Source organism: Paracoccus sp. S1E-3 (assembly GCF_013868135.1).
GTDB lineage: Bacteria > Pseudomonadota > Alphaproteobacteria > Rhodobacterales > Rhodobacteraceae > Paracoccus.
Genome location: NZ_JACEMU010000004.1, coordinates 1,896,912 through 2,010,045, shown reverse-complemented (window position 1 = coordinate 2,010,045; position 113,134 = coordinate 1,896,912). Strand labels below are relative to the sequence as shown.

Annotated in this window: 107 protein-coding genes and 1 tRNA gene (2 of these 108 only partly in view); 45 read left to right on the top strand and 63 right to left on the bottom strand. The window is 64.9% G+C overall.

The genetic code is table 11. The annotated features are described in order from the left end of the window. On the bottom strand, window positions 1-433 hold the 5' portion of the coding sequence (locus H1S04_RS09955; RefSeq protein ID WP_181745323.1) for a TRAP transporter substrate-binding protein. Its footprint begins 593 nt before the window's first position; the window shows 433 of its 1,026 coding nt (coding positions 1-433); it begins with the start codon at window positions 431-433; its stop codon lies beyond the left edge, outside the window. Window positions 434-457: 24 nt separating this feature from the next. Beyond that, the gene (locus H1S04_RS09950; RefSeq protein WP_181745322.1) at window positions 458-2,746 is read right to left on the bottom strand and encodes a cytochrome P450/oxidoreductase; all 2,289 of its coding nucleotides are present in this window, start codon (window positions 2,744-2,746) and stop codon (window positions 458-460) included. A 90-nt stretch (window positions 2,747-2,836) separates the two neighbouring features. On the opposite strand from H1S04_RS09950, the gene H1S04_RS09945 reads away from it, so the two are divergent. Beyond that, on the top strand, window positions 2,837-3,496 hold the full coding sequence (locus H1S04_RS09945) for an IclR family transcriptional regulator (RefSeq protein ID WP_181745321.1): 660 nt from the start codon (window positions 2,837-2,839) through the stop codon (window positions 3,494-3,496). Window position 3,497: 1 nt separating this feature from the next. On the opposite strand, the gene H1S04_RS09940 is transcribed toward H1S04_RS09945, so the two are convergent. From H1S04_RS09940 to H1S04_RS09920, 5 genes are all read right to left on the bottom strand, one after another. Continuing rightward, the gene (locus H1S04_RS09940; protein ID WP_181745320.1) at window positions 3,498-3,944 is read right to left on the bottom strand and encodes a MarR family winged helix-turn-helix transcriptional regulator; all 447 of its coding nucleotides are present in this window, start codon (window positions 3,942-3,944) and stop codon (window positions 3,498-3,500) included. A 20-nt stretch (window positions 3,945-3,964) separates the two neighbouring features. After that, a complete protein-coding gene (locus H1S04_RS09935) occupies window positions 3,965-5,251 on the bottom strand; it encodes a TRAP transporter large permease (RefSeq protein WP_181745319.1) in 1,287 nt (428 codons plus the stop codon). A gap of 9 nt (window positions 5,252-5,260) precedes the next feature. Next, window positions 5,261-5,740, bottom strand: a complete 480-nt coding sequence (locus H1S04_RS09930; RefSeq protein WP_220185119.1) for a TRAP transporter small permease — start codon at window positions 5,738-5,740, stop codon at window positions 5,261-5,263. After that, window positions 5,737-6,756, bottom strand: coding sequence for a TRAP transporter substrate-binding protein (locus H1S04_RS09925; protein ID WP_181745318.1), 1,020 nt, complete (start codon window positions 6,754-6,756; stop codon window positions 5,737-5,739). The genes H1S04_RS09930 and H1S04_RS09925 overlap by 4 nt, the downstream gene beginning before the upstream one ends. A gap of 113 nt (window positions 6,757-6,869) precedes the next feature. Continuing rightward, complete coding sequence (locus H1S04_RS09920; protein ID WP_181745317.1) at window positions 6,870-7,490, bottom strand: nucleoside/nucleotide kinase family protein; 621 nt, start codon at window positions 7,488-7,490, stop codon at window positions 6,870-6,872. Between the two features lie 172 nt (window positions 7,491-7,662). Here H1S04_RS09920 and H1S04_RS09915 point away from each other — a divergent pair, with 172 nt between their 5' ends. From H1S04_RS09915 to H1S04_RS09895, 5 genes are all read left to right on the top strand, one after another. Next, window positions 7,663-8,610, top strand: coding sequence for a PDR/VanB family oxidoreductase (locus H1S04_RS09915; protein WP_255435499.1), 948 nt, complete (start codon window positions 7,663-7,665; stop codon window positions 8,608-8,610). A gap of 11 nt (window positions 8,611-8,621) precedes the next feature. Then, window positions 8,622-9,938: an aromatic ring-hydroxylating dioxygenase subunit alpha gene (locus H1S04_RS09910; protein WP_181745315.1), complete on the top strand. Its 1,317-nt coding sequence runs from the start codon at window positions 8,622-8,624 to the stop codon at window positions 9,936-9,938. After that, window positions 9,935-10,402, top strand: coding sequence for an aromatic-ring-hydroxylating dioxygenase subunit beta (locus tag H1S04_RS09905; protein ID WP_181745314.1), 468 nt, complete (start codon window positions 9,935-9,937; stop codon window positions 10,400-10,402). The genes H1S04_RS09910 and H1S04_RS09905 overlap by 4 nt, the downstream gene beginning before the upstream one ends. Continuing rightward, window positions 10,399-11,118 (top strand): SDR family oxidoreductase, encoded by a 720-nt coding sequence (locus tag H1S04_RS09900; protein WP_181745313.1) that lies wholly within the window; start codon window positions 10,399-10,401, stop codon window positions 11,116-11,118. Before H1S04_RS09905 ends, H1S04_RS09900 begins: the two co-directional genes overlap by 4 nt. 95 nt (window positions 11,119-11,213) lie before the next feature. Further along, the gene (locus H1S04_RS09895; RefSeq protein WP_255435498.1) at window positions 11,214-11,720 is read left to right on the top strand and encodes a MarR family winged helix-turn-helix transcriptional regulator; all 507 of its coding nucleotides are present in this window, start codon (window positions 11,214-11,216) and stop codon (window positions 11,718-11,720) included. Here H1S04_RS09895 and H1S04_RS09890 read toward each other — a convergent pair. The 11 genes from H1S04_RS09890 to H1S04_RS09840 form a co-directional block, all read right to left on the bottom strand. After that, complete coding sequence (locus H1S04_RS09890) at window positions 11,704-13,305, bottom strand: ATP-dependent acyl-CoA ligase (protein WP_181745312.1); 1,602 nt, start codon at window positions 13,303-13,305, stop codon at window positions 11,704-11,706. The genes H1S04_RS09895 and H1S04_RS09890 overlap by 17 nt on opposite strands. Beyond that, window positions 13,302-14,099, bottom strand: coding sequence for an aspartate/glutamate racemase family protein (locus H1S04_RS09885; protein WP_181745311.1), 798 nt, complete (start codon window positions 14,097-14,099; stop codon window positions 13,302-13,304). Before H1S04_RS09885 ends, H1S04_RS09890 begins: the two co-directional genes overlap by 4 nt. A 15-nt stretch (window positions 14,100-14,114) precedes the next feature. Further along, a complete protein-coding gene (locus tag H1S04_RS09880; protein ID WP_181745310.1) occupies window positions 14,115-14,540 on the bottom strand; it encodes an organic hydroperoxide resistance protein in 426 nt (141 codons plus the stop codon). Next, the gene (locus H1S04_RS09875; protein WP_181745309.1) at window positions 14,530-15,153 is read right to left on the bottom strand and encodes an EthD family reductase; all 624 of its coding nucleotides are present in this window, start codon (window positions 15,151-15,153) and stop codon (window positions 14,530-14,532) included. The genes H1S04_RS09880 and H1S04_RS09875 overlap by 11 nt, the downstream gene beginning before the upstream one ends. 4 nt (window positions 15,154-15,157) lie before the next feature. Continuing rightward, window positions 15,158-16,468 carry a TRAP transporter large permease subunit gene (locus H1S04_RS09870; RefSeq protein WP_181745308.1) on the bottom strand — a complete coding sequence of 437 codons (1,311 nt, stop codon included), beginning with the start codon at window positions 16,466-16,468 and terminating at the stop codon, window positions 15,158-15,160. 1 nt (window position 16,469) lies between these two features. Next, window positions 16,470-16,982 (bottom strand): TRAP transporter small permease, encoded by a 513-nt coding sequence (locus H1S04_RS09865; RefSeq protein ID WP_181745307.1) that lies wholly within the window; start codon window positions 16,980-16,982, stop codon window positions 16,470-16,472. Between the two features lie 81 nt (window positions 16,983-17,063). Then, the gene (gene dctP / locus H1S04_RS09860) at window positions 17,064-18,041 is read right to left on the bottom strand and encodes a TRAP transporter substrate-binding protein DctP (RefSeq protein ID WP_181745306.1); all 978 of its coding nucleotides are present in this window, start codon (window positions 18,039-18,041) and stop codon (window positions 17,064-17,066) included. A gap of 201 nt (window positions 18,042-18,242) precedes the next feature. After that, window positions 18,243-19,016, bottom strand: coding sequence for a cyclase family protein (locus H1S04_RS09855; protein ID WP_181745305.1), 774 nt, complete (start codon window positions 19,014-19,016; stop codon window positions 18,243-18,245). After that, entirely contained in the window at window positions 19,013-20,263 is a 1,251-nt protein-coding gene (locus tag H1S04_RS09850; RefSeq protein WP_181745304.1) for an SDR family NAD(P)-dependent oxidoreductase, read from the bottom strand. Before H1S04_RS09850 ends, H1S04_RS09855 begins: the two co-directional genes overlap by 4 nt. After that, the gene (locus H1S04_RS09845; protein WP_220185118.1) at window positions 20,260-21,486 is read right to left on the bottom strand and encodes a thiolase family protein; all 1,227 of its coding nucleotides are present in this window, start codon (window positions 21,484-21,486) and stop codon (window positions 20,260-20,262) included. The genes H1S04_RS09850 and H1S04_RS09845 overlap by 4 nt, the downstream gene beginning before the upstream one ends. 115 nt (window positions 21,487-21,601) lie before the next feature. Then, window positions 21,602-22,069 carry a MarR family winged helix-turn-helix transcriptional regulator gene (locus H1S04_RS09840; RefSeq protein ID WP_181745303.1) on the bottom strand — a complete coding sequence of 156 codons (468 nt, stop codon included), beginning with the start codon at window positions 22,067-22,069 and terminating at the stop codon, window positions 21,602-21,604. 263 nt (window positions 22,070-22,332) lie between these two features. Here H1S04_RS09840 and H1S04_RS09835 point away from each other — a divergent pair, with 263 nt between their 5' ends. Continuing rightward, window positions 22,333-24,480, top strand: a complete 2,148-nt coding sequence (locus H1S04_RS09835; protein ID WP_181745302.1) for an indolepyruvate ferredoxin oxidoreductase subunit alpha — start codon at window positions 22,333-22,335, stop codon at window positions 24,478-24,480. After that, on the top strand, window positions 24,477-26,000 hold the full coding sequence (locus tag H1S04_RS09830) for an indolepyruvate oxidoreductase subunit beta family protein (RefSeq protein ID WP_181745301.1): 1,524 nt from the start codon (window positions 24,477-24,479) through the stop codon (window positions 25,998-26,000). Before H1S04_RS09835 ends, H1S04_RS09830 begins: the two co-directional genes overlap by 4 nt. Before the next feature lie 261 nt (window positions 26,001-26,261). Here H1S04_RS09830 and H1S04_RS09825 read toward each other — a convergent pair whose 3' ends face one another. The 6 genes from H1S04_RS09825 to H1S04_RS09800 are packed head-to-tail and all read right to left on the bottom strand — an operon-like array spanning window position 26,262 to window position 32,064. Then, entirely contained in the window at window positions 26,262-26,663 is a 402-nt protein-coding gene (locus H1S04_RS09825; protein ID WP_181745300.1) for a RidA family protein, read from the bottom strand. Continuing rightward, entirely contained in the window at window positions 26,660-27,067 is a 408-nt protein-coding gene (locus H1S04_RS09820) for a thioesterase family protein (protein WP_181745299.1), read from the bottom strand. The genes H1S04_RS09825 and H1S04_RS09820 overlap by 4 nt, the downstream gene beginning before the upstream one ends. 2 nt (window positions 27,068-27,069) lie before the next feature. Then, complete coding sequence (locus tag H1S04_RS09815) at window positions 27,070-28,230, bottom strand: acyl-CoA dehydrogenase family protein (RefSeq protein WP_181745298.1); 1,161 nt, start codon at window positions 28,228-28,230, stop codon at window positions 27,070-27,072. Next, the gene (locus H1S04_RS09810) at window positions 28,230-29,030 is read right to left on the bottom strand and encodes an enoyl-CoA hydratase family protein (protein WP_181745297.1); all 801 of its coding nucleotides are present in this window, start codon (window positions 29,028-29,030) and stop codon (window positions 28,230-28,232) included. The genes H1S04_RS09815 and H1S04_RS09810 overlap by 1 nt, the downstream gene beginning before the upstream one ends. After that, entirely contained in the window at window positions 29,030-29,773 is a 744-nt protein-coding gene (locus H1S04_RS09805) for an SDR family NAD(P)-dependent oxidoreductase (protein WP_181745296.1), read from the bottom strand. Before H1S04_RS09805 ends, H1S04_RS09810 begins: the two co-directional genes overlap by 1 nt. After that, a complete protein-coding gene (locus tag H1S04_RS09800) occupies window positions 29,770-32,064 on the bottom strand; it encodes a bifunctional salicylyl-CoA 5-hydroxylase/oxidoreductase (RefSeq protein WP_181745295.1) in 2,295 nt (764 codons plus the stop codon). The genes H1S04_RS09805 and H1S04_RS09800 overlap by 4 nt, the downstream gene beginning before the upstream one ends. A gap of 144 nt (window positions 32,065-32,208) precedes the next feature. On the opposite strand from H1S04_RS09800, the gene H1S04_RS09795 reads away from it, so the two are divergent. From H1S04_RS09795 to H1S04_RS09765, 7 genes are read left to right on the top strand one after another with little or no spacing between them, the layout of a single operon-like run. After that, window positions 32,209-33,444 (top strand): acyl-CoA dehydrogenase, encoded by a 1,236-nt coding sequence (locus H1S04_RS09795; RefSeq protein WP_181745294.1) that lies wholly within the window; start codon window positions 32,209-32,211, stop codon window positions 33,442-33,444. A 52-nt stretch (window positions 33,445-33,496) separates the two neighbouring features. Next, window positions 33,497-34,252 carry a hypothetical protein gene (locus H1S04_RS09790; protein WP_181745293.1) on the top strand — a complete coding sequence of 252 codons (756 nt, stop codon included), beginning with the start codon at window positions 33,497-33,499 and terminating at the stop codon, window positions 34,250-34,252. 50 nt (window positions 34,253-34,302) lie between these two features. After that, window positions 34,303-35,790: an FAD-binding oxidoreductase gene (locus tag H1S04_RS09785; RefSeq protein WP_181745292.1), complete on the top strand. Its 1,488-nt coding sequence runs from the start codon at window positions 34,303-34,305 to the stop codon at window positions 35,788-35,790. After that, entirely contained in the window at window positions 35,787-36,191 is a 405-nt protein-coding gene (locus H1S04_RS09780) for a DUF4383 domain-containing protein (protein ID WP_181745291.1), read from the top strand. The genes H1S04_RS09785 and H1S04_RS09780 overlap by 4 nt, the downstream gene beginning before the upstream one ends. Beyond that, the gene (locus H1S04_RS09775; RefSeq protein WP_181745290.1) at window positions 36,188-37,231 is read left to right on the top strand and encodes a hypothetical protein; all 1,044 of its coding nucleotides are present in this window, start codon (window positions 36,188-36,190) and stop codon (window positions 37,229-37,231) included. The genes H1S04_RS09780 and H1S04_RS09775 overlap by 4 nt, the downstream gene beginning before the upstream one ends. Further along, entirely contained in the window at window positions 37,221-37,511 is a 291-nt protein-coding gene (locus tag H1S04_RS09770; protein ID WP_181745289.1) for a hypothetical protein, read from the top strand. The genes H1S04_RS09775 and H1S04_RS09770 overlap by 11 nt, the downstream gene beginning before the upstream one ends. 59 nt (window positions 37,512-37,570) lie before the next feature. Next, window positions 37,571-38,227, top strand: coding sequence for an HAD family phosphatase (locus H1S04_RS09765; RefSeq protein WP_181745288.1), 657 nt, complete (start codon window positions 37,571-37,573; stop codon window positions 38,225-38,227). Window positions 38,228-38,272: 45 nt separating this feature from the next. Here H1S04_RS09765 and H1S04_RS09760 read toward each other — a convergent pair whose 3' ends face one another. The 5 genes from H1S04_RS09760 to H1S04_RS09740 all read right to left on the bottom strand — a co-directional run bounded on the left by H1S04_RS09760 (window position 38,273) and on the right by H1S04_RS09740 (window position 42,850). Next, window positions 38,273-39,595, bottom strand: a complete 1,323-nt coding sequence (locus tag H1S04_RS09760) for a TRAP transporter large permease (RefSeq protein ID WP_181745287.1) — start codon at window positions 39,593-39,595, stop codon at window positions 38,273-38,275. Then, the gene (locus H1S04_RS09755) at window positions 39,592-40,209 is read right to left on the bottom strand and encodes a TRAP transporter small permease (RefSeq protein WP_181745286.1); all 618 of its coding nucleotides are present in this window, start codon (window positions 40,207-40,209) and stop codon (window positions 39,592-39,594) included. The genes H1S04_RS09760 and H1S04_RS09755 overlap by 4 nt, the downstream gene beginning before the upstream one ends. Before the next feature lie 73 nt (window positions 40,210-40,282). Continuing rightward, entirely contained in the window at window positions 40,283-41,281 is a 999-nt protein-coding gene (locus tag H1S04_RS09750) for a TRAP transporter substrate-binding protein (protein ID WP_181745285.1), read from the bottom strand. A 226-nt stretch (window positions 41,282-41,507) separates the two neighbouring features. After that, window positions 41,508-41,975: an NUDIX hydrolase gene (locus H1S04_RS09745; protein WP_366521913.1), complete on the bottom strand. Its 468-nt coding sequence runs from the start codon at window positions 41,973-41,975 to the stop codon at window positions 41,508-41,510. Next, entirely contained in the window at window positions 41,972-42,850 is an 879-nt protein-coding gene (locus tag H1S04_RS09740; protein ID WP_181745284.1) for an N-formylglutamate amidohydrolase, read from the bottom strand. Before H1S04_RS09740 ends, H1S04_RS09745 begins: the two co-directional genes overlap by 4 nt. Before the next feature lie 161 nt (window positions 42,851-43,011). Between H1S04_RS09740 and H1S04_RS09735 the strand changes: the two genes are divergently transcribed. From H1S04_RS09735 to H1S04_RS09725, 3 genes are all read left to right on the top strand, one after another. Then, window positions 43,012-43,086: transfer RNA gene (locus H1S04_RS09735), tRNA-Val, on the top strand. Between the two features lie 87 nt (window positions 43,087-43,173). Beyond that, window positions 43,174-43,299, top strand: a complete 126-nt coding sequence (gene ykgO, locus H1S04_RS09730; RefSeq protein ID WP_042245282.1) for a type B 50S ribosomal protein L36 — start codon at window positions 43,174-43,176, stop codon at window positions 43,297-43,299. 551 nt (window positions 43,300-43,850) lie between these two features. Beyond that, complete coding sequence (locus tag H1S04_RS09725; protein WP_181745283.1) at window positions 43,851-44,477, top strand: TetR/AcrR family transcriptional regulator; 627 nt, start codon at window positions 43,851-43,853, stop codon at window positions 44,475-44,477. Window positions 44,478-44,824: 347 nt separating this feature from the next. Here the strand turns inward: H1S04_RS09725 and H1S04_RS09720 are convergent, their stop codons facing one another. Then, a complete protein-coding gene (locus H1S04_RS09720; RefSeq protein WP_181745282.1) occupies window positions 44,825-45,811 on the bottom strand; it encodes an asparaginase in 987 nt (328 codons plus the stop codon). A gap of 147 nt (window positions 45,812-45,958) precedes the next feature. On the opposite strand from H1S04_RS09720, the gene H1S04_RS09715 reads away from it, so the two are divergent. The 3 genes from H1S04_RS09715 to H1S04_RS09705 all read left to right on the top strand — a co-directional run bounded on the left by H1S04_RS09715 (window position 45,959) and on the right by H1S04_RS09705 (window position 48,448). Further along, window positions 45,959-46,483: an invasion associated locus B family protein gene (locus H1S04_RS09715; RefSeq protein ID WP_181745281.1), complete on the top strand. Its 525-nt coding sequence runs from the start codon at window positions 45,959-45,961 to the stop codon at window positions 46,481-46,483. Window positions 46,484-46,606: 123 nt separating this feature from the next. Next, window positions 46,607-47,779 carry a 23S rRNA (adenine(2503)-C(2))-methyltransferase RlmN gene (rlmN, locus tag H1S04_RS09710; RefSeq protein WP_181745280.1) on the top strand — a complete coding sequence of 391 codons (1,173 nt, stop codon included), beginning with the start codon at window positions 46,607-46,609 and terminating at the stop codon, window positions 47,777-47,779. A 78-nt stretch (window positions 47,780-47,857) separates the two neighbouring features. Further along, the gene (locus H1S04_RS09705; protein ID WP_220185117.1) at window positions 47,858-48,448 is read left to right on the top strand and encodes a transglycosylase domain-containing protein; all 591 of its coding nucleotides are present in this window, start codon (window positions 47,858-47,860) and stop codon (window positions 48,446-48,448) included. On the opposite strand, the gene rbsK is transcribed toward H1S04_RS09705, so the two are convergent. From rbsK to H1S04_RS09665, 8 genes are all read right to left on the bottom strand, one after another. Next, window positions 48,445-49,371 (bottom strand): ribokinase, encoded by a 927-nt coding sequence (gene rbsK, locus H1S04_RS09700; RefSeq protein WP_181745278.1) that lies wholly within the window; start codon window positions 49,369-49,371, stop codon window positions 48,445-48,447. The genes H1S04_RS09705 and rbsK overlap by 4 nt on opposite strands. Then, the gene (locus tag H1S04_RS09695) at window positions 49,368-50,453 is read right to left on the bottom strand and encodes a DUF4432 family protein (protein ID WP_181745277.1); all 1,086 of its coding nucleotides are present in this window, start codon (window positions 50,451-50,453) and stop codon (window positions 49,368-49,370) included. Before H1S04_RS09695 ends, rbsK begins: the two co-directional genes overlap by 4 nt. Beyond that, window positions 50,450-51,439, bottom strand: coding sequence for an ABC transporter permease (locus H1S04_RS09690; protein ID WP_181745276.1), 990 nt, complete (start codon window positions 51,437-51,439; stop codon window positions 50,450-50,452). The genes H1S04_RS09695 and H1S04_RS09690 overlap by 4 nt, the downstream gene beginning before the upstream one ends. Before the next feature lie 11 nt (window positions 51,440-51,450). Next, window positions 51,451-52,443: an ABC transporter permease gene (locus H1S04_RS09685; RefSeq protein ID WP_181745275.1), complete on the bottom strand. Its 993-nt coding sequence runs from the start codon at window positions 52,441-52,443 to the stop codon at window positions 51,451-51,453. Beyond that, window positions 52,440-53,951 (bottom strand): sugar ABC transporter ATP-binding protein, encoded by a 1,512-nt coding sequence (locus H1S04_RS09680; protein WP_181745274.1) that lies wholly within the window; start codon window positions 53,949-53,951, stop codon window positions 52,440-52,442. Before H1S04_RS09680 ends, H1S04_RS09685 begins: the two co-directional genes overlap by 4 nt. 53 nt (window positions 53,952-54,004) lie before the next feature. Continuing rightward, window positions 54,005-55,048, bottom strand: a complete 1,044-nt coding sequence (locus H1S04_RS09675; RefSeq protein WP_181745273.1) for an autoinducer 2 ABC transporter substrate-binding protein — start codon at window positions 55,046-55,048, stop codon at window positions 54,005-54,007. A 275-nt stretch (window positions 55,049-55,323) separates the two neighbouring features. Further along, window positions 55,324-56,058 (bottom strand): monofunctional biosynthetic peptidoglycan transglycosylase, encoded by a 735-nt coding sequence (gene mtgA / locus H1S04_RS09670; RefSeq protein ID WP_255435496.1) that lies wholly within the window; start codon window positions 56,056-56,058, stop codon window positions 55,324-55,326. Window positions 56,059-56,102: 44 nt separating this feature from the next. Further along, window positions 56,103-56,657 (bottom strand): DUF1269 domain-containing protein, encoded by a 555-nt coding sequence (locus H1S04_RS09665; protein ID WP_181745272.1) that lies wholly within the window; start codon window positions 56,655-56,657, stop codon window positions 56,103-56,105. Between the two features lie 163 nt (window positions 56,658-56,820). On the opposite strand from H1S04_RS09665, the gene H1S04_RS09660 reads away from it, so the two are divergent. Continuing rightward, a complete protein-coding gene (locus H1S04_RS09660) occupies window positions 56,821-57,600 on the top strand; it encodes an SDR family oxidoreductase (RefSeq protein WP_181745271.1) in 780 nt (259 codons plus the stop codon). 345 nt (window positions 57,601-57,945) lie between these two features. On the opposite strand, the gene H1S04_RS09655 is transcribed toward H1S04_RS09660, so the two are convergent. The 6 genes from H1S04_RS09655 to H1S04_RS09630 form a co-directional block, all read right to left on the bottom strand. Further along, on the bottom strand, window positions 57,946-59,010 hold the full coding sequence (locus H1S04_RS09655; RefSeq protein WP_220185186.1) for a flagellar basal body P-ring protein FlgI: 1,065 nt from the start codon (window positions 59,008-59,010) through the stop codon (window positions 57,946-57,948). 35 nt (window positions 59,011-59,045) lie between these two features. Continuing rightward, a complete protein-coding gene (locus tag H1S04_RS09650) occupies window positions 59,046-60,059 on the bottom strand; it encodes a flagellin (RefSeq protein ID WP_181745269.1) in 1,014 nt (337 codons plus the stop codon). Window positions 60,060-60,061: 2 nt separating this feature from the next. Beyond that, complete coding sequence (gene flgK, locus H1S04_RS09645; RefSeq protein WP_181745268.1) at window positions 60,062-61,519, bottom strand: flagellar hook-associated protein FlgK; 1,458 nt, start codon at window positions 61,517-61,519, stop codon at window positions 60,062-60,064. A gap of 12 nt (window positions 61,520-61,531) precedes the next feature. Continuing rightward, entirely contained in the window at window positions 61,532-62,893 is a 1,362-nt protein-coding gene (locus tag H1S04_RS09640; RefSeq protein WP_181745267.1) for a flagellar hook protein FlgE, read from the bottom strand. A gap of 83 nt (window positions 62,894-62,976) precedes the next feature. Further along, window positions 62,977-63,738 (bottom strand): flagellar motor protein MotB, encoded by a 762-nt coding sequence (locus H1S04_RS09635; RefSeq protein ID WP_181745266.1) that lies wholly within the window; start codon window positions 63,736-63,738, stop codon window positions 62,977-62,979. A 70-nt stretch (window positions 63,739-63,808) separates the two neighbouring features. Then, window positions 63,809-65,401: a GMC family oxidoreductase gene (locus H1S04_RS09630; RefSeq protein WP_181745265.1), complete on the bottom strand. Its 1,593-nt coding sequence runs from the start codon at window positions 65,399-65,401 to the stop codon at window positions 63,809-63,811. A gap of 182 nt (window positions 65,402-65,583) precedes the next feature. Between H1S04_RS09630 and H1S04_RS09625 the strand changes: the two genes are divergently transcribed. The 4 genes from H1S04_RS09625 to H1S04_RS09610 are packed head-to-tail and all read left to right on the top strand — an operon-like array spanning window position 65,584 to window position 69,662. Further along, window positions 65,584-66,267 carry a paraquat-inducible protein A gene (locus H1S04_RS09625; protein WP_181745264.1) on the top strand — a complete coding sequence of 228 codons (684 nt, stop codon included), beginning with the start codon at window positions 65,584-65,586 and terminating at the stop codon, window positions 66,265-66,267. After that, window positions 66,264-66,968 (top strand): paraquat-inducible protein A, encoded by a 705-nt coding sequence (locus H1S04_RS09620; protein ID WP_181745263.1) that lies wholly within the window; start codon window positions 66,264-66,266, stop codon window positions 66,966-66,968. Before H1S04_RS09625 ends, H1S04_RS09620 begins: the two co-directional genes overlap by 4 nt. Window positions 66,969-66,970: 2 nt before the next feature. Next, a complete protein-coding gene (locus tag H1S04_RS09615; RefSeq protein WP_181745262.1) occupies window positions 66,971-69,016 on the top strand; it encodes an intermembrane transport protein PqiB in 2,046 nt (681 codons plus the stop codon). Between the two features lie 4 nt (window positions 69,017-69,020). Beyond that, window positions 69,021-69,662: a membrane integrity-associated transporter subunit PqiC gene (locus H1S04_RS09610; RefSeq protein ID WP_181745261.1), complete on the top strand. Its 642-nt coding sequence runs from the start codon at window positions 69,021-69,023 to the stop codon at window positions 69,660-69,662. 20 nt (window positions 69,663-69,682) lie between these two features. Here H1S04_RS09610 and H1S04_RS09605 read toward each other — a convergent pair whose 3' ends face one another. The 7 genes from H1S04_RS09605 to H1S04_RS09575 form a co-directional block, all read right to left on the bottom strand. Continuing rightward, the gene (locus tag H1S04_RS09605) at window positions 69,683-70,471 is read right to left on the bottom strand and encodes a 3'(2'),5'-bisphosphate nucleotidase CysQ (protein ID WP_181745260.1); all 789 of its coding nucleotides are present in this window, start codon (window positions 70,469-70,471) and stop codon (window positions 69,683-69,685) included. Next, window positions 70,458-71,795, bottom strand: coding sequence for a TldD/PmbA family protein (locus H1S04_RS09600; RefSeq protein ID WP_181745259.1), 1,338 nt, complete (start codon window positions 71,793-71,795; stop codon window positions 70,458-70,460). The genes H1S04_RS09605 and H1S04_RS09600 overlap by 14 nt, the downstream gene beginning before the upstream one ends. Window positions 71,796-71,895: 100 nt before the next feature. Continuing rightward, a complete protein-coding gene (locus H1S04_RS09595) occupies window positions 71,896-73,689 on the bottom strand; it encodes a DUF2125 domain-containing protein (protein WP_181745258.1) in 1,794 nt (597 codons plus the stop codon). A 222-nt stretch (window positions 73,690-73,911) separates the two neighbouring features. Further along, window positions 73,912-74,253, bottom strand: coding sequence for a DUF2853 family protein (locus H1S04_RS09590; protein ID WP_181745257.1), 342 nt, complete (start codon window positions 74,251-74,253; stop codon window positions 73,912-73,914). 100 nt (window positions 74,254-74,353) lie between these two features. Further along, window positions 74,354-80,374, bottom strand: a complete 6,021-nt coding sequence (locus H1S04_RS09585; protein ID WP_181745256.1) for a translocation/assembly module TamB domain-containing protein — start codon at window positions 80,372-80,374, stop codon at window positions 74,354-74,356. Further along, window positions 80,374-82,290, bottom strand: a complete 1,917-nt coding sequence (locus H1S04_RS09580; RefSeq protein ID WP_181745255.1) for an autotransporter assembly complex family protein — start codon at window positions 82,288-82,290, stop codon at window positions 80,374-80,376. The genes H1S04_RS09585 and H1S04_RS09580 overlap by 1 nt, the downstream gene beginning before the upstream one ends. A gap of 81 nt (window positions 82,291-82,371) precedes the next feature. Then, entirely contained in the window at window positions 82,372-83,298 is a 927-nt protein-coding gene (locus tag H1S04_RS09575) for a glucokinase (protein ID WP_181745254.1), read from the bottom strand. 122 nt (window positions 83,299-83,420) lie between these two features. On the opposite strand from H1S04_RS09575, the gene ahcY reads away from it, so the two are divergent. Together ahcY and metK are read left to right on the top strand one after the other, a co-directional pair. Then, window positions 83,421-84,812, top strand: coding sequence for an adenosylhomocysteinase (gene ahcY / locus H1S04_RS09570; protein WP_181745253.1), 1,392 nt, complete (start codon window positions 83,421-83,423; stop codon window positions 84,810-84,812). 4 nt (window positions 84,813-84,816) lie between these two features. After that, window positions 84,817-86,004 carry a methionine adenosyltransferase gene (gene metK, locus H1S04_RS09565; protein WP_181745252.1) on the top strand — a complete coding sequence of 396 codons (1,188 nt, stop codon included), beginning with the start codon at window positions 84,817-84,819 and terminating at the stop codon, window positions 86,002-86,004. Window positions 86,005-86,075: 71 nt separating this feature from the next. Here the strand turns inward: metK and H1S04_RS09560 are convergent, their stop codons facing one another. The 3 genes from H1S04_RS09560 to hrcA all read right to left on the bottom strand — a co-directional run bounded on the left by H1S04_RS09560 (window position 86,076) and on the right by hrcA (window position 88,347). Next, window positions 86,076-86,702 (bottom strand): ATP-dependent Clp protease proteolytic subunit, encoded by a 627-nt coding sequence (locus tag H1S04_RS09560; protein ID WP_181745251.1) that lies wholly within the window; start codon window positions 86,700-86,702, stop codon window positions 86,076-86,078. A 32-nt stretch (window positions 86,703-86,734) separates the two neighbouring features. Then, entirely contained in the window at window positions 86,735-87,226 is a 492-nt protein-coding gene (locus tag H1S04_RS09555) for a nucleotide exchange factor GrpE (RefSeq protein ID WP_255435554.1), read from the bottom strand. Between the two features lie 65 nt (window positions 87,227-87,291). Then, window positions 87,292-88,347: a heat-inducible transcriptional repressor HrcA gene (hrcA, locus tag H1S04_RS09550; protein ID WP_181745249.1), complete on the bottom strand. Its 1,056-nt coding sequence runs from the start codon at window positions 88,345-88,347 to the stop codon at window positions 87,292-87,294. A 62-nt stretch (window positions 88,348-88,409) separates the two neighbouring features. On the opposite strand from hrcA, the gene rph reads away from it, so the two are divergent. The 5 genes from rph to H1S04_RS09525 are packed head-to-tail and all read left to right on the top strand — an operon-like array spanning window position 88,410 to window position 91,599. Continuing rightward, window positions 88,410-89,120 (top strand): ribonuclease PH, encoded by a 711-nt coding sequence (gene rph, locus H1S04_RS09545; RefSeq protein ID WP_181745248.1) that lies wholly within the window; start codon window positions 88,410-88,412, stop codon window positions 89,118-89,120. After that, window positions 89,117-89,728, top strand: coding sequence for an RdgB/HAM1 family non-canonical purine NTP pyrophosphatase (rdgB, locus tag H1S04_RS09540; protein ID WP_181745467.1), 612 nt, complete (start codon window positions 89,117-89,119; stop codon window positions 89,726-89,728). Before rph ends, rdgB begins: the two co-directional genes overlap by 4 nt. Further along, on the top strand, window positions 89,721-90,095 hold the full coding sequence (locus H1S04_RS09535) for a RidA family protein (RefSeq protein WP_181745247.1): 375 nt from the start codon (window positions 89,721-89,723) through the stop codon (window positions 90,093-90,095). Before rdgB ends, H1S04_RS09535 begins: the two co-directional genes overlap by 8 nt. Then, entirely contained in the window at window positions 90,095-91,246 is a 1,152-nt protein-coding gene (gene hemW, locus H1S04_RS09530) for a radical SAM family heme chaperone HemW (protein ID WP_181745466.1), read from the top strand. Before H1S04_RS09535 ends, hemW begins: the two co-directional genes overlap by 1 nt. Further along, window positions 91,246-91,599, top strand: coding sequence for a YbaN family protein (locus H1S04_RS09525; RefSeq protein WP_181745246.1), 354 nt, complete (start codon window positions 91,246-91,248; stop codon window positions 91,597-91,599). Before hemW ends, H1S04_RS09525 begins: the two co-directional genes overlap by 1 nt. On the opposite strand, the gene H1S04_RS09520 is transcribed toward H1S04_RS09525, so the two are convergent. From H1S04_RS09520 to H1S04_RS09490, 7 genes are all read right to left on the bottom strand, one after another. Continuing rightward, a complete protein-coding gene (locus tag H1S04_RS09520) occupies window positions 91,596-92,480 on the bottom strand; it encodes a ParB/RepB/Spo0J family partition protein (protein WP_181745245.1) in 885 nt (294 codons plus the stop codon). The genes H1S04_RS09525 and H1S04_RS09520 overlap by 4 nt on opposite strands. Further along, window positions 92,477-93,256: a ParA family protein gene (locus H1S04_RS09515; protein ID WP_181745244.1), complete on the bottom strand. Its 780-nt coding sequence runs from the start codon at window positions 93,254-93,256 to the stop codon at window positions 92,477-92,479. Before H1S04_RS09515 ends, H1S04_RS09520 begins: the two co-directional genes overlap by 4 nt. Next, complete coding sequence (rsmG, locus tag H1S04_RS09510) at window positions 93,249-93,842, bottom strand: 16S rRNA (guanine(527)-N(7))-methyltransferase RsmG (protein WP_181745243.1); 594 nt, start codon at window positions 93,840-93,842, stop codon at window positions 93,249-93,251. The genes H1S04_RS09515 and rsmG overlap by 8 nt, the downstream gene beginning before the upstream one ends. Further along, window positions 93,842-95,680 (bottom strand): tRNA uridine-5-carboxymethylaminomethyl(34) synthesis enzyme MnmG, encoded by a 1,839-nt coding sequence (gene mnmG, locus H1S04_RS09505; RefSeq protein ID WP_181745242.1) that lies wholly within the window; start codon window positions 95,678-95,680, stop codon window positions 93,842-93,844. Before mnmG ends, rsmG begins: the two co-directional genes overlap by 1 nt. A 12-nt stretch (window positions 95,681-95,692) precedes the next feature. Then, the gene (mnmE, locus tag H1S04_RS09500; protein ID WP_181745241.1) at window positions 95,693-96,952 is read right to left on the bottom strand and encodes a tRNA uridine-5-carboxymethylaminomethyl(34) synthesis GTPase MnmE; all 1,260 of its coding nucleotides are present in this window, start codon (window positions 96,950-96,952) and stop codon (window positions 95,693-95,695) included. Between the two features lie 6 nt (window positions 96,953-96,958). After that, window positions 96,959-98,230, bottom strand: a complete 1,272-nt coding sequence (gene rho / locus H1S04_RS09495; RefSeq protein WP_181745240.1) for a transcription termination factor Rho — start codon at window positions 98,228-98,230, stop codon at window positions 96,959-96,961. 138 nt (window positions 98,231-98,368) lie between these two features. After that, window positions 98,369-98,815 carry a CopD family protein gene (locus H1S04_RS09490; RefSeq protein ID WP_181745239.1) on the bottom strand — a complete coding sequence of 149 codons (447 nt, stop codon included), beginning with the start codon at window positions 98,813-98,815 and terminating at the stop codon, window positions 98,369-98,371. Window positions 98,816-99,183: 368 nt separating this feature from the next. On the opposite strand from H1S04_RS09490, the gene H1S04_RS09485 reads away from it, so the two are divergent. Genes H1S04_RS09485 through H1S04_RS09470 form a run of 4 tightly spaced genes read left to right on the top strand, consistent with a single transcriptional unit; the run spans window position 99,184 to window position 102,271 of the window. Continuing rightward, window positions 99,184-100,044: a shikimate dehydrogenase gene (locus tag H1S04_RS09485; protein WP_181745238.1), complete on the top strand. Its 861-nt coding sequence runs from the start codon at window positions 99,184-99,186 to the stop codon at window positions 100,042-100,044. Continuing rightward, window positions 100,041-100,640: a dephospho-CoA kinase gene (coaE, locus tag H1S04_RS09480; RefSeq protein WP_181745237.1), complete on the top strand. Its 600-nt coding sequence runs from the start codon at window positions 100,041-100,043 to the stop codon at window positions 100,638-100,640. Before H1S04_RS09485 ends, coaE begins: the two co-directional genes overlap by 4 nt. Further along, window positions 100,633-101,346 (top strand): DNA polymerase III subunit epsilon, encoded by a 714-nt coding sequence (dnaQ, locus tag H1S04_RS09475; protein ID WP_181745236.1) that lies wholly within the window; start codon window positions 100,633-100,635, stop codon window positions 101,344-101,346. The genes coaE and dnaQ overlap by 8 nt, the downstream gene beginning before the upstream one ends. A 49-nt stretch (window positions 101,347-101,395) precedes the next feature. Further along, window positions 101,396-102,271, top strand: coding sequence for a YihY/virulence factor BrkB family protein (locus tag H1S04_RS09470; protein ID WP_181745235.1), 876 nt, complete (start codon window positions 101,396-101,398; stop codon window positions 102,269-102,271). A 5-nt stretch (window positions 102,272-102,276) separates the two neighbouring features. Here the strand turns inward: H1S04_RS09470 and H1S04_RS09465 are convergent, their stop codons facing one another. Both H1S04_RS09465 and H1S04_RS09460 read right to left on the bottom strand, forming a co-directional pair. Next, window positions 102,277-103,380, bottom strand: coding sequence for a class I SAM-dependent RNA methyltransferase (locus H1S04_RS09465; RefSeq protein ID WP_181745465.1), 1,104 nt, complete (start codon window positions 103,378-103,380; stop codon window positions 102,277-102,279). Then, window positions 103,377-104,180 carry a response regulator gene (locus H1S04_RS09460; protein WP_181745234.1) on the bottom strand — a complete coding sequence of 268 codons (804 nt, stop codon included), beginning with the start codon at window positions 104,178-104,180 and terminating at the stop codon, window positions 103,377-103,379. The genes H1S04_RS09465 and H1S04_RS09460 overlap by 4 nt, the downstream gene beginning before the upstream one ends. 92 nt (window positions 104,181-104,272) lie before the next feature. On the opposite strand from H1S04_RS09460, the gene H1S04_RS09455 reads away from it, so the two are divergent. The 8 genes in view from H1S04_RS09455 to addA are tightly spaced (at most 59 nt apart) and all read left to right on the top strand, a layout consistent with a single transcriptional unit that may run on beyond the window. Then, entirely contained in the window at window positions 104,273-104,419 is a 147-nt protein-coding gene (locus tag H1S04_RS09455) for a NepR family anti-sigma factor (RefSeq protein WP_181745233.1), read from the top strand. A gap of 3 nt (window positions 104,420-104,422) precedes the next feature. Then, window positions 104,423-105,034 carry an RNA polymerase sigma factor gene (locus tag H1S04_RS09450; protein ID WP_181745232.1) on the top strand — a complete coding sequence of 204 codons (612 nt, stop codon included), beginning with the start codon at window positions 104,423-104,425 and terminating at the stop codon, window positions 105,032-105,034. Beyond that, window positions 105,019-106,803 carry a histidine kinase dimerization/phosphoacceptor domain -containing protein gene (locus H1S04_RS09445; RefSeq protein ID WP_181745231.1) on the top strand — a complete coding sequence of 595 codons (1,785 nt, stop codon included), beginning with the start codon at window positions 105,019-105,021 and terminating at the stop codon, window positions 106,801-106,803. The genes H1S04_RS09450 and H1S04_RS09445 overlap by 16 nt, the downstream gene beginning before the upstream one ends. Window positions 106,804-106,862: 59 nt before the next feature. Further along, entirely contained in the window at window positions 106,863-107,921 is a 1,059-nt protein-coding gene (locus H1S04_RS09440; RefSeq protein ID WP_181745230.1) for an aldo/keto reductase, read from the top strand. Then, window positions 107,918-109,333, top strand: coding sequence for a tRNA (adenosine(37)-N6)-threonylcarbamoyltransferase complex ATPase subunit type 1 TsaE (gene tsaE / locus H1S04_RS09435; protein ID WP_255435494.1), 1,416 nt, complete (start codon window positions 107,918-107,920; stop codon window positions 109,331-109,333). Before H1S04_RS09440 ends, tsaE begins: the two co-directional genes overlap by 4 nt. Beyond that, window positions 109,321-110,001 carry a nucleotidyltransferase family protein gene (locus tag H1S04_RS09430; RefSeq protein WP_181745228.1) on the top strand — a complete coding sequence of 227 codons (681 nt, stop codon included), beginning with the start codon at window positions 109,321-109,323 and terminating at the stop codon, window positions 109,999-110,001. Before tsaE ends, H1S04_RS09430 begins: the two co-directional genes overlap by 13 nt. Then, a complete protein-coding gene (gene addB / locus H1S04_RS09425) occupies window positions 109,991-112,939 on the top strand; it encodes a double-strand break repair protein AddB (protein ID WP_181745227.1) in 2,949 nt (982 codons plus the stop codon). The genes H1S04_RS09430 and addB overlap by 11 nt, the downstream gene beginning before the upstream one ends. Then, a protein-coding gene (gene addA, locus H1S04_RS09420) for a double-strand break repair helicase AddA (RefSeq protein ID WP_181745226.1) crosses the window boundary here: on the top strand, window positions 112,932-113,134 show its beginning. Its footprint extends 3,175 nt past the window's final position; only the first 203 of its 3,378 coding nucleotides appear in the window; its start codon is at window positions 112,932-112,934; the stop codon falls past the right edge of the window. Before addB ends, addA begins: the two co-directional genes overlap by 8 nt.

Sequence of the window (113,134 nt, the reverse complement as noted above, 5' to 3'; positions counted from 1 at the left end):
CGCCATTATGGGCGTGCAGCGCCAGCACCTTCAGGCCCTTGTATTCATCGCCCAGCTCGCCCTCGTTATAGAGCGACCACAGAGCATAGGTGGCCGCGCCGGCGTCGCGGGTCAGAAACGGCATCTCCACCAGCGAGGTGCGGTTGAAGCGACCGCGCGGAATGCCCGACAGGCCATGGGCGATATCCACCACCCCCGCCAGCACCTGTTCCTGCTGCTTGGCGACATTGCCCTTCTGGGTGCCACCGGGGAAGATCTCGAACGTGACCTCGCCGCCGGTGCATTCGCTGACCTGCCTGGTCCACGGCTCGATGAAATCGGTGTGGATGCCGTGAACCGCCGGCAGATAGTGGCTGAGCGTCAGCTTCGTTTCGGCCAGACCCGGCGTGGCAAGGCCAAGCGCCAGCAGGCTGGCGGTGATGGTGGTCTTCATAGGTCGTCCTCCCTGTGAACGTTCTTATATCTTCAGCACCAGCCGGGTTTTTCCGCGCGAACAGCAGCTGATGATCCGGTCCCCCCCGGTCCGCTCGGCCGCCGTCAGCACCCGGTCGCGATGGTCGATCTCGCCTTCCGCCACGGCCAGTTCGCAACTGCCGCACAATCCTTCCTCGCAATCCGAGGGCACATCCAGACCCGCCCCCCGCAGCACCTGCAACAGGCTGCGATCGGCAGGAACCTCCAGCAGCAGATCGCTGTCGGCGCAGAGCACCTGAAACGGCGCGCCTGAGGCCAGATCGGCGGCGCTTTCCTCGCTGGCGAAATGTTCGAATCGCAGGGTCACGCCGGGCCGCGCCGCGACCAGGGTGTCAAGCGCATCCAGCAGCCGCGCCGGACCGCAGGCGGCGATGAAGCTGCCGGGCGCCGCAGCCGCCACCAACGCGGCCAGATCGGCCCGGCCGCCGTCTTCGGCGATATGAAGCCGCGCGCCATGCGCCACCGCCCGGTCCAGAAGCGCCATGCTGTCGCGGCGGCGGCCCGCGTAATGCAGCGCGTAATCGCGGCCAAGCGCGCGCAGCCGGTCGGCCATGGCCAGGATCGGGGTGATGCCGATCCCGCCTGCGATCAGGATGTGATGGGGGGCGTCTTCGTCCAGCCGGAAATGGTTATGCGGGCCGCGCACCCGCAGCAGCGCGCCCGCGCGCGCATGGTCATGCATCCAGCGCGAACCGCCCCGGCCCGTCTCCTCGCGCAGCACGGCGATGCGCCAATCGCCGCTGTCGGCAGGGCCGCACAGCGAATAGTTTCGGCTGCCGCCATCCGGCAGCACGATGTCGATATGGGCACCGGGCGTCCAGGTAGGCAGCCGGGCGCCTGCGGGGTCCGCCAGCGTGATCCCCAGCACGCCCTTGGCCAGCTCCCGCGCCTCGGTCACCACCAACTGGCGCAGGATCGCCTTGCGGTCCGGTGCACCGATCGGAAACTCCCGTGCAGCCCGGCGCAGCGCCGGATCGCTGCGCTCGGGGTTCTGGGTCACATCCCAGTGGACTTTCAGCGATTCGGGGCCCCGCAGCGAGATATTCGGCAGATAGGTGAAAACCTGCGCTTCCAGTTGCATATGCGGGATGCGGCGGGTGATCTCCTCCAGAATGATCGCCATTTCCATGCGGCCGATATTCTTGCCCATGCATTGATGGGCGCCATACCCGAAGGTCAGGTGGTCGGCCGCATTGTCGCGCCAGATGTCCAGCTGGTCGGGATTTTCGAAATGGCGCGGATCATGGTTGGCCGAAGCCATGACCATCAGGATCTTGCCGCCCGTGGGGATCGTCACCCCGCCAATTTCGGCGTCCCGCGTGGCCATGCGCCGCCAGGCGACCATGGACCCCGAATGGCGCAGGCATTCCTCCACCGCCGCGGGGATGAGGCCGGGATCGTCGCAGATCGCCTGCCACTGCGCCGGATGGCTGAGCAACTGGCGCAGCGCATTGGCCGAGGCGAGCGCCGTGGTTTCATGCGCGGCGACAATGATCGCCATCATCATCGAATGCAGATAGCTGTCGGTGACGATATCCGGGTAATCGCGGTTCTGGCGGATCATGTCATACATCCAGCCGTGCACGGCTTCGCCCGCATCGACGCGCGCCGACATCCGCGCCAGCACCTCGCCCGAATAGTTCCAGAACTTTGCAACTCCTTCGGCGACGGCGACCTGCTGCTCGGGCGTGGGCTTGCCCCAGGTATTGACCGTATGTGCAACCGAGAAGCCGCGCAGCGTTACCATGTCGTCATCGGGCACGCCCAGAAACTGCAGGGCCACTGTCAGCGGCACGTCCCACAGCAGATCCTCGACCAGATCGGACTGGCCGCGGTCGATGATCGCATCCAGCTTCTCCTGCACCAGTTTGCGCACCATCGGGATATGGGCGGCCAGGGCCTCGGGGGTGAAGGCGTCCAGCAGCAGGCGGCGGCGGGCCATATGTGCGGGCTCGTCCTCATTCACCAGCGTGCGGTTCATGGCGTAGCCTTCGCGCGCCAGCACCGCCAGCGCCTCGGGCGAGGCGGGGGTGATCTTTTCCAGCGCATTGGCGGGTGAGAAGGTCAGATTGTCGCGAAAAACCGCTTTGATGTCGGCGTAGCGGCTGACCACCCAGTAACCCAGAGCTTCGCTGAAAAACACCGGCTCGCCGTCGCGCGAAAAGCGCAGCGCTTCGGCCGGGTCCGCCTGATAGGCGGGGCCGAACGGATCAAAGCTGCGCGCCCGCGCCGAGAACGGGCAGCCCCCGGCTGCGGGTTGTGCTTTCAACATGGCCTCCCGTCCAATTGTCGAATATCGCACTTTGTGTTACATATATCGTAATCCGCGATTTATGTTTCTGTCAACGAACAGGATGGGACAATGGCGACGACGACCTTGCAGACGCTGGATCGGGGCCTGGCCGCACTATCGGTGCTGGCCGAAGCCCCCGCCGGCCTGAAACCCGCCGAGTTGGCGGAGCGGCTGGGCCTGCACAAAGCCATCGCCTATCGCCTGCTCGCGACGCTGGAAGGCCACAGCCTGATTCGCCGCCTGGCCGACGGACGCGCGGTGCTGGGGACCGGGCTGATCCCGCTGGCTGCCAAGGTGGAAAAGCAGCGGCTGGCCGCGGCGGCGCCCCTGCTGGCGCAGCTGTCCGAGGTGACGCGGACGACCTCCTGTGTGGTGCTGGCTGATGGGGCGAACGCCATCGTGGCGCTGGTGCATGAAGGCGGCGACGGCTATCTGCGCGTCACCTACCGGCTGGGGGTGCGCCATCCGCTGACGCGCGGCGCGCCCGGCCTGGCGATCCTGTCGGCGCGCGCACCCATGGACGAGGAATTGCCCGGCGTGACGCTGGCCCGCCGGCAGGGCTATGCCGTGACCCGCGGCGAATTGCAGCCCGGCGCCGTCGGCATCGCCGCCCCCATTCCGACGCCCATGGTCGAGGCCGCCGTCTCGATCGTCGCCTTGCACGAATTGCCGGCGGATGCCGCCGGACAGGTCGTCGCCTGCGCGCAGGAGATCGCGGCCCTGTGGTAACCTAGGCCGGCTCGGCCATCAGCTTGCGCAGCAGGCTGTGGAAAACCCGCGTATCCTCGCCCCCCAGCCGGTCAAGGATCGCTGTCTTCTCATGCGCTTTCGCCTGGCGGACCAGATCGGCGGCCAGGACGGCGCCCTCGGGCGTCAGCGTCACCTCGACGCTGCGGCGGTTTTTGGTGCTGCGCCGACGGTCGACCAGCCCGCGCGCCTGCATCCGCCCGATCAGATGGGTCAGCCGCGACTGCTCCATCAGCGACAGCCGCGCCAGATCGGTGACACTGGCCGATCGGCGGTCGTAAAGGCAGGCCAGCACGCGCCATTCCGGCACCGACAGCCCCTGATCGGCCGCGATGCGGTGGAACCCGGCGCTGACATTCGCGCTTGCCATTGCCATCAGGAACAGCGTGTAGGAATTCAGGAACCCGCCCGGTGTGGTGTCGTCGCTCATCCCGCCTCACATCGCCCATCTTACATGGAACGCGGGATCGCCAGCGCCAGGATCGGGAACAGGATCAGCAAGACCAAGCGCACGAGATCCAGAATGACGAACGGCACCACGCCCCGGAAAATCTGCCCGATGGGCACGTCGCGCGCCACAACGCGCAGCACGAAGACATTCATCCCCATCGGCGGCGTGATGTAGCTGAGTTCGGTCGCCACGACAAGAAACACCCCGAACCAGATCGGATCGAATCCCAGCGCGGTGACGATGGGAAACAGGATCGGCGTGACCAGCATCACCATGGACAGGCTTTCCAGCAGGCTGCCCAGCACCAGAAGCATCAGCATGATCATGAAGATCACGCCCAAGGGCGGCATGTCCAGCCCCAGCACCCAGTTACGGATATCCGTCGACAGGCCCGAGAGGTTCACGTAGTTCAGGAAATACAGCGCCCCGAACAGCACGAAGAACATCACGGCGGTGGTCTTTCCAGTCTCGAACAGGGTGAACAGGGTGGCGCGCCAGGTCAGCCTGCCGCGCAGGGCGGTCAGCAGGATGGCGGCGCCGGCGCCCATGCCGGCAGCCTCGGTCGCGGTGAAGATCCCCAGGTAGATGCCGCCCAGAACAAAGGCGAACAGCGCCAGCGCCGGTACCACACCTCGGGTCGCCGCCAGCCGCTCGGCCAGCGACAGGCGCGGCAGATCGGCGATCCTTTCGGGCCGGAGGAACAGCGACAGCCGCACCGCCAGCATATAGCCGATGATGCCCAGCAGCCCCGGCACGATGCCGGCCAGAAACAGCTTGCCGATGTCCTGTTGCGTCAGGATCCCGTAGATCACCAGAATGACCGAGGGCGGGATGATGATTCCCAGCGTCCCGCCGGCGGCAATCGACCCCGTCGCCAGCGCGTCCGAATAGCCATGCCGCCGCATCGCCGGCAGCGCGATCCGCCCCATCGTGGCCGCCGTCGCCAGCGAGGAGCCGCAGACCGATCCGAAGCCGCCGCAGGCCACGATGGTCGCCATGGCGAGGCCGCCCTTGCGGTGGCGCAGCCAGGCATTCGCGGCGTCATAGATCTCATCTGCGATGCCGGATTGCACGATCATGTTGCCCATCAGCAGGAACAACGGCACCACCGACAGGGTATAGCTGCGCCCGGCATCCGAATAGACCTGCCCGATCATCGCCAGCGCCGGGTCGATGCCGATGATGCTGGCCACGCCCGCGAACCCCACGAGGGTCAGACAATATCCGATGGGAATGCCGGAAAACAGCAACGCAAACAGGATCGCGGTTCCGATGGGCCAATCCATGCGCGCGCCCTAACTGCCCTGTGGCGCGCGGGCGATCGCCAGCGCCGCCACGATCACCGCCGAGGCCGCGCAGATCACCGCCGCGGACTGAATCACCGGACCGATCGGAATATGCAGGTAAACCGTGGTCTCGCCATATCCCGCAAGCCGCGCGCCCTGCACCCACATCTGCCGCGCGATCAGCACCAGCGCCACCACCGCGCAGGCCCGTGCCGCGAACAGCTGCAGTGCCCGGCCGCGCGGGCCAAGCTGCTGCGACAGCAGATCGGCTGTGACGTGACCATCGTCCAGACTGATTGCGGGCAGGCCGGTGAAGATGACCGCCATGACCAGCAACTCGGTCAGCTCCGCCCCGCCGGGCAAAGGTGCGTTCAGCAGATAGCGCCCGGTCACATCCAGCACGGTGATGCAGGTCAGCGCCAGCAGCATCACGCCGAGGATCACCGCCGTGACCGTGCCGACCCGCCGTCGCAGATCGGCGATGCTCACGGCTGGACCTTGGCGAGTTCGTCCTTGAACAGCGCCAGCGCCGCGTCGAAATCGACGCCCTTGGCGGCATAGTTCTGGCGCACCCGCTCATAGATCGCATCGGCATCGGCCTTGATGGTGGCGAGTTCGGCCTCGGTCGCGTCGTGGAAGGCGACCTTGCCTTCCAGCGCGGCCAGCCCCGCCGCATCCGCCGCGTCCCAGGCCTTGCCCGCCAGACGCGCCAGTGCCTCGCCCGAGACCTTGTCGATCGCCGCCCGGTCCGCCTCGCTCAGGCTGTCGAAGCGCGCCTGATTCATCACGAAGAAAAACGAGACGTTATACATCCCGCCCGGCACCCGCAGCCCGTTCTTGACCAGCCCGTCCAGCTTGAAGAAGGGCACCGATTCATACGGAAAGACGATCCCGTCGGCGACGCCATTCGACAGCAGTTCATAGCTTTCCGAGGACGGCGCCTGCACGGATACCATGTCCAGCCCGCGCACCAGCTGATCGGTCACCGCACCCGCAACGCGGATCTTGGCGCCTTTCAACTGATCCAGCGGCGAGACGGCGCGTCCGGTCGTGAACAGATGCCCCGGCCCATGTCCGAACAGGCCAAGCACCTTGACGCCCGCGTGCTCGCCCTTGTCGGCCAGCATCTGCGACCAGACCTTCCACAGCGCGACCGAGTTCGCCTCCGCACTGGGCGTCAGGAATGGCAGTTCGGCGATTTCGGTCAGGGCGAAACGGCCGGGCGTATAGCTGTGCGCCGAAAAGCCCAGATCGGCGGCCCCGCTCGCGACCAGATCGAAATGCGCGGGCGGCGGCCCCAGCGGCGCGTCGAGGATCTGCACCGCGACGCGGCCGTCGGTCGCTTCCTGCACCTGCTCGGCCCAGGGGACCAGGATGTCCTTGACCACCGGATGTGAGGGCGGTAGCCAGTTCGACAGCCGCAAAGTGACCTCTTGCGCATTGGCCCCGGCCGCGAAGGCCAGTGCCAGCAGGGCCGGCAGAACGAATTTCCCCGTCAGTCGCATGTCATTCCTCCCATAGCGCATTTGCTGCGATTCTTGGGTGAAGCGTGCCACCGGGTCATATTTCAGGCAAGAAAAATATGAATATTCACTATTTCATGTTTGAAGCAGATCGGTCACGGATGCAGGAGATAGTCGGGGACGGCGCCTTCGCGGACGACCAGCCGGCCGTTGGGCAGGTCGTTTTCATCCAGCTTGAAGGCGATTTCTGCCTCGGTCAGGCCATAGCCGAGCCAGCGCCGGGTCAGGCGGCGGCGCAACTCGTCCTCGGGGACTTCGATGCGCACGGTCAGGTCGAATTGCGGGCGCAGGCTGGGCCAGGGCGCGGCGTTCAGCAGCAGATAATTGCCCTCGACCAGCAGCAGGCGCGCTTCGGGCGGGATGATGCGGGCGCTGCCGCGCGAGATTTCCAGATCGCGGTCAAAGACGGGCACCGCCACCGCCCCCTCGGCGGGATCGCGCAGCCGCGCCAGCGTGCTGCGCAAGCCGCCCACATCGAAGGTGTCCGGCGCGCCTTTCCACGGCCTGCGACCCAACTGGTGCAGCACCGCGTCATCATAATGAAAGCCGTCCATCGGCAGGATCGCCGAGTCGGGCAGCATCTCGGCCAGCCGCTCGACCAGCGTCGACTTGCCTGCCCCCGGCGCGCCGACGATCGCGATCACCTGCCGCCCCGGCCGCGTCAGCAGACCCCGCGCCAGCGCCACAAGCCCCTCAAGTTCAATATCTTTCGACATTCATGCCCCCCTTCTGTTTGTGGCGAGACTAGGCCAGTTCGCGACCACCGCCAAACCGAAACGGCTGCGGTCTAACACATGAATTTTCACTATTTCGAACTTAAAGCTTGACGGAACGCCGACCTCTCCCGGATAATTTTTCCATCACCCACGCCCAGCAGGGATGAAGGCATTGACCGATTTGACGCTGATCGTCCGGCGCAGCACCGAGGTCGGAGAGCTGATCCGGGAAATCGAACTGACCCGCATCGACAACGCCCCGCTGCCCGCATTCGAAGCCGGCGCGCATATCCTGCTGACCCTGCCGAACGGCGCCGAGAACGCCTATTCCCTGATCGACCTGACCGGCGATCCGGCCGCACCCGGCAGCTATGTCCTGGGCGTGCGCCGCGATGACGGCGGCGCAGGCGGGTCGCGCTTCATGCATGATCTGAAGCCGGGCGATCAGGTCACGGCAAGCCTGCCGAAGAACCATTTCCCGCTGGTCGACGACGGCCCGGTGCTGCTGCTGGCGGGCGGGATCGGGGTGACGCCGCTGATCTCGATGGCTGCGGCGCTGGCGCGGCAGGGGCGCGTCTACCGCATGGTCTATGCCAGCCGATCTGCCGCCGCGGCCGCCTTCGCCGACCGGCTGGCCTGCCATGGCGACCGGCTGCGCCTGCATCACGATGACCGCGACGGGGGGCCGCTGGATGTGGCGGCGCTGATCGCCGGCACCGATCCCGATGTTCATGTCTATGTCTGCGGCCCCAAGCCGATGATCGACGCCACCCGCGCCGCGATGGAGTCCGCCGGCCGCGCAGATCAGTTCCATGCCGAGCTGTTTGAAAACGCCTCGCATAAGTCAGGCGACACGGCCTTCGAGGTCGAGATCGCCTCGACCGGCCAGATCTTCACCATCCCCCCCGACAAGACCATCATCGAGGTACTGGAGGCAGGCGGTATCGATCTGGTTTTCGACTGCCAGCGCGGCGATTGCGGGATCTGCCAGACCGAAGTGCTGGAAGGCATCCCCGACCACCGCGACGTGGTCCTGTCCAAGGCCGAACGCGACAGCGGCAAGGTCATGCAGATCTGCGTCAGCCGCGCGCTTTCCGCCCGTCTCAAGCTGGATCTTTGAAGGATAAAGCCATGACCGACGCCCTCGACGACCGCATCGACGCGCTGATCCGCCCCCAGCAGGTCCACCGCGATGTCTATACCAGCCCCGAGGTTTACCGGCTGGAGATGAAGCACCTGTTTCCCAATGTCTGGGTCTATGTCGGCCATGACAGCCAGACGCCGAACAAGGGCGATTACATCACCGCCCAGATCGGGGACCAGCCGCTGCTGATGGTGCGCCACAGCGATGACCAGATCCACGTCCTCTATAACCGCTGCCCGCACAAGGGCACCAAGATCGTCATCGACCGGGCGGGCAATACCGGCAAGTTCTTCCGCTGCCCCTATCACGCCTGGTCCTTCAAGACCGATGGCTGCCTGTTGGCGATCCCGCTGAAGAAGGGATACGAGGGCACCGGGCTGGAAGATACCGAAGCCGCGAAGGGCATGGCCGCCGTCGGCGCGATGCACAACTATCGCGGCTTCGTCTTCGCCCGCCTCGCCCCCGAAGGCATCGGCTTCGAGGAGTTCTTCGGCGAGGCGCTGTCCTCGCTGGATAATATGGTCGACCGGTCGCCGCAGGGACGGCTCAGCGTGGTGGGCACGCCCTTGCGCTATCTGCACAAGTGCAACTGGAAGATGCTGGTCGAGAACCAGACCGACACCTGCCACCCGATGGTCGCCCACGAATCCAGCGCCGGCACCGCCGTGAGGATCTGGGAGGAGATGGACAAACCTGAAGGCACGCCCAAACCCCCCGCGATGGAAATCATCGCCCCCTTCATGTCGCCCTATGAATTCTTCGAGAATATGGGCATCCGCACCTGGCCCAACGGGCACGGGCACACCGGCGTCCACCACTCGATCCATTCCGATTATTCGGCTATCCCCGGCTATTTCGAGGCGATGGTGGAAACCTACGGCGAGGATCGCGCCCGCGAAATTCTGGGCGAGAACCGGCACAACACCGTCTATTTCCCGAACATCATGATCAAGGGGCCGATCCAGCAGCTGCGGAATTTCATTCCGCTGGCAGCCGACAGGACGCTGGTGGAAAGCTGGATCTTCCGGCTGGAAGGCGCGCCGGACGAACTGACCGCGCGCACGGCGATGTATAACCGGATGATCAATGCGCCCACCTCGATGGTCGGCCATGACGATCTGGAGATGTATGAGCGCGCGCAGGAAGGGCTGATGGCCGACGGGCTGGAATGGGTGAACATCCAGCGCCTTTACGAAGACGGCGAGGATTTCGGCGAAGAAGCCGTGCTGAACGGCACCACCGAACGCCAGATGCGCAACCAGTTCGACGCCTGGAAACGCTTCATGCTGGGGGGTGCGGCATGAACCACGAGGAAGTTGTCGATTTCATCCATGACGAGGCCTGGATGCTGGACGAGGGCCAGTATCACGAATGGCTCGACCTCTGGCTGCCCGATGCCGTCTATTGGATGCCGCTGAACTGGAACCAGCAGGACCCGGTCAATGAAACCTCGCTGATGCATGAGGATAATTTCATGCTGCGCCTGCGGATCGAACGCCTGCACGGCGCGCGCACCTTCAGCCAGAAGCCGAAAAGCCGCTGCCATCACGTGCTGAACCGGCCTCGGGTGCTGGAACTGACTGAGGACAGCGCAAAGGTGGTGACGAAAATGCACTATGTCGAAACGCGGCTGGACGACCAGTTCCTGCTGGCGCTGACCGTGACCCACGACCTGAAGGCCACGCCGGAAGGCATCCGCATCGCCGGGAAACGCGTCGACATCCTGAATTGCGACGCCGCCTTCGGCAATATCCAGCTGCTGCCATGACCGGCTATACCGCAGTCATCACCGGCGGCAACAAGGGCATCGGCGCCGATCTGGCGGCCGCGATGGTCGCGAAGGGCTGGCGGGTGGTGTCGCTGGCGCGACACGCCGGCGATGCGCCGGATGTGGAGCATGTCATCTGCGATCTGTCCGACCCGCAGGCCGTGGCCGAAGCCGCGGGCGGCATTGCCGCGCGCCATCAGGTCAGCCATTTCGTCCAGAACGCCGGTATCATCCTGCCCAACCTGATCGAGGATGCGCAGCCGGCCGAGATGCTGGCGCTGACCCAGCTGCATCTGGCCTCGGCGCTGACGCTCGCGCAGGCGTTTCTGCCGGCGATGAAGGCGCGCGGCTTCGGGCGCATCCTGTTCAACGCCTCGCGCGCGGCGCTCGGGGCGAAAACGCGCACCGCCTATTCGGCATCAAAGGCCGGGATGATCGGCATGGCCCGGACCTGGGCGCTGGAACTGGCCGAACATGGCATCACCGTCAATGTCGTCGCGCCCGGCCCGATCCTGACCGACAATTTCTGGGGCATCGTGCCCAAGGGCAGCGCGCAGGAAGACGACCTCGCCCGCCGCATTCCGGTCGGAAGGCTGGGCACGGTGGGCGACGTGACCCGCGCCTTCATGTTCCTGGCCGACCCCGATGCGGGCTTCATCACCGGCCAGACGCTGTTCGTCTGCGGGGGCGCCAGCATCGGTGCGGTGCCGATCTGACGCAGGCGCCAACTTATTAAAAATTTTGCTCTTAAAATATTTACGGCTGGTGCATTATTACGCGACGTGAGCACGACGCAAAAAAGAGTAAAGATTTGAGCACCGATCTGCATTCCCAAGCCCCTCTCGACAGCGACGCGCTGGCCACGCGCCGGTTGAAGCTGTGGATTCGTATGCTGGGCGTGACCCGGCAGATGGAAAATCAGTTGCGCGAATTTCTGCGTGTGGATCACGACACCACCCTGCCCCGCTTCGACGTGATGGCGGCGCTGCATCGCTGGCGCGACGGGCTGACGATGACGGAACTGTCGCGCACGCTGCTGATTTCCAACGGCAACGCGACCACCGTGGTCAACCGGCTGGTCAAGGATGGTCTGGTCAGGCGAATCCATTCGGATGCCGACCGCCGCCGCATCACCGTCAAGCTGACCCCCAAAGGCCTGAGCACGTTCGAAGCCGTGGCCGCCGAACACCGCCAGATGGTCGACGGCCTGTTCGGCGATCTGGATCAGGCGGATCTGGACGCCATGCGCGGGGTGCTGCGCCGCTTGCGCGACAGCCTGTCATCCCAGCCGGCACCGCCGCCTAGCGACGAAGCGTAACGCCCGCCGCCTCGCGGTCCCAGGTCGCGCCGGTCACGCCGCGCGCACGCAGCTGGAATTTCTGCACCTTGCCATTGGCGGTCTTGGGCAGATCGGCGACGAATTCGACGTAACGCGGAACCGCGAAATAGGACATCTTGCCCTCGCAATGGCGGATGATGGCCTCGGGCGTGGCGCGGGCGCCGTCATGCAGGATGATTGCCGCCATCACCTCGTCCTCGGCAAGATCGGAAGCGACGGGAAAGACCGCCACCTCGGCCACGTCCGGGTGCGCGGCCAGCACCTGCTCGACCTCGTAGGAGGAGATATTCTCGCCCCGCCGACGGATCGAATCCTTCATCCGGTCGAGAAACCGGAAATAGCCATCCGGCGCGCGCAGCATTCGGTCGCCGGTATGCAGCCACAGGTTCTGCCAGGCCTCGGCGGTCTTTTCGGGCATCCCGAAATAACCCAACGACATGGCGAAGGGCTCATCTGCGCGGATCACCAGCTCTCCGGCCTCGCCATCGGGGACGGGATTGTCGGAATCGTCCACGATGCGGGCGTCGAAGCCGGGCAGCAGCAGGCCTGTCCAGCCGGGTTTCAGCGTCGCTTCGGTGGTACCGATCACCACATTGCTTTCGGTGGCCCCGTAAGCGTCCAGCAGCACCACGCCGGTGCGGCGGGTCAATTCCGCAGCAGCGGGCGCGGGGACGCCGGGCGCCAGCGCCACCCGGACCTGATGTGCCTTTTCCTCGGGCGCCTCGGGGCGCGACAGCAGCATCGGCACCATCGCCCCCAGCACATAGGTCACCGTCGCCCCCGATGCCCCCATCGCCTCCCAGAAGCCCGAGACCGAGAATTTCGGCTCCACCACCTGCTGGCAGCCGTGCAGCAGCGCCTGAAAGAAGCAGTTCAGCGCGTTGGTGTGAAACAGCGGCAGCGGCGTGTGCAGCACGTCCCCCTGCCGCAGGCCCAGCATGTCGCCCGTATAAACGCCCCACCAGAAGAACTGCGCATGCGGGCAGACCACGCCCTTCGACAGGCCGGTCGTCCCCGAGGTATAGAGGATCGTCAGCGGATCGCCCGGCGCGATATCGGCGGGGAGCGCCTCGGTTTCGGTCTGCGGCAGGACTTCGACGGTCAGGCCGGGCAGATCGGGCAGCGCGCCGTCGCCGATGACCCAGATGCGCTGAACCTCCAGCGCGGACAGATCGAGGCCGTCCAGCACCTCCAGCAAGCTGTCTTCGATCACCAGCAGCTTCGCACCCGAGTTCGACAGGATATGCTGCAGCTGAAACCCGCGCGAAGCGGTATTGATGGGGACCGAGACCGCCCCCATCCAGCCGCAGCCCAGAAAGACCGGCATGAACTCGGCCCGGTTGCCGCAGATGATCGCCACCCGGTCCCCCTGCGCGATGCCCGCGGCCAGCAACGCCTGCGCGGCCCGCGCCGCACCCGCCCGCGTCTGGTCATAGCCGAGCCGCGTCGCCCCGCAGGCGAACAGCGGCGCGTCGCCATATTGTGCCGCCCGCCTCGCCAGCAGATGCGGCAGGACGCGGGCAACCGGGGGAAATTCGGCCTTGAAATCGGCAATGGCGGTCATGGGATATCCCTCTCGGTCTGATGGTGCGCCAGAAGGCCGCGAAAATCGGCGATGGCCTGCGCCCCGGCGCGGGCGCAGAAGGGGCCGCGACTGGCCTGCAGGCCGTTCAGCTGGTGCAGTCGCACCATCATTTCCGCCTGCAACAGACCGGCGGCCACGCAATTCACGATGGGCGCGTGACCGGCGCACAAGTCCCGTTCCTCGCCGATCAGCAGTCCCGGCAGCACGCCGGCGGGCACAATCACGTCGCAACCGGCGGCGACCATCGGGGCGGCCAGCTCGCGCAGGCGGGCGATCATGCGGTCGCGGGCTGCGCCGTCACCGCGGAAGGCATCGGCAAAATGACCCGGCGCCACATCCAGTCCGGCGACATGGGTGACCCGCGCGCCCAACCCATAGCGGTCGGCCTGTTCGTGATGCAGATGCCGAAAGGTCTGGTCCAGCGTGATCAGCCCGATCTGACGCCCCAGTTGAGCGGCCAGATGCAGGCTGGCCTCGCCAACCCCGACGACGGGGATGTGCAGGGCCGATTTCATCTCCATCAGGCCGGGGTCCTGAAAATGGCCCAGCACCACGGCGTCAAAGCCATCGGCCTCGGCATCCAATGCAAGATCGATGGCCTGAATGGCGCAGCGGAATTCCGACAAGCGGCTGAAATCGCGATCGGGCGGCGAGATGCCGCGCAAGCTGACCTGAGTCCCCGGCGCGGCGATCCGGTTCAGATAAGCCGACAGCAAGGCCATGTAGTCGGAGTTCGATTCAGCGTCGATGAAGCTTTGCCAATAGATCCGCATGGGCCGCCCCTCCTGTCAGGCCAGCGTCAGGGTCACGTCGATATTGCCGCGCGTGGCATTGGAATAGGGGCAGGTCTGATGGGCCTTTTCCACCAGCGCCTGGGCGACCCCGCGGTCCAGCCCCGGCAGATGCACCACCAGTTCCACCGCAAGCCCGTAGCCGGTGTCGATCTTGCCAAGACTGACCTTGGCGGCCACCTGCACTTCATCCGGCACCGCCACCTTTTCATGCCGCCCGGCCACCTTCAGCGCGCCGATGAAACAGGCGGAATAGCCGGCGGCGAACAGTTCTTCCGGGTTGGTGCCTTCGCCGCCCGGCCCGCCAAGCGCGGCGGGCACGGTCAGTTTCAACGGAAAGCTGCCATCGGGCCGGTCAGCGGTGCCGTCGCGCCCGCCGGTCGAGATCATTTCGGCGGTATAGAGCGCTTTTTCAAAGGGCATGGCTCGGTTCCTTTTTGCTGGGGAAAATCGCCTCGGTCAGCATGGTGAAATGGGACACGCCGCCCTGATAAGGCGGATAGGCATCGACATCGGCGCGCATCTGCGCCCGAACGGGCGAGGCAAGCGCAGCCGCCAGATCCGCCGGGCTGTCAAAGCCCACGCGGTTGCGCTGCATGTGGGTGTCGCGCGGAAAGGGCAGTGCCGAAAGATAGTCAATTCGGGTCAGCATCTCGACCGCGCGCACGCCCGGCAGGCGCATCATCAGCGGGATATGGTGGGTGGCGTAATGGCTGAGCCAGGCATTCAGGTCCTGCGCCGGGCCGGGATAATGGACCAGATAGGAACAGGCCGCATCCCCGCCGGTATAACGCCGCAGCAGAAAGGCCTGCTGGCGCGGGGCGCCGGGCAAGTCCTGCAACGGGCTGTCCGCGGCACAGGCCGCCTCCAGCGCCGCGATGTCATCAAATTCCAGCTGCAGGACGCGTGCGGGGGCGGCGGCCTCGGCTCCCTCGGGCCGATGGATCAGGGCACGCTCAAGGCCCGGCAGCCCGGCCAGACAGGGCGGCGCGGCCCCTTCATCCGTCGCCCAGACCAGCATCAGCACGCAGGTCATGGCGTCAGATCAGGCTTGGCAGCAGCAAGGCCAGCTGCGGGAAGATCACCACAAGCACGATCAGCACCAGCGTCAGCGCGACATAGGGCGCAGCGGCAAGGGCCACCGTTTTCAGGCTCATCTCGCCCTGCGCCGACCCCATCACCACATATAGAAGCAGCCCGAAGGGGGGCGTGGACAGCCCGACCTCGAAGGCCAGCAGCAGGATCAGCCCCAGCCAGACGGTATCGAACCCGTATTGCGCCGCGAAGGGCATGAACAGCGGCAGGGTGATCAGCATCATCGAGACCTGATCCATGAACATCCCCAGCACGAGGATGATCAGCACCATCATCAGGATGATGCTGTAATAGCCCAGCTCCATCCCGGTCACGGTGCTGATGAAGCCGCTGGAGGCGCCCGAAAAGGCGAATATCTGCGAAAACGTCATCGAGGCCGAGATGATCAGGAAGGTCATCCCCGTCACCTTCATCGCATCGTCCAGCGACTGCCAGACCACCGCCCAGCTGAATTTGCGATAGACGACCAGCAGCAGCGCCACCCCCGCGCAGCCCAGTCCCGCCGATTCCGTGGGTGTCGCGATCCCAAGGATAATGGTGCCCACGACGGTGAAGACCAGAAATGACATCGGCAGGATATTGACGAGGATGCCGCGCCATTTTTCGCGGCCCGAGACCGGCGGGACGGGATATTGGGGCGCGGCCTCGGGGTCGATATGGGTCTGAAACCAGATCAGTCCGCAGAACATCGCCGTCAGCAGCAGCCCCGGCAGGATGCCCGCGATCAGCAGCGCGCCGACATCAATCTGCGCCAGCGAACCCAGCAGCACCGCCAGCGTCGAGGGCGGGATGATCACCGCGAGATTGCCCGCGCCCAGCACCGGCCCGTAGGCCATATGCGGCTTGTAATCGCGCTTCAGCATCTCGGGCGCCATCAACGAGGACATCATCCCGGCATTGGCAAGGCTGGACCCGGACAGCGCCGCAAAGATCGCGCCCGCCATCAGCACCACATAGGACAGCCGCCCGCGCAGATTGCCGACGGCGATATCCAGCGCGTGAATGACCCGCTCACCCAGGCCAGAGCGGAAATACAGGCTGCCCATGACCAGAAACATCGGCAAGGGCGCCAGCGCATAGGTGCCCACTGCCTCCGAGAAATTGGACACCATCTGGGTGATCCCGCGCTGACCGCCGAAGAACAGCACCAGCCCGAGAATATTGGTGGCGAAGAAGGCGAAGGCGACCGGCAGGCCCAGGCCCATCAGCGTGATGATGGTGCCGATCAGGATGGCGAACGGGTAAAGCCAATCCATGTCAGACCCCCTCGGCGTCCAGCGGGTTCGCGTCATAGATCGAGGCGGGGGTCATGAGGAACCGCAGCCATTCCAGCGCCGCCAGCCCGAAGCCCAGGCAGATCGGCAGGAAGATCGCCCACTTCGGCATGTCGAAGGTGCGGCTTTCAAAGCTGCCCTTCTGCCATGCGCCCAGCATCGAGGACCATGCCACCCAGCCCAGATACAGGCACAGGGCGAGGCAGGTCAGATAGACCAGTTTCTCCAGCAGCCGCTGGATCGCAGGCGGAAACAGCGCGCGCAGGAAGACCACGAAGACATGCCCCTTGATGCGCACCAGCCAGGGCATGGCCAGAAAGGTGATGTATAAAAGGCTGTATTCCGATGCCGAGATCGCCCAGGTCATCGCCTTCAGGCCCAGATTGCGCGCGACCACATCAGCCACCACCAGCAGAATGAGTGCACCGATCAGCAACTTGGCCAGCGACGCGCACAGCCAGGACAAGGTGCCGACGACATCAAAGAACCGGTCCATGGAGAGCCTTTTGTCACGAGAGGAAGGGGAGGGCCCCGGCCTGTGAAGCCGCCCGGCCGCGTGGATCGGCCGGGCGACAGGTCAGTTGAACAGCGCGCGCAGTTCCTCGACATGGGTGGGATCGCGATCGGTCATGCGATCCCAACTCGATTTGGCGGCCGCCGCCAGAAATGCTTCGCGACCTTCGCCGGTCATCTCGACCACCTTCATGCCTTCGGATTCCATCAGCGCGCGTGTGTCGGCGTCTTCCTTGCGCATCGCCTCAGAGCTTTCACGCTCGAACTCTTTCGCGACCTCCTCCAGAACGGCCTTGGATTCGTCGGACAGGCCGTTCCAGGCGTCGAGATTCATCGAAATCAGCACATCCATGCCGAAGAAGCCGGGATCGACGCGGTAGCGGGTGAACTTGTCCCAGCCGAAAGCCTTGTAGCCGATGGACGGATAGGCCAGCCCGTTGATCATCCCGCGTTCCAGCGCCGTATAGGTATCGCCCATCGGCATCACCACCGCCTGCGCGCCGATGCTGTCGAAGAATTGCTTGTAAAGGGGCGAGGCCCGCAGGACGAGGCCGTTGAAGTCCAGCATGCCGTTTTCCTGCAGCTTGGGCTCCTTTACGGTCCAGATGTGAAAGCCCACGCCGGTGTCGACCCAGGCAATCAGCTTGGCGTTGCCCTTGTCCTGATAGATCTTGTCGATGGCCTCCCAGGCACCATTCTCGCGCGCCTCCCAGGGGGTGATGCTGGCGGCGGAAAAGGCGTCGCCCTCGGGAACGATTTCCAGATAGAGACCGGCCGGATTGTTGATAATATCGATCAGCCCGGATTGCTGGGCCGCGCCCAGCTGGGTGTTCGGAATCACCTCGGGACCGCCGCGCACGTCGATGCGGACGACGCCCTTGCCACGTTCATTCACCTTCTCGACGAAGCGCAGGAAGCTTTGCGCGAAGCCCACCTGGGTCGGGGTGAAATGCACCGCATTGATGACATCTTCGGCCCGTGCCGGCAGCGCAAGCGCCGTGGCGATGATCGCGGCAAGACCGGCATTCTTCCAAATCTTCATCTGGCTTCCCCTGTCAGGTTGGAATCGGTTCTTTTCCCTCAGGCTACATATGAGTTTTCATCAAATCAACTTTAACCTCAAAATATTCGTGCTTGCACGGGATTCTGGCGTAACTTCTGCAAAGCTCCGGGGGCGCGCCACGCAAAATAAGACGGCTTGCCCGAATTTCAGGCAGGCCGCGCGAGTCGTCATGTCTGGCGGTCAGCCTTCGATCAGCGCCATCACCCGCAGGGGACTGCCGGTTCCGCCCTTGATCTTCAGCGGCGCCGCCAGCAGCACCGCGCCGGTGGGCGGCAGCTGGTCCAGATTGCGCAGGCATTGCAGCCCGTATTTGCCCGCCCCGTGCAGGGTGAAATGCGCCGGATAGGGTGGCGTGTAATGGCCGCCCTGCCCGGCATCGGTGCCGATGGTTTCGGTGCCGAAGCCGCGGATGCCCCGGTCTTCGACCAGCAGGCGGATCGCTTCCGGCGTCGGGCCGGGGGAATGGGGGCCATCGTCGCGCAGGTTCAGATAGGCCGCCCCGCTGCGCTTGGACCAATCCGAGCGCAGCAGCACCCATGCGTCTGCGGGGATGCGGCCATGCTCGGCCTCCCATGCGGCGATCACGTCGGGCGTCAGTTCGTAATCGTCGTTCTGCGCCGCACCTTCGGAACAGTCGATCACCACCACCGGCCCGACGAAAACCGAAGGGTCGATTTCATCGACCGCGCCATTGGGCAGGTCGCGCCCGGAAATCCAGTGCTTCGGCGCGTCGAAATGGGTGCCGGTATGTTCACCCATGCTGAAATTGTTCCACTTCCACGCCGGACCGCGATGGTCATAGGCGCTGATCTCCTCCATGCGGAAGGGGGCGCATTGGCCGAATTCCGGCGGCAGCACGATGACAGGGAAATCGGGATCCAGCGTGTGGGTCAGATCGACCACCCGCACCGCACCCGATGCGAGGGCCTGTGACAGTTCGGCAAGCGCGCTCATGATCTTCCTCCCATGGTCATTTCGCGTTCCAGCACTTTGGGGCCGGCGCGAAAGCGCTCGGCCAGTTCCTTCGCCACGTCGCCGGAATGCACATCCTCCAGCCCTGCCTGCAACCCGCGCAGCAGGTCGGCGGCCAATGCGGCGGGCGCGACCTTGGGCGGTGGCAGCGGCTGGTGCCAGTCATCCTCGGTCGGGCCGACAAAGACATGCATGACGCGCAGGCCGCTGGCGCGGAACTCGCCCCGCAGCGACTGCCCGAGCGACAGCGCCGCCGCCTGCGAGGCCGCGAAGCTGCCAAATTCCGGCGCGTTCACCAGCGCATAGGCCGACAGGATATTCACCCAGGCAACGGCCGAATTCACCCCATCCGCCGTGCGGGCGCACATGGCCGGACCGAAGGCCTGCGCCAGCCGCATCAGGCCCAGCACATTCACGTCGAATTCCTGCTGGGCGAAGGCGGTATCGCCGCGCTGCAGCACGCCGCCGGGGCGCATGAAGCGGGCATTGTTGATGAGGATATCGACCTTTCCGCCGATCTCGCCCGCCAGTTCGCGCACGCTGCCGGCGTCGGTCACATCCAGCGGCAGCAGCTGCACGCCCAAGGCCAGCAAGGCGGCGCGCTGGGGATTGGGGCGCCAGCTTTGGGCCTCGCCCGCGAAGATCGTCGCGGCCCCGGCCTGCAGCAGCGCGGCGGCGATGGCGGGGGCATTTTCGCTGCGCGCGTCCACGATCAGCACGCGGCGCAGCTTCGGGTCCGAGGTCATGGCGCGCAATTGTGGATCATCCTCCATATGGGGGGTGGGGGCTTCGGGCATGGCCAGCAGCACGCCCTGCCCGGCCCGGTCGAGGCGGTTGCTCAGCACGACACGCGCGCGGGGGCCGACATCGCCGTGGACATGGCAGATCACCACCGGCCCCGCGTCCATCCTGACGGTGCCGGTCCGCCACGGCGCGCGCTCGCGGAAATACAGGTTGGTCGAGGTACGCACCGTGGTTTCGGCCAGCAACTCGCCCCGCGGGTCGATATCCTGCCAGCGCAGATCGACCGACAGGCAACGATTGCACGCGTCCCGCGCGGGATAGAGCGTCGCGCCGCATTCGCCACAGACCTGCAGGGCGAACCGCCCTTCGGCGGCGGCGGCGGTCAGGCCCATGGCGGCGCGGCTGCGGGCCTCGGGCGGCAGCGTTGGCGACAGGGTCCGCTTTTCCGGGTTCTTCTTCGGCGGTGGCGTCAACGGCTGGGTCATGGGCCGTTTCCTTTCAGGATCGCCGCGCCCGAGCACAGCCCCCGATCATAATTGATCATCCCGAAGCCCGAGACCATGGCCCGCCGGGCGCCGGGCACCTGCGTGGGGCCGGCGGTGCCGGTGACCTGCCGGATCGCCTCGACCAGGCCCAGAAAGCCGCCCGCCGCGCCCGCCTGCCCCGCAGACAGCTGACCGCCCGAGGTATTATGCGGGAAATCCCCGGCGATGGTCAGGTCATGGTCGCGGACGAATTGCGGCGCCTCGCCCTTGGCGCAGAAGCCCAGATCCTCGATCTGCATCATCGAGATCACCGGATAGTCGTCATAGGTCTGTAGCAGGTCGATATCCGGCGGGCCGCAATCGGCCATCTGGTATAGCTGGTCGGCATCCATCGTCCAGCCGCCGCGCAGCTGGATCGGGTCGTCGGGATGGGCGTTGTGACGTTCGATCGCGGCCGCCAGCGTGGCATAGGGTAGGCCGCGGCGCTCGGCCTCGTCCACCGTCATCACCAGAAAGGCCTCGGCCCCGGCACAGGGCATCACGCAGTCGAACAGCGCGATGGGATCGGCGATCGGGCGGGCATCCAGATACTGCTGCAAGCTCAGCTGTTTTTTCATCAAAGCATGGGGGTTCTTCAGCGCGTTGTCCCGCTGCGCCACGCAGAGGCGACCGAAATCGGCGCGGGTGGCACCGTATTCCTGCATATAGCGGTCAGTCAGCAGAGCGAAATTGGCGTTCGGGCCGCCATAGCCGTAAGGATAGGCGGCATCGGTCTGAAAGCGGGAAAAACTGGACAGAAGCTGGCGGAAACTGTCGATATGGTTGGTGTCGCCCGCCACGCAGGCGACAATATCGGCATCGCCCGCCTGCACCGCCCGCGCCGCGCGCCGCAGCGCCACAATGCCCGCTGCTCCGCCCATCGGGATGTGATCGAGCCAGCGCGGGCTGAGGCCCAGATGCTGCGTCAGCCCCACCGCGGTGTCGGGAAACAGGGTGAAACTCGCCATGGACAGGCCGTCCAGATCGCCCGGCCGCAGCCCCGCCGCATCCAGCGCCATGCGCAGCGCACGGGCGATCCACCAATGCGCGGTCTGGATCGAATAGCGCTGATAAGGAACGGTGGCCGGGGCCACCAACGCCACGCCGGCATAGGATTGCCGGGGCCGGGTCACGGCGCGGACCTGTCCGTCGGGCGTGCGGATATGCTCACGAAATTCCCCCATCTCGCGGCGGGCCGGGTCAGGCGGCGCGCCCTTCTGCAGGCATTTAAATGAGTATTCATATAAAGCGGGATCGAGGCAAGCTTTTTGATGCTTGCCGCGCGGGCGACAGCGCGCGTCAGCCCTGCCGCAGATTGGCCAGCACGCGCGTCAGGCTGGCCAGGAAGGCCTCGCGCTCACTGTCGCTGAACCCGGTCATCATCGCCGCATTCACCCGCAAGATCTCGGGGTGGATCCTGTCGAACACCTTCTGCCCGGCCGGGGTCAGGCTGACGACGCGCAGGCGGCTGTCCTCCATGCTTGGCTGACGTTCGACCAGCTTCTGCTTTTCCAGACTGTCGAGCGCACGGCTCATGGTGGGTTGCTCGGCGATGGCATAGCCGCACAGTTCGTTCACCGTCAGCCGGCCATAGATCTTCAGCGAGATCACGATCCGCATCTTCAGCGTCGAGACGCCCACGGATTTCAGCCGCGATTGCAGCGTCTGATGGTATTGGTGAACAATATGGTTCAGCAGAAAGGACGGCATCCGTTCCAGATCGATCTCCGGCGCAATTGCCTGCTGATCCTGTTTTGCCAAACCCATTCACCTTTCATCTGCGTGCCGGCCCCGATTGCCGACACCTTCATCCCGGATTCTGCCGTTTCGTCGCCCAAATAGCCAGCCCAAACCCCTGTAAACGCAGGGCAATCGGTTTGAACACAAAATATTTGCGCGATCATATGATTTTTCATATACTGAAATCAACCGCCCCGTGACACCCCCGCGCGAGGGGCGGCGGAACCGGATACCGGCCGCGCGGCCACAGCTGGCCCGATCAGGGCACCCCATCCTCTCAGGGAAACGCCATGGCAGAACGTTCTTTCAAGGCCGAAGTCCAGCATCTGAAGCTCGGCGCGGGCGAGACCTTCACCGGCGAGGGCATTCTGGCCATCACCAAGGCGCTGCTGGAATCGGGCGTGGGCTATGTCGGCGGCTATCAGGGGGCGCCGATCTCGCATCTGATGGACGTGCTGGCCGATGCCGAGGAGTTGCTGACCGATCTCGGCGTCCGCTTTGAGGCCAATGCCAACGAGGCCGCCGCCGCCGCAATGCTGGCAGCCTCGGTCCATTATCCGATCCGGGGGGCGGTGACTTTCAAGGGTTCTGTGGGTGTCAATGTCGCCTCGGATGCGCTGGCGAATCTGGCCTCCAGCGGGGTGACCGGCGGCGCCCTGGTGATCGTCGGCGAGGATTACGGCGAAGGCTCCTCGATCATGCAGGAGCGCACCCATGCCTTCGCGATGAAATCGCAATTCTGGCTGCTGGACCCGCGCCCGAACCTGCCCTCGATCGTGAAATCGGTCAGCGACGGCTTTGATCTGTCCGAGGCGACGAACACACCGGTGATGCTGATGGTCCGCATCCGGTCCTGCCACGTCACCGGCAGCTTCGAATGCCGCGACAACCGCCCGCCCGCCTTCACCGTCAAGGATGCGCTGGCGAATCCGCGATCCGATTTCGCCCGCGTCGTGCTGCCGCCGATGTCCTATCAGCACGAGCAGGACAAGGTGAAGAACCGCTGGCCCGCCGCCGAGGCCTTCATCCGCAACCGCCAGCTGAACGAGGTCTTCGGCCCCGAAAAGGCCCCCGTGGGCATCGTCTTGCAGGGCGGCATGTATAATGGCGTGATCCGCGCGCTGCACCATCTGGGGCTGGCGGATATCTATGGCAACAGCCGGATTCCGCTTTACGTGCTGAACGTCACCTATCCGCTGGTCGCGGACGAGTTTCTGGATTTCTGCAAGGACAAGCAATCGGTTCTGGTGGTCGAGGAAGGCCAGCCCGAATTCATCGAAAACCAGCTGAGCGCCTATCTGTACCGGGCCCGCGCGGATGTGCGCCTGCATGGCAAGGACGTGCTGCCGATGGCCTGCGAATATACCGGCGCGGTGATGCGCGACGGTATCGCGGCCTTCCTGAAAGCGGCCGCGCCCGACCTGTTGTCGGACGCCCTGCGCGCGCCCAACACGCCCCCGCCCGCGCTTCCAGACCTGTCGAAAACCGTGCCGATCCGTCCGCCGGGCTTCTGCACCGGCTGCCCCGAGCGGCCCATCTTCGCCGCCATGAAGCTGGTGGAGCAGGAACTGGGCAAGCACCAGATCGCCGCCGATATCGGCTGCCACCTGTTCGCCTCGCTGCCGCCGTTCGAGATCGGCGGCGCGACCATGGGCTACGGCCTCGGGCCCGCCGCCAACGGCGCCTTCGATGGCGGGGGCGAGAAGCGCTCGGTCGCGATCATCGGCGATGGCGGTTTCTGGCATAACGGGCTGTCCTCATCCTTCACCAATATGGCGTTCAACAAGTCGGACGGCGTGGCCATCGTGGTCGACAATTACTATTCGGCCGCGACCGGGGGGCAGGACGTGATGTCCTCACGCGCGCAGAACAGGACGAAGTCGACGAAGAACCCGATCTCGAAAGCGCTGGCGGGAATCGGCATCGGCTGGGTGCGCCAGATCGATCGCACCTATGATGTGGCGAAGATGCGCGATACCATCCGCGAGGCGCTGACCACGCCCGAAAAGGGACCGAAGGTGATTGTCGCCTCCTCGGAATGCATGCTGAACAGGCAGCGCCGCGAAAAGCCCCTGCGGGCGGCGGCGATGAAGGAAGGCCGCCGCGTCGACGTGCCCCGCTTCGGCGTCGACGAGGAGGTCTGCACCGGCGATCACGCCTGCATGCGGCTGTCGGGTTGCCCCTCGCTGTCGCTGAAAAAGCTGGAAGATCCGCTGCGGGACGATCCCGTCGCCAGCATCGATGTCACCTGCGTCGGCTGCGGCAATTGCGGCGAGGTCGCCGACGCCGCCATCCTGTGCCCCAGCTTCTATCGCGCCGATGTGGTCCATAACGCGGGCAGGCTGGAAACCCTGCTGGCGCGCTGGCGCGAAGGTTGGCGCAATTACCTGATCAGGCGCCGCGCCGCGCGCCAATTGGATCTGGGGGTGGCGGAATGAACGCGCATCCGAAACCGGCGGAACTGACCGTCTCGACCGGCATCATCAAGGTCGCCATTCTGGCCGTGGGCGGTCAGGGCGGCGGCGTGCTGACCAGCTGGATCGAAGGGCTGGCGCGCGCCAATGGCTTTGTCGCGCAGGCGACCAGCGTGGCGGGCGTGGCGCAGCGCACCGGGGCCACCGTCTATTATGTCGAGATGGCGCCGGCAGGGCCGCAGATGCCGGTGTTTTCGCTGATGCCCGCGGCCGGGGATGTCGATGTGATGATTACGGCGGAAATGATGGAGGCCGGGCGGTCGATCATGCGCGGCTTCGTCACCCCTGACCGGACGGTGCTGATCACCTCGACCCACCGGGCGCTGGCGGTGTCGGAGAAGATGGTGCCGGGCGACGGTATCGCCTCCTCGGATGAGGTGATGGCCGCCGCCGGACTGGCCGCGCGGCGGCTGATCGCCGCGGATTTCGAGGCGCTGGCGGTTGCCTCGGGCGCGGTCATTTCGGCCACGCTTTTCGGCGCGCTGGCGGGATCGGGCGCGCTGCCCTTCCCCCGCACCGCATTCGAGGACGCCATCCGCGCCAGCGGCAAAGGGATCGAACCCAGCCTGCGCGCCTTCTCCGCCGGGTTTGACGCGGCATCCGCGCCGGCCGCCCCCGCACCCGAGGCCGAGGCCGGGACCATCCCTGCCCCCTTGGCCACCGGCCCCGAGGCCTTGCTGCGGGAATGGCAGAGCCTGCGCGCCGAGATCGACGCGCTGCCCGCGGCGGCGGCGGAAATGGCGCTCGCCGGACTGCGCAAGGTGGTGGACTTTCAGGATCTCGCATATGGGCGGGAATATCTGGCGCGGCTGCAATCGCTGGCGACACTGGACCCCGGCGATGGTCATCTGACGCGCGAGGCGGCGAAATACATCGCCAATGCCATGGCCTATGACGACATCATCCGCGTGGCCAATGCCAAGACGCGGCCCCAGCGCGGGCCCCGTATCGCCCGCGAGATGCGACTGAAGTCCGGCCAGCTGATGCGCGTCACCGAATTCCTGCACCCGCGGGCCGAGGAAATCGTCTCGCTTATGCCTGCCGGGATCGGCGCGCGTTGGCAGGCCAATCCGAAGCGGATGGCGCTGATCGACCGGCTGTTCAACCGGGGCCGACGCATCCGCACTGACGGGATCATCGGCTTTTCGATGCTGTATCTGCTGGCCGGCGCGAAAGGCTGGCGCAGGCGCACGCTACGCCACGCCCAGGAAATGGCGCATCTGCACGCCTGGCTGGACCGGGTAGCCGCGGCCCGCCCCGAGGTCGCGATCGAGCTTTTGCGCAATCAGCGCCTCATCAAAGGCTATTCCGACACCCATGCGCGTGGCCAGTCGAAATTTGCCCGTGTGATGGAGGGGGCGGCCCTGGTCGAGGGGCGCGAGGACGCCGCCGACTGGATCCGCCGCCTGCGCGAGGCCGCCTTGCAGGACGAGGAGGGCCGCGCGCTGGATGGCGCCTTGCAGACGGTGAAAAGCTTCACGTGAAACGGGGCGCGCGGTTGATCCTCCGCGCCATGCCCGGCCGGCCGCGCCGAAACGCCCAATGAGTTCCAAGGGGTGCCGGGACATTGGGGGCCTTCCCGCCGGTCGGCCCGAAGGCCGGAACAGCGCCCGAGGCAGGGTTCCGACCTTCGGGCGCCCCGATGCCGGCCGGGCGCCCACAGGTCTTCGCCACCGGAGAACCTGCCCGCGGCGGCGGCCGACCTGCCCGCCCTCGGCGACCGGATCGATCACGAGGAAGCTTTCTCAGCCGTGGCGGATACAGGCGGTCGCTTCGATCTCGATCAGGGCCTCGTCCTCGATCAGGTCCTTGATGACCAGCATCGACATCGCCGGGAAATGCTTGCCCATGACGCGGCGATAGGCCTCGCCGATGGCGCGCTGGTTGGCGAGGTAATCCGATTTGTCCTTCACGAACCATGTCAGCCGGCCGATATCCGTTACCTCTCCGCCCGCCGCGCGCACCACCGATACGATATTGTTCAGGCACTGCTCCATCTGGCCGATGAAGTCCTTCGCCTCGAAGACCTTGTCGGCATTCCAGCCGATCTGGCCGCCGATATGCAGCGTGCCATCGGGCATCAGCATGCCATTGGCGTATCCAAGCGCGGGCGCCCAGCCCTCCGGGTGAATCGTCACTGGCTTCATACCGAACCCTCCATGATAGCGTTGACTTTCTTGCGCACGGCATCGGGCCAGCTGCGCGGACGGCCCTCCTCGTTGACGCAGACCAGAACGTGGTCGGCGATGAAGCGGGTTTCCTCGTCCGCCATGGCCACCGTCTTCAGCACCATGCTGGACCGGCCCAGCCTTGCGATGGTGATCTCCAGCGCGATCTGATCGCCGTGGCGGCTGGGGGCGGTGAAATCGACGCTGATCGTCGCGGTCGGCACGCCCGATCCGTTGTGCATCTCCTCGAACGGCCAGCCGATCAGGTCGGAAAACATCGCCTCGACGGCGTCGTTGATGATCTCGAAATAACGGGGATAGAAGACGATCCCCGCCGGGTCGCAATGCTTGAACAGGATCTTCTGGGGAAAGCGGAAATGCATCCTCAGCCCTCCTGATGGGCAGCAAGCGCTTGCCGCGCGATCACCACCCGCTGCACGTCCGAGGCGCCTTCATAAATCCGCAGCGCCCGGATGTCGCGATACAGCCGCTCGACCATCTGGCCCGAGCGCACGCCGTCGCCGCCATGCAGCTGCACCGCCTTGTCGATCACCTGCTGGGCCTGTTCGGTCGCGAACAGCTTCGCCATCGCCGCCTCGCGCGTGACGCGCGGCGCGCCGCTGTCCTTGGTCCAGGCGGCGCGGTAAACCAGCAGGGCGCTGGCATCCACATCCAGCGCCATATCGGCGATGTGGCCCTGCACCATCTGCAATTCAAAAAGGGGCGCGCCCTGCACATGGCGGGCGGTCACTCGGTCCAGGGCCTCATCCAGCGCGCGGCGGGCAAAGCCCAAAGCGGCCGCGGCGACGGTGGCGCGGAACACATCCAGCACCGACATGGCGATCCGAAAGCCCTGTCCCGGCTGACCCAGCATCGCGCTTGCCGGGATGCGACAATCGGTAAAGCGCAGGGTGGCCAGCGGATGCGGGGCAATCGTTTCCAGCCGCTCGGCGATCTCGAATCCCGGCAGACCGGCCGGCAGGATGAAGGCCGACAGGCCTTTCGCGCCCGGCGCCTCGCCGGTGCGGGCGAACAGCGTATAGACATCCGCGATCCCGCCATTCGAGATCCAGGTCTTTTCGCCGTTCAGCAAATAGTCGTCGCCGTCCCGCGTGGCGGTCATGGTGGAATTGGCCACATCCGACCCCGATTGCGGCTCGGTCAGCGCAAAGGCCGAAATCGCCTTGCCCGTCCGCGTCTGCGGCAGCCATTCGGCCCTCTGCGCCTCGGTCCCGAACAGCGAGATCGCGCCCGTCCCCAGCCCCTGCATGGCAAAGGCGAAATCCGCCAGCCCATCATGGCGCGCCAGCGTCTCGCGGATCAGGCACAGGCTGCGCACATCCAGCGTGCCGCCTGCCGGGCCCACGGCGGAATGGGTCAGGATGCCCGCATCCCCCATCGCACGGACCAAGGCACGGCAAGCCGCATCGGCATCCGCGTGATTGACATGCGCCAGCGACTCCGCCGCCCAGGCATCGACCTCTGCCGCCAAAGCGCGGTGGCGGTCATCGAAAAACGGCCAGTCGAGAAAGGTCTTATCGGCCATCAGTCGCCCTCGAAGACAGGTTTTTCCTTGGCGACGAAGGCGTGATAGGCGCGGTGGAAATCCTGCCCCTGCATGCAGATCGCCTGCGCCTGCGCCTCGGCCTCGATCGCCTGATCGAGGCTCATCGACCATTCCTGCGCCAGCATGGTCTTGGTCATCATATTGGCGAAGTTCGGGCCGGCGGCGATTCGCTGCGCGATGTCCTGCGCCTCGTCCATCAGCTTGGCCTGCGGCACGACCCGGTTGAAGAAGCCCCAGTTCAGCCCTTCCTCGGCGCTCATCGCGCGGCCGAGATACAGCAGTTCCGCCGCCCGTCCCTGCCCGATGATGCGCGGCAGGATCGCGCAGGCCCCCATGTCGCAGCCGGCGAGGCCCACCCGGTTGAACAGGAAGGCGGTCTTCGCTTCGGGCGTGGCGACGCGCAGGTCCGAGGCCATGGCGATGATCGCCCCAGCGCCGGCACAGACGCCATCGACCGCCGCGATGATCGGCTTGCCGCAGCCGATCATCGCCTTGACCAGATCGCCGGTCATCCGGGTGAAGCGCATCAACTCCTTCATGTTCATCTTCGTAAGCGGCCCGATGATCTCGTGCACATCCCCGCCAGAGCTGAAATTCCCGCCATTCGGTCCGAAGACCACCGCCTTCACGTCATCCGCGTAATGAAGATCGCGGAACCAGTCGCGCAGCTCGGCATAGCTGTCGAAGCTGAGCGGGTTCTTCCGTTCCGGCCGGTCGAGCGCGACGGTGGCGATGCCGTCCTTGATCGCAAGCTTGAAGTGCTGCACGTCGCTGCGCATCAGATCTCTCCTCCCGAGAGGGTCAGGGTGTGGCCGTTCACCGAACGTGCGGCGTCCGACATAAGATACAGCGCCGCGCCCGCGACCTCATCGGTCTGGATGAAGCGCTTCTGCGGGTTGTCCTTGACCAGGGCGGCGCGGGCGTCGGCCTCGCTCATGCCGGTCTTGTCGATGATGTTCGCGATGGAGCGGTCAAGCATCGGCGTCTCGATGAATCCGGGGCAGATGGCGTTCACGGTGATGCCGCTGCTGGCCAGTTCCAGCGCCAGCGCGCGGGTCAGGCCCACCACGCCATGCTTGGCGGCGACATAGGCCGAAACGTAAGGATAGCCTTTCAGCCCGGCGGTCGAGGCCACGGCGATCATCCGCCCCCAGCCCGCCCCTTTCATATCAGGCAGCGCCGCCTGCCAGACATTCGCCACGCCCACCAGATTCACCGCCAGCATGTCGGCCAGCATGCCGGCGGGCATCTTGGCGAAAGGCAGGCTTTCCGCCGCCCCGGCATTGGCGATCACGCCAAGAATCGGCCCCTGCGCCTCCCGTGCCGCTGCAAAGGCGGCGGCCACCGCATCCGCATCGGTCACATCGCAGACCTGATAGGGCAGGCCCTGTTCGCGCAAGGGCGCCTCGCGCCGGCCCATGATGGTGATCCGCGCCCCGGCCTCCGCCAGCGCTAGAGCGGTAGCCGCACCCACGCCCGAGCCGCCGCCGGTGACGACGATATGCTTGCCTTCAACGCTCATGCGCGGATCGCCTCGGCCTCGCGTTCGGCCAGCCGCCAGGACTGGTCGCGGCCCGCCAGATAGGGCTTGGGCCAGACGGCGTCGCGGTCGCCGATCTTCGTCGCCTCGTGAAAAGTCCAATAGGGATCGGCCAGATGCGGGCGGCCGACCGCCACCAGATCGGCGCGGCCCGCCATCAGGATCGAATTGGCATGATCGGCCTCGTAGATATTGCCGACGGCCATGGTGGCGATGCCGATTTCGTTGCGGATCCGGTCCGAAAAGGGCGTCTGGAACATGCGCCCGTAAACCGGCCGCGCCTCCACCGAGGTCTGTCCCGCCGACACGTCGATGATATCCGCCCCCGCCGCACGGAAGGCGCGGGCGATCTCCACCGCCTCGGCGGGTGTCACGCCGCCGTCGCCGATCCAGTCATTGGCGGAAATCCTGACCGACATCGGCTTGTCTTCGGGCCAGACGGCACGCATGGCTTCGAAAACCTCCAGCGGCCAGCGCAGGCGGTTTTCCAGACTGCCGCCATATTCATCCGTCCGCTGGTTCGACACCGGCGAGATGAAGGACGAGATCAGATAGCCATGGGCGGCATGAAGCTCGATCATGTCGAAGCCCGCGCGCTCGGCCATTTCGGCTGCCGCGACGAATTGCGCCTTGATCGCGTCCAGATCGGCCTGGGTGGCCGCGCGCGGCACCGCATTCTCGCTGGACCAAGGGATCGCCGAGGCCGAGACCAGATCCCAGTTCCCGGAGGCGAGCGGCTTGTCCATCCCCTCCCACCCGATATTGGTCGACCCCTTGCGCCCCGAATGCCCGATCTGGCAGCAGATCTTCGCATCGGTCTCGGCATGGACGAAATCCACCAGCCGCTTCCATGCGGCCTCGTGTTCGGGCGCATAAAGCCCCGGACAGCCGGGCGTGATCCGGCCTTCGGGCGACACGCAGGTCATTTCGGTATAGACCAGCCCGGCGCCGCCCTTGGCGCGTTCGGCGTAATGAACGAAATGCCAGTCGGTGGGCGTCCCATCCACGGCCTTGTATTGCGCCATGGGCGAGACCACGATGCGGTTCTCCAGCGCCATGTCGCGCAGCCGGAAGGGCGCGAACATCGGCGCGCGCACCGGCGCGTCGGGGGCCATACCGGCTTGGGTCTGGAACCAGCGCTCGGCCGATTGCAGCCACTGGCCATCGCGCAGGCGCAGGTTTTCATGGCTGATCCGCTGGCTGCGGGTCAGCAGGGAATAGTTGAACTGAACCGGGTCCAGCCCGAGATAGCGCTCGACCTGTTCGAACCATTCCAGACTGTTGCGGGCAGCCGATTGCAGGCGCAGCACCTCCAGCCGGCGTTCGTCCTGATAGCGCTCGAATGCGGCTTCCATGCTGGATTCGCTGTGCAGGTAATCCGCCAGCGTGATCGCGCTTTCAAAGGCCAGCCGGGTGCCGGAGCCGATGGAAAAATGCGCCGTCGCCGCCGCATCGCCCATCAGCACGATGTTTTCGTGATGCCATTTCTCGCAGATCACCCGCGGGAAATTCATCCACACCGCCGAGCCGCGCAGATGCGCCGCGTTCGAGATCAGCTCGTGCCCGTCCAGATGGCGGGCAAAGACCTTCCGGCAGGTCTCGACCGTTTCTTCCTTGGTCATCCCCTCGAACCCCCAGCGGTCCCAGGTGTCCTGCTGGCATTCGACGATGAAGGTCGCGGTATCGGCATCGAATTGATAGACATGCGCCCACATCCAGCCATGTTCGGTCTTCTCGAAGATGAAGGTGAAGGCGTCGTCGAATTTCTGATGCGTGCCCAGCCAGATGAACTTGGTCTCGCGCATCTCGACATCGGGCTTGAACACGTCGGCATATTCGTTGCGGACGCGCGAATTGATGCCGTCGCAGGCCACCACCAGATCATATTCCTTCTGGTAATCGGCGGCATCGCCGAATTCGGTTTCGAACCGCAGGTGGACCCCCAGTTCGCGGGCGCGTTCCTGCAGCAAGATCAGCATCTGCTTGCGCCCGATCCCGGCGAAGCCATGCCCGCCCGAGACATTGCGCACCCCGTCATGAATCACCGCGATATCGTCCCAATAGACGAAATGGTCGCGGATCGCCTGCGCGCTGACGGGATCATTCCGGCCCAGCTTGTCCAGCACCTCGTCCGACAGTACCACGCCCCAGCCGAAGGTGTCGTTGGCGCGGTTGCGTTCGATCACCACAACCTCATGCGCGGGATCGCGGAGCTTCATGGAAATGGCGAAATAAAGCCCGGCCGGACCGCCCCCGAGACACGCGATGCGCATGGACTCTCTCCTCACGAATTCAGCGGCATGGGTGATTCATGCCCGATCCTCTCGACCCTATGCCAGAGCGGATATCACTTCAAGCTTGAAATATTTAAGCACGAACTTTAGAACGGCTCGCATATTCCCAGCCGCGAGAGCCTCATGGACCAGATCACCCCCCGCATACATGCCGCCACGCCCGAATCCGCCCGCGCCCGGCTGGCGGCGCTGAACTGGGAAGACCCGTTCGGCATCGACAGCCTGCTGACCGAGGAGGAGCGGATGATTCGTGATGCCGCCCGCGCCTATTGTCAGGACAGGCTGGCATCCCGTGTGATCGAGGCCAACCGCCACGAGATCTTCCATCGCGAGATCATGTCGGAAATGGGCGAACTGGGCCTGCTTGGCCCCACCATCCCCGAGGAATACGGCGGCGTCGGCGCGAATTATGTCAGCTATGGCCTGGTCGCGCGCGAGGTCGAGCGGGTCGATTCCGGCTATCGCTCGGCGATGTCGGTGCAAAGCTCGCTGGTGATGCACCCTATCTTCGCCTACGGCAGCGACGAACAGCGCCGGAAATATCTGCCGAAGCTGATTTCCGGCGAATGGGTCGGGTGTTTCGGACTGACCGAACCTGACCACGGCTCCGATCCCGGATCAATGATTACCCGCGCCAGGAAGGTGGATGGCGGCTATTCGATTTCCGGCGCCAAGAACTGGATCACCAATTCGCCCATCGCCGATGTCTTCGTGATCTGGGCGAAATCGGACGCCCATGGTGGCAAGATTCGTGGTTTCGTGCTGGAAAAGGGCATGAAAGGCCTGAACGCGCCGATGATCGAAGGGAAATTCAGCCTGCGCGCCTCGATCACCGGGATGATCCAGATGGACGAGGTGATTGTCGGCGAAGACCATCTGCTGCCCCATGCCGAGGGGCTGGCCGGACCTTTCGGCTGCCTGAACCGGGCGCGTTACGGCATCAGCTGGGGCGCCATGGGCGCGGCCGAGGCCTGCTGGCACGCGGCGCGGCAATACACCATGGACCGCAAGCAATTCGGCAAGCCCCTGGCCGCGACCCAGCTGATCCAGAAGAAGCTGGCCGATATGCAGACCGAGATTTCGCTGGGTCTGCTGGGCGCGCTGCGGCTGGGCCGGATGATGGACGCGCATGAGAACTCGGCCGAGCTGATCAGCCTGATGAAGCGCAACAATTGCGGCAAGGCGCTGGCGATCGCACGCGAGGCGCGCGACATGCATGGCGGCAATGGCGTCAGCGACGAATACGGTGTCATCCGCCATGTGATGAACCTGGAGGCCGTGAACACCTATGAGGGCACGCATGACGTGCACGCGCTGATCCTCGGGCGCGGCCAGACCGGCTTGCAGGCCTTCCAGTAACTTGACGCGGCGCGCCCCCGCCCTAGCCTGCGGCAAAAGGGGGAGGCGGACCATGGATCAGGTCAAAAGCGGGCAGCAGCAGAAGGCAGACAACGATCTGGTGCTGTCCTTCCTGTCGGTGCGCCGCGCCATCGGGGCGCTGGGGTTCTTCCTGCCGCTGGCGCTGCTGGCCTATGGCCTGCTGTGGTCGGCCGAGATCCTGCCCAGCATCTCGGCCTATTATTACAGCCCCATGCGCGAGGTTCTCGTCGGCTCGCTCTGCGCGCAGGCGGTGTTCCTGTGGAGCTATGAGGGATACCGCCCCCCGATCCCCGAGATCATCACCGACAGGCGCGTGGCCCGCATCGCGGCGCTCGGCGCGCTTGGCGTGGCGCTGTCCCCGACCCTGCCCGTGGCCGGCCCCGTCATCACCACCGACCGGGCCGCGGCCTGCAGGGATATTCCCATCACCCTGATCCAATGCCTGCTGGGTGACGTGCGCGCCGCATGGATCCACGACCTCTCGGCCTTCCTGTTCTTCGGCGCGCTGGCGGTGTTCTGCCTGGTGCTGTTCGTCAAGGGCAGCACCGAGAGTGCCGAAAAGCGCGCCCGCCACCGCATCTACCGGATCTGCGGCTGGACCATCGTGGCCAGCCTGATCGCCATGGGGGCGCTGATCGCGACCGGGCTCGACAGGGTGCTGATGCGGTGGGAGCCGATCTTCTGGCTGGAGGTGCTGGCCAGCTTCGCCTTTGCCACCAGCTGGACCGTGAAGGGCGAGGCGATGCAGCCGCTGGTGGCGATGGCGATCCGTGCCGGCTCGACATAGGGCGCGTCGGCATTCTACAACGGGCGCAGTATGTTACCCCGAGGCCCGTGATGCGTAACCTGACCCGTCGTTCCCTGCTTCTGGCTACAGGTGGCGCGGCGGGCTGGTATGGGTCGGGGCTGCTTCACGCCGATCTGCCGGTGCCGGACGGCACTGCGCGTCTGGCCGCGACCACCTCGCCCGGCATGTTGAACGACGCAAGCGGCCTTTCCGCCACCCCGATCAACCGCCACATCACCCTGAACCAGCCGCCCGATGACAGCCTGATCGCGGCGCTGCGCGCGGAAATGGCCTCGGCCCGGGCCGAGGGGCGCGCCTTCAATATCGGCGCCGCGCGCCATTCGATGGGCGGTCAGGCGATTCCGCGCGACGGGATTGCCGTGACCTTCGACAATGGCCTGATCGAAGCCGATACCGCAGCGCTGACCTATCGCGCCCATGCCGGCGCCCGCTGGTCGCAGGTGATCGCCGCACTGGATCCGCTTGGCTGCTCGCCCAAGGTCATGCAGTCGAACAATGATTTCGGCACCGCCGCGACCTTCAGCGTCAATGCCCATGGCTGGCCGGTGCCCTTCGGGCCGATGGGATCGACGGTGCGATCGGTGCGCATGGTGCTGCCCTCGGGCGATCTGGTCATCGCCTCGCGGACCGAAAACGCAGAAATCTTCAACCTCGCCATGGGCGGCTACGGGCTGATCGGCGCCATCGTCGATCTGGAGATCGAGATGGTCGCCAACACCCGCCTGATTCCGACCTTCGAGGTCCTGCCTGCCGACGGCTTCGCCACCGCCTTTCGCAAGGCCGTGGACGACCCCGCCGTGACCATGGCCTATGGCCGCCTGAACGTCGAACGCGCGAGCTTCTTCCGGCAGGCGCTGCTGATTACCTATCGCGAGGATGCCGACCAGACCGATCTGCCTGCCGCCGCTGGCTCGGGATGGATGGCGCATCTGGCCAGCCGGGTCTACCGCGCCCAGCTGGGCAATGAGGCGCTGAAATCCTTCCGCTGGTGGAACGAAACCGTGGCCGGGCCGCGGCTGGGCGGCGGCCCGGCCACCCGCAACAGCCTGATCAACGAACCCGTGGTCACGCTGGGCGACCGCAACCCGAACCGCACCGACATCCTGCATGAGTATTTCGTCGATTTCGACCGGTTCGTCGATTTCCTGACCGCCTGCCGCGCGGTGATCCCCGACAGCTATCAGGAGTTTCTGAACGTCACCCTGCGCTTTGTCGCACCCGACCCGGACAGCGTGCTGGCCTTTGCCCCCACGCCCCGGATCGCCGCCGTCATGTCCTTCAGCCAGGAACTGACCGCGCGGGCCGAAGACGACATGGCCCGCATGACCCGGCGCCTTATCGACCGGGTGACGGAAATCGGCGGCGCCTATTATCTGCCCTACCGGCCCCATGCGCGGCTGGATCAATTGACCGCCGCCTATCCGCGCGCGGCGGAATTCGCGCAAGCCAAGCGTTTGCTGGACCCGCGGCTGACATTGCGCAACAACCTGTGGGACAGCTATCTGGGGATGATATGAGCCTGCTTCAGAAAATCGCCATCGGCTATTTCGTCGCCCTGATGGGCGGGGCCTCGGTCAATTACATTCCCGGCCTGACCGACGAAAACGGGCTGGCCTTCGGGATTTTCGCGCTGGATCTCTATGACGACGCGCTGCATGTGGCCTCGGCGATCTGGGCGCTGGCGGCGGGGCTGATCTCGAAGAACGCGGCGCGGACATTCCTGATCCTGTTCGGCGCCGCCTATCTGATCGACGGCATCTTCGGCATGTTCACCGGCTACGGTTTCCTCGATCTGGGGATCGTCACCAATGCCTCGCTGGGGATCGACTGGTCGCTGAAGCGCTGGCTGGCCAATCTTCCGCATCTGGCGCTTGGCGGTTTTGCGCTGTTCGCCGGCCTGTTCATGGACCGCCGATGAGGCGCGTCCTGCGCTGGCTCGGCCGTGGCGTGCTGGGACTTCTGCTGCTCGTCCTGCTGCTGCTGTCGCCCGTCGCCTATGTCGAAACCGCCTGCCGCCCCCAGGGCGAGGCCGCGCCTTACGCAAGCATCCTCCCCGACGCCGATCGTCGCCCGGAATCGCGGACGCTGATGACCTATCCCGAATGGCATATCGTGCATGCCTATGACGATTACGCCCGCGTGATCCGGAACGGCGATCCGCAGGATTACGGCTTTCTGCGCGGGATCGGCGGATTCTGGTCGTCGCTTTGCGCCTTGTCGCGGGCCTCGGGCGCCTATGGCGGTGTCGATGGCGGCACCAAGCAGATGGTCTATGTGATCGGCACCAGCTTCACGCTGGAACTGGCGCTGAAGGCTGCCTACGAGGAAACGCTGGGTCGCGCCGTCACCTGGATCCGGGGGCCGACCCATGCGGCGGCGGATGCGATCTCGGCCCGCCAGGCCGCCGATTACGCCACCTTCCTGCGCCAGACACCGTGGTATCGCTGGGATTTCCGCCGGGACGCGGCGGAACTGCAGACCGCAGGCGACAGCTTCCGCGACCGGGAACGCGCCATGGCGCTCGGGCTGGAATACCGGGCCAAGGCCGCCTATGCCAAGGCGATCGAGGCCGCCGTCGCCAATGTCGGCCCCGACGCGCTGCGCCTGAAGATGGTGGTGACCGGCCTGCCGGACGGCTTTCTGGCCGCCCGTCCCGATATCACCCTGATCGAGACCCGCCCGGAAGGCATGGTCATCGAAACGCCACGCTATGCCGCGCTGACCCGGCTGCTGGTCGACATGGCCGAAGCCGGCGCGGATTTCGTCGAGATCGCGGGCAATGACGACATCATGTTCACCGCGACCTCGGACCAACCAGAGCAGCCGGGCGCGCTGACCAGCATGGCGCGGCAGGGCTACGGCGATTACCGGCATCTGATCGCGGTGAAGGTCGCCGATCTGGCCGCGCGGCTGCGCGACCTTGGGCCGCTGAAGCTGGAACATATCCATGACTATTAGGCGGCTGCTGCTGGCGCTGGCGGGCATGTTCGCCGGCTGGCTGGCGGTGCTGGTGGTTGTGGGCCTGTTCAGCGACGCCGCCCCCGCCTTCGTCGTGGTGCTGCCGCCCGAGGGGCTGCTGACCCGGCTGGACCCCGATGTCGCGGTGATGGCGGCAGGCCCGTTCAGCCTCACCCTGACATCCGAGCAGCCGGGGTTGGCGCGGCGGCTGTATCGCGCGGGCGCATCGCTGGTGCTGCCGGCGGGGCTGCCCGGATGTTTGCCGCTGCCGCGCCCTTGACGCCGGGCGGCGGGCGCGATTTGGCTGAAACGACCCAGCGGCAGGAAGGGGTGGACGAGATGGCTTTGGTGGACTTGGCGCGTTTTGACGCCGCGGTCTTCGATCTGGATGGCACGCTGGTCGACAGCGAACCGGCCTGGGAAAAGGCCAAACGCATCGTGGCCGGGCGCCATGGCCGCCCCATCACCCAGGCCCAGATGGACGCCAGCGTCGGGCGCAGCATGGACGAACTGGTGGCGGCCGTCTTCGCCCCCGCCGATGCCGCCGCCGCCCGCGCCATCGAATTGGAGATCTTCGCCGAGGGCGAGAAATGGCTGGACGCATTGCGCCGGCCGATCCCCGGCGCCGCCGATTTCCTGCGCGCGCTGCACGAGCGCGGATTGCGGATCGCGCTGTGTTCCTCGGCGCCGGAATATCTGATCCGCGACGCGCTGGTGCAGTTGCAGGTGCTGGATCTGGTTCAGGTGATCGTCTCGGCCGATCCGCTGCCCCGCCGCAAGCCCGATCCCTATCCGTATCAGGTGACGGCGGAACGGCTGGCGCTGCCCTCCGACCGCCTGATCGGGTTCGAAGACGCGCTGCCCGGCGCGCGATCCGCCAAGGGGGCGGGCCTGTTCACCGCCGCCATCGGTCCCGAGGCGATGGGCACGGATTTCGCCTTTTGCGATCTTCAGGCGGCCGATTACCCCGATCTGCGCCGGCAGCTGGGGATGTGACAAGGGCCGCCCCGAAGGACGGCCCTATTCGGTCCAGATCGGTCCTCACATGCCCAGCATGCGCGGCAACCACAGCGAGATTTCCGGGATATAGGTGATCAGCATCAGGAAGACCAAGGCCGTCGCCAGCCATGGCAGCGCGGCCTTGCTGACCTCGGTCAGGCCCAGCCGCGAGATGGCCGAGCCCACGTAGAGGTTCAGACCCACCGGGGGCGTGCAAAGCCCGATCTCCATATTGACCACCATCATGATGCCGAAATGCACCGGATCGACGCCCAGCTTGACGGCGACCGGATAGAGGATCGGCGCCATGATGAGGACGATGGCCGAAGGCTCCATCACCATGCCGATCATCAGCAGCATGACGTTCACGATCAGCAGGAAGCCGATCTTGCCGAAGCCGAGGTCGACGATCCAGGCCGACAGCGATTGCGGGATCTGTTCGCTGGTCAGGATGAAGGCGAACATCACCGCATTGGTGATGATATAGAGCAGCATCGCCGACATCGCCGCCGAGGACAGCAGCACGCGGGGCACATCGCGCAGCTTGATATCCCTGTAGACCCAGACCGCGATCACAAAGGCATAGACGGCGCTGACGGCGGCGGCCTCGGTCGGGGTGAAGATGCCGCCATAGATGCCGCCCATGATGATGACGATCAGCAGCAGCCCCCAGACGGATTCGCGGAACGCTGTCCAGCGCTCGGCCCAGCTGGCTTTGGGCATGCGCGGATAGTTGTTCACCCGCGCCCGCCAATAGGTGGTCGCCCCCAGCATCGTCGCCAGCATCAGGCCGGGGATCACCCCCGCCATGAACAGCGACCCGATCGAGGCCGACATCACCGGCTGGCCGTCAGGCCCCGTCACCACCATGCCCGTGGTTGCCACCGAATACATGACCATGACGATCGAGGGCGGGATCAGGATGCCAAGCCCCCCGGCGGTCGAAATCGCCCCCACCCCGAATTGCGGCGGATAGCCCTGCTTGACCATGGCCGGGATCAGGATCGACCCCACCGCCATCACCGTCGCCGGCGACGACCCGGAAATCGCCGCGAACAGCGCGCAGGCGATGACCGCCGCCATGCCCATGCCGCCATACCAATGCCCGACCATGGATGAGGCGAAGCGGATCATCCGCCGGGCCACGCCGCCATGGGTCAGGAAATTGCCGGCGAGGATGAAGAACGGGATCGCCATGATCTCGAACTTCTCGATGCCGGTGAACAGCTTCAGCGCGATGCTGTCCATGGGAATGTTGGTGAAGGCGAACAGGAAGGAAAAGACGGTCAGGCCGAGGGCGATACTGACGGGCATCCCGGTCAGCAGCAGCACCGTCAGAATGGCAAAGATGATGAGCGCGGTCATGCCTTGCCCTCCGATGCGCCATCGTCATCGACGCCGTCGACCGCGCCCAGGTCGTGATGGGCGATATAGCCGGTGGTCAGATACCAATAAAGCGCCTGCACGAAGCGGAAGCACATCAGCGCCGAACCCAGCGGCACGGCGAGATAGACGATCCACATCTTGATTTCCAGATCGGGCGAGGTCTGGCCGCCCTTGTAGACATGGTAAACGAAATCGGTGCCGATCCAGGCGACGATGAAGGTGAACAGGATGCCGCCCGACATAGCGATCACGGTCACGATCGTTTTGGCGCGGCCCTCCAGCCGCTCGACCAGCACGTCGACGCCGACATGGATGCCGATGCGGACGCCATAGGCGGCACCGAATTTCGCCATCCAGACGAACAGATAGATGCAGGCCTCCTGTGCCCAGACCAGATTGACCGAACGGACCGCCCCGTAGGCCGCCCGCGCGCTGTCGCTGATCCAGGCGATATCCCAGCCCCGGCTGGCGCGCACCAGCGAGGCCAGCATGTCCAGTGAATAGCGTTGGGTGACGGCGACGAAGATCAGGGTCGTCGCCGCCGCCATCAGCACAATGATGAGAATTTCCTCGAAGCGGTCCAGAACCCGCATCGTCGTCCCCCCCTTATGTTGTTCTTCTTGGTTGCGAAACGGGCCGGGGGTTTCCCCGGCCCGCCTGCGTCGCTTATTCGGCGCCGGTCGCGGCCTTGATCTGGGCGATCAGGTCCGCGCCGATGCGGCTGGCCATCTGTTCGTGAACGGGCAGCAGCACCTCTTTCCAGGCGGCCTTTTCCTCGTCGGTCATCTCGTGGAACTCGGTGGTGCCGGCATCCTTCATCGCCTGAAGCGCCTTCTCGTTTTCCTCCTGGGCGATGCCGTTGGCATAGACGGTCGCCTCGGCCATGGCCTTTTCAAGCTGACCGCGCACGTCCTCGGGCAGGCCGTCCCAGAAGTCCTTGTTCACGATCACCGCATAGCCGAGATAACCGTGATTCGACAGCGTGGCGTTCTTCTGCACCTCGTGCATCTTCTGGGTATACATGTTCGAGGGCGGGTTTTCGGTGCCGTCGACCACGCCCGTCTGCAGGCCCTGATACACTTCCGAGAAGGCCATGACCTGCGGGATCGCGCCCAGTGCGTTCATTTCCGCTTCCAGCACCTTCGAGGACTGGATGCGCATCTTCAGCCCCAGGAAATCGTCCGGCGTCAGCAGCGGGCTGTTGGCCGACATGATCTTGAAGCCGTTATCCCAATAGGCGAGGCCGCGGATTCCCTTGTCCTCCAGCTTGGCCAGCATCGCCTTGCCGACCTCGCCGTCGGTGACCTTGCGCAGCTGTTCATAGCCATCGAAGATGTAGGGCAGGTCGAAAGCCTCGAAATCCGGGACGCCCAGCGGTCCGAACTTCGCCAGCGAGGGCGCCAGCATCTGCACCGCGCCCAGTTGCAGGGCTTCCAGTTCTTCCTTGTCCTTGTACAGCTGGCTGTTCGGATAGACTTCGACCTTCACCTTGCCTTCGGTATATTTCTCGGCCAGTTCCTTGAACTTCTCGGCGCCCTTGCCCTTGGGCGTATCGGGCGCCACGACATGGCTGAACTTGATGGTGATCTCCTGTGCCCAGGCGCCCGCGCCCAGACCCAAGGCGATCACCGCCGCAAGACCTGCGGATACGAAACGGTTCATCATTACCTCCCCGGTAGTTTTGGTTTTGACATGACGGAAAACGCCACAAGATGCAGACAATCCTCCCTCAACGCTATCAATAGGCTGATTTCTTCCGGCTGCCTATGCTGCAAATTGACCGCACCCCGACCCATTTGATCGTTGCCGCCCCACCGCGATGCCTTTTGAACGTAAAGCGATTGATGGCCACCCCTGCCTGCCGCGCAGGCCAGCGCCGCAAAATGCCGGATCAGCCCGTCTGGGGCGCCTCCGCAGATCCCTGCGGACCCTCCATCCCGAGGCATTGCGCGACCCGCCGCCGGAAATGCGGCACCGCGCGGGGATGGGCGACATAAGCGCCGATCTCCATCATTTGCCAGCACTGACCCTCGTCGCCGAAGCGGATCGCGGCGATTTCGTGCCGGGTGATGCGGCCGGTGAAGAAGATCGAGGCGCGACCCCCGCTGGTGTTGGGAAAGACGAAAGCGCCCTCCAGCCGGTCGGGGGGAAGGCGCAGGCCGAATTCCTCGTGCAGCTCGCGCAGGGCGCAGGCCGAGGCGGTTTCGTTCCCCTCGCGGCCGCCGCCGGGCAGGTCCCAATGCGCGGGCCAGGGAATATGGGCGAAATCGTCGCGCAGGCAGGCCAGAAGATCGGGTCCGCAGGTCAGGATCAGCTTGGCACCGCCGAAATCCGGCGTCTCGCCCGGCGCAAGCATCATTCGGCGGCGACCTTGCCGTGACCGGCATCGGGGCGCAGCTGCGCCACCCGCGCCAGCACGCGGCCCAGCCGCTCGGCCAGGGCATCATAACCGTCCGAGGGCTCCATGCTGACCGGGTCCAGATACAGATCGCGGTCGATCTCGATCTGCAGGACATGGACGTTCTGGGCCGGGCGCCCGTAGGCATTGGCGACATAGGCGCCGGAAAACGGCGCGTTGAGACGTATCCGAAAGCCGGCCAGCCGCATCAGCGTGCAGACCGTCTCGCGCAGGATCGGCCCGCAACTGACACCGTGACGATCGCCGATGATCACGTCCGGCAGGGGCGACACGAGATGCGAGATCGCGTCATGCGGCATCGAATGCATGTCGATGATGATGGCCCAGCCGAACCGCGCCAGCGCTTCGTCGATCAGCCCCCGCAGCGCCGCGTGATAGGGACGCCAGTAGGTGTCGATGCGGCGGCGCGCCTCGGTCAGGGTGATCGGCGCCAGACGAATCGGGCGCGCGCCCGAGACGACGCGGGGAATCACCCCCAGGCCCGCCAGTGCCCGCGGCGAAGGCGTGCGGGCGGGCGCGCATTCCACCGCGCCGGGGTCCAGTTCGGAGGCGGCGCGGTTCAGATCGACGATGCTGCGCGGCAGTCGCGCCGAAAGCGTGACCGCACCCGCCGCCAGCGCAGGCTGGATCAGCCGGTCGATGAACGCATCCTCGGACGAGCGCAAGGCATTGATACCAATACAGGTTTCCCGAAGGAACCAGTCCGGGAAATCGCGTCCCGAATGCGGCGAACAGACGATCACACCGCTGGCCCATTCGTTCGGGCGGCGCAATTCGTGCCCGAAGCCGTCCGGTGGCGTCGCGCCCTGGGTCATGGACTTTCCCCCATGTCCGACGGCGATTTGCCGCCCCTCTCCAATGATTTATAGCTGTGCGTTTTTCTGTCGCCAACCGTCTTGAAACCCCTGCGGACTGCCTATATAGACCCTCGAACCGACGCGAATCCCGCCTCAGACGGGCAGATGCGCACGGGAACGGGCGGTTAGCTCAGCGGTAGAGCACTACGTTGACATCGTAGTGGCCACTGGTTCGATCCCAGTACCGCCCACCATTTTCGCGCCTCCGGGCAGCCGCAAGCGGCTCGGAGGTATTTGAGTTTCAAGGCGCTTGGCTGAGCGCCGCGATGAGGACAAGACCGATGAAGGTTCGCAACTCGCTCCGCTCGCTCAAAAGCCGCCACCGCGATTGCCAGGTGGTGCGCCGCAAGGGCCGGATCTATGTGATCAACAAAACCAACCGTCGCTTCAAGGCCCGTCAGGGCTGAGACGACGAACAGGCTCCTCGGGGCCTGCACCTTGAAACCCGCCGCATCACTGCGGCGGGTTTTTTCATGTCTGCCCGCAGGCGATGACGCCGCAGCGGCCCGTGACGGGCCTGTCGCCCGGCAGAACGCCGATGACCGAGCGCCAAAGGCGTCGTTCACGTCGCGTTAGATGTTCATGTCGTGCCTGATCTTGCCCGGACGGTCTCACCTTCACCGCGAGAGCCGTGCCCCGATCGTCGAAGGGGCGGACATCAGCCGGACGTAGCGGCATTGCGTCACGCCCACAACGCCGGCATGGCCATCCCTAGCAATCCGCGCCTTCGGTCAGCGTCGAAATGGTCGGGCCGGGCGCTGACTGCGCCACTGGTTTTCAGCCGAAACGGGGGCAAGGGCGGCGTGGGCCGAGTCGATCTGATCGTCACGCATTCGGCATGAAATGTAACTTAATTTGCATGGCTTATATATGTTATTGGTGCTCACATCACCTATATACAAGTATAGGTTGTGCCGCTAACATCCCGCCCCTATCCTCCGCGCCCGAGGAGACCAGAATGCCCGACGAATCCCGCCCGTATCACCACGGCAATCTCGTCCCGACGCTTATCGAGACGACAATCCAGTTAATCGAGGAAATCGGTGTGGATAAGGTGACCGTCCGCGAGGTCGCCAAGCGGGCCGGCGTCTCGCCCGGCGCCCCATTTCGGCATTTCAAGTCGAAATCGGCGCTGCTGACCGCCGTCGCCGAGCAGGCGGTCGAGCGGCTGTTCGACGCCGTCACCGCCGCGCAGGACCCGGAGATGGAACACGACCCGCTTGGCCAACTGGAAAAGATCGGTCAGGGCTATCTGGCCTGGGTGCGCGCGCATCCGACGCATTTCCAGATCGTCAGCGACCGCAAGCTGATCGACTTCCAAAGCTCGGAAACCTCGGACATGGTGAACACGCGCATCCGCGTCAGAATGGTCGAGCTGCTGACTCGCGCCCGCGAGAACGGCCAGCTGGCGCCGGGGCAGGATATCGAGACCGTGGTGCTGGATTCCCGCGCCATCGTCTACGGGCTGTCGCGCATGTATACCGATGGGCATTTCCGCGACTGGCAACCCAACGGCGACCCCTTCATCTGGATGCAACGGGGGCTGTCGGCGTTCATCTCGGGACTGCGGACCAAGGCCGCCTAGCGCAGGCCGCCACAGCGACCCTGAAGGCGGCGAAAGACCGCCAGCGTTTCGGGGTCGAAATATTCGGGCCGCTCCATCCACAGAAACAGAGGCGCCCAAAGAAGCACGCGCCTTCGCCCTGGATCTGCGCGCCAAGGCGCTGCAAGTCGGCGCACGGACATCCACCAGACCGTATTCGACTGCCGGGACGACGCGCTGGTCCGGCGCGCTGCCGCACAGCGTGGTCGTGCCGGCGTTGATCCGGGGCCTGCCATGGATGCCGGTCTCGATTCACGCAATTCTGGCAGCACCACAGCCGCGCATCCGCGCTCATATGCCAGCGGATGCGCCACCGGACCCGTCATGATTCAGCGCGGAAAGCCGGGCGCGAGGCGCAGGCCGCCGACCTCGATCCCGCGCCAGTTCTTCATCGGATCCGTCAGATATTTGCCGACCACCGGGTGATCCTTGTCCAGCACCCCCAGATGGACGAGCAGCGCGGTGATCGCGGCTTCCGAGGCGCGGGTGCCGCCGTCCTCGATCTTGACGGCCACGCCAAGTTTTTTCTCGGGGATGATGGCAATGAAGACCGCCTCGGCCCCGGTCTTGACTGCGACCCGGCCGCCCATGGCGCGCATCAGTTCGGTGCAGGCGCGACCCTCGCCGGCGACCAGTTCGGGATAGGCGGTCATCGCTTGGACCAGCCGCGCCATCGCCTGCCCGCGCGCATCGCCGCCCGGTTGGGCGAATGCCGCCATGGCGCGGGCAAGCCCGGTGATCGAGCCGGCGAAATTCGGCGCCGAGCAGCCGTCGATGCCGTAACCTGCAGGGTCTTCCCCAGTCACCTCGGCGGTGGCCTGTCGGATGGCCTGCTGCAACGGGTGGTCGATCGCCACATATTCAGGGCCTGCACCCGCGTGGCGAGTCCAGGTCAGAAACCCCGCATGTTTGCCCGAGCAATTGTTGTGCAGCTGGCTGGGCGCGTGGTCCGAACAGGTCAGCCGGCGGTTTTCATCCTTGTCCCAGGGCATATGACAGCCGCAGCGCAGATCGCTTTCGCCAAGCCCCAGCCCCTCCAGCCAGGCACCGACCTTGCCGGCATGCAGCGCGGCGCCGTTATGCGAGGCGCAGGACAGCGCCAACTGCTCGGGCTGAAGCCCTGCCGCATCGGCCGCGCCCGATTCCAGCAGCGGCAGCGCCTGGATCATCTTGCAGGACGAGCGAGGGAAGATCACCTTGCCCGGATCACCCCAGGCGGCGACCACATCGCGCCCGTCATGGATGACGGCGTGACCGCGATGCACCCCCTCCAACAGGTCGCCGCGCCAAAGTTCGATCATTTCCACCGCAGACATGGCTGCTCCTTCATCCGAATTTACTGACAAATGCGCGATTTCGTGCCGATTGGGGTTTTTTCGCGCATTGATTTGGCGCTATCTTGACGGCGAACCGCATCAAAGGCCACAGGCATCGTCAAGAACGCTATCGGCAGGAGGCAGAACATGACCATCACCAAGCTGCGCGGCGCGGCCGCAATCATCGCTGTCGCGACCGGACTGGCCGGCCCCGCGCTGGCACAGGAATCCACCAATGTCATCGGCACCGAAGGGGACTGGACGATCTTCGGTGGCAGCAATCCCAAGGAATGCTGGGCCGTGTCGCCGCCCAAATCCTCGGCCAATACCCGCGACGGGAAAACCGTTCAGGTCGAACGCGGCGATATCCGGCTGTATATCGCCTATCGCCCCGGCGCGGCGGGCGAGGTCAGCTTCACCGGCGGTTATCCGTTCAAGCCCGGCTCGACCGTGAAGGTGGATGTCGGCGGCAACAAGTTCGACCTGTTCACCGAGGGCGAAAATGCCTGGACCGGCTCGAACGGGGAAGATGCCAAGCTGATCGCCGCGCTGCGGGCCGGGTCGAGCGCGACGCTCACGGCCGTCTCCTCGCGCGGGACGCAGACGGTCGACACCTTCAGCCTGTCGGGCATCACCGCCGCGACCAACAAGGCGAAGGCCAGCTGCCAGTAAGGCCGTGACGGGGGCTGCGCGCCCCCGCACCCCAGCAGGATATTTATGCCAGAATGAAACGGCTGCCTTGATCGGCGGCCGGTTTTTCATTATGTCTGCGGTCTTCCCAAGGAATCTGCCGCCATGACCGCCCCGATCACGCAAGACGTGCTGACCATTCCGCGCAAGCTGCCCGAAACCGGGCGGGCGAATATCGTCGGCCTGACCCGCGATCAGCTGCGCGAGGCGCTGATCGCCGCCGGGACACCTGAAAAACAGGCCAGGATGCGGGTCGGGCAGATCTGGCAATGGGTCTATCACTGGGGCGTGCGCGATTTCGCCCTGATGACCAATCTCGCCAAGGATTACCGCGCCCTGCTGGCGGAGAAATTCGAGATTTCCGTGCCCGAGGTGGTGACGCGGCAGGTCTCGGAAGACGGGACACGCAAATACCTGCTGAGGATCGCCGGCGGCCACGAGGTCGAGGCGGTCTATATCCCCGAGGAAAATCGCGGCACTCTGTGCGTGTCCTCGCAGGTCGGCTGCACGCTGACCTGTTCCTTCTGCCACACCGGCACGCAGAAGCTGGTGCGCAACCTGACGGCGGGCGAGATCGTCGGCCAGATCCTGCTGGCGCGCGACGATCTGGGCGAATGGCCCGAGCCGGGCGCGCCGAAAGACGAAACCCGGCTGGTCAGCAATGTCGTGCTGATGGGCATGGGCGAGCCCTTGTATAATTTCGACGCCGTGCGCGATGCGATGCGCGTCACCATGGATGGCGAGGGGCTGTCGCTGTCGCGCCGTCGGATCACGCTGTCGACCTCGGGCGTGGTGCCGGAGATCGCCAAGACCGCCGAGGAGATCGGCTGCCAGCTGGCGATCAGCTTCCACGCCACCACCGATGCGGTGCGCGACGTTCTGGTGCCGATCAACAGGAAATGGAATATCGAGACGCTGCTGAATGCGCTGCGCGATTATCCCAAACTGTCGAACTCCGAACGGATCACCTTTGAATATGTGATGCTGGACGGGATCAATGATAGCGACGAGGACGCGCGCCGTCTGGTCAAGCTGATCCGGGGCATCCCGGCGAAGATCAACCTGATCCCGTTCAACGAATGGCCCGGCGCGCCCTATAAGCGGTCGAGCTGGGAGCGGATCGAGAAATTCGCCGACATCATCTACAAGGCCGGCTATGCGAGCCCGATCCGCACGCCGCGCGGCGAGGATATCATGGCCGCCTGCGGGCAGCTGAAATCCGCGACCGAGCGCGGGCGGAAGTCGAAAGCGCAGGTCGAGGCGGAAGCGCGGGTGTAAATGGGCCGGATGTTCTTCGGCGGGTGGGTTCAGCGATGCCAATGGCTGGCCGCCACGACTGTGGTTTTGCTGTCGGTCATGTCGCCCGCCTCCGCCCAGTCGCAGGATGAATTTCCGTTTCTGCGCCCCAAGGCTGTGCGCGCCGCATATGAATCTGCAAAAGGCGCATGGTCCGCCGCGCCCCGCTTGGTTCTGGACGCCTTCCTGACCGGCCAGGACAGAAAATTCTTCAAGCGCTCGCCCAGTCGGTCAACCATCACAGCCGGCGTCGGACTGATGTATCAACCCGACCTGGGCGGGCAACGCTTAGCCGTGAGCGCCGCCATTGCCCAGGCACTCAGCCGGGATGAAATCCTGAACTGGTATGTGCACGGTGTTTTCCTGGGGCAGTCCTGTTTCGGCGTGGATGGTGCCGCCCGTGCCTATTTCGGCAAACAAACCGAGGAACTGCACCTTCACGAAGCGGCATTGCTGGCGGCCCTTCCCGTCGCCCCAGCACAGTTTCACCCGCAAAAGAAGGCCGACCGCGCCCTGGAGCGGCGCAATGATGTGCTGACCGAAATGGCTGAAAGCGGCCTCGTGTCCCCGCAGGAGGCCGCGGCCGCAATGGCACAGCCCCTTGATGTGCGTTCACCGCTGGGGACCTGCCCGACATCGGCAGCGGATTAGGCTGCCGGGCCGGATGCCGCGAATTCCTGCGCAGTTGGATAGGATTTCTGGGTGCCGCGCCGGGTGATCGACATGGCGGCATAGCGCGCCGCCTGCGTCAGCGCCTGCGGCGCGGCCATGCCGGAGGCGAAGAAATGCGCGAAGCTGCCGATGAAGGCGTCGCCGGCGCCCGTGGTGTCGACCGGGGTGACCTTCACCGGGGCGATGTCCTGCACCGCATCAGCCGTGACCAGCCGGGCGCCGCGGCCGCCGAGGGTCACCACCACCTGGCCGATCCCCTGCCCGATCAGCTGGCGGGCGGCGGTCAGGATTTCTGCCTCGGTTTCGGTGGGCAGGCCGGTCAGCGTCGCAAGTTCGGTTTCGTTGGGGCAGAAGAACGACAGGCCGGACAGCCGCGGCACCTCCAGCGCGCGGCTGGCGGGGGCCGGGTTCAGCACCGTAGTGATGCCGTGGCGCGCGGCCATGGCGATGGTGTGATAGACCACCTCCAGCGGCACCTCGAGCTGCATCAGGATCACGTCACATTGCGACAGGTTTGCCTCGGCGGCGTCGACATCGGCAGGGGACAGCGCCGCATTCGCGCCCTTCACGATCAGGATGGCGTTCTCGCCCGAGGGTTCGACGAAGATCGGGGCCACGCCCGAGGGCTTGCCCGTCACCATGCGCACATGGCCGGTATCGATGCCATTGGTGGTGAAGTTCTGGATCTGCTGGTGGCCGAACATGTCGTCGCCGACGCAGGTGACCATCATCACCTGCGATCCCAGCCGCGCCGCCGCGACCGCCTGATTGGCGCCCTTGCCGCCGAAGCCCAGTTCGAAATCGGGCGCCTCGATGGTCTCGCCGGGGCCGGGCATCCGGTCGGTATAGGTGATGAGGTCGATCATGTTCGACCCGACAACGCCGATGCGGCCTTTCCTCATCCCTCGCCCCCTGTGCTTGCGATCACCTGTGCCAGTTCCTCGGCCTCATCCGCCGTAACATAGCCGAAGCGCACCGAAAACCGCGCCTCTGCGCCGGGCGCCAGTTCGATCACGTTGCCCTTTGCCAGCTCGGCTGTGCGACCCTCCGGCTCCGAGGTCGCGGGCAGCGCGAAGCCTGCGACCTTGCTGTCGCCATTGGCCATGATCCAGCGCACCAGCTTCGGCAGTCGATCGGGGCGATAGCCAAGCGCGATCCCGTCGCCTTCGGGCCGGCGCAACATCAGGTGAGCCACGCCGTCGCCATCCGTACCCGGATCGCGAATATAGAACACCTGTTCCGGCTGGTATTCGTCGCGGTCCAGCACCCGCATCAGGCCGGGATCGGCGGCCAGCTGGTCAAGAAAGGCCAGATAATCCGGGGTCGGGGTCACGTGGCGCGGCACGGCGCGGCGGACCTGCGTGCGGTCCGGCGTGAAGGGCGCGGGCTGGTGGATGGTCGCGCCGGGCAGGAAGGCCGGGTTCAGATGCGCCATGTATTGCAGCGGCATCGGAAAGGCCGAGCGGTTCCAGACCCGCATGCCCCAGTCGATCATGGTCCCGCCTTCATGGATGCGCACGGTCGGCTCTGCGTCATAATGCGGGCCGAAGCCCTCGACATAATTGCACCGCCCCCAAAGCTCGACCCAGCGACCGTTGTCATCCTCGCCGGTGAACAGCATCGCCTGATCCATGCGGCAGGTCGGAAATTCGCCATGGACCTGATGGCTGTCGTCAGGCCCCGGCACGCCATTGGCGAGAAGCCCCGCGTGATAGCCGAGGCAGCCATAGGTTCCGATGATCGTCGCGGCCGGGCGGGGATTGTCGAACTGACTCGACATGCCAAGATTCAGGCCGTCGAAACTGGCATCCCACAACATCTGGCCCATGAAGGGCAGGATTGTCACCTGCCCCCTCGGGTTGCGCATCCGCAGCATCTCAACGCCGGTCGGGCTGCGCCAGATATCCACGCCGATCTGACCATGATGCAGCACCGGGCGCCGCGCTTCGGTGAATTGGTCGCGATAAAGATTTATGGCGGTCATCCGGCCCTCCTGCCGCTCAGCAGATAGTTCAGCACCAGCACGCCGATCAGGAACGCGCCCCAGATGAAGTCGATCAGATGGTTCGAGACCCGCATCATCTGGAAGCCCGAGGACAGCATCACCAGCGAGATCAGCGCCAGCACCACCCCCAGCACGTTGCCACGCCCGCCGGCCGGGTTGGTGCCCCCCAGAACCGCGATCAGCACCGCCTGCAGCAGATAGGAGGCGCCGTAATCCGATTTCGCCGCATTGGTCCGCCCCGACAGGATGATCCCGGCCAGTGCCGCCAGCACCCCCGTCAGCGCATAGCTGTACAGCAGCATCCGCGCCCGGTTGATGCCCGCGAAGACGGCGGCGCGGGGGTTGGTGCCGATCAGCATCAGCTGCAGACCGAAGGCCGTCCGGCTGAGCAACAGCCAGACGCCCAGACAGACGGCAATGAAGATCACGAAGGGCAGCGGTATCGGGCCAAGCTTGGCATTGCCGATGGCGTTCCAGGCGGCCGGAAAGCCGACGATGGCCGGCCCCCCGGTCAGCACCAGTGCCAGCCCGGTGAAGACCTGCCCGGTGCCCAGCGTCGCCAGGATCGGCGTGATGCGCAGGCGCGAAATCAGCAACCCGTTCAGGATGCCCCCCAGCAGCCCGACGCTGAGCGCGATGGCGATGCCGATCAGCACCGAGCCGATCCCGGCCTCGGCCCCGCCCATGCGCTGAAAGAACAGCCCGGCGGTGATCGCCGCCAGATTGGCCAGCCCGACAATGGACAGGTCGATCCCGCCGGTCAGCATCGCGATCATCACGGCGACCGACAGAATCCCCAGTTCCGGCAGGAAGAAGGCCATGGATTCGAAGTTATAGGCGTTCAGGAAACGCGGATTGGCAAAGCTCATCGCGATCAGGACGGCGATACAGACCAGCATCAATTGCAGATTGGTGGCGCCGCCGGTGGCGCGGGACAGGCGGGCGGTCAGGCTGGAATCGCTCATCTGGCCCCTCCTCACACGATGGCCTTGCGGTCGCGTAGCGCCGTCAGCGCCACCGCCGCGATCAGCATCAACCCCACCACCACACGCTGCCATGTCGTGTCGATGCCCATCAGGATCAGCGAATTCTTGATCATCACCAGGATGAACACCCCTAGCATCGTCCCCAGAACCGAGCCGCGCCCGCCGAAGATGGAGGCCCCGCCAAGCACCACGGCGGCGATCACGTCCAGCTCCCATCCGACGAAATCGCGGGGATTGGCCATCCAGATCATCGAGCTTTGCAGAAGCCCGGCAAAGCCTGCCAGCGCCCCCGCCGTCACATAGACGAAGATCAGCGTGCGCCCGGTCTTGAAGCCGACCCGCTTCGCCGCTTCGGGCGAGGCGCCATAGGCATAAACCGATCGCCCGATCATCGTCCGGCTGAGCACGAGATGGATCACGAGCGCCAGCCCCAGATAGGCCAGCACCGTCGCCGGCAGCCCGAAACTCGCGCCCTTGGCATTGGTCAGGGTGATGAGGTCGGTCTTGCCGAAGGCGATCAGGGACTTCGGATATTTGTTGATATTCACGTTCGAGGTGCCGACGACGCCGTTCAGCAACCCCCGCGCCATCGCCGCCGTGCCCAGCGTCACGATCAGCGGGATCATCCGCAGCTTCCAGACCAGCGTGGCATTGACCAGCCCCATCGCCGCGCCCAGCAGCGTCGCCAGCAGGAACGGCACCAGCACGCCGGTTGACCAGCCCCAGTCGACCATCGCCCGCACCACCAGATAGGCCGCGGCAGCAGCAAAAGCCGGGAAACTGACATCGATCCCGCCCGAGATCATGACCAGAAGCACCCCCAGCGCCATGATGCCGATCACCACGTTGGACCGCGCCAGACTGAACAGGTTTTCCAGCGACCAGAAGGCGGGATTGACCAGCCCGATCAGCACCATCGCCAGCAGCAGGATGCCGGCGACCATGGCCTCGGTGCTTTTCCACCACGCGGTTTCGGCGCTCATGCGGAGACCGCGATATTCAGGCGCAGACTGTCGTTCAACGCGTCCTCGGTCAGGCTGGGGCCGGACAGTTCGGCGGCGATGCGGCCATGGACCATGGTGACGACGCGGTTGCAGTTGGCGACCAGTTCCGGCACGTCATCCGAGATCATCAGCACCGCCAGCCCTTCCTCGCGCGCCATGCGGTGGATGATGGCGTGGATGGTGGCCTTGGATCCGACATCGACGCCGACCGTCGGCCCGTTCAGGATCAGCACATTCGCCCCGGTCATCAGCCAGCGGCCGATCATCACCCGCTGCTGGTTGCCGCCTGACAGCGTGCCCACCGCGACCTCGGACGAGGGGGCAGCGATGGCCATGCCCTCGAACATCTCGCGGGTGGCATCGGCGGCCGCCTTGCGGTTCAGCCACAGGCCCGGCGCGAAACGGCGGATGGACGAGACGATGGAGTTGTCCCGGATCGAACGGGTCAGGAACAGCCCCTCGGACAGCCGGTCCTCGGGGACATAGGCGATGCCGGCCGCTATGGCCTGCTGAACCGAGCGCGGCGTGACATCGCGCCCGTCGACCAGCACCGCGCCCGTCGCGGGCGGCAACATACCGAAAGCGGCCAGCGCCAGTTCGGTCCGGCCAGAGCCGATCAGCCCGCTGACCCCGACCACCTCGCCCGGCCACAGCTTCAGCGACACCCCGCTGAGGCGACCGGGGACCGAGACATCGCGGTATTCCAGCCGCGGCGTGCCCTGTATCGCCGGGGCGTCGTAATGACCGGCCTCCAGATCGCGGCCAGTCATGGCGCGGGTGATGGCGGCCTCGTCAAAATCGGTAATGGCGCCTTCGGCAACCTTGCGGCCATTGCGAAACACCGTCAGCCGTTCGGAAAGATCCAGCATTTCCCGCATCTTGTGGCTGACGAACAGGATGGCGATGCCATGGGCCTGAAGGTCGCGGGTGATGCGGAACAGCCGTTCGACCTCGCGTCCGGTCAGGGCGGTGGTGGGTTCATCCATGATGATCAGGCGTGCATCGGCCAGCACCGCGCGCGCGATCGCCACCAGTTGCCGGCCCGAGGTCGGCAGCGTTTCGACCGCCGCGTCCAGCGGCAGATCCACGTCCAGCCGCGCCAGAACCTCGCGCGCCATCGCGCGGGCGCGCTTGCGGTCGACCACCCGCGCGCCTTCGCGCAGGAAGCTGTTGATGGTCAGGTTTTCCACCACCGACAGCGTCGGAAACAGCGAGAAATCCTGATAGATCACCTGAATCCCGGCGGCGGTGGATTTCACCGGGTCCAGCACCCCGGCGGGCTGGCCGTCGATCAGAATGCTGCCGGCATCGGGCTGATAGACCCCCGACATGACCTTGATGATGGTCGACTTGCCCGACCCGTTCTCGCCGGCGAGGCAATGGATCTCGCCCCGCATGATGCTGAGCGAGACATCATCCAGCGCGGTGACGCCACCGAAGCGCTTGGTGATGCCGCGCATTTCGATCAGGGGGGTCGGATTGGTCATGCTGATGCCCGCAAAAGAAAGCGGCCGGCCGAAATCCCCGGCCAGCCCGCCGATCAGAAGTCGTATTCGGCCATGTTGTCCTTGGTCACGCCGACCCAGCCCGCGCCATACAGCTTGTTGGGCGCCGCCGGATCGGGGGCGATCAGATCGGTATAGCCTTGCAGCCCCAGATCCAGCCCCGCCTTGATCTGGTCGCGCTTGCCTTCCAGCGCCGCCACCGCCAGCATGTTCATGGCATAGCCGGCCACCGCCGGATCCCAGAACTGGATATATTCGACCGCGCCATTATCCAGATACTCCCCCGCGACCGAGACCAGCCCGGTGCCCGAGAACTGAACCTTCCCCTCAAGCCCGGATTCGGTGATCAAACGACCCGCGCCAGCCGAGGTCGGCATCGGCCCCCCGATGATTCCGGTAATGTCGGGCTGGGCGGTAAAGGCCTCTTTCAGCTTGGTATAGTCCTGATTGGCGTCGTCATAGGTTTCCAGCCGGTCCATGGCGAGGCTCATCTCGGGGAAATTCTTCTCCTGATAAGCGATGGCGCCGTCGATCCATTCCATCTGGCTTTTCGAGGTCAGGCTGCCCACCGTCGCGACATATTTGCCCTTGCCGCCCATCGCCTCGCCCAGCACTTTCATCAGGTTCTCGCCATAGGCGAAATTGTCGAAGGCCTCGATGTCGTAATCGGCGTTCTGGATGTTCGAGGCCTCGTGCGTGATGACCACGATGCCCTTGTCGCGGGCCTTTTTCAGCACCGGCTCCACCGCCTCGACGCTGAAGGGCACGACCAGAATCGCATCGACGCCCTGCGCGATCAGGTTTTCGATCATCTGCACCTGCGCCGCCGCGTCGGCCTGGGACGGGCCGACCATAAAGGTGTCGTTGCCGGTATCGTCCTTGAACTGGTCCACGCCCTCGCGCATGCGGTCGAACCAGGCGATGCCGTCGACCTTGACCACCGTGGCGATGGTGTAGGTCTTGCCCTCGACCGAGGTGATCAGCTCCTTGTTCACATTGGTCACATCGACCGGGCCTTCCGCATAAGCCCCACCGGCCGCCATCGCGCCCAGGAATGTCACCGCCAGAAAATGTTTCATGTTTTCCTCCCTATGCGGGCCGCCTCGCCACGGGGGACATGGGCCGCCCTTCTTCTCCGCCGCGCACGGTTACATTCGAAAACTCATGCGTCAAGCTGGCCGGAGAGACAGTCCGTTTCATCGACGCGTCTGCGGCCGAGATTTCAATCTGTTGTTTTCATGAACATTTCCTTTCACCAGCCGCTGTTCACAGCGTCACGGGGCGGCGTTTCTCACATGCCAGCATGAGGAAATTTTGAGCTTGAATGAAACGTCACAACCACAGGGTGTGCGGATCAGCGAAAGCAGGCGTCGCGGCCATCGACCGCGATCGTGGCCGCACCATCCGCAATGGCCCGAGAACGCCGCGACCCCTGGCCGGTGCCGCGCGACTTCGGCGCCGGCAGCACAGCCGCCAGCCGCGCCGCCTGGGTGGCGGTCAGCCTGTCCGGCGTGGTGCCGAAATGATATTGCGCAGCCGCGTGGATACCGAAAACGCCCGGCCCGAATTCAGCCACGTTCAGATAGACCTCAAGAATGCGGCGCTTGGTCCAGATCGCTTCGACGAGAGGAGTCATCAGCGCCTCGGCCGCCTTGCGCAGCCAACTGCGACCCTGCCACAGATAGACGTTCTTCACCGTCTGCTGGCTGATCGTGGACGCCCCGCCCTGCTGGCCCGAGGCGACGACGCGCCGGATCTCGGCCATGTCAAAGCCCCAATGCAGGCAGAAATTGGCGTCCTCGGCGGCCACCACCGAGCGCGCCATCACCGGTGCGACCTCGTCCAGGCGTGCCCATTCGCGGCGCTGGATCGGGTAATCGCGGGCATTCTGGATGATGGTCAGCGTGGTCGGCGGGTTGAACAGCGCGAACAGGACGACCAGCACGAATGCTGCCAGCGCCAGTCGCAGGCCCAGATACCATGCCCAACCCGCCAGCCAGCGCCACAGCCGGAACCGCCATCGGGACGGGACGACGGCTTCGGTCACGGTCTCTGGCTCGGTCGGGTTGCGCATGGCCGCTCGTCTCATGCGGCCATGCGCAAGGTCAAGCCCGCAGGCCTGAAACGCGACGCTTACAGTTTCGGGGCCTGCGCGGCTGCGTTCTCTGCCGTGACCTCCTCAGCCGGCGGGGGGACCGCGCCGCCCGAAAGGGCTTCGCGCAGACGCTCCTCATCCTGCTTCGACAGAGAGCTTTGGATGACCCGGCCACGCTTGTGGAAATCGACGATGCGGTCCAGCACCTTGTCGGTGGTCATCTCGCGCACCAGCAGGAACAGCGCCGAGCCGCCGGGCGTGACCTTCTGCCCGATCTCGCGCATGAAATTATCGTTGATGCCGTAATCGGTCAGGTAACCCGCCAAGGCGCCAGACCCGGCGCCCACCGCCGCGCCAACCAGCGGATTCAGGAACAGCAGCCCGACCAAGGTGCCCCAGAAGGTGCCCCCAACCGCGCCGGCTGCCGTCAGATTCAGGGACTGGTGCAACTGGATGTCATCGGCCGTGGGGCGGGTCACGACGACAGCATCCTCCAGTTTGATGAGGTATTCATTCTGCAGTTTGACCAGTTCGGTCCGCAGGTCGAAGGCAGAGCTTTCGTCATCGAAAGCAATCACCAGAAGATCGGACATGGGTTCCCCTTTCAATGCGAGACACACGAACGCGTATGGCCCGGGCGCCGGTCACCTGACCGGCCGCTCGCCCAAGCAAAACACCCGATCACGAAGCCGGTTCCACTGGACAAAGCGGCCCGGCCGCGCTTCCTTGTGGACGGTTATTGTAAGGGAGGATTCGATGGATCTGGGCATCAGGGGGAAGCGCGCTCTGGTTTGCGCGGCGTCAAAAGGGTTGGGACGCGGCTGCGCCGAGGCGCTTGCCGCCGAGGGCGTCGACCTGATCATCAACGCCCGCGGCGCCGAAGCCCTTCTGAAAACCGCCGATGAGATCGCCCAGCGCTTCGGCGTCTCGGTCGAGGCCGTCGCGGCCGACATCACAACCGAGGCGGGTCGCGCCGAAGTGCTGGAGGTCGCCGGCCAGATCGATATCCTTGTCAATAATGCGGGCGGGCCGCCGCCCGGTCATTGGACCGAATGGACCCGCGACGACTTCATCAAGGCGCTCGACGCGAATCTGCTGACAGCCGTGGCGCTGATCCAGGCAACCGTTCCGGGCATGATCGAACGGAAATGGGGCCGGGTGGTCAATATCACTTCGGCCGCTGTGCGCTCGCCCATTTCGGTGCTGGGTCTTTCGAACACCGCCCGGACCGGCCTGACCGGCTTCATCGCCGGAATGTCGCGGGATGTGGCCAAGCACGGTGTCGCGGTGAACAACCTTCTGCCCGGCCTGCACGCGACGGACCGCGCCGACAGTCTGGACGGCGCAGCCGCAAAAGCCCAAGACATCTCGCTCGACGAGGCCCGCGCGCGCCGCCAAGCCAATATCCCAGCCGGCAGCTATGGCTCGGCCGCTGATTTCGGGGCCGCCTGCGCTTTCCTGTGCAGCCAGCAGGCCAGGTTCATCATCGGTCAGAACCTTCTGATCGACGGTGGCGCATTAAACGTCACCATTTAGCAGGGGTGCGACAGGGGTGCGACCGCCGACCGCATATCTGCGCCCCCTTCGCTGCGGCTCCCCCTCCCTCTCCGCCAAAGCATTCCGCGATCCAGCCCCAATTCACCACCCGAGCGCCGGGTGAGACATTCACCAACCGCTTCACGGCCTCAATGTGAATCGCTTTGAGGATACGCTCCGGTCAGTGCGCTCCGGCGATGCCGCAGTATCCGCACCAGTTCCGTAATAACAGCCTGGACTGTTCCCCTCGCCCCCCAGAACACCGATCCGGCGCAGTTTACCGTCGACAGAACGGCAAGCCGCCCCGTAATGCGAATTTTTCTCGCCTTCCAAATGGTGACGTGGTCAGTTGACAATCAGTTCCGCATGCAGAGCTCCAGCGGCATGAATGGCCTTCAGAATATCGATCAGGTCACGCGGAGAGACCCCCAGCGCGTTCAATCCGGCAACCACATCCGAGAGGGAGGAACTTCCCTGCACCTCGGCAAAGCCGATACCAGGTTCCTCGGTAATGGCTGCCTCACCCTGCGTCACGACAACCGTTTCGCCATCCGTGAACGGGTTGGGCTGTGAAACCATAGGCGTTTCCTGAACACGCAGCGTCAGATTGCCTTGCGACACGGCCACCCGCGAAATACGCACATCGTCGCCCATGACAATCGTGCCCGATCGGTGGTCGACCACGACCCGCGCCTTGCTGTCCGTCTCGACCACGATGTTTTCGATCCGGCTCAACAGGCGCGCCGGATTGACATTATCACTGCCCGACAAGTCGAGGACCACCGTCCCGGCATCGACCATCTCTGCGATCCGACCGACGTCGCTGCCGTTCACTGCGCGCTCAATCCGGGAAGCGGTCGTGAAGTCGGGATTTTTCAGCGCCAGGCGGATATTCCGCAGCGTCGAGAAATCAAAATTCACCTCGCGCTCGACGCGCGCCCCGGCGGGGATCGATCCTGCCGTCGGCACCCCTTGAATGACCGCGGCATTTTCCGCCTTCGCGGCAATGCCGCCCGCGATGACCGAGCCCTGCGCCACGGCATATACATCGCCATCCGCAGCGCTCAGCGGGGTCATGATCAGGGTTCCCCCCATCAAGCTGTCGGCATCGCCGATGGCGGAAACCGTCACATCCATCTGGCTTCCAGCCCGCGCAAAGGGTGGAAGCACGGCCGTGACCATGACCGCCGCCACGTTCTTCGGCCGAAACTGGTCCGAACTTACATTGACGCCCAGGCGCTCGAGAAGCGTGACCATCATATCTTCGGTGTAAGGCGCGTTCCGCAGGCTGTCACCTGTGCCGTTCAGCCCGACCACCAGGCCATAGCCGACCAGATCATTTCCGCGGACGCCGTCGAATACGACGACATCTTTCAGCCGGATGCTCGCGGCCTCGGCCACATTAAACATCGCGAAGATACAAAGCGTCAGAGTGACGATGATTTTCACAGGTATTTCGCCAAGCTGAGGTTGGAGAGGCGCGCGGTCATCGCAAAAAGCGCTTCAAGCTGGGTTTCGGTCTGGATCAGTTGGCTACCTGCTTCATAGGTATCGGCCTGGATCATATTGGTCCGCTCGATCTGAAGGCTCGTCAGCATGGTGTCCAGCCGAACGGAACCTCGCTCGATAATATGCTCGGTCACGCCGAGATCTGCGCGCATCAGCACCATCCCGGAGTTTCCTTCCATCATGGCGGCCCCACCCGCGCGCATCATGTCCACTTGCGCCGCATGGTCCCCGTCAAATGCCCCTTTGGCTACCAGGGCACCAATCGTCAGACCCAGTAAGATCTTGCGGGTCGCCCCATCATTTGCGGTCTGCCCGAAACGTATGGTGGTCGCTGCGTCGATGCCGAACTCCGCCACCTGTTCGGTTGACCCTTGATAGGCGGTATCGGCAAAGCCCCCCGCCCCAGGGGCGGCATCAAACCAATCGTTCAACCGTTGGAGCGCGTCGGCGGAAGTCGCAGCCCCGGCGATGACCGACTGGGCCTGACCAATCAGGTCGTTGGTGGAGATCATCGCGGGCTTGTCCATTTTCGCACCCGAAAAGATAAACTTGCCCCCCGCAGTGGTGTTCAGCGCCGAAATCGCGCTATCAAGCTGCCCCGCAACCGAGGTCGCAACAGATTTGAGAGTATGGTTGACCGCCAGCGAGGTGTCAGACAGCATGCTTCCTCCCATCGTCTCGGATATATCCTGCAACGACCCCAAGGCGGCCTGCATCGATGAAGCCGTCGATGCAGCTTCGGAAGACGCGCGTCGAAACGCACGGGCCTGGCTGAGGCCATGCTCAATCGTCGCAAGCCCCACCAGATCGCCATTCAGATGCTTCGGAATATCCGCCCGCAACCCGGTCGTCACTTCTTGCGACAGACGCTGAATATCCGACCGCAGGTTCGAATTAGCGCTTCGCAGCGTAAAAACCCGCGACAGATCGCCAACTGATACAAAATTCATCGCTATATCCTCAGAATATTGTCGATCATTTCGTTCACGGCCTGAATCACCTTGGCATTGGCCGCATAGGCCTTTTCAAGTTGAAGCAGCATTTCCATCTCGCGATCACTGTCGACGGCGTCAGCGAAGAGTGCGTTCTGAAGCGAGGACTGAAGTGTCGCATCGTGGGTCTTCTGGGTTTCCGCAGCCAGGCGCGCGGCCGACGCCGCCGAAAGAACGCCTGCAACCAAGGCGCCCAGACTGCCGGCGGAATCCGGGGCGCCAGCCGAGCTATATTGACGGATCGCGCCCATGGCTTGGGTCAAGCCGTTGATCACCGTAGAATTCCCGATATCCCCTTTTGCGCTGGCATGAAGGCCATCGCGCAGCCGCCAAAGCTCGCCACCCTGGGCCGGGTCCACGGCGGCATTGACGCGTAAGCGCGACGACAGCCCACGTTCGTTCACCGGATCGAAGTTGCCGGGGCCGTCGGTAAATAGACCGGAGCCACCAGCGGAAATACTGGGGTCAATGGCCGGATCCGCAAAGCGATCGTGCAGTTCGCGGGCCACCGCATCCAATGCAGCTTGCGCGGCAACGCCGTAGTCGTCGCGAACCTTGTGAAGTTCGGAAAGAGAGCCGCCCGCCAGCAAGGTCATCTGCGATGTGGATGCAGGCTCTCCATCAATGGTCAGCCTACCGAGAGTGGCGGAGTTGCTGTCAATTTCGGGCGTCAGGCGCCCGGTCGGCTGAAAGCCGAAGCTGGTTGACGTCGCGCCATCCAATAAAACCATGCCACCGGTGGTAAACAGTGCAATCCGCCCGTTTTCACGTGGCATTTCGCGGACCGGCACGATGCTGGAAATCCGGTCAACCGCCGCTTGACGGGCATCGACGAGCGATGCCGTGTCGCGGCCGTTCGCGCCTTCGGTGATGATCTGCCGATTGAGGCGAGACACCTCGGACAGGTCGTCGTTCAGCATATCGATCTGAAGTCCGATCTGCCGGTCGGCCTTCGTTCTGCTGTCCTGAATCGTGTTGCTGATCGCCCCCATCTTCTGAACCAGCTGATTTGCGGCATCGAACACGCCACGCAGGCGAACATCACTGTCGGGGCGACTGGCAGCCGAGACGAGGGCAGTTTCCAGTCCCGCCATCAATGCCGATAACGATCCGCTATCCTGTGGAAGGCCTATCGAACTTTCCAGCGTCTTATGAAAGTCGTGGCTGACGGTGGATCTGCCCAGACCGGAACGGGCGACACGAAACTCGGCAAGAACGCTGCTGGAGACTATGCGGCTGACACCGTCAACGTGGACGCCGCCGCCGTTCCCCGACAGGACGCGGGGAGAGAGATCAAGTTCGCGACGACCGTATCCGGGCGTCAGGGCGTTGGCGAGATTCGAGGAGACGACCTCGGTCCCGCGGGCGGCGGCCGTAAGCCCGCTGATCGCGTTGTTGAGTGCGTTGGCGATGCTCATGGCCGGTCAACCTCAGCGTTTGATATTGGTGGTTTCCTGCAGCATTTCGTCCACGGTCTGGATGACCTTCGCGTTGGACGAATAGGCGCGCTGCGTCTGGATCAGGTCGGTCAACTCCGCGGCGACATCGGTCGTGGAACCTTCACGGGCATAGCCGACAACGGCGCCGGTCGGGCCATCGCCCGCATCCCACAGAAAGAACGAACCCGAATCCGGCGAGACCTGGTAGGTCTGGTTGTTCAGCGAAGTCAGGCCATTCGGATTGGGCACATCGACCAGCGGGATCTGATAGATCGTTTTGATGAAGCCGGTGTCATAGGTCGCGCGGATATAACCGTTTTCGTCCACCTCGATCGCCGTCAGGTTACCGACCGGCGATCCGTCCTTGGAGATATTGGTCTGCGCAAAGCTTTTGCCCAGCTGGGTGAGGCCATTCGGATCGCCGAGCTTGCCAATCGTGACACTCATCGCATCACCGGCATATTGCGAGGTCTTACCGACCGTCAGACCGAGCGCACCGGTCGACGGGTCATAATTCGGGTGGGGATTTCCATTCGCATCAAGAACCTGCGCGAGCATACCCCCTTTGGTCTTGTCATTCGAGAAGACCAGCGTCAGGGTTCCGATCACGCTTTCATCGGCAGGTGTCAGCGGGTCGTTTTCAGTCGCGGAATCACGCACCTCCATCGTCCAGGTATTGGACATGCCGGAGGCATGCGAGGTGCTGGGCGCGAAGCTGACAACCAACGACTCGGAGGTCCCGAGATTGCCGAAATATTCGATTTTCGAGGTCAGAGGTTCGACAGGCGCCCCCGCCTCGGTGCCGGTGGCCGGCAGGTTGATCCCCAGTGTCATCTTCGTCGTCGGATCGCTGGCGGTCTGGTTGGCGTTGATCACCACGGGTTGCAGCCCACCCAGAGTATCGCGGGGCATCAGCGGAATGGTGCCATCGGCATTTGCCGGCCAGCCGAGCAGGACGAGACCGGAATCGGTGCGCAGCACGCCATCCGCGTCGGTGCGGAACGAACCGGTGGTCGTCATCATCATCGGCCGATCGTCAAACTGGTTGCCGACGGAAACCGATGGGGCCACCGGCAGCATACCCCGCCCGGAGATCGCCAGATCGGTCGGGTTGGAGGTCGCCATCAGCGTCCCGCGCTGGTCGATCAGCCGTGTGGTCGAGGCCCTTACGCCACCCGCCGAATAGACACCGGCGCCGCGTGCCTGATTGATGACCATACCGTCGAAATCGGAAATCACCCGCTTATAGCCGAACGTTCCCGAATTCGCGATGTTATCCGAAATGGTCGCCAATCGCGTGGCGTTTGCGGCCAGCCCGGAAACACCGGCATTCAGCGAAGACGAAATCGACATTCAGTCACCCTTTGCATGAGTCGTTTCGGGCAGGTTGCGCGACAATGTTTAAGATCGCCCTAACGCGCCCCGGTTTCGGTCGGCTACTTCAGTAAAATTAGTTCGATACGGTTGTTCGAGGGCGCCGCAGGGTTCGCCGGCTGGCTGCGCCGGTCGGCATAGCCGGTGACGCGCTGAATGCGTTTGGCAGGCAGGCTGGTCTTTTCCAGCAGTTGGCGGACTGCGTCGGCGCGCTGATTCGAAAGATCCCAGACGGGCGATTTCGCCAGCATGGCAGGATAGGACCGGACATGCCCCGCAATCGCGACCTGGTTGCGCGTTCGGAAGATGGCACGTGCGACAATCCCGGTCAGTTGCCGCAGGACCGCCGTCGGCTCGGCCGTATCCTCGGTGAACAGGGGTTCCTCCACGAGATCGCTCAGCTCGATCACCAGACCCTCGTCGGTCACGCGCGTGACGACATGGCGCAGGATGTTCTGCATCTGCATCGATTCGGCACCGATGCCCTTCAGCTGGTTCTGGATATGAGCGTTCAGCGCCGCCAGCGGATCCTGCTGGCCCTCGGCCGCAGCCTGGGCCGGGTTTCCGGCAGCGTTACCCTGATCGGCGCCCACCCCGCCCTGACCGGATTCGGTGCGCACCACGGTCGGGCTGAAATATTCCGCCAGACCCTGCCGCTGCTTTTCAGTGGTCGCGTTCAGCAGCCACATCAGCAGGAAAAAGGCCATCATCGCGGTCACGAAATCCGCATAGGCCACTTTCCAGGCGCCCCCATGATGGCCGCCTTCCTCGCTGATCGTGATCCGCTTGATCACGATCGGCGCGTTGTCGCCACGCGTGGCCATGCCACCACCCCTTCATCCGTTCCTGCCGGATGAAGCTCTAGCGGCCCGCGCCTAATTCCAAGTTAACAGATCAAATGCCGCGCATTTCCCGCAGCAGCATATCCGCCGCCTTTTCCGCGATCATGATCGTCGGCGCGTTTGTATTGCCCGACACGATACGCGGCATGATCGACGCGTCCACCACCATCAGCCCCTTGATATTCCTGACTTTCAACTTCGGATCGACAATCGCCGCGGGATCGGCGCCCATGCGTACCGTTCCCACCGGGTGAAAGATGGTCGAGCCGATGCGGCCGGCGGCCTCGGCCAGATCGGCATCGCTGTCGCCGCCCGGACCGGGACTGAATTCCTGCGGCTGATAGCGTGCCATCGGCGCCGCCGACATGATCCGCCGTGTCAGCCGGATCGCCTGGGCAGCCGTCAGCCGGTCCGATTCGGTGCTGAGGTAATTGGGCGAAATCTCGGGCGCGGCCATCGGATCGGCCGAGGTGATGCGCACGTGACCGCGACTGTCCGGCCGCAGCGGCACGACCGAAGCGGTGATCGCCGGGAAATCGTGCAACGGCTGGCCAAAGGCATCCAGCGACAGGGGCTGGACATGATATTCCAGGTCCGGCGTCGCCATGTCGGGGGTGGAACGCGCGAAGGCGCCAAGCTGGCTGGGCGCCATGCTCATCGGGCCCGAGCGGAACAGCGCGTATTCCGCAGCAATCCGGGCCTTGCCCCGCCAGTTGCCGGCCATCTGGTTCAGCGTTTTCGCGCCGCTGACACGGTAGGCGCAGCGGATCTGCAGGTGGTCCTGAAGGTTTTCGCCCACGGCGGCGTCGCGGATCACTTCGATCCCGTGCCGCTTCAGCAGCGCGGTCGGCCCGATGCCCGACAGTTGCAGGATCTGCGGCGAGCCGACCGCCCCGGCCGAGAGGATCACCCGGCGGGCGTGGAGGATCCGGACCTCGCCCGCGCGCAGGATTTCGACACCGACGGCGCGACCATCGCGAATCAGGATGCGGCGCACATGCGCATGGGTAAGCACCTGCAGATTTGGGCGCTTCAGCGCCGGTCGCAGAAAGGCTTTCGCCGTCGAGACGCGGAAGCCGCCGCGCTGGTTGACCTTGAAATAGCCGACGCCCTCGGCATCGCCGGTATTGAAATCATCAATTTCGGGGATACCGGTCGCGGCCGCCGCGCGGGCGAAATCATCCAGCACCTGCCACCGCAGCCGCTGCCTTTCCACTCGCCATTCACCGCCGGCGCGATGATGTTCGCTGTCGCCGTCGAAATAATCCTCGGATTTCAGGAAATAGGGGCGCACGTCGTCCCATCCCCAGCCGGCGCAGCCCATCTGCCGCCAACCGTCATAGTCCTGCGCCTGCCCGCGCAGATAAAGCATCCCGTTGATCGAGCTGCACCCGCCCAGCACCCGGCCACGCGGATAGACCAGCTCGCGCCCATGCAGACCGGGCTGAGGCGCGGTGCGATAGCCCCAGTCCGTACGCGGATTGCCGATGCAATAGAGATAGCCGACCGGGATGTGGATCCAGGGATAATTGTCACGCCCGCCCGCCTCGAGAAGCAGGACGCGCGTGCCGGGATCGGCCGAGAGCCGATTCGCCAGGACGCAGCCCGCGCTACCGGCACCGATAATGACGATGTCATGGTCCATGCGGCCCTCCCTGCCGTCTCGATTGACGGACATTACCGCGTCCATGGTCACCATCTTCGCGGCCGGCCCGCAGCATTGCACATATCTGACAGATGTCACCCGGCTGACGCAATTGCATGTTTTTGTAGAGACCGTGCGTGATCCACCCTTGATGCGGCAGCGCGCGCCCGTATCTTTACGCCATGTTGAAGCAGGACACATATGACCTGACAACCGGCGCCGGGCTGATCGCCTGTCCGCGCTGTGATGCCCTGCATATCGAGGAAGAGCTGTCGCTGGGCGAAACCGCCCGCTGCGTGCGCTGTGGCGGCGTGCTGGCACGACCGCAAAGCGGCGCCTTCACCCAGATCATCGCGCTGGCGATCACCACCATGGTGCTGGTCTTCGCGGCGGTGTTCTTCCCGTTCCTGGAAATCTCGCGCATGGGGCTGGGGCACGGGACTTCGCTGTTCGGGGTGGCCATCGCGCTGGCGGACGGGGCAATGGCCCCGATGGCGGTGGCGCTGCTGGCCTTCGTGGTCGGGCTGCCCGCCGTGCGCGCGCTGCTGCTGGTCTATACGCTGTGGCCGCTGGCGCGCAGACGACCGCCCTATGCCCATGCCGTGCGCGCCTTCCGGCTGTCGGAACAGCTGAAGCCCTGGTCCATGGCCGAGATCTTCATTATCGGTACCGCCGTGGCCATGGTGAAGGTGGCGGGTCTGGCCACGATCAGCTTCGGGCCGGCCTTCTGGGCCTTCGTGGCACTGGTCTTCGTCAGCCTCGCCAATCGCAGTTTCATGTGCGTCACCACGGTGTGGGATGCGCTGGAAGACGCCGGCGCGTCCACGGACGGTCGCGAAAAGGTCGAGGAAACCAAGCCCGCATGACCTCTCCATCCCTCGACGGCCCGGTCACCGATGCGCCCGAGCATGACCCGAACGCCTTTCCGGCCGACCACGCTTCCGCTCCGATCCTGACCGCGCATCGCGCCGGTCTGCTGGGCTGCCGCAGCTGCGGCCGGGTCTGGCCCGACGATCACACGGTCTGCGAGCGCTGCGGCGCCCGGCTGGTGCCCCCCGACCGGCGCGGGCTGGCGGCGGTCTGGGCGTGGCTGATCACCGGTATGATCTTCTATGTCCCGGCCAACCTGATGCCGATGATGACCACGCAAACGCTGGGGCGCAGCACCGATTCGACCATCATCGGCGGCGTTCTGGTGCTGCTCAAACACGGCGACTGGTTCATCGGCGGCGTGGTCTTCGCGGCATCGGTTCTGGTGCCCGTCGGCAAGTTCATCGCCATCATCTGGCTGGCCCGCGTCGCCGGCAAGCCCGCAACGGTCGAGGACGCCCATACCCGCCTGCATATCTACGAGGTGGTCGAGTTCATTGGCCGCTGGTCGATGATCGACGTTTTCGTGGTCGCCATCCTCGCTGCGCTGGTGCAGCTGGGCTTCGTCGCCGCCATCAAGCCCGGCCCGGCGGCAGTCTCGTTTGCGCTATCTGTTGCATTTACAATGCTGTCGGCGCAAAGCTTCGATCCTCGATTGATATGGCGCGGCCTGCCGCTGCATACCCGGAAAGACTGAGAATGAGTGAAGACAGCAGCTTTCGCCCGGCCAGTCCGGCCCGACGCACGGCAGCACGCGCGGCACAGGCCGGCTTCTCACTGATCTGGCTGGTGCCGATCCTGGCGCTGGCGGTGACGCTGGGGCTGACGTGGAACGCCTATTCCGGCCGCGGCGAGCTGATCTCGGTCGAATTCAAGGATGCGACCGGCATCACGCCGGGCCAGACCACGCTGAAATTCCGCGAGATCACCGTGGGCGAGGTGGAATCCGTCCGCTTCACCGAAGATCTGCGGAACGTTCTGGTCGAGATCCGCGTCGACAAGGACGTGATCCCCTATATCGACGCCGATGCCGAATTCTGGATCGTCCGGCCGACGGTGTCGGCGCAGGGCATTTCGCGTCTGGACACGGTGCTGTCAGGCGTTTTCATCGAAGGCTTCTGGGACTCCGCGCGCGGCCCGGAGGTCAAGCATTTCGTGGGCCTCGACAAGCCATCGCTGGCGCGGCTGGTGGGTGAAGGCACCCTGATCACGCTGTCCTCGCCGGGCGCCAAGGGTCTGGCCGAGGGCGCGCCCGTGACCTTCCGCGGGCTGGAAGTCGGGCGGATGCAGAACCTGCGCCTGTCGGATACGGATGAATCGGTGCTGGCCGATGTGTTCATCGAAGCCCCCCACGACCAGCGGCTGACCACCACCTCGGTCTTCTGGGACACTTCGGGCTTTTCGGTCTCGCTGGGATCGAAGGGCCTCAGTCTGAATGTCGCTTCGCTGTCGAAGCTGGTTCAGGGCGGCGTCGCCTTCACCACCTTGACCACCGGCGGACAGAAGGTTCCATCCGGTTACGTCTATCGGCTGCAACCCGACGAGGAGACCGCCCGGACCAGCCTGTTCGGTTCGGCCGAGGAGGATGTGCGCCTGACCATGCTGATCGACAACGACATCTCCGGGCTCAGCACCGATGCCGATGTGCTGTATGAAGGCCTGGTCGTCGGTCGGGTGACCGAACTTGGCGTCGATGTGGACGAAAGTCGCCCCGAAGACGAACAGGTCCAGCAGCGCGTCACCTTCGTGGTCGCGCCGGGCCGGTTGGGGCTGCAACAGGGCGCCAGCCACGATGACGCCCTGCGCTTCCTGCAGGAGCGGGTGGCGAAGGGGCTGCGGGCGCGGGTCACCTCGACCGGGTTCCTGGGCACGTCGCTGGCGATCCAGCTGGTCGAAGAACCGCTTATGCCGCCGGCGACGCTGAATATCGACCAGCAGCCCTATCCGGTCATGCCGTCGGCCCCGCCGGAGATCTCGGATCTGGGCGGTTCGGCAGAAGGGTTGATGCAACGGATTGGCAGCCTCAATATCGAGGAATTGCTGCAATCCGCGACCAACGCGCTGGATGCGATCACCAAGGTCGCCGCCTCGCCCGACACACAGGCGGTGCCCAAGGCCCTGCGCGAAACCCTGGACGAGGCCCGCAGCGCCGCCGCCGATGTGAAGGCGATGACCGCTGAGCTGCGCGAGGCCAATGCCGCCGCCAACCTGTCGCGCATGCTGGACGAGGCCGCATCGGCCGCCGAGGCTGTCAAACTCGCCGCAGCCGGCGCGCCCGAGATGATCGCCAAGATCGACACCGCCGCCGGCAAGGTGGGCGAGATCAGCTTTGCCGAAATCTCGGCCGAGGCCGAAGGCATCCTGTCGGATCTGCGCGCCATGCTGGGCAGCGAGGATGCCGAACAACTGCCGCGCAACCTGTCGGACACGCTGGAAGCGGCCTCGGGGCTGCTGAACGACCTGCGCGACGGCAACGCGGCGGGCAGTCTGAACGAGGCGCTCGGATCGGCCAAAGTCGCCGCCGACGAGGTCGCCGCAGCCGCCAAGACTCTGCCCGAACTGTCCGAACGCTTCCAGCGCCTGGCCGCGCGGGCCGAAGCCACCGTCGCCACCTATGGCGACAGCGGCGCCGTCAACCGCGAGGCGCGGGCGATGATCGTTGAGCTCAGCCGCGCGGCGGCCGCTTTCGGATCGCTGGCGCGGACCATCGAACGCAACCCTCAGGCCTTCATTCTGGGACGATAATCACATGAATCGCTTCGCCCTTTGCCTTGCCCTGACAACCACCGCACTGGGGCTTGCCGCCTGCGGGAACGGCACCCGCACCGCCCGTTACATCGTCGATCCGCCCTCGTCGCCGCAGATCACCAGCGACCAGCTTGGCGCAACCGAGCTGAAGACGGTGTCGCTGCCTGATTACGCGGCGGCCGACCCGATCCCGTGGCAGGACCCGGACGGATCGGTCCGCGCCAACAACAAGAAGGTCTGGGCCGACAAGCCCGAACGCGCCTTCACCGAAACGCTGGCCCGGACGATTTCGGAAATGTCAGGCGCCTCGGTCATTTCGGAGCCGTGGCCGCTGGCCAACCCGCCGCAGCACAAGCTGGACGTTCGGGTTGAAAAGGCTTTGGCGTCGAGCGACGGCTATTACCGCCTGAAAGGCCGCTATTTCCTCTCGGCCGAGGGCAGCGGGGCCGGCAGCCATCACACCCGTTATTTCGACATCGCCGTGCCGGTCGACCCGAAGAACCCGGCATCGGTGGCGCAGGCAGCGGCGCAGGCGATCAGCCAACTGGCCCAGCAGATCGCCTCGTTAGGCGGTGGCGGCACCACCATCGTGGCGAAGCGACCGGGCGGCGACCCCTATGCGGGGCTGCCGCCGCTGTTCTAGGCGCCGGCACCTTTCGGGCGTTACCTGCGGGGCGGCAGCTTAAGCCCGGCCATGATCTGTCCATGCAGCGCCGGCCCGGCGATGACCATGCCATCGCCCCAGGCCTGAGCCGTGTTGAAGCGCATCGGCGCGCCGTGCATGTCGGTAACCACGCCGCCTGCGCGTTCGGCAATCAGGCTGCCGGCGGCAATGTCCCATTCCCAGGCCGCCCGCAGCGACAGGGTGGCGTCGAAACGCCCCTCGGCCACCAGACACAGGCGCCATGCCAGCGAGGGGCGGAAGTGCCGGCGAAACTCGGGCGGCCGGCCGTCTTTCCAGAAGGCCGGGTCCAGGACCGATTTGGTCGCCAGCACATCGGCGCCTGGCAGGGTGGCATCACTGACGTGAATGGGATCGCCATTCAGCGTCGCCGGGCCATCGGCGGTGGCGGCATAGGTCAGGCCCATCACCGGCAGGTGGACGACGGCGGCGGTGATGCGGTCACCTTCGGCCACGGCCAGCGAATGGGAAAACCCCTCCTGTCCGTCGATGAATGCCCGCGTGCCATCGATCGGGTCGATGATGAAGCAATGCGCCGCATCCAGCCGGGCCGGGTTGTCGGGGCTTTCCTCGGACAGCCAGCCATAATCGGGGCGCGCGCCCAGCAACCGGCCGATCAGGAAGTCGTTGACGGCCAGATCGGCTTCGGTCACCGGACCGGCGCCATCGTCCTTTTCCCAGGTCGCCGGCTCGCGCCGCCAGTATCGGCGGGCGATCTGGCCCGCATCCTGTGCGGCCTGCACCAGCAGTTCGATATCAGGCCCCGGCAACGGTCATCCCCTCGATCAGCAGGCTGGGCACACGGATATTGCGCCAGTCGCGGGCGTCATTGGCGGGGGTCAGCCGCATCAGCATGTCGCGCAGGTTGCCGGCGATTGTGCATTCGTTGACGGGATGGCTGATCTTGCCGCCCTCGACCCAGAAGCCCGAAGCGCCGCGCGAATAATCCCCGGTGGTCGGATTGATCGACGCCCCCAGAAGCGAGGTCACCACCAGCCCGCGCCCCATCTGCGCGATCAGATCGCCGCGCGACTGGGTGCCTTCGGTCATCACGATGTTCGACACGCCGGGCGACGGCGGCGATCCCAGCCCACGCACCGCGCTGGCGGTGCTGTCCAGCCCCAGCTTCCGCCCCGTGGACAGATCCAGGAACCATCCGCGCAGGATGCCATCGGCCACGATGTCGCGTGGCGCCGTGGCCAACCCCTCGGCGTCGAACATGCGCGAGGCCGACATGCGCGGCAGATGCGGATTTTCATGCAGCGTGATGCCCTTGGGCAGGACCTGCATGTCCATCGCATCGCGCAACCAGCTGGAGCCACGGACGATGGCGCTGCCATTCACCGCCGCCAGCAGATGCCCGATCAGCCCCGAGGAGATGCGTTCATCATAAAGGATCGGAAAGGCCCCGGTCGGCGGCTTGACCGCGCCCGACCGCGCCGCCGCGCGTTCGCCGGCCAGCAGGCCGACTTCCTCGGGCGTGGGCATGTCGCTGGCCCAGATCCGGCCCTCGCCCGCATGATCGCGTTCCATCCGCAGCCCTGCCCCGCTGATCGCCGTGCAGCTGATCCCGTGCTGGCTGCGCCGGTGACCGCCTTCGAAGCCGTTGCTGAGCGCCAGCCAGCTTTCGCGTTCGGAATAGCTGGCGCTGGCGCTTTCGACGGTGCTGATGCCGGCGACCGACAGCGCCGCCGCCTCGGCCGCAAGGGCGCGTTCCTCCAGCATCTTCGGATCGGGTTCGGGGCCGGGATCGAACAGTTCCAGCGCCGTGCTGTCACGGTCGCGCGCCAGCTGATCGCGTTCGGCCAGCCCCAGGCTGTCATCGACCGGCGCGCTGCGCGCCATCGCCACCGCCCGGCGGGCCATCGTGTGAATGGTTTCCGGGCTGTGATCGGCGCCCGATACATTCGCCTGCCGGCCACCGATCAGCACGCGCAGGCCGATCTCGATCCCCTCGGCGCGTTCGGCATGTTCCAGCCTGCCGCCCCGCACGTCTATGCCGGTGGCCGAGGCCCGCAGCGCCAGCGCCTCGGCCTCGTCCGCACCGGCCTCGCGCGCGGCCTGCAACATCGCATGGGTCAGGGATTTCAGCATGGCGGTCCTTGCGAATAAGGGCCGCGATCGCGCCGCCCTGAATGAAAGCGGGCCGCCACGACGATGCGGGCGGCCCGGTCGTATCGGTCTGAGGACCGTTTTACTTCACCTGCTGGCCATTGGCAAAGACCTGCCCGCCCTCCTTGAACTCCAGTTCTGTGGTCAGCAGTTCGGGATTCTGCGGATCAGGCTTGGCGAACATCTGCAGCATCATCTTGGCGCCCATCATCTGTTCCGCCGGGACCAGACCAGCGGCGCCCAGCTTGTCCAGCAGCGCGTTCACGCCTTCGAACTTGCCCGAGATGGTGCCCACCGGGGTCTCCATATCGCCCTGCTCCGGTGCGGCCAGTTTGCCGGTCACATCGGCCTTGGCGCCCATGACATCCAGCGCCACCTTGTTGATGGTCAGCTCGCGCAGATCGGCCGGCGGCGCCATCATCTGCTCCATCAGGGCGGAGCGTTCCTCGTCGCTGAGGTTCGGGTCCTCCATCCGCGCCGCCGCATCCAGCGTGGTGGTGTCGAAGAGGTTGCGCAGCACCTTGACCGCACCGGCCAGATCGACTTCGAGGCTGGCCGGGTCACGCGGCAGCGCCTTGTTCGGGTCGAACAGGCCCCAGACGCTGTCGGTCAGCGTCACGTCGCCGAGCTTGTAGCTTGCGGTGAAATTCTGCGGCTGTTCGGCCATGGCGACCGGGAAGTCCAGATTGAAGGTCGCATTGCCGACGCCATAGCCGACCGGCACCGGCACTTCGGGAAGGGTCATTTCGGCATTGGACGCGCCAGCGGTCCCCGCATAGGCGAGGCGGGTCTTGTCCATGGCGAAGGTCAGCACGTTGTCCGCACCGGCGAAGTTCATCGCCACGTTGCGGTTCTGGCCTTCCTCGTCCTTGGTCACCATGTCCAGGTTGCCGGTCGCGTTGGCGATCTTCAGGTCGCCCTTGGCGGTCATGCCGGCCTGCAGCATCGCCGTCAGATCGCCCGCGGCCACGCCCCCTGCGGGCAGCAGGGTGTCGCTGTTCATCGCCAGGCCGGTAAGCACGAACTGGCCCTTGCCGCTTTCACCGTCATCCCCGCTCACGTCGAGGTTGAAGGTGATGCTGTCGGCCGTGGCGGACTGGATGATCTTCTGTGTCTCGGTGCCCTCGACGCGGTCATCGCCCTTCAGATTGGCGACCACGATGGAGGCCGGGTTCTGGATGACCTTGCCGTTGTTCAGCTCGACCTGCGCCACGGCGATGTCCAGTTGCGGCAGCAGATAGGTATAGACCATTGCTTCGCCGTCCTCTCGGACGGTGATGTCCTCATTGGCGACCTTGGCCGTCATGGTGACCTTGCGCGGTTCGACCGCCGGCTGGTCGTCCATCCTGTCCATGGCTTCTTCGTTGGCGGTGGCAGCGTCACCTGCAGCTTGAGCGGCATCGGCCGCCGCATCGGCGGCGTCACCTGCAGCCTGAGCGGCATCGCCAGCCGCGTCAGCAGCGGCGGCGTCCTGTTCGGCCGCATCCGCTGGGTCGTTCGCCGCATCGGCAGCCTCGGTGGCGGCTTCCGCGCCCTCGTTCGCGGCCTCATCGATGGGGGCGACATTGGGCAGGTCCAGGATCACCGTCATCTCATCGGCCATATCCATGCGGACCGCGCCATCGCCCGTCGCCGAGAAGACCATCTTGCCCATGTCGATGCGGGTTTCGGCGCCTTCGGTCTTCTGGGTCAGCACCAGATCGTTCACGGTCAGTGTATCGCCGGCCTCGTCCACGCTGGCGCTTTCGACCGTCATTCCATAGCGGGTATAGTAACTGTTGAGATTTTCCCAGACGGATTTCGGCGTAACTTCCGCCAATGCGGGCGTCGCGGCGAGGATCATGCCGATGGCAGTGGCGGAGGTCAGCTTCTTCATATGAGTCACCTTGTAGACGTAAAATTGAACATGGACTGATCGCTAAACGCGCCAAACCGTAAAGCGGTCCCGCACATTCGTCCAGAATGGTCAGATGAAACCTGCCTCGCGATCGGGAAATTCTTCGCGAGGTAGATGGAACGGCGCCGCGATCGTCCCCCTTGAAGAAAAAGACCCGCCGCGCGGTGGCGGCAGGTCATTTTATCGGTCAGGTCTCCGGCCTCAGGCGTAGGCAGCTTCCTTGCCGAAATGCTTGGTCAGCATGTAATAGATGACCGGACGGTATTTGTTGCGGTTGGCGCTGCCGTAATCGGTCATCACTTTGGAAATGGCTTCATCCAGCGCCGGCCCGTCGCTGAGGCCCAGCTTCCTGATCAGGAAATTGGTCTTGACCCGGTCCAGTTCCGTGCGGTCGCTGCCGGCGACGGTTTCGCTGTCGGCATTGTAGATCGAAGGGCCGCAGCCGATCACCACCTTGGTCAGCAGATCCATGTCGGCGTCGACACCCAGCTTGGCCTTCATATCGGCGGCGTATTTCGCAATCAGATCGTCACGCTTGCTCATTCATCGTCTCCCTGCGGTTCCGCGACTGATCTTTGTCAATCGCAGGCACAGCCTAGAGGCGCGCAATCCATCCGTAAAGTTTTCCAAGCGACCGCGCGGTTCAATAATCCTTCTCGAACGCCACGCCCAAGGTGGTATCGCCGTCGCTGCCGACCGAGCCGCGCACCGTCATCGCCTCGGTCACATCAAGGTTGAGGTTGATGCGGCTCTTGCCCTCATCATCCACCTCGACATCGGTATAGACGTTGCGGGTCAGGTATTTGCCGGCCCGGACCGCGACGCTGCCGTCGTCATTGATGGTCATGTCGAGATCATCGAGGCCGGTTGCCTCGCGGATATTGCCGATAATGCCGATGCCGCCGCGTCCCGCCAGCACCGCCAGCGCATTGGCCAGCTGCGCGGCCTGAAGCGGGCTGATCTGGTCCAGACCGCGACCGAACAGCAGGTAGGACAGCACCTCCTCCTCGGGCAGTTCGGGATCGGATTCAAAGGTGATGTCGGGCTCGCGAAGGTCGCCGTCGATCACGATACGAATGCTGATGTCGCTTTGGGTATGGATGGCGACCAGACGCAGCACCGGCACCAAGCTGCCCTGCATCTCAATCAGGCCCTCGACCAGATCGAACCGCTTGCCCAACAGGTCGACGCGGCCCCGGATCAGCGACAGATGGCCGATCGGCACCGGCGTGCGGGCATCGCCGGTCAGGCGCAGGTCGCCGCCCAGTTCGGCATCAACGCCGCGGCCACGCACGAAAATCTGGTTGGGCGCATTGATGGTCAGATCGAACCGCGCCGGATTGGCAGGGGGCGTCGCTGCCGGACCCGCCAGCCCCGCCGCCTGCGCGGCCGCGCTGCCGTAAGGCTCCAGCCCGGCCTTGGCGCGGGTGGCGGCGGCTTTCCAGTCGTCGCCGACATGGATGATGGGGGGGATCGCCTGCGCGCCGCCAAGCCCGGACGATGGGATGCGGAATTCGGCCTCAAGGATATTGACGGTGCCGCTGACCAGCGGGCCGTCCGTCGCCCGCCCGGTGATCGAGACTGTGCCAGCGGCCGTGAGTTCATAAAGCGCCGGATCGCGCAGAACAGCGTTGTTGAGCCGCGCCGTCAGGTCCAGCACCGGACTGCCCGTCCGCAGGTCGACGCTGCCGTTCACCGCCAGTCCGCCACCGGCGCTGACATCGCCATCGACATCCAGCCGGATGACGCCGCGATCAAAACGCGCGATCAGGTTCAGATCCTCGACCGAAAGGCCAAGGCGCGGCTCGGCCAAGCGGTTATCGGTCAGATTCACAGTGCCGCTGATCGCCTCCAGCCCCGGCGTCCCCTGCATGCGCAGATCGAACGAGGCCGGTCCCTCGATACTGCGCGTCCGCAGCAAGGGGTTTACAACGGCGGTGTCGCTGACACCCGAAACGCGCAGGTCGGTCGCCTCGCCCGCCAGGCTGCCCGAGAGCTGCGCGCGGGTGCCCCCCGGCGCGGTGATCGCGATATCGAGGTCGTTGCGGCCCTCGGCCTGGCGCAGGGTGCCGGTCGCCTGCGCGGGGCCGTCAAGACCGGGCACCAGCACCGACAGGTTGGCCAGTCGTGCATCGATGTTCAGCGCCTCGGCCGGGTTGCCGTCGGGCAGCACCTGCACCTGCGGGTTGCGCGCGTCAAGGCGTTCCAGCCGGAAGCCCTGAGGGCCCTGCACTGCGGCCAGCTGGAACCGGGTCTGGCCGCCCAGCAGCCCATCGACGCGGGAATTGCCGATGGCCAGACCGTTGGCGCTGCCCTCGGCGGTGATGCGGCGCTGCCCGTCGGGCAGGTCGACCACCTGCGCCTGACCGGTCAGGGTGCCGCGCAGGTTGCTGGTCACAAAGCCCAGATTGGCGGTTTCCAGCTGGGCGCGCAGATCGGTCTGCCCGGCGCCGTAAGTGCCCGCGGCCGTCGCCGTGATCTGCCCGTTCTGGGCGCGCGCCTCCTCCAGCCGGATCAGGGCGCCGGCGCGGGTGCCGCGGGCGACGAAGGTGGTGTCGCCGCGCAGCGCGCTGTTCAGCTGCGCCGACCCGGCCGAGATATCGGTGCCCGTCCCGGTCACGTCGAAATGCGTCAGGCCGCCCTGATCACGCAGCTTGACCCCGGCCTGAACCGACCCGCTATAGCCGGCGCCGAGGAATGCCAGATTGCGGCTGACCGCCTGAGCTTCGAAATCGGTCTGGCCGCCCCCGATCACGCCCTTGCCATCCACCTGCACCTGCGGGTTTTCGGCCTGCATCCGGGTGATGGTGAACCGGCCGCCTTCCTGCACGGCCTGAACCGCCAGGCGGGTTTCACCCGACAGCGCGGCGTCGGCCTGCGCATTTCCGACCCGCAGCGCCTGCGCGGTGCCGGTCATGTCAAAGCTGCGCCCGTCGGTCCCGTCTGCGACCTTTATCTGCGCATCCAGCGCTCCGCCGAAGCCGCGCCCCAGGAAAGCCAGATCGCCCGCCCGTAGGGTCGCGTCCAGATCCGTCTGGCCCGTCCCCCATGTCCCCGAGGCATTCGCGGTCAGTTGCGGATGGTCGATCTGTGCCTCATCGACGGTAATCAGCCCGTCTTTCTGGCTGCCTTGCGCCTGAATCCGCGTCTCGCCCTTCAGTGCCCGGTCGGGGCCGGCCTGATTCAGTGCCAGATCGGTGGCGGTCCCTGTCAGGGTAAAGTTGCGGCCGCCCTGCCCGTCATCGGTCAAGGTGGCATCGGCATTCAGCGCCCCCGAAGCGCCCAGCCCGAAATCGGCAAGATCGCCCAGCCGCAGTTGGGCCTTCGCATCGGTTCCGGTGGGCGCGATCACCCCCGAGGCGCGGATCTGGTTCTGATCCGACAGCAGGTCGGCCTTTTCGATGGTGTAGGTGCCGTCGCGCTCCAGCGCCGAGATGTCGATCTGGCTGCGTCCATTCGCGCCCTGAAGCCCGGCCTGCCCCAGCGCGAGGTTTTCGCCCTCGCCGGTCACGGTCAGGCGGCGCGCGCCATCGCCGGTATCGGCAAAGCGGGCATCCACATCCAGCGCGCCCTGAAGGCCCAGCCCCAGCGAGGCGAGGTCGCGCACCACGATCTTCGCCGTCGCATCGGTGCGTGTATCGCCAATATCGCCCTCTGCGGTGATGTTAAGCTGGTCGTTGACCACATTCGCCCGCGCGATGTGAATGGCGCCGCCCTTGGCCTGCTCGGCCAGAATGTCCAGCGTCGTGGTGCCCGTCAGGGCAGCATCGGCCTGCGCCTGACCGAGCCGGATGTTCTGGCCGGTGCCGCCGATCTCGACCTGCCGTGTGCCGGCATCATCAGTGCTGAGTTTGGCCGTCGCATCCAGCGACCCTTCCCAGCCGCGCCCCAGCAGGGACAGGTCCTGCACCTGCGCCGCCGCCTGCCCGTCGACAGCCCCGTCCTTGATTCGGCCCGAGGCGTTCGCCGTCATCTGCGGGTTGCGGATATCGACGGATTTCACCTCGATCGCGCCGTCGGGGGTCTGCTCGGCCAAAAGCGTGATATCTGTCTGCCCCGACAGCGCCCCGTCCGCATTGACCTGACCCAGCGCGATGTTCTGCCCGACCGCGTCGACGCGCAGGTTGCGGGCGCCGCCCGGTGCCTGGGTAAGGATCGCGTCGGCGCTGAGCGCGCCCTGCCAACGCGCCGCCAGCGCACCGAGGGTGCCGATTTCGGCATGGGCGTTGATATTCGTCCCCGAGGGCGAAATCGCCCCCTTCGCGGTGGCCACCAACTGCCGGTTTTCGGCCCGCGCCTCGGTGATGTTCAGCAGGTCGCCCTTCTGCTCGGCGCTGACCGTCAGGCGGGTCTCGCCGCGCAGGGCATTATCGGCCTGCGCCTGCCCGACCGACAGATCCGTGCCGGTGCCGGTCACGGTGATGCTGCGGGTCTCGCCCTCGGTCTGGATCTGGGCAGTGGCCTTCAGCAGGCCGCCGAAGTTCTGGCCCAATGCACCCAGATCGCTGAAATCGAGATCGAACCGCCCGTCCACATCGCCGCCGGCGAAACTGCCCGCGCCGGTCAGGGCCAGTTGCGGGTTCTTCAATTCCAGCCCCGTCAGGTTGAAGCTGCCCCCTTCCTGTTCCCGCACCGTCGCCGTCAGTTGCGACTCGCCCGAGAACGCGCCATCCAGCGCCGCAATGCCGGTCTTCAACCCGGTCGCCCGACCTTTCAACGCGGCCTGACGGGCACCCGGCGCGCCGGTCAGACGCGCCTGCGCGGTCAGCGCGCCTTCAAAGGCGGGGTCGAGATCAGCCAGCGTCGGCATGTTGAAAGTGGCGGTCAGGTCGACATTGTCGCCGGTGAGATTACCATTCGCGGACAGGCTGATGCGCTGCGCGTTGACGGTCAGTTCGCGCAGTTCGGTCCCGTCCTCGGTCCGCCCGGCCGAGATGTCGATGGTCGACTCCCCCGCCAGCAGCCGGTCCATCCGCGGCTCGTCCACGGTCAGATCGGTGCCAGTTACGGTGCCCTCAACGTCGAAGGCCCCGGTCAGAACCTGATAATATCCGGCCAGATCGGCCTCGGCCCGGCCCGAAAGCTGCCGCCCCGCCAGCTCGGACAGGTTGGACAGGTCGTCATGCCGCGCAATCAGTTGCTCGGTCGACAGCACGATTCCCGATGTCAGACCGTCCACCGTCAATGCCCCGTCCAGCCCGTAATCCTTGCCCGAGATCTCCATCCCGGTCAGCGCAAACACCTGTCCCGGCGTGTATTCGAACGAGGTCTTGCCCGAAATGCGGTCGCCCACCACCTTCTGCAGGCGCTCGCTGACCAGCTGGATACCGCTGGCATCGAAGCTGAAGCTGCCACTGTCCTTCTGCACCGCGCCGCCGACGGCCTCCATCATCCGGCCCTGACCGTCCAAGTCCAGCCGCGCGATGCGAGTGCCTTCGCGGTCGATCTCGCTCAGCCAGCCTTTCAGCGTCCAGTCCGGCCCACGCGCGGTATCCATGCCAATCGCCAATTCGCCCGACAACACGGTGATCGGTGGGTCGACGAAGGGGATCTTGACGGGAAGCGTGTCGGCGCCGGCCTGCTGGCCGAAGTCGACCTGAAGATCGACCAGTTGGGGCGCATTCTGGTCATTGGTCACCAGCCGGCCGTCGATCTTCAATGCGTCAGTGTCGAGGTTCAGGGATTCGATGTCCAGCTGTCCGCCATCCCCCCGCCAGCCCTTGGCGACGATCTGCGTGCTGTTGCCAAAGAATTCGCGGTTTTCGGGCGGCAGCAAGGTCGACAGGTCGCCGCCGAGCTGCAGGTCAAAGCTGTTGCCATCCGATCCGTCCGGCCCCTTCGCCCCATTCAGCACGAGTTTGCCGGTCACCCGATCGACGCCATCGGTGGCGATCTGCGCCTCGCCCGAAAAATCGTCGAGCGGGCCCGACCCCTTGACGGTTGCGGCAACGGCGGGACGTCCCTCGATCCGGGCGAAGCGCGAAAAGATGCCGTTAGGATCCTCGTCCAGCGTCAGGTCGATATCCAGCATCCGGCTGGTGTTATCAAAGCTGCCCTTGAAGACGAAATCGCCCTTCTTGCCGTCGGTGCGGTTGACGACGACATCGGCGGTGCCCTCGCCGCCCTCCAGCGACATGGCACCGGTGACCGCGATCTCGGCCTCCTCGCCGATCACGGGGCTACCCAGCACGACGCGCGGGGCCGAGATCTTCGCGATATTGATGCCCACCGGAAGCTCGGGCAGGTTGAAACTGCGGGCCTCGGCGCGGGTCGTGGCGGCGTCTTCTTCGGATTTCGGCAGTCGCGGGATCTCGATCAGCGCGGCGCTGAGCTCGCCGATGTCCACGCGCCCGCGCAGCAGGGCCGAACGCGTCCACTGAATCGCCCCGTCCTGCAGCACCAACCAGGTGCCCTCGTCGTCAGAAATGGTGATGCGCGCGAAGGTTGCGCGCGAGGACAGCGCCCCCTGAAAGCCGTCGATCTGGACCTTGCGCCCGGCGCCCGACAACCGGCTTTGCAGAAACCGGGTCAGAAAACCCTTGTCGTCCTCGGCCTCCAGCGCCATGCGCGCGATCGAGGCGTCATCCTTCGGCTCCTCCTGCGCGGGGGCGGCAAGCGGCAGCATGATGGCCAGCGCGAGAACGAGAAGGATACGCTGCAACATCAGAACGCCTGCCCCAGACCAAGATACAATTGAACCCGGCTGGCATCGTTGTCGCTGGGGTTGATCGGGGTGGCGACATCCAGCCGGATCGGCCCGATCGGGGTGTCATAGCGCACGCCCACGCCGGCGCCGGCCTCCCACAGGGTATTGCCGTTCCATGCGCCCTCATCCCAGATCTGCGCCGCATCGACGAAAACCACCGCGCCGATCTTCGGACGGACCTGATAGCGGCCCTCGACGCTGAAATTCACCACGCTTTGACCACCAACATAGGCCTCGGTGTCCGAATCCCCCAGCGGGATGCGGAAGCCCAACGATTCATAGGAATGCCCGCGCACGCTGCCGCCACCGCCCTCGAAAAACAGATAGTCGGGCTGCACATCAAGGATATCGGGACCAATGACCGTGCCCGCACGCAGGCGGCCGGCGAAGGTCAGCTTTTCATCCTGCAACATGCTGCGATAGATGCGCCCCTCGCCAAGGATCTGCGCGCCCGAGCCGGTATCCTTCAGCCCGACAAAGGGGGTGAAACCGCCCGACAACCAATAGCCCTTCTTGGCATTGTATCTGTCGTCACGGCGGTCCCAGGTGACCGAGGACGGCAAGGAGACAGTGCTGAACTCGAAAAAGCCGGAGCCGTAATCCACTTTCGCATATTGGAATTTCAGCGCGATATCGGCAGTCAGCCTTTCGCTGCGATAATAGTTGAACCCTAAGGCGAATGCCGCGCTTTTCTCGTAATATTCCGGCTCGCTCTCCTCCTCCAGATCGAGATCGATATAGCCGGTGATATCGGGATGAAGGGTAGCGGGCCGGTCCAGCCGCATGCCGAAGGAATAGTCGCGCACATCGGTATCGGCCTTGATGTCGCTGACCTGTGCCTCAATGCGGAAGCGTTCCCCCCCGCCCAACAGGTTGCGATGCAGCCAATAGGCCGAGACCATGGCGCCGTCGGTGGTCGAAATCTCAAAGGCCGCCCCGATCCGGCGCGGCTTCTGCTCCACCACCGTCAGCCCGACATCCATCGAGTCATCGGGATTCAGCGTCTCCGCCTCGACCAGGGTAATGGCTGAAAAAATTCCCGAACGGCGCAGGCGCTTGCGTACCTGTTCCAGCTTTTCGGGACTGAATCTCTCACCTTCGGGATAGCCAGCGATCTTCAGCAGCCGCCGGGTCGACAGGCGCTGATTGCCGGTTGCGTGCAGCGGGCCGAACGTGACCGGCGGCCCGGGATTCAGCACGATATTCGATTCCAGCTTCGACACATTGTGGTCGGCGATGATTTCCTGCGAGGCGACCTTGGCCTTGGCATGGCTGACATTGCGCCAATCGCTGATCGCGGTCGAGGCGGCGCGCTTGATGTACCCGGTTCCGGCGATCTTGCCGACGCCATAAGGCTCGATCGGTCGGGTGCCGGGGGCGAGCTGACCGATATCGGCGCGGGCATAGCGGAACTGCGGCCCCGGATCGATCGTGACCAGAACACGACCGACGTAACGCGGCGCATCGAGGGGCGCAATCTCGGCCGCTTCCACCCCGTCGAGGGTGATGTTGATGATGCTGGAGAAATAACCCTCGTCATACATCAGGCCGAGGAAGCGGGCGTAATCGCCGCGCGCGGCGGCCAGAACATCCTGCCCGGTGGCGCGATCCTCCGCCAGGGCCGCGGCGACCAGTGACGAATTGCGCAGCGGGCCCTTCAAACTTTCCTGGCCGTCGATGATGACGAAATCAAGCTGGACGGGCGGCCCCAGAACCTCGCCATCCTCGGTCGTCACCGGCTTTTCGCCGCGATCGAACAGCCGTTGCAACCCCGCGAAGGGGTTGGATGACGATGCCGATTGCGCCGCAGCCTGCACGACCACGACCGTCGCCAAACCCATGGCGATGATGGCAACCTTTGCGGTTTGCTGCATCCCTGCCCCTCTTGCCCGTGGGCGTGAGTTTTGCAGCATCACACCCGAAAATCCAGAGCGCCCGGCCCGAATACGTAAAAATCAGGTGATTGCTGCCAAACAGCCCTGCAGCGCCGCCATATCGTCGCGGATCAGCAACAGCGGTGTATTTTCGGGGATGCGGCGCATATACGGCTCGGCCAGAAATGCAGCCTCCAGTTGTTCAGTGCGATGGGCGAAGCTGCGCGCGACCGAACCCGCCAGATACATACCGTCCAGCGGCATGAAACGCAGCGCCAGCTCGCGCAACAGCAGACCGAACAGTTCGGTGAACAGGCGATAGGTCTCCTCGGCCAGCGGATCGCCCTGCATCGCCGCAGTCGAGATGGTCTCGGCGCGTTCGACCTCGACGCCATGCAGCGCCCGGTGCATCTGCGCCAGCCCGCGTCCGGCGAAGGTTTCCTCGGTCGAGAAGAAAGCCCTCATCTGCGCCGCGCCGATGCGTTCGGCCAGCCGCTCGGCGATATTGGCGGGCAGGCTGGTGTGGCCTTCCTCGGCCTCGCGGCACAGCACGCCGCCGCCGGGCATCCGGTGGACGGGACAGACGTTGAAGCCGGTGCCCGCGCCCACGACCAGCGATTGCCCGTTCAGCGCCCGATGCACCGGCGCCGCACGCAGCTGCGACAGCCCCTCGGGCGCGATGCGGTCGGTGGCATAGCCGAGCGCGGTCAGGTCATTGATCAGCCGCACCTGATCGGCATCGGTCAGCCGGGCCAGCCGATCCTCGGAAAAATCCCAGTTCCGGTTGGTCAGTTCCGCCTTTCCGCCCGAAACCGGTCCGGCCACCGCCACACAGACAGCACTGAGCCGCGGATGGCCCTGCTCGGCCAGATAGGTCTGAACCACCTTGTCGAAGCTGTCATAGTCATCGCCGCGATAGCGGGTGACGCTGCTTTCGTCGATCACCCCGTTCCGCGCCAGCGCCAGCCGCGCATTGGTGCCACCCACATCGGCCAAAAGCATCGCCATCGTGTTCCCCTTCCTGATTTCCCTTGCGATACGTCAGCCCCGAACGCCGCGCAAGCAGTGCCAATTCATTGAATATTAGGGGGTGCGGTGCTATGGCCGCGCTATTACTGAAGGGTCCGCATATGAATGATTACGTTATCAAGGACATCTCCCTGGCCGAGTTCGGCCGCAAGGAGCTGGACATCGCCGAAACCGAGATGCCGGGCCTGATGGCGCTGCGGGCAGAATTCGGAGCCTCGAAGCCGCTGAACGGCGCGCGCATCGCCGGCAGCCTGCACATGACCGTGCAGACCGCAGTGCTGATCGAAACGCTGGTGGCGCTTGGCGCATCGGTCCGCTGGGCCTCGTGCAACATCTATTCCACCCAGGACCACGCTGCCGCCGCAATCGCGGCCTCGGGCGTGCCGGTTTTCGCCATCAAGGGGGAAACCCTGCCCGAATACTGGGCCTATACCGACCAGATCTTCCAGTTCCCCGAAGGCACGGCGAACATGATCCTGGACGATGGCGGCGACGCCACCATGTATGTTCTGCTAGGCGCGCGCGTCGAGGCAGGCGAAACCGCCCTGATCGAGACGCCGACCAGCGAGGAAGAAGAAGCGCTGTTCGCGCAGATCAAGACGCGGCTGGCCGCCTCGCCCGGCTGGTTCACCAAACAGCGCGAGGCCCTGCAGGGCGTCAGCGAGGAAACCACCACCGGCGTCCACCGCCTTTACGATCTGCACAAGAAGGGCCTGCTGCCCTTCCCGGCAATCAATGTGAACGATTCGGTCACCAAGTCGAAATTCGATAATAAATATGGCTGCAAGGAATCGCTGGTCGACGGCATCCGCCGTGCCACCGACGTGATGATGGCCGGCAAGGTCGCCATTGTCTGCGGCTACGGCGATGTCGGCAAGGGCTCGGCCGCCTCGCTGGCCGGCGCCGGGGCGCGGGTGAAGGTGACCGAGGTCGACCCGATCTGCGCCCTGCAGGCGGCCATGGACGGGTTCGAAGTGGTGACGCTGGACGATGTGGCCGCCACGGCCGACATTTTCGTGACCACCACCGGCAACAAGGACGTGATCCGGCTGGAGCATATGCGCCAGATGAAGGACATGGCCATCGTCGGCAATATCGGCCATTTCGACAACGAAATTCAGGTCGCGGCGCTGCGCAACCACAAATGGACCAACATCAAGGACCAGGTGGACATGATCGAAATGCCCTCGGGCAATCGTATCATCCTGCTGAGCCAGGGGCGCCTGCTGAACCTCGGCAACGCGACGGGGCATCCCTCCTTCGTGATGTCGGCCAGCTTCACCAATCAGGTGCTGGCCCAGATCGAACTGTTCACCAAGGGCGACGAATACGCCCCCGGCGTTTATATCCTGCCCAAACATCTGGATGAAAAGGTGGCGATGCTGCATCTCGACAAGGTCGGCGCCAAGCTGACCAAACTGTCGCAGGAACAGGCCGACTATATCGGCGTGCCGCAGGCTGGCCCCTTCAAATCCGACCATTATCGGTACTGAAAATATGAGCGAATACAATATCTTCACCTCGGAGTCCGTTTCCGAGGGCCATCCCGACAAGATCGCCGACCAGATCTCGGACGCGGTGCTGGACGCCATCATCGCCGAAGATCCGCGCGCCCGTGTCGCCTGCGAGACGATGGTGAAAACCGGTGTCGCCATCATCTCGGGCGAGATCACCACCAGCGCCTGGGTCGATCTTGAAGCGATCGTGCGCGGAGTCATCAACGATATCGGCTACAGCTCGTCCGATGTGGGCTTCGACGGCTCGACCTGCTCGGTCATCAACATCATCGGCAAGCAATCGCCCGAGATCAATCAGGGCGTCGACCGCGAAAGCCTGGAGGAACAGGGCGCAGGCGATCAGGGGCTGATGTTCGGCTATGCCTCGGATGAGACCGACGTGCTGATGCCGGCGCCGATCACCTATGCCCACCGGCTGGTGGAACGCCAAAGCCATGTCCGGCGCAGCGGCGTCCTGCCATGGCTGCGCCCGGACGCGAAATCGCAGGTGACCTTCCACTATGACGAGGCCGGGCACCCCAAGGCGGTGGACGCGGTGGTGCTGTCCACGCAGCACAGCCCCGATATCGCGCTGAACGACCTGCGCGAAGCGGTGATCGAGGAGATCATCAAGCCGGTGCTGCCCGCCGAATGGCTGTCGGACAAGACGAAGTTCTTCATCAACCCGACCGGAAAATTCGTCATAGGCGGCCCGGTCGGCGATTGCGGCCTGACCGGACGCAAGATCATCGTCGACAGCTATGGCGGGATGGCGCGCCACGGCGGGGGCGCCTTCTCGGGCAAGGACCCCTCCAAGGTCGACCGCTCGGCCGCCTATGCAGGGCGTTGGGTCGCGAAGAACATTGTGGCGGCAGGCCTGGCCAAGCGCTGTGAAATTCAGGTGAGCTATGCCATCGGCGTGGCGGAACCCACCTCGATCAGTCTGAATACTTTTGGCACCGAGACCGTCCCGGTGGAAAAGATCATCGCCGCCGTGCGCGAAGTCTTCGACCTGCGCCCCTATGCGATCATCCGCGAACTGGATCTGCTGCATCCGATCTATCGCAGCACCGCCAGCTATGGCCATTTCGGCAAGAACCCGGTGGACATCACCTATGCCGGAAAGACCCATCGCGGCTATACCTGGGAAGACACCGGCCGTGCCGAAGCGCTGAAAGCCGCGATCTGAGCGGTGAATCGCGCGGCATGAATCAAAAGGGGCGGCATCAAGCCGCCCCTTTTTCAATGCAGGGACAGGTCCTACTTCAATTCATCGATCGACGTGATGACCTTCCCGACCAGGCCATATTGCAGCGCTTCCTTGGTGTTCAGCCAGAAATCGCGCTCGGTATCCTTTTCGATCTGTTCGACGCTCTGCCCGGTCGCGTCGGCGAATATCTGGTTCAAACGCTCGCGCATGATGCGGACCTGCTCGGCCTGGATCATCATGTCGCTGGACGTACCACGGATCCCGCCCGAAGGTTGGTGCAGCAAAAAGCGTGTATTCGGCAGGCAATAGCGGTTTTCCTTGGCCGCGCCGACGAAGATCAGTGCCCCGGCCGAAGCCACCCAGCCCGAACCGACGCAGCGCACGGTGGGGCGGATGAACTTGATCATGTCGTGGATCATGTCGCCGGATTCGACGTGACCGCCCGGCGACGAGATCAGCATGTTGATCGGCGCATCGCTTTCTTCGGCCAATGCCAGAAGATGGGCAACGGTGCGCTGGGCCAGCTTGTCGTTGATCTCGCCCGCGACGATGACATTGCGTGACTTGAAATACAGCTTGCCGATATTGGCGCTGTCGGGAAGGCCGAGACCTTGCTCCTGCTGGCCTTCTTCTTCACGGTCGTCTTCTTCTTCGTCGTCCAGAACGAATTTCCGCATGGTATCCTCTTCCTTGGAAAATCGAAACCGGATCAGCTGATCCGGTTGGAGCTGACCCCGACCTTGGCCGGGCGCAACAGACGGTCATGAATCATGAAGCCCGGCTCCATCAACTGGATGATGTCGCCCGCGACGGTGTTGGGCAAGGGGGCCTCGAACATGGCTTCGTGCAGCTGGGGGTCGAATTTGCTGCCGACTTCGGGGCGCAGCACGGTGATGCCGTGCTTGCCGAAGACGTTTCCGAGTTCGCGCAGCGTCAGTTCCACGCCTTCCAGCAGGGCGGCGTTGGCGCCGCGCTGATCTTCGGGCACGGCGTCGATGGCGCGATGCAGATAGTCATAGACCGGCAGCAGGTCGCGGGCCAGGCGCGTGCCGCCATATTGTTCGGCGTCGCGACGCTCCTTGTCGGCGCGCTTGCGGGCATTTTCGGCATCCGCCAGCGCGCGCATGAAGCGGTCGCGCATCTCGTCACGCTCGGCGGTCAGGCGCTGGATTTCCTCGCCCGGATCGGCCAGAGGGTCCATGAAATCCTCGTCCAGAGGCAGGTCTTCGGGTGGCAGTCCGCCAGGGTTTTGATCGCTCATCGTCTTCATCCTTTCAGGCCGGACAGCGCACGCCCGACCAGCTGCGCGGTGTAATCGACGATCGGAACGATGCGCCCGTAATTGAGCCGCGTCGGTCCGATCACGCCCACCGCGCCAATGATCTTCCGGTCGGAGTTCATATAGGGAGAAACCACCAGAGAGGAACCCGAAAGTGAAAAAAGCTTGTTCTCGGAACCGATGAAAATGCGCACGCCGTCGCCGCCTTCGGTCAGGTCCAGAAACTGCGCAATGTCGCGCTTGCGTTCTAGGTCGTCGAACAGTTCGCGAATGCGGTCGAGATCCGCGGCTTCGGTCTCGATCAGATTGGCGCGGCCGCGCACGATCAGGCGGGCATCGCTGGCGCCGCTCTCCCAGCTGGCAAAGCCCTGCTCGATCAGATCGGCGGCAAGACTGTCCAGCTCCTGACGGCGCGTCGTGATGTCACGGGCCACCTGCGCGCGCAACTCGGACAGGGTTCGGCCCTCGGCCAGGGCGTTCAGGAAATTGCCGGCCTCACGCATCGAGGACGGGGTCTGGCCGGCGGGCGGGGTAAACAGGCGGTTTTCGACCTGACCGTCGGAAAAGACCAGCACCACCAGCGCCCGGTCGGGGGCGAGGCTGACAAATTCGATATGGCGAATCGGAGCTTCGTGCTTGGGCGTCAGCACCAGACTGGCACCGTGGGTCATCGAGGAGAGCGCGCCGCCAACCCGGTCCAGCAGCGCCCCGACATCAGGCGCACCGCTGCCGAGGGTCTGTTCGATCCGTTCACGGTCGGTAGGGGCGACGGGGTCGACCTCCATCAGCCCATCGACGAAGAGGCGCAGCCCGGATTGCGTAGGGCGCCGCCCGGCCGATACATGGGGCGCCTCCAGCAGCCCGAGCAGTTCCAGATCCTGCATCACATTGCGGATGGTGGCGGGGCTGACGCGTTCCGACATGCCCTGCGTCAGCGTGCGCGAGCCCACGGGTTCGCCCGTCTGCAGATAGATTTCCACCACCCGGCGAAACACTTCGCGCGAGCGGTCATTGAGTTCGTCGAGCAGGTGGCGGATGGTCATGCGGGCTTGCGTCCGTCCTTTGCTGGCCTGTAATGGGGCGCCGAACCAGGAAAGGATATCCAATGCGTCCCTCGGGCAGAAACTTAAGCGAAATGCGGCCGATTTCAATCGAGACTGGCGTCATGCGGCATGCCGAGGGGTCCTGCCTGATCAAGGTCGGAGGCACCCATGTGCTGTGCAGCGCCTCGATCGAGGAAAAGGCCCCCCCGTTTCTGCGCGGAACCGGTCAGGGCTGGGTAACAGCGGAATACGGCATGTTGCCGCGGGCGACGAACACCCGTAACCGGCGCGAAGCCGCATCCGGCAAGCAAGGCGGCCGCACGGTCGAAATTCAGCGGCTGATCGGCCGGGCCCTGCGCGCCGGTGTCGACAAGCGTGCCCTGGGCGAGCGGCAGATCGTCGTCGACTGCGATGTCATTCAGGCGGATGGGGGGACGCGTTGCGCCTCGATCACCGGCGGCTGGGTGGCACTGAGGCTGGCGGTGAACAAGCTGATCGAGGCCGGTCTGGTGACCTCGGACCCGCTGATCGACCATGTGGCGGCGGTGTCCTGCGGGATCTATGCCGGCCAACCGGTGGTCGATCTGGATTATGCCGAAGACAGCGAAGCCGGCACAGACGGCAATTTCGTGATGACGGGCGCCGGCCGGCTGATCGAGGTGCAGATGTCGGCCGAAGGCGCGACCTTCAGCCGTGAGCAGATGGGGACGCTGCTGGACCTGGCCGAGGCGGGCGTCGCGGAACTGGTGGCCGCGCAGAAGGCGGCCATCTGATGCGCCGCTTTGAGGGCAAGAAGCTGCTGGTCGCGACGCATAATGCCGGCAAGCTGACCGAGATGCGGGCGCTGCTGGCGCCCTACGGCGTCGAGGTGGTCGGCGCGGCCGAGCTTGGGCTGGCCGAGCCGGTCGAGACCGAGGACAATTTCGTCGGCAACGCCCGGATCAAGGCCCATGCCGCCGTGGCGGCGACCGGCCTGCCGGCGCTGTCGGATGACAGCGGCATAAGCGTCGATGCCCTGGGCGGCGCGCCAGGCGTCTATACCGCCGATTGGGCCGAAATCGGGAATGGCCGCGACTTCGGCATGGCGATGGCGCGCACCTGGCGCGAACTGGAAGCCGTTGCCGCCCCCTACCCCCGGAGGGCGCAGTTCCGCTGCACGCTGGTTCTGGCCTGGCCGGACGGGCATGACGAGGTTTTCGAGGGCGTCTTGCCCGGTCAGGTCGCCTGGCCGCCGCGCGGTCTTGAAGGTCACGGCTATGATCCCATCTTTGTGCCGGACGGACACGCGATCACGTTGGGTGAAATGAACGCCGAGGCGAAGAACAAGATCAGCCACCGGGCGATTGCGGTGGCGAAGATGCTGGAGGCGAGTTTTGCATAGGATCTCGACCGGATCGCCGTTCGAAGCGGTGATGGGCTATAGCCGGGCCGTCGTGAAGGGGCCGTGGTGCTTCATCTCGGGCGTGACCGGTTATGACTATGCGACCATGGCGATGCCTGAAGATGTGACCGAGCAGACGCAGAACTGCTTTGTCACGATCTCTCGCGTACTGGACGAGGCGGGTTTCGACCTCGCCGATATCGTGCGCGTGCAATATACCCTCACCGACGCCGCAATGGTGGATACCATTGCCCCCGTTCTGGGTGCGAATCTGGGCAATGTGCGGCCTGCGGCGACGATGGTGGTCGCGGGCCTGATCAAGCCCGAGATGAAAGTCGAAATCGAAGTTACAGCGCTGAAAGAATGATCGAAGACTGGCAAAATGGCGGCTTCGGGCTTTATGTCCACTGGCCATTTTGCGCGTCGAAATGTCCTTATTGCGACTTCAACAGCCATGTCGCGACCTCGATCGATCAGGCGCGCTGGGCCGAAGCCTATCGCGCCGAAATCGCCCGTTTGGGCGCGATGGTTCCGGGCCGGGTGTTGAACAGCATTTTCTTTGGCGGTGGCACCCCCTCATTGATGGCGCCCGAAACCGTGGCTGCCGTGCTGGAGGCCGCGCGGGGCGCCTGGACCTTCGCCAATGACATGGAAATTACCATGGAGGCCAATCCGGGAAGCGTCGATGCCGGCCGCTTTCGCGGCTATGCCGGGGCCGGGGTGAACCGACTGTCCATGGGCGTGCAGGCACTGAATGACGCGGACCTGCGCCGGCTGGGGCGGATGCATAGCGTGGCCGAAGCCCGCACGGCCTTCGACCTTGCGCGCAGCTGCTTTGAACGTGTCAGCTTCGATCTTATCTATGGCCGGCAGGATCAGGATCCGGGCGCCTGGCGCGCCGAGTTGAAGGAGGCATTGTCCATGGCCGTGGACCATCTGTCGCTTTATCAGCTGACCATTGAGGATGGCACGGTATTTGGCGCGCGGCATGCCGCCGGTCACCTGCGCGGCCTGCCGGAGGACGATGTGGCTGCAGATATGTATATGGAAACGCAGGATATTTTAGCATCCGCCGGAATGCCCGCCTATGAGGTATCGAATCATTCGGCACCCGGCAAGGAGTCGCGGCATAATCTGATCTATTGGCGTCAAGGGGACTGGGCGGGGTTGGGTCCGGGCGCGCATGGCCGGCTGTCGCTGCCTTCAGGCCGTGTGGCGACGGTCGCAGAGCGAACTCCGGGCCGGTGGTTGGCGTTGGTTGATCGCAACGGCAATGGAGATATCGAACATGAGCTGCAGACGGACGACGATCTTGCGTCGGAATATCTGCTGATGTCGATGCGGCTGACAGAAGGAATGGACCTTCGACGCTATCGTGCCAAGGGTGGCCGGCTGGATACACGACGCACGGCCAGGCTGGTTGAGGATGGCTTGCTGGACCTCAACGACGAGCGGGCGCGCGCAACCTCGGCCGGGCGTCCGCTGTTGAATTACGTCCTGCGTGAGATGGCCGGCTGATGCGCCTTGTCTATCTTGGGATCGGCTGGCTTGCCGTCGGTTGCGCCTTGATCGGCGCGTTTCTGCCGATCGTCCCGACCGTGCCCTTCCTGCTGGTGGCGCTTTGGGCATTCGGGCGATCGTCTGAGCGGCTGCGCCAGCGGCTTTTGGCAGATCCGGTTTTTGGTCCCGACATTCGCCGCTGGCAGGAACGCGGTGCGATACGGCGCGGAGCGAAGGTTCTGTCGGTTGTGGCGATGTCGGGAAGCGTGGCGATCTCGCTTGCCCTGGGGGTGCCTCCGCAGGCGGTCGCCGTGCAGGCGACCATCCTGGCGACCATCGCCCTGTTCATCCTGACCCGCCCTGAAACTTAAGCATTCCCGGCGAGGATCTGGCACAGACGGTCGAGCTGATCGAGATCCTTGTAGGTGATGACCAGCTGGCCGCCATCCGTGCCGGCGTGCTTGATCTGCACGCGCATTTTCAGCGTGGCTGTGAGATCGCCCTCCAACGCCCGCGTATCGGCATCCGCTTCGCGACTGTTGCGCGGTTTGGCGAGTTTGGTGGATTTTTCGCGCATCAGCGACTCGACCTCGCGCACCGAGAGGTCCTTGTCGATGATGCGACGCGCGATCGCGGTCGGGTTTTCAGCAGTCACCAGCGCGCGCGCATGTCCTGCGGACAGCTTCTCCTCGCGCACCCATTCCTGCACCTGGTCGGGGAGATTCAGAAGGCGCAGCAGATTGGCGATATGGCTGCGGCTTTTGCCTAGCGCCTCTGCCAGTTTTTCCTGCGTATGTCCGAACCGGGTCATCAGCTGCCGGTAGGAGGCCGCCTCGTCGATCGCATTCAGATCGGCGCGCTGAATGTTTTCGATAATGGCGACTTCCAGCATTTCGGCATCGCTGAAATCGCGGATTATCACCGGAAGTTCGTGGACCTGGGCGATCTGCGACGCGCGCCAGCGGCGCTCGCCGGCAACGATCTGGTAAATATTGGTATCCTGCGGATGCCGGCGCACGATCAGCGGCTGAATCACCCCACGCGTGCGAATGGAATCGGCGAGTTCCGACAATGCAGTCTGGTCGAAAACGCGACGCGGCTGATCGGGGTTCGGCGCGATCTGCTCGGTCGGAACCATCAGCGTCCCTTCGCGCTGCGCACCTTCGCGAGCCGGCGCGATTTCATCGGTCTGCAGATCGGCCATCAGCGCCGAAAGGCCGCGACCGAGGCTGCTGCGTTTGTTCTGGCTCATTGGCGCATATCCTTCTGTCGGGCGAGAAATTCATCGGTCAGGGCGGTATAGGCACGGCTGCCGGTGGAGCTGGGATCGTAGGAAATGACAGGAAGACCGTGTGAGGGCGCTTCGGAAATGCGGACATTGCGCGGAATGACGGTATCATAGACCAACTCGCCCAAGGTTGCACGCGCGTCAGCCTCGACCTGCTGGGACAGGTTGTTCCGGCCGTCATACATGGTCAGGACCACGCCGTCGAGGCGCAGATCGGGATTGGCCGCCTGGCGGACTTCCCGAACGGTCATCAGCAATTGGGAAAGCCCCTCCAGCGCGTAGAACTCGGCCTGCAGCGGCACCAGAACCGCATCTGCGGCCACCAGCGCATTGACCGTCAGCAGCCCCAAAGCCGGGGGGCAGTCAACGAGAATATAGTCATGCCCGTTGGAATGGCTAAGGACGGACTTGAGCAACTTGATACGTTCGGGCCGGTTGGCAAAGTCGATATCGCCAGAGCTGAGATCCGGCGTCGAAGGGACAAGCGACAGATTATCGACGCTGGTGGGCATGGTTGCCTCAGCCAGATCATGGCGCCCGGCAAGAAGATCGTAGGAGGTCGCGTTGCGACCCTTCACCGGGCAACCGACGCCCGTCGACGCATTTCCCTGCGGATCGAGATCGATGATCAGCGTCGGATGCCCCCTCCCCGCGAGGCAGGCGCCGAGATTGACAGCAGTCGTCGTTTTTCCAACGCCACCCTTCTGGTTGGCGATGGCAATGACCTTTGCGTTAGGCATTGAACTCGATCTTCCTCAGTTTCAGGACCACCGATTCCGGGTCGGTGACGCTTTGATATGTCTCGATGTCGAATGACCAGTCCGCTTTTGCGGCCTCGACCTCCTGCTGCCAGGATCGCCCCTTCAATAGCCACGCTTCCCCGTCACTGGCAAGCTGACGCGAAATCATCGGAAGAAGGTCGCGGAGGGGAGCAAGCGCGCGCGCGCTGACGAAATTGAATTCTCCGGATTCAAGCTGCTCAATTCTCTGGGCTTTTATCGTCACCTCGGGAAGGTTGAGTTCCCTCCGGACGGTGGAGAGGAAGGCGGATTTTCGCCGGTCACTCTCGACCAGCACGACGGGAAGCGGCAGGTCGCGACCCAAGATGGCAATAACGATTCCGGGCAGGCCACCACCACTGCCGAGGTCCAGCCATTTTCCGGATTTCGGTTGCGCAAATCGAAAGAGTTGCGCTGAATCTTCGATATGACGCTGATGGACTTCCGCCAAGGTTCCGGCCGCGACAAGGTTAATGGTAGGGTTCCACTTGTGGATCAGGTTCTCATAGCGCAGCAAAAGCGCCTCTGTTTCACGTGAAACATCCATTATACACGGCTCGCCCGTCGACTCGACGCGATGAGCAGAGACAGGGCTGCCGGCGTCATGCCTTCGATCCGTGCGGCGGCCGCGATGGTATCGGGACGGGTGGCGGCGAGTTTCCCCTGTAGCTCCTTGGACAGGCCGGAAAGCGCGGAATAGTCAAAATCGCGCGGCAGTCCCACCTGCTCGTCCCGCTTCAGCGCCAACGCCTCACGGCGCTGCCGATCTTCGTATTGCGCATAAGTCGCGTCGATCTTCGTCTGTTTGCGGGTCTCCGCGTCAAGCGTTGGAAATGTCGTATCGATCGCCATCAGCGTTTCGATATCAACATCTGCACCGGCGAGCAGTTCAAACGCTGATCTGCGGCGGCCGTCCCGACCGGTCGCGATTCCGGCTGCATCGAGCGCTTTCGGACCATAGCTGCGCGCTTCCAGATCGGCCCGTGCATGTCCGAGTTTGGCCATCTTGTCGCTGAAATGTTGCTTGCGCGCTTCACCGACGCAACCCAATTTCAGCGCCTTGGGCGTCAATCGCTGATCCGCATTGTCCGCGCGCAAGGACAGGCGGTATTCCGCGCGTGAGGTAAACATGCGGTAGGGTTCTGTCGCGCCACGGGTCGTCAGATCGTCAATCATGACGCCGATATAGGAATCGGTACGGGAAAAATGCGCCGGCTCATCACTCGACGCGTTCAGGCCGGCAGCCATACCTTGGGCGCCAGCCTCCTCATAGCCGGTCGTGCCGTTGATCTGGCCGGCGAGATACAAGCCCTCGACCTCGCGCAATTGCAGCCCGCGATCCAGCGCGCGCGGATCGACATAGTCATATTCGACCGCGTAGCCGGGCTGCAGGATCGTCGCCTGCTCCAGGCCGACAATGGATCGGATATAGGCCTCCTGGACATCCGCCGGCAGCGACGTCGAAATTCCATTCGGATAAACGACATCGGTGGTCAGCCCTTCCGGTTCCAGGAATATCTGGTGCGAATCCTTATCGGCGAAGCGATGAATCTTATCTTCGATCGACGGGCAATAGCGCGGTCCCACCCCTTCAATCCGGCCGCCATACATGGCTGAGCGGGACAGATTCTTCCGGATGATCTCATGCGTTTCGGCATTTGTGTGCGTGACGCCACAACTGATCTGACGCAACGTTGGCGATGTCGACATGAACGACAAAAGCTCGGGCTCATCGTCTCCCGGCTGCGCGGCCAAGATATCCCAGCGAATCGTGCGCCCATCCAGACGTGGCGGGGTGCCAGTCTTCAACCGGCCAAAGGGCAGGCCAAGATCACGAATAACCGCGCCCAGTCGCGACGATGCCCCGTCGCCCCAACGGCCGGCCGGGCGGCTTTCCTCGCCGATATGGATCAAACCATTCAGGAACGTCCCCGTTGTCAAAATAACCCGACTGGCGAAAATACGGGTCTCGCCCACCATGATCCCCTCAACACGCGTCCCGGCGATCAGAAGGTCCGTTACCTCGCCCAGAATAAGTTCGATGCCAGGTATGGCGGCCACGGCCCGATTGGCGGCCGCTCGGTACGCTTCTCGATCCGCCTGCGTGCGCGGGCCTTGGACTGCCGGCCCCTTGCGGCGATTCAACAGCCGGAACTGGATCCCGGCAGCATCGGCCAGCTGCCCCATCAGGCCATCCATGGCGTCGATCTCTCGCACCAGATGCCCTTTCCCCAATCCGCCAATTGCCGGATTGCAGGACATCGTGCCAAGATCGCGCTGCGACATCGTCACCAAAGCAACCCGCTTTCCCATCCGCGCCGCCGCAGCAGCAGCTTCGGTGCCGGCATGCCCCGCGCCGATGACGATCACATCAAAATGTTTCACGTGAAACGTTCCCTATTTGCCGACACAGAAGGTGCTGAAGACCCGATCAAGATAGTCATCAACGTCAATCTTGCCAACCAGCCGCTGCAAGTGATGCAAGGCCTCGCGCAGCGCTTCCGCCATCAGTTCAGGGGACATGTCCGCCGCAACGTCCAAAGCATCCGCCGCCGCCTGCATCGCCTCTGCTTGTCGTGCATGACTTGCGACCCCGGATCTTGCCATCCGCCCACGCAGGAAGTCAAATACCCGATCCAGCAGCGCGTCGACACCGTCCCCGGTAAGGCTTGAAATCGCCCCCGGCGCACCAGTCAGATCGCCCTTGCTCTCGATAAGCAGATCACCCTGGCGCACCAGGTCGGCCGCCTCATCCGGGATCGGTCCCAGGAAAATCCGCAAATCCGCTGCGCCAGCACGGTCGCGCGCACGGTCAATGCCAATCCCTTCAACCAGATCTTCTGTCGGACGGATGCCGGCCGTATCCAGAAAGATGACCGGCAGCCCATGCAGTTCGGCCCGAAACTCAACCACATCGCGAGTTGTACCCGCCTGCTCGGTGACAATCGCGATATCCTTGCGTGCAATCGCGTTCATCAAGGACGATTTTCCGGCATTCGGTGCCCCAACCAGCGCCACCTCGAATCCATGCCGCAACCTCTCCCGCGCCGGAAATCCGGCCAACTCGGCCGAAATCGACGCCCGCACCTCCGTAATGCCCTTCCAGACGTCGGCGGCGACCTCCTCCGGAATCTCCTCATCTGCAAAGTCGATGGAGGCGGTAATCATCGCCCCGGCCTCGATCAGCCCCTCGCGCCAGCCCTCCGCCAGCCGACCAAGCGCGCCTGTGCTCGCCTCCACGGCAAGCTTCCGCTGCGCTTCCGTTTCAGCTGCCAGAAGGTCCGACAAGCCCTCGACCTCGGCCAGATCCATTTGGCCTGAGGCGAAGGACCGCAGTGTGAACTCGCCCGCTTCGGCGCGTCGCACGCCACGAGCCCGAAGCGCAGCTTCCAACCGCTTCACCACCACAGGCGCGCCGTGCAAGTGAAACTCACAGCTGTCTTCGCCGGTAAAGCTCGCCCCCGCGTCGAACCGCACCACCAGGGCGCGATCGATCAGGTCATCGCCATCGCGAATCGAGCGGTAATAGCAATAACGCGGCTCAGCCAGTGGGCCGGCGAGATCCTCGGCCACCTGCCGCGACGCCGGCCCGCTCAGCCGGACAATTGACACGCCGCCCCGACCGGGCGGCGTCGCTTCTGCAAAGATCGTGGCCATGCGACATTACGCGTTCATCGACTCGAAGAACTCGGCATTGTTCTTCGTCTGCTTCAGTTTCGAGATCAGGAACTCGATCGCATCGGTAGTCCCCATCGGGTTCAGGATGCGGCGCAGCAGATAGGTCTTCTGCAGGTCCTTCGCATCCACCAGCAGCTCCTCCTTTCGGGTCCCGGACTTGAGGATATCCATTGCCGGGAACACCCGCTTGTCCGCGACCTTCCGGTCCAGCACGATCTCGCTGTTGCCGGTACCCTTGAACTCCTCGAAGATCACCTCATCCATCCGCGAGCCGGTATCGATCAGCGCCGTCGCGATGATGGTCAGCGAACCGCCCTCCTCGATATTCCGGGCGGCACCGAAGAAGCGCTTCGGCCGCTGCAACGCATTGGCATCCACACCACCCGTCAGAACCTTGCCCGAACTGGGCACAACCGTGTTGAATGCCCTACCAAGTCTGGTGATCGAATCCAGCAGGATCACAACATCTCGCTTATGCTCGACCAGACGCTTCGCCTTTTCGATGACCATTTCGGCCACGGCGACGTGCCGGCTCGCCGGCTCGTCGAAGGTCGAGGACACCACCTCACCGTGAACCGAACGCTGCATATCGGTCACTTCTTCGGGCCGTTCGTCGATCAGCAGCACGATCAGGTAGCACTCGGGATGGTTCTTCTCGATCGAATGGGCGATGTTCTGCAGCAGCACCGTCTTACCCGTGCGCGGGGGCGCCACGATCAGCGAGCGTTGCCCCTTCCCGATCGGCGCCACCAGATCGATGATCCGGGCCGAACGATCCTTCAGCGTCGGATCCTCGATTTCCATCTTCAGCCGCTCATTGGGATAGAGCGGCGTCAGGTTGTCAAAGGCCACCTTATGGCGGGCCCGCTCGGGATCCTCGAAATTGATCTTCTCGACCTTGGTCAGCGCGAAATAGCGCTCATTCTCACCCGGCGCGCGGATCACACCTTCGACGGTGTCGCCGGTCCGCAGGCTGTGCTGCCGGATCATCTCGGGGCTGACATAGATATCATCAGGCCCCGGCAGATAGTTGGCCGCCGTCGACCGCAGAAAGCCGAAGCCGTCCTGGACGACCTCCAGCACCCCATCGCCGCCGATATCATAGCCGTCCTCGGCATGCTCCTTCAGGATCGAGAACATCATCTCGCCCTTGCGCATGGTCGAGGCGTTCTCGATCTCCCATTCTTCTGCCATTGCCAGCAGATCTTTGGGACTTTTCGCCTTCAGGTCGGCCAGATTCAAACGCTCTTCGCTCATTGCATCACCAATTCACGCCTGCGAGGCAGGCATATCACGATTGTCATGGAAAATATCCGCACCGGACGGCCGGATCGTTACCCGCCCCATAGCGGGACAGCCGATTCGAGTCAACTTCCCAAGGGAATCGACAGAATCTCAGAATTTCACGATCACCGAAATCACGATGATCACCATCAGCAGCGTCGGCAGCTCGTTCATCATCCGATAGCTGCGCCCGCTCAGGCCCCGGCCCGCTGCCAGCGCGCGGCGCTGACCGGCAAGCCACATATGGAACCACGTCATCGCCAGCACCGCAGCCCCTTTGGTCCAGGGCCAGATCATCGACCAGTCGACGATCCCCGGTGTCAGCACCAGCGCAATACCGCAGATCCACGATACGATCATCGCCGGGTTCATGATCATCCGCAGCAGCTTCTCTTCCATCATGCGGAACGATGCAGCCGGCTCACCGTCATTATCGCCGCGTTCCGCATGATAGACGAACAGTCGGGGCAGATAGAACAACCCCGCCATCCAGGACAGCACGGCCATCACATGAAGGGACTTGGTCCAAGGATACAGGCTGGCCAGAAAATCGAACATGACCATTCTTTAAATCTTAATAGGAAAGATAGAAAGATGATGATGTTTGTAGGGCCTGTGGATAGCGGCATATCGGAAAAATCCGACTTTTATCCACAGATCCGGCCCTCCCCGGAAGCCATATAACCATTTAAGATCAATATTATAAAGGAAGACCGGAAATCCATCCACAAGATGTGCACAGATCGCGGAAACTCGTTCCCCTGTGGATGAAAGGCCGCCGTTCTGCTTCCGTTTCGGGCGCCTGTCCCCACGCCAAATCGTCCCGGATTCCGTCCCTGCGCTTATCCACAGTTTCGCCCCTTGCCGAAGCGTCAGGCAGCCGCTTTTGACTTCCCACGGCCTCGCCCTGCAGCTATCCAAGAGGCATGACCGTGGATAGTTCTCCCCCACCCGAGCCGCAGGTCGCGCATGCACCCCTGGCAGGTGTGATTGGCTGGCCGATCGCGCATTCGCGCTCGCCGGCGCTGCACGGCCATTGGCTGCGGCGCTATGGGCTTCCGGGGTATTACATTCCGATCCCGGTGCGCCCGGAAAACCTCGCCGAGGTGTTGCACAGCCTGCCCCGCATGGGTTTCGTCGGCGTCAATGTCACCATTCCGCATAAAGAGGCGGTGTTGGAGATCGCCGATATCGTCACCGACCGCGCGGCGCTGATCGGCGCAGCGAACACCCTGATCTTCCGTGAAGACGGCAAGATCCACGCCGACAATACCGATGGTTACGGCTTCATCGCCAACCTGACCCAGAACGCGCCGGACTGGCTTCCCGATCAGGGTGCGGCGGCGGTGATCGGCGCGGGCGGCGCGGCGCGTGCGGTGGTCGCCTCGCTTCTGGAGAGCGGGGTGGCGGAATTGCGCATCACCAATCGCACCAAGCTGCGGGCCGAGCAGATCAGGAATGAATTCGGCGCCAAGGTCGTGGTCTATGACTGGGCGCAGGCCGGCAATATGCTGGAAGGGGCCACCACCGTCGTCAATGCGACGTCGATGGGAATGGTGGGCAAACAGGCGCTGCGGGTGCCACTGGATGCGCTCAGCCCCGGCACGCTGGTCACCGATCTCGTCTATACCCCCCTGATGACCCCCTTCCTGCTCGAAGCGCAGTCGCGCGGCTGCCGTGTCGTTGACGGGCTCGGGATGCTTCTGCATCAGGCCGCCCCCGGCTTTGAACGCTGGTTCGGTCGCCGGCCCGAGGTCGACGCGGAACTGCGGCAGGCGGTGCTGTGACCTTCCGCCTGGGCCTCACCGGGTCGATCGGCATGGGAAAATCGACGACGGGGCGGATGTTCACCGACCTTGGACATCCGCTTTGGGATGCCGATGCGGCCGTTCACCGTCTTTATGCGCCGGGTGGCGCTGCAGTGGGCGCTGTCAGCGCCGCTTTTCCCGGCGCGCTCAAGGATCAGGCCATCGACCGTATGGCGCTGAAGGCGGCACTCGCCGCCGATCCGGGGGCGTTACGGCGACTGGAAGCTGTCGTGCATCCGCTGGTCGCCGAAGATCGCCGTCAATTCATTGAAAATGCCAGAAAAAACGGCGCGAAAATCGTCGTTCTGGATATTCCGCTGCTGTTTGAAACCGGCGGTCAGGCTCAGATGGACGGGGTCGCCGTGGTCTCGACCGATGCCGAAACCCAGCGCCAGCGGGTCATGGGCCGACCGGGCATGACGGCCGAGACCTTTGCGATGATCCTGTCGCGCCAGATGCCGGATGCCGAAAAGCGCGCCCTCGCCGATTGGGTGATTCCCACCGACACGCTGGCTGGTGCACGCGCGGCCGTCAGCGCTATATGTGCCGAAATTCTGGAACGACAAGATGCGTGAGATCGTCCTCGACACCGAAACCACCGGCTTCGACCCCGCGCAGGGCGATCGCATCGTCGAAATCGGCGCGGTGGAGCTGTTCAACCACCTGCCCACCGGCCGCACCTTCCACAAATACCTGAACCCCCAGCGCGAGGTCCCCGCCGAAGCCGTCGCCATCCATGGCCTGACAGACGAATTCCTGCGCGACAAGCCGCTTTTCGCCGATGTGGCGGCCGAATTCATCGCCTTTGTCGGCGATGACGCCCGGCTCGTCATTCACAATGCCGCCTTCGACATGAAATTTCTGAATGCCGAGCTGAAGATGATCGGCAAGACCCAGCTTCCCTGGTCGCGGGCACTCGATACGCTGGCGCTCGCGCGCGACAAGTTTCCCGGCGCCCAGAACTCGCTGGATGCGCTGTGCCGGCGCTTCGGCATCGACAATTCCTCGCGGACGCTGCACGGCGCACTTCTGGACAGCGAAATCCTCGCCGAGGTCTATCTGGAACTGATCGGCGGGCGGCAGCCCGATCTGGTGCTGGCCGCGCCCGAACCGCAGCGCAACACCGATCCAGATGCCGTCCAGCAGCCGCGCGGGCAGGCCCGTCCGCGCCCGGCCCCGCTGCCGCCCCGCCTGACCGAAGCCGAGCGCAGCGCCCATGCCGAACTGATCGCGCGCATGGGCGAGAAGGCGATCTGGCTCCGCTATAGCGGCAAAGGTTGATCTTGTCCGGCCCTGCGGCGATGCTTCGGTTGAAAAACGGACAGGCAAAATGATCGACGCAATCCGCAATATCTGGGGCTTCATCACTTCGATGGGCGAGCGAATGGACAAGATCCATATGGGTCTGATCGCCGCCGGCGTGGCTTTCTACGCCATGTTCGCGGTGTTTCCGGGACTGGCCGCCATCATCGCGCTTTGGGGGTTGTGGTATGACCCGACCGTCATCCAGGGCTATGTCCATGTGGCCGAGGAATTCATGCCGCCCGAGGCCATGGCCATCCTCAGCGCACAGGTCAACGCGCTGATTTCGGGCGGCCGAACGCAGCTGGGCTGGGCCTCGCTGGTCTCGTTCATGGTTGCGACGGTGGCCGCGCGGGCGGGGGTGGATGCGCTGGTGCGCGGCCTGAACGCCGCTTACGGCGTCCGCGCCCATTCGACGGTGGTCGGTTTCCTGCTGGCTTACGGGCTGACGCTGGCCATTGTCGGCGTGGTGTTCCTGGGACTGGCCACCATCGTGATCGTGCCGCTGATGCTCAGCTTTCTGGCCAATTCGCCGCTGCGTGCCTGGCTGGTGACGGCGCTGCCATGGGGCGGGATGATCCTGATCGTGATGATCGCGATCGGCATTCTGTATCGCTATGGGCCTAATGTGCGCCGCCCGCGCACGCCCATCTTCACCTGGGGCTCGTTGATCGCCGCCCTTGCCTGGGCGCTGGCATCGCTGGCCTTCTCGGCCTATCTCGGCAGTTTCAACAGCTATAACCGTATCTACGGCTCTATCGGGGCGGTGGTGGCGCTGCTGATGTGGTTCTATCTCGGCGCCTTCTCGGTGATGCTGGGCGCCGTGTTCAATGTCGAACTGGCCCGCCGTCGCCGCATCCGCGCCGCGCGCATGGCCCGCGCCGCGGTTCCACCCGAGGCATAGGACGCCTACAGCGGGCCGGTCTGATACAGGCGCACTTTCAGGCCGCCATGGGCGACGATGGGACCGGGTTCACGAAACGGCAGTCCCGTCGCGCGGGCCAGCGACGGCTCGGATGTGACGATCCCGACACGCCAGCCCTTGAAGCGGCTGCGCAGAACCTCGCCCATATTGGCATGAAGACCATAAAGCGGTCCCTTGTTGCCGATCCGGGCACCGTAGGGCGGGTTGATCATCACCAGCCCCGGCGGTCCGTCGGGGGGCACCGCGTCGGCAATCGCGCCCTGCGCAAATTCGCACCAGTCCGCCACGCCCGCCCGCAGCGCATTGGCGCTGCTCATCCGCACGGCGCCGCTGTCCCGATCCGCACCAAAGAAGCGGAAGCGCGGCACATGCACCGGCATATCCGCTTTCATTCTGGCCCAAATATCCGGCTTGAAGCTGGCGAAGTCCTCGAAGGCAAAGTGCCGGCTGCGCCCCGGATAGAGCCCGGCCGCGATCTCGGCCGCTTCGATCACGAAGGTGCCCGAGCCGCACATCGGGTCAAACACCGGCTCGGCACCGCGATAGCCGCATTCCTGCAGGAACCCCGCCGCCATGGTCTCACGCATGGGGGCCTTGGCCACCGCCTCCTTGTGGCCGCGCTTGTGCAGGCTCTCGCCCGAGGAATCGATGCTTATCACCGCAAGGTCATCCTCGATCCGCAGTTTCACCACAATGGCGGCGTCATCGGCCAGCGGCGCGCCCAGAACATCGGTGATCGCCCGCTCGATCCGCTGGGCGGCGGCGCCGGCGTGATAGATCCGCGACTTGCGGCAGCTCGCTTCGACCCGAACCGGCTGATCCGGCTTGAGGATTTGATTCCATTCGACCTTATGGGCGCGCTTATCCAGCTGCGCCAGGTGCATGGCCCGAAACTCGGCGACCCGGACCAAGATGCGCGTGGCGCAGCGCAACACCAGATTGGCGCGCCAGACCTCGGTCCAGTCGCCACGGGTTTCGACCCCGCCCGGAACGATCACCGGGTCGGCAAAGCCGGCGGCACGCGCCTCTGCCAGCAGGGGCTGTTCCAGCCCCGGCGTTGCGACAAGAAAGATCGCCAGATCGGTCAGTTCGCTGCCAGCCCCTCGGTCGAGGCGAAGAACATCGCCTGGCTGACCGCCGAGCTGACCTGATCCTCGGTATAGGGTTTCGAAATCAGGAAAGCCGGTTCCGGCCGGTCGCCCGTCAGCAGCCGTTCGGGGAAGGCGGTGATGAAGATCACCGGAACCTCACCCATCGAACCCAGCAACTCATTGACCGCTTCCACGCCCGACGATCCGTCCGCCAGCTGGATATCCGCCAGAATCAGGTCGGGTCGGTCGCTGCCGGCCAGTTCGATGGCGGCGGAATGCGTGCGGGCGATGCCGGTCACCTCATGGCCAAGCGCCTGAACGATGCCCTTGAGGTCCATGGCGATGATGGTCTCATCCTCGATGATCATCACCTTGCCGCGAATGGCGCGGCCCATTTCGTCCATGGCGATGCGCACAAGATCGGCGGCCTCGGCCTGACTGATCTGCATGATTTCGGCGATCTGGTCGTGACGCAGACCCTCGATCGAGTTGAGCAGCAGCGCCTCGCGCGAGTTCGGGGTCAGCCGGGACAGGTGGGCCTGGGCGCGGGCGGCACGGGCGCCGCCATCGGCTTCGGCCACGGGCTGGCCGCTGGATTGCCAGATGGCATGGAATGCGCGGAACAGCCCGACGCGGGGATCCAGTCCGTCCATCAGGTTGCGATCGGTCAGGATCGCTTCCAATGTGGCTGCGGCATAGTTGTCGCCAGCGCTCTGGCTGCCGGTCAGCGCGCGCGCATAGCGCCGCAGGAAGGGCAGTTCTCGCCCGATGGACTTGGCAAGGTCGGCAGAAGACATGTAAACCTCAATCGTCGCGGCCCCCGATGGAACCTGAACATGGTCTATCGGTTGAAGCCTGGGCGCACAAGATTGTCGGGATTAACAAAAACATGACGAGCAAGCGGGAAGAGCGCAAGAAGGTCGCGTTGGACAAGCAGATCGACGAGAACCTGAAGCGTGTCTACGAACAGGCTGCCGAGGAAAAGGTCCCGGACCGCTTCCTTGCCCTTCTGGAAAAGCTCCGCGAGCAGGAGTGAGCGATGCCCAAAACCGTGAACGCTGCGCAGGGTGCGAAATCCGGCGACTCTCCGCGTGACGAGCTGGTCGACCACCTGCCCGCGCTGCGCGCCTTTGCCCTGTCGCTGACCCGCGAGGGCGCTTCGGCCGACGATCTGGTGCAGGACACCATCGTCAAGGCCTGGACCAATATGGACAAGTTTCAGCCCGGCACCAATCTGCGCGCCTGGCTGTTCACCATCCTGCGGAACACCTTCTACTCCGCCCGCCGCAAGACCAAGCGCGAGGTTTCGGACGCCGATGGCATCCACGCCGCGCGGCTGGCCACCCGGCCCGAACATGACGGCCGGCTGGCGCTGAACGATTTCCGCGCCGCCTTCGAGAAGCTGCCCGACGAACAGCGCGAGGCGCTGATTCTGGTCGGTGCGTCCGGCTTTTCCTACGAGGAAGCAGCCGCGATGACCGGGGTTGCCGTTGGCACCGTCAAATCGCGCGCCAATCGCGGGCGTCGCCGTCTGGCCGAGCTGTTGCATCTGGAAGACGGCGAGGAACTGGAGATGACCGACCGCGCGACGCTGGCGGCGATGGCGGCCAATGCCCGGTCATGCGCTGAGGTCCGATGCTGGGAAAACTGACCGAGGCGCTTCAGTTCAGCAAGGGCCTCGGTTTTCGACTGGCGGCGCTTCTGTCGGTGGCGATCCTACCCATCGGCCTGATGTCGCTGATCCAGACCATGTATCTGTCGGGTGAGGCTGAACGCTCGGCCGAGACGGCGATTGTCGGGCGCACCGGCGCCGCCGCAGCCGGCGAGCGCGCGCTGCTGCAGGGCGCGCTGGGCACGGCCGATGCGCTCGGCCCGGCGATCCTGCGCGAGATCGATAACCCCAAGGTCTGCTCCGACATGCTGAGAAGCTTCGTCGAGCGTGGCGCAACCTATGTTTACGCCAGTTTCGTTCAGCTGAACGGCAAGAGCACATGCAATTCCGGCGGCGTCGAACGCGATATGCGCGGCTTCGCCACCTATGAACATTTCATCGCCAATCCGACCACGATGGTGGTGCCGATGCGGCAAGGCTCCATCGGCGGCAAGCCGGTGGTCGTGGTGGCGCAGCCGCTGTATCGCGACCGCGAGTTGCTGGGCTATGTCGGGGTCTGGCTGTCGCAGGAGCTGCTGCAATCCACCCACAGCTCGATCTACGGGACTCGGGGTGCGCGCACGATCACCTTCAACGCCGAGGGCGACATCCTGTCGGCGGATGAGGAGGTCATCAGCGAGATCGGTGGCGCCCTGCCGCGCAACGAAACGCTGAGCAGCTTGATTTCGCGCGCGGAATCGACCTTTACCGATGTGACCGCCGCGGGCGAACAGCGGGTCTTCGCGGTGGTTTCGGTGGTGCCGGGGCTGGTCTATGCGCTGGGCAGCTACAGCACGCAGGAGGCCGGCGTTCAGGGTTACCGGGTGACCAAGCTGACCGCCGTGCTGTTTGCCATCGCGCTCTGGGCGGTGTCGCTGGGCGTGGCCTATTACGCCGTTTACCGCCTGGTGTTGCGACATGTGCGCGAGTTGCGCAGCCAGATGCGCCGGTTTGCCGTCGGCGACCGCGCCGCGCCGCCGCGCATCATGGAAGACGCCCCGACCGAGATCGCCGACGTGTCGCGCACCTTTCACAACATGGTCCGCATCCTCAACCGCGACGAGGCGGCGCTGGAAGCCGCCATCGACGAAAAGACCGTGCTGCTGAAGGAGGTCCATCACCGGGTGAAGAACAACCTCCAGCTCATCGCCTCGATCATTTCGATGCAGGGTCGCGTGATCGAGGATGACGATGCCAAGCGTGTGCTGCGCTCGGTGCAGGATCGTGTGGCGTCGCTGGCTTCGATCTACAAGAATTTGTATCAGGCCGAGCATCTGGAATCCGTCGACGCCGACCGGCTGATCTCCGAGATCATCAACCAGATGACCCGCGCCTCCAGCAGCCCCGATCGGCAGCTGCATGTCGAGACCGAACTGACGCCGCTGATTCTCCAGCCCGATCAGGCGGTTCCGTTGACGCTGCTGACCAACGAGGCCTTCACCAATGCGCTGAAATATGCCGGCGTGCCCCCCGGTCACAGGCAGGCATGGGTGCGCGTGCGCCTGACCCGAGAGGGCGACGACCACGCGCGGCTCGAAGTCACCAATTCCATCGGCGCCCAGGAACAGACGATGGACGGCACCGGCCTCGGCAGCCAGCTGATCGAGGCATTCGCCATGCAGCTGGACGGCGAGGCGCAGATCATTACCAGCGATACCGAATACACCTTGTCGCTGGTCTTCCGAATCGAGGAAATCACCCCGCTACCGGTCGAGGATCGAACCTTCGTCGTGCTGACCTCGGCAGCGCGGGACGGCGCGCGACACTAGCGCGGCCTTCCCATCGCCGCCCGCTGGCTGTAGCGTCGCGTCCACGGACAGGAGACCGCATGAAACGCGAAAAACTTGGTCAGAGCGACGTGGAGGTCAGCGCCTTCAGCCTTGGCACCATGACCTTCGGAAACCAGACCGATCAGGCCGACGCGCATGCCCAGATCGACCGCGCGCTGGACGCGGGCATCACCTTTCTGGACTGTGCCGAGATGTATCCGGTCAATCCGGTGCGCGCCGAAACCGCCGGCCGCTCCGAAGAAATCATCGGCAACTGGATCGCCCGCAGCGGCCGCCGCCAGGACATCGAAATCGCCACGAAAGTTGCCGGCAACGGCTCTGTCATCCGCGACGGTGCGGGCTATGACAGCGCAATCATCCGACGCGCCATCGACGCGTCGCTGACGCGGCTGCAGACCGATGTGATCGATCTTTATCAGCTGCACTGGCCGCTGCGCGGCAGCTACTGCTTCCGGCAGAACTGGGATTATGACCCCTCGGGTCAGGACCGCGCCGCCACCATCGCCCATATGGAGGACGTGCTGGGGGCGTTGTCCGATGCGGTGGCGGCGGGCAAGATCCGCGCCTTCGGCCTGTCGAACGAGAGCGCTTGGGGCACCCTGCGCTGGATCGATACCGCTGCGCGTCTGGGCGCCCCGCGCGTGGCCTCGGTCCAGAACGAATATTCATTGCTGGCGCGGCTTTATGACACCGATATGGCCGAACTGGCGGTGAATGAAGGCGTCACGCTGCTGGCCTATTCACCGCTGGCGGCTGGGCTGCTGACTGGCAAGTATCAGGACGGCGCGGTGCCCGCCGGCAGCCGGGCGGCGGTCGATCTGGCCGCCGGCGGCAAGGGCAAGCTGGGCGGCCGCAAGACTGCGCGCGCCATTGGCGCCGTCGCCGCCTATCACGCGCTGGCGCGCGAAGCCGGGCTGGACCCGATCCATATGGCGCTGGCCTGGCTGCGCACCCGGCCTTTCCCGGTCGTCCCCATCCTCGGCGCGACCAGACTGGCGCAGCTGGACCGGCAGCTGGCCGGGCTGGACACCCCGATCCCCGAGGCGCTGAAAACCGCAATCAACGATCTGCATCGAGAATGGCCGCTGCCCTATTGACCCTGACTGCGGATGCCGCCCTGACGGCGGCCTTCGCCCGCGCGCTGGCGCCCGAACTCGGCGCCGGGGACACGCTGCTGCTGGACGGTCCGGTCGGCGCGGGGAAATCCTATTTCGCCCGCGCCCTGATCCGCGCCCGGCTGGCCAACCCGGCCGAGGATGTGCCCAGCCCGACCTTCACGCTGGTCCAGACCTATGATGGCACGCCGCCGATCTGGCACGCGGACCTCTATCGTCTGACCGACTGGGCAGAGATCGAGGAGCTTGGCCTGATCGACGCCCTGCCCGACAGCATCGCCCTGATCGAATGGCCCGACCGCATGGAGGCGGTTCCCGGCGCGCTGACCCTGCGGCTGTCGAACGATCCCGACCGCGATCTGCGCCGGATCAAGATCCTCGGCGATCCGCTCCGCTGGGCTCGCGCCCGGCGGGCGGGCGAACGCGCCGTCTTCACGCAGGCCGCAGGCTGGGCCGGGGCGCGGGTGGCGTTTCTGGCCGGAGACGCCTCGGCCCGGCGATATTTCCGGCTGGAGCGTGACGGCGAAACCGCTGTGCTGATGGATGCCGATGCGGCGACGCTCGCGCCCTATCTGGCGATGACCGACTGGCTGCGGACCCGCGGCTTCGACGCCCCGCGGGTGCTTGCTGCAGACCGGGAACGCGGCCTCGCCCTGATCGAGGATTTCGGCGACGCCCAACTGGCCCGCGTGATCGAAGCCGACCCGGCTTGCGCCCAACCCCTGATGGAGCGGATCGCGGCGATGCTGGCACAGTTGGCCAGCTTTCCGCCGGCGCCGGGATTGCTGCATTTGGACGGGCCGGAAATGGCCCGGCAGGTCGGTATGTTCGCCGATTACTACCCGGACGCGGCCGGCGCCGATGCGGAGGCGATGGCCGCGGCGGCGCAGATCGCCCCGACTGTCGTGCGCCTGCACGCACAGCTTTGCGCCGACCTGCCCCCGGTCACCAGCCTGCGCGACTTTCACGCCGAAAACCTGATCCTCACCCCCGACGACCGGCTGGGGCTGCTGGATTTTCAGGACGCGGTGGCGACCCATCCCGGCTATGATCTCGTCTCGGTCCTGCATGACGCCCGCCGCAGCCTTCCGCCGGAGGCCGAGGAGGCCGCCATTGCCCGTTTCCTCGCCGAAACCGGACTGGACCCGGACCGCTTCCGCGCCGCCTTTGCGCTGCTGGGCGCGCAGCGGAACCTGCGCATCATGGGCATCTTCACCCGGCTATGCATCCGCGACGGCAAGCCACGTTATCTGTCCTTCATGCCGCATACCTGGGCGCTGATCGGGCGCGAGGTCGCCCACCCCGCCTTGGCCGATCTGGCCGCACTGGTGGCGCGCCAACCCGGCCCCACCCCCGAAATTCTGGAAAGGATCCGGTCCCGATGCCGCCCCTGATGATCTTCGCCGCCGGCAAGGGCACGCGCATGGCCCCACTGACCGACACCCGCCCAAAACCCCTGATCGAGGTCGCGGGACGCAATCTGCTGGACCGCGCCCTGCAGATGGGTCGGGCGGCGGGGGCGGCCCCCGTCGTGGTCAACACGCATTATCTGGGCCAGCAGATCCATGACCACCTTGCCGGCCGCGACGTGCGGATCTCGGACGAATCCGGCCTGTTGCTGGAAACCGGCGGGGGATTGCGCAAGGCCCTGCCGCTGCTGGGCGAAAGCCCCGTGATGACGCTGAATCCCGACGTGATCTGGACCGGGCCGAACCCGCTTTCGGCGCTGCAGGACGGCTGGGACGGCCGGCGCATGGACGCGCTGCTGATGCTGGTCGCCCATGACCGCGCGCAGGGCCGCGTGGGGCCGGGCGATTTCAGCCTCGATGCGTCGGGGCGGATCAGCCGCAAGGGCGATTTCGTCTATGCCGGGTGCCAGATCATCCGCACCGAGCGTCTGGCCGAAATCGGCGACGAGATTTTTTCGCTCAACCGCCTTTGGGACCTGATGGTTGCGGAAGGCCGCGCTTACGGCATCATCCATCCCGGCGGCTGGTGCGACCTCGGTCGCCCGGAAACCATCCTGCTGGCCGAAGCCATGCTGGCCGAAGATGTGGTCTGACTGGGCAAACGGCACATTCGCGCTGCCCCCCGGCGTCGATTTCTGCCGGGGCGTTGTCGAGGGATTGATGGCGCGCGCCGCGGGCCGCCCGCCCGAGGCCCTGCCGGCCGTCACCATCTACGTCAATGCCGGGCGCACCCTGAATACGCTGCGCAGCGCCTTTGACGCCCATGCCCAGCGGCATGGTCCGCTGCTGCTGCCGCGATTGCGGCTCATCAGTGATCTCGGCGGGGACCTGCCGGGTGAACGCGCCGCACCGTTGGGTCGGGTGCTGGATCTCGGTAATCTCGTCTCGCGGCTGATGGCGCGTGATCCGGGGCTTGGGGCCGGGCAGTCGGTGCCGGAACTGGCGCAGTCGCTGTCAGAACTGATGGCCGAGATGCAGCAGGAAGGCTGCGATGCCGCGGCGCTGCTGCGCATCGACCCGCGCGAACATGCGGCGCATTGGCAGCGCAGCCTGCAATTCCTGCATATCGCCGCTGGCTTCTATCTGTCCGGCCCGGCGGTAGATGGCGCCGCCCGCCAGCGGGTTGCGACCGAAACCTTGGCCGCCGCCTGGGCGATGGGCCAGCGACTGCCGGAAGGGCCGGTGCTGGCCGTCGGCTCGACCGGCTCGCACGGGGCGACACGGCTGTTCCTGCGCGCGGTCGCGGCGCTGCCGATGGGGGCGGTGGTCCTGCCCGGTTATGATTTCGACCAGCCCGAATCGGTCTGGTCCGGCCTGGCCGAGGGCGCCGACGACCATCCCCAGTCGCGCCTCGCCGCCCTGCGTCATGACGGGGTGAAACCCTGGCTCCCCCCCACGCCGGATGCGCGCAACAAGCTGATTTCTCTGGCACTTCGACCCGCCCCGGTTACTGACCAATGGATCGCCGAGGGGCCGTCCCTGCCTGATCTCGACGGCCCGACCGCTGGTCTGACCCTGATCGAGGCTGACCAGCCCCAGGAGGAGGCGGAGGCCATTGCCGTCCTCATCCGCGAGGCGGTTGAGCGCGACCAGCCGACCCGCCTGTTCGCTGCCGATCGCGGTCTGGTCCGCCGCGTCGATGCGGCACTGGATCGCTGGGGGCTGTCACTGGACGACAGCGCGGGCGAGCCGCTGCACCTGTCCGCGCCCGGTCTGTTCCTGCGCCATGTGGCCGAACTGTTCGGCCAGAAACTGGCCATCGACAAGCTGCTGGCATTGCTGAAGAACCCGGTCACGGCGACCGGCGCCGATTACGGCAATGCCCTGCGCCACACCCGCGATCTGGAGCTGCGCCTTCGCCGCCACGGCCCGGCCTTCCCGGATGCCGCCAGCCTGCGGGATTGGGGCGCGCGTGGCGATGAAGGTCGCAAGATCTGGGCGGAATGGCTGGCGGAAGCGCTTGATCTTGTGGATCAGGCCGCGGGCGATACCGCCCCGCGCCCGGTGCCCCAACGGTTGGCCGATCATCTGAGACTGGCCGAATGGCTGGCTGCCGGGCCGCAGGGCGCGGTCGCGGCATCGCGCCTGTGGGAAGACGCCGCCGGCCATGCCGCGCAGGCGGCGATGACGCATCTGGCCGACCACGCCCACCGCGCCCAGCCGATGGGACCGGGCGATTACGCCGATCTCATCCACAGCCAGCTGTCGGCCCATGCGGTCCGCGCCCGTGACCGGGGCCACCCCCTGATCCGCGCCTGCGGCCCGCGCGAGGCCCGGACCGAGGCGAATATCTCGGACGGGGCGGTCATTATCCTCGCCGGGCTGAATGAAGGCGGCTGGCCGCAGGCGCTGCCGCCCGATCCGTGGCTGTCGCGGGCGATGCGCGCGCAGGCCGGGCTGAACCTGCCGGAGCGCCAGATCGGCCTGTCGGCACATGATTTTCAGCAGGCCATCGCCGCGCCGCAGGTGGTGCTGACCCGTGCCCGCCGCGACGCCGACGCCGAAACGATCCCCTCGCGCTGGTTGAACCGGTTGACGAACCTGATGTCCGGGCTGCCCGAACGCGGCGGGCCGCAGGCCCTGGCGGCGATGCGCCAGCGCGGCGCGCATTGGCTGGGCATCGCCCGGCAACTGGCGCAGCCGCGCTTCCGCACCGAAGCCGCGCCGCGGCCTGCGCCGATCCCGCCCGCGCCTGCCTTCGACGAAATCTCGGTCACGCAGGTGAAGACACTGATCCGCGACCCCTACGCCATCTATGCGGCCAAGGTGCTGGGGCTGCGGCCGCTGGACCCCTTGCGGCCGGAACCCGGCGCGGCGTTGCGCGGGCAGGTGCTGCACAAGGTGTCCGAACGGCTGCTGACGCCGCCGCCCCCGGTCGATATCTCGGTCGAGGCGCTGCGCGACCGCTTTCTGGCCATCACCCGCGCCGTCTTGGCCGAAGATGTGCCATGGCCCGCCGCCCGTGCCTTCTGGCAGGCGCGGATGGAACGCATCGCCAACCAGATCGCCCGCGATGAAATCCGCCGTCTTCAGGCCGGCCGGCCGCTGGTGGTCGAGGCGACGCACAGCCTCGCCGTGCCGGGGCTGGGGCTGAAGCTGACCGCCAAGCCCGACCGCATCGACCGGCTGGGCGACGGTGTGGCGGCGCATGTCTATGATTACAAATCCGGCAAGCCGCCCAGCGACAAGGAAATGGCGCATTTCGACAAGCAGCTGCTGTTGGAGGCCGCGATGGTCGAAAAAGGCGCCTTCCCGGCGCTGGGGCCGCTCGGGGTGGAGGGCGTCAGCTATATCCAGCTCGGCGGCGATGGCGAAACCTTTCCGCGCAAGTTCTCGGCCGAAGCGGCAGAGGAGACCTGGCAGAAATTCATCCTGCTGGCGCGGCACTATCTGCGCCACGGGCGCGGTTTCACCGCGCGTCGGGCGCTGCAGAAGGCCGGGGATGCCAGCGATTACGACCATCTCTCGCGGTTTGGCGAATGGGGCGCGGGCGATCCGCCGCTGAAGATCAAGGTGGGCGATCATGACTGAGACCCCGAACCCCGCCACCTTGCGCCAGATCACCGCGGCCGATCCGGGGCGATCGACCTGGCTGACGGCGAATGCGGGCTCTGGCAAGACGCGGGTCCTGACCGACCGGGTGGCGCGGCTGCTGCTGGCGGGAACGCGTCCCGAACGCGTGCTGTGCCTGACCTACACCAAGGCTGCGGCGACCGAGATGCAGAA

Excerpts from the sequence above, each read along its gene's own strand:
- ahcY (WP_181745253.1), top strand. The coding sequence starts at position 83,421 with ATGAATGATTACGTTATCAAGGACATCTCCCTGGCCGAGTTCGGCCGC.
- H1S04_RS09635 (WP_181745266.1), bottom strand. The coding sequence starts at position 63,738 with ATGGCCACGCGTGGCGACAACGCGCCGATCGTGATCAAGCGGATCACG.
- H1S04_RS09760 (WP_181745287.1), bottom strand. The coding sequence starts at position 39,595 with ATGACCGCGCTCATCATCTTTGCCATTCTGACGGTGCTGCTGCTGACC.
- rph (WP_181745248.1), top strand. The coding sequence starts at position 88,410 with ATGCGTCCCTCGGGCAGAAACTTAAGCGAAATGCGGCCGATTTCAATC.
- H1S04_RS09815 (WP_181745298.1), bottom strand. The coding sequence starts at position 28,230 with ATGGCCGATAAGACCTTTCTCGACTGGCCGTTTTTCGATGACCGCCAC.
- H1S04_RS09590 (WP_181745257.1), bottom strand. The coding sequence starts at position 74,253 with ATGAGCAAGCGTGACGATCTGATTGCGAAATACGCCGCCGATATGAAG.
- H1S04_RS09485 (WP_181745238.1), top strand. The coding sequence starts at position 99,184 with ATGACCGTGGATAGTTCTCCCCCACCCGAGCCGCAGGTCGCGCATGCA.
- H1S04_RS09900 (WP_181745313.1), top strand. The coding sequence starts at position 10,399 with ATGACCGGCTATACCGCAGTCATCACCGGCGGCAACAAGGGCATCGGC.
- H1S04_RS09745 (WP_366521913.1), bottom strand. The coding sequence starts at position 41,975 with ATGATGCTTGCGCCGGGCGAGACGCCGGATTTCGGCGGTGCCAAGCTG.
- rho (WP_181745240.1), bottom strand. The coding sequence starts at position 98,230 with ATGAGCGAAGAGCGTTTGAATCTGGCCGACCTGAAGGCGAAAAGTCCC.
- H1S04_RS09720 (WP_181745282.1), bottom strand. The coding sequence starts at position 45,811 with ATGTCTGCGGTGGAAATGATCGAACTTTGGCGCGGCGACCTGTTGGAG.
- H1S04_RS09615 (WP_181745262.1), top strand. The coding sequence starts at position 66,971 with ATGAGTGAAGACAGCAGCTTTCGCCCGGCCAGTCCGGCCCGACGCACG.
- mnmE (WP_181745241.1), bottom strand. The coding sequence starts at position 96,952 with ATGGCCACGATCTTTGCAGAAGCGACGCCGCCCGGTCGGGGCGGCGTG.
- H1S04_RS09945 (WP_181745321.1), top strand. The coding sequence starts at position 2,837 with ATGGCGACGACGACCTTGCAGACGCTGGATCGGGGCCTGGCCGCACTA.
- H1S04_RS09580 (WP_181745255.1), bottom strand. The coding sequence starts at position 82,290 with ATGCAGCAAACCGCAAAGGTTGCCATCATCGCCATGGGTTTGGCGACG.
- H1S04_RS09770 (WP_181745289.1), top strand. The coding sequence starts at position 37,221 with ATGACTATTAGGCGGCTGCTGCTGGCGCTGGCGGGCATGTTCGCCGGC.
- H1S04_RS09790 (WP_181745293.1), top strand. The coding sequence starts at position 33,497 with ATGGATCAGGTCAAAAGCGGGCAGCAGCAGAAGGCAGACAACGATCTG.
- H1S04_RS09660 (WP_181745271.1), top strand. The coding sequence starts at position 56,821 with ATGGATCTGGGCATCAGGGGGAAGCGCGCTCTGGTTTGCGCGGCGTCA.
- H1S04_RS09595 (WP_181745258.1), bottom strand. The coding sequence starts at position 73,689 with ATGAAGAAGCTGACCTCCGCCACTGCCATCGGCATGATCCTCGCCGCG.
- addB (WP_181745227.1), top strand. The coding sequence starts at position 109,991 with ATGTGGTCTGACTGGGCAAACGGCACATTCGCGCTGCCCCCCGGCGTC.
- H1S04_RS09625 (WP_181745264.1), top strand. The coding sequence starts at position 65,584 with ATGTTGAAGCAGGACACATATGACCTGACAACCGGCGCCGGGCTGATC.
- hrcA (WP_181745249.1), bottom strand. The coding sequence starts at position 88,347 with ATGACCATCCGCCACCTGCTCGACGAACTCAATGACCGCTCGCGCGAA.
- mtgA (WP_255435496.1), bottom strand. The coding sequence starts at position 56,058 with ATGAGACGAGCGGCCATGCGCAACCCGACCGAGCCAGAGACCGTGACC.
- H1S04_RS09490 (WP_181745239.1), bottom strand. The coding sequence starts at position 98,815 with ATGTTCGATTTTCTGGCCAGCCTGTATCCTTGGACCAAGTCCCTTCAT.
- H1S04_RS09855 (WP_181745305.1), bottom strand. The coding sequence starts at position 19,016 with ATGAGCGCGCTTGCCGAACTGTCACAGGCCCTCGCATCGGGTGCGGTG.
- metK (WP_181745252.1), top strand. The coding sequence starts at position 84,817 with ATGAGCGAATACAATATCTTCACCTCGGAGTCCGTTTCCGAGGGCCAT.
- H1S04_RS09705 (WP_220185117.1), top strand. The coding sequence starts at position 47,858 with ATGTCGCCCGCCTCCGCCCAGTCGCAGGATGAATTTCCGTTTCTGCGC.
- H1S04_RS09775 (WP_181745290.1), top strand. The coding sequence starts at position 36,188 with ATGAGGCGCGTCCTGCGCTGGCTCGGCCGTGGCGTGCTGGGACTTCTG.
- H1S04_RS09665 (WP_181745272.1), bottom strand. The coding sequence starts at position 56,657 with ATGTCCGATCTTCTGGTGATTGCTTTCGATGACGAAAGCTCTGCCTTC.
- H1S04_RS09725 (WP_181745283.1), top strand. The coding sequence starts at position 43,851 with ATGCCCGACGAATCCCGCCCGTATCACCACGGCAATCTCGTCCCGACG.
- H1S04_RS09620 (WP_181745263.1), top strand. The coding sequence starts at position 66,264 with ATGACCTCTCCATCCCTCGACGGCCCGGTCACCGATGCGCCCGAGCAT.
- H1S04_RS09600 (WP_181745259.1), bottom strand. The coding sequence starts at position 71,795 with ATGCTGAAATCCCTGACCCATGCGATGTTGCAGGCCGCGCGCGAGGCC.
- H1S04_RS09905 (WP_181745314.1), top strand. The coding sequence starts at position 9,935 with ATGAACCACGAGGAAGTTGTCGATTTCATCCATGACGAGGCCTGGATG.
- H1S04_RS09450 (WP_181745232.1), top strand. The coding sequence starts at position 104,423 with ATGCCCAAAACCGTGAACGCTGCGCAGGGTGCGAAATCCGGCGACTCT.
- H1S04_RS09655 (WP_220185186.1), bottom strand. The coding sequence starts at position 59,010 with ATGTTTAATGTGGCCGAGGCCGCGAGCATCCGGCTGAAAGATGTCGTC.
- H1S04_RS09630 (WP_181745265.1), bottom strand. The coding sequence starts at position 65,401 with ATGGACCATGACATCGTCATTATCGGTGCCGGTAGCGCGGGCTGCGTC.
- H1S04_RS09935 (WP_181745319.1), bottom strand. The coding sequence starts at position 5,251 with ATGGATTGGCCCATCGGAACCGCGATCCTGTTTGCGTTGCTGTTTTCC.
- H1S04_RS09470 (WP_181745235.1), top strand. The coding sequence starts at position 101,396 with ATGATCGACGCAATCCGCAATATCTGGGGCTTCATCACTTCGATGGGC.
- H1S04_RS09610 (WP_181745261.1), top strand. The coding sequence starts at position 69,021 with ATGAATCGCTTCGCCCTTTGCCTTGCCCTGACAACCACCGCACTGGGG.
- H1S04_RS09460 (WP_181745234.1), bottom strand. The coding sequence starts at position 104,180 with ATGTCTTCTGCCGACCTTGCCAAGTCCATCGGGCGAGAACTGCCCTTC.
- H1S04_RS09820 (WP_181745299.1), bottom strand. The coding sequence starts at position 27,067 with ATGCATTTCCGCTTTCCCCAGAAGATCCTGTTCAAGCATTGCGACCCG.
- dnaQ (WP_181745236.1), top strand. The coding sequence starts at position 100,633 with ATGCGTGAGATCGTCCTCGACACCGAAACCACCGGCTTCGACCCCGCG.
- H1S04_RS09695 (WP_181745277.1), bottom strand. The coding sequence starts at position 50,453 with ATGACCGCCATAAATCTTTATCGCGACCAATTCACCGAAGCGCGGCGC.
- rsmG (WP_181745243.1), bottom strand. The coding sequence starts at position 93,842 with ATGGATGTTTCACGTGAAACAGAGGCGCTTTTGCTGCGCTATGAGAAC.
- H1S04_RS09840 (WP_181745303.1), bottom strand. The coding sequence starts at position 22,069 with ATGGGTTTGGCAAAACAGGATCAGCAGGCAATTGCGCCGGAGATCGAT.
- H1S04_RS09715 (WP_181745281.1), top strand. The coding sequence starts at position 45,959 with ATGACCATCACCAAGCTGCGCGGCGCGGCCGCAATCATCGCTGTCGCG.
- H1S04_RS09850 (WP_181745304.1), bottom strand. The coding sequence starts at position 20,263 with ATGACCCAGCCGTTGACGCCACCGCCGAAGAAGAACCCGGAAAAGCGG.
- flgK (WP_181745268.1), bottom strand. The coding sequence starts at position 61,519 with ATGAGCATCGCCAACGCACTCAACAACGCGATCAGCGGGCTTACGGCC.
- H1S04_RS09765 (WP_181745288.1), top strand. The coding sequence starts at position 37,571 with ATGGCTTTGGTGGACTTGGCGCGTTTTGACGCCGCGGTCTTCGATCTG.
- H1S04_RS09940 (WP_181745320.1), bottom strand. The coding sequence starts at position 3,944 with ATGAGCGACGACACCACACCGGGCGGGTTCCTGAATTCCTACACGCTG.
- H1S04_RS09825 (WP_181745300.1), bottom strand. The coding sequence starts at position 26,663 with ATGAAGCCAGTGACGATTCACCCGGAGGGCTGGGCGCCCGCGCTTGGA.
- H1S04_RS09740 (WP_181745284.1), bottom strand. The coding sequence starts at position 42,850 with ATGACCCAGGGCGCGACGCCACCGGACGGCTTCGGGCACGAATTGCGC.
- H1S04_RS09515 (WP_181745244.1), bottom strand. The coding sequence starts at position 93,256 with ATGCCTAACGCAAAGGTCATTGCCATCGCCAACCAGAAGGGTGGCGTT.
- H1S04_RS09575 (WP_181745254.1), bottom strand. The coding sequence starts at position 83,298 with ATGGCGATGCTTTTGGCCGATGTGGGTGGCACCAATGCGCGGCTGGCG.
- H1S04_RS09650 (WP_181745269.1), bottom strand. The coding sequence starts at position 60,059 with ATGAATTTTGTATCAGTTGGCGATCTGTCGCGGGTTTTTACGCTGCGA.
- H1S04_RS09910 (WP_181745315.1), top strand. The coding sequence starts at position 8,622 with ATGACCGACGCCCTCGACGACCGCATCGACGCGCTGATCCGCCCCCAG.
- rbsK (WP_181745278.1), bottom strand. The coding sequence starts at position 49,371 with ATGAGGAAAGGCCGCATCGGCGTTGTCGGGTCGAACATGATCGACCTC.
- H1S04_RS09440 (WP_181745230.1), top strand. The coding sequence starts at position 106,863 with ATGAAACGCGAAAAACTTGGTCAGAGCGACGTGGAGGTCAGCGCCTTC.
- H1S04_RS09755 (WP_181745286.1), bottom strand. The coding sequence starts at position 40,209 with ATGCGGGTTCTGGACCGCTTCGAGGAAATTCTCATCATTGTGCTGATG.
- H1S04_RS09585 (WP_181745256.1), bottom strand. The coding sequence starts at position 80,374 with ATGTTGCAGCGTATCCTTCTCGTTCTCGCGCTGGCCATCATGCTGCCG.
- ykgO (WP_042245282.1), top strand. The coding sequence starts at position 43,174 with ATGAAGGTTCGCAACTCGCTCCGCTCGCTCAAAAGCCGCCACCGCGAT.
- H1S04_RS09455 (WP_181745233.1), top strand. The coding sequence starts at position 104,273 with ATGACGAGCAAGCGGGAAGAGCGCAAGAAGGTCGCGTTGGACAAGCAG.
- H1S04_RS09430 (WP_181745228.1), top strand. The coding sequence starts at position 109,321 with ATGCCGCCCCTGATGATCTTCGCCGCCGGCAAGGGCACGCGCATGGCC.
- H1S04_RS09875 (WP_181745309.1), bottom strand. The coding sequence starts at position 15,153 with ATGACCTGCGTGCTGATGCTGGTCTGGGCGACGGATGAAGGGGCCGCG.
- H1S04_RS09555 (WP_255435554.1), bottom strand. The coding sequence starts at position 87,226 with ATGGACCCTCTGGCCGATCCGGGCGAGGAAATCCAGCGCCTGACCGCC.
- H1S04_RS09520 (WP_181745245.1), bottom strand. The coding sequence starts at position 92,480 with ATGAGCCAGAACAAACGCAGCAGCCTCGGTCGCGGCCTTTCGGCGCTG.
- H1S04_RS09785 (WP_181745292.1), top strand. The coding sequence starts at position 34,303 with ATGCGTAACCTGACCCGTCGTTCCCTGCTTCTGGCTACAGGTGGCGCG.
- H1S04_RS09925 (WP_181745318.1), bottom strand. The coding sequence starts at position 6,756 with ATGCGACTGACGGGGAAATTCGTTCTGCCGGCCCTGCTGGCACTGGCC.
- H1S04_RS09805 (WP_181745296.1), bottom strand. The coding sequence starts at position 29,773 with ATGAGCGTTGAAGGCAAGCATATCGTCGTCACCGGCGGCGGCTCGGGC.
- H1S04_RS09685 (WP_181745275.1), bottom strand. The coding sequence starts at position 52,443 with ATGAGCGCCGAAACCGCGTGGTGGAAAAGCACCGAGGCCATGGTCGCC.
- H1S04_RS09795 (WP_181745294.1), top strand. The coding sequence starts at position 32,209 with ATGGACCAGATCACCCCCCGCATACATGCCGCCACGCCCGAATCCGCC.
- H1S04_RS09870 (WP_181745308.1), bottom strand. The coding sequence starts at position 16,468 with ATGGATTGGCTTTACCCGTTCGCCATCCTGATCGGCACCATCATCACG.
- rlmN (WP_181745280.1), top strand. The coding sequence starts at position 46,607 with ATGACCGCCCCGATCACGCAAGACGTGCTGACCATTCCGCGCAAGCTG.
- H1S04_RS09525 (WP_181745246.1), top strand. The coding sequence starts at position 91,246 with ATGCGCCTTGTCTATCTTGGGATCGGCTGGCTTGCCGTCGGTTGCGCC.
- H1S04_RS09690 (WP_181745276.1), bottom strand. The coding sequence starts at position 51,439 with ATGAGCGATTCCAGCCTGACCGCCCGCCTGTCCCGCGCCACCGGCGGC.
- H1S04_RS09830 (WP_181745301.1), top strand. The coding sequence starts at position 24,477 with ATGAACGCGCATCCGAAACCGGCGGAACTGACCGTCTCGACCGGCATC.
- H1S04_RS09750 (WP_181745285.1), bottom strand. The coding sequence starts at position 41,281 with ATGATGAACCGTTTCGTATCCGCAGGTCTTGCGGCGGTGATCGCCTTG.
- H1S04_RS09675 (WP_181745273.1), bottom strand. The coding sequence starts at position 55,048 with ATGAAACATTTTCTGGCGGTGACATTCCTGGGCGCGATGGCGGCCGGT.
- H1S04_RS09950 (WP_181745322.1), bottom strand. The coding sequence starts at position 2,746 with ATGTTGAAAGCACAACCCGCAGCCGGGGGCTGCCCGTTCTCGGCGCGG.
- H1S04_RS09810 (WP_181745297.1), bottom strand. The coding sequence starts at position 29,030 with ATGCGCAGCGACGTGCAGCACTTCAAGCTTGCGATCAAGGACGGCATC.
- H1S04_RS09445 (WP_181745231.1), top strand. The coding sequence starts at position 105,019 with ATGCTGGGAAAACTGACCGAGGCGCTTCAGTTCAGCAAGGGCCTCGGT.
- H1S04_RS09890 (WP_181745312.1), bottom strand. The coding sequence starts at position 13,305 with ATGACCGCCATTGCCGATTTCAAGGCCGAATTTCCCCCGGTTGCCCGC.
- H1S04_RS09835 (WP_181745302.1), top strand. The coding sequence starts at position 22,333 with ATGGCAGAACGTTCTTTCAAGGCCGAAGTCCAGCATCTGAAGCTCGGC.
- H1S04_RS09920 (WP_181745317.1), bottom strand. The coding sequence starts at position 7,490 with ATGTCGAAAGATATTGAACTTGAGGGGCTTGTGGCGCTGGCGCGGGGT.
- dctP (WP_181745306.1), bottom strand. The coding sequence starts at position 18,041 with ATGAAGATTTGGAAGAATGCCGGTCTTGCCGCGATCATCGCCACGGCG.
- H1S04_RS09845 (WP_220185118.1), bottom strand. The coding sequence starts at position 21,486 with ATGGGGGAATTTCGTGAGCATATCCGCACGCCCGACGGACAGGTCCGC.
- H1S04_RS09885 (WP_181745311.1), bottom strand. The coding sequence starts at position 14,099 with ATGCGGATCTATTGGCAAAGCTTCATCGACGCTGAATCGAACTCCGAC.
- H1S04_RS09780 (WP_181745291.1), top strand. The coding sequence starts at position 35,787 with ATGAGCCTGCTTCAGAAAATCGCCATCGGCTATTTCGTCGCCCTGATG.
- H1S04_RS09640 (WP_181745267.1), bottom strand. The coding sequence starts at position 62,893 with ATGTCGATTTCGTCTTCGCTGAATGCCGGTGTTTCCGGGCTGGCCGCA.
- H1S04_RS09560 (WP_181745251.1), bottom strand. The coding sequence starts at position 86,702 with ATGCGGAAATTCGTTCTGGACGACGAAGAAGAAGACGACCGTGAAGAA.
- H1S04_RS09865 (WP_181745307.1), bottom strand. The coding sequence starts at position 16,982 with ATGGACCGGTTCTTTGATGTCGTCGGCACCTTGTCCTGGCTGTGCGCG.
- H1S04_RS09800 (WP_181745295.1), bottom strand. The coding sequence starts at position 32,064 with ATGCGCATCGCGTGTCTCGGGGGCGGTCCGGCCGGGCTTTATTTCGCC.
- H1S04_RS09880 (WP_181745310.1), bottom strand. The coding sequence starts at position 14,540 with ATGCCCTTTGAAAAAGCGCTCTATACCGCCGAAATGATCTCGACCGGC.
- H1S04_RS09680 (WP_181745274.1), bottom strand. The coding sequence starts at position 53,951 with ATGACCAATCCGACCCCCCTGATCGAAATGCGCGGCATCACCAAGCGC.